The sequence below is a fragment of the Aerolutibacter ruishenii genome, assembly GCF_007830115.1.
GTDB lineage: Bacteria > Pseudomonadota > Gammaproteobacteria > Xanthomonadales > Xanthomonadaceae > Aerolutibacter > Aerolutibacter ruishenii.
In genome coordinates, this window is sequence record NZ_VLKP01000005.1 from 114,869 (window position 1) to 229,189 (window position 114,321).

Below are 114,321 nucleotides of genomic sequence, written 5' to 3' on the forward strand. Positions count from 1 at the left end.
AGATCAGGATGACCTCGGCCATCCTGTCCGGTAGCAGCGCCTGCGGGTCGGCTTCGACGATGCCGCGGGCGGTGCACAGGGCATCGGTCGCGTGCCCGGTGGCATGTTCGTGGGACTCGCGGACATCCACCAGCAGGACGCCGCGCTGCTGCCGCTGCAGGGCCTCGGCGGGAGTGATGGTTTCGACGCTCATGGCGGCATTATCCGCCATTGCGCCCCACCCTGCGCTTACTTGCCGCGACGCTTCACGTGCCGGATCAAGCGCCGCTTCTTCGCGACCTGGCGTTCCGTCAGCACGTTCTTCTTGCCTTCGTACGGGTTGGTGCCTTCCTTGAACACGAACCGCACCGGGGTGCCCACCAGCTTGAAGCGCTTGCGGAAGAAGTTCTCCAGGTAGCGCTTGTACGAATCGCTGAGCGTGCGCAGGCGGGTGCCGTGCACGACGAACGTCGGTGGGTTGGTGCCCGCGGGATGGCAGAAGCGCAGCTTGGCCACGTGCCCGCGCACCACCGGTGGCGGGTTGCTTTCGTAGGCGATTTCCATCGCCTTGGTGACTTCGCTGGTGCCGAATTCGCGCGTGGCCGACGCGTGGGCCCGATGGATGGCCGCGAACAGTTCGCGCAGGCCCGAGCCGTGCTTGGCACTGATGCGCACCGCCTCGGCCCATTCCACGAACGCCAGCTTGCGGACCAGCAGCGCCTCGGCCTGCTGGCGCTGGTAGTCGGTCTGGCCATCCCACTTGTTGACCGCCACGACCAGGGCGCGGCCGGCGTCCAGCGCATAGCCCAGCACGCTGGCGTCCTGGTCGGTCACGCCCTCGCCCGCGTCCAGCATCACCACGGCCACCTGGCACTGTTCGATGGCCTGCAGGGTCTTGACGATGGAGAACTTCTCCACCGCCTCCTCCACCTTGGACTTGCGGCGCAGGCCTGCGGTGTCGATCAGGCGGTACAGGCGGCCGTCGCGCTCCATGTCGATGGCCACCGAGTCGCGGGTGGTGCCCGGCACGTCGGAGGCGATCATCCGCTCCTCGCCCAGCAGCCGGTTCACCAGCGTGGACTTGCCCACGTTGGGGCGGCCGATGAACGCAACGCGGATGCGGTTGGGGTCCTCGTCGAGGGCTTCCGCGGTGCCTTCTTCCGGCAGCTTCGCCAGCACCCGGTCGATCAGGGTATCGATACCCTGCCGGTGCGCGGACGAAGTGGCATGCACCTCGCCGATGCCATAGCGGGCAAATTCGCCGATGGCGGCCTGGACATCCAGACCGTCGGTCTTGTTGACGACCAGCAGCGTCGGACGGGCCGACTTGCGCAGCCAGGCCAGGATCTCGTCGTCCAGCGCCGAGGCGCCTTCACGCCCGTCGACCACGAACAACACCAGGTCCGCCTCTTCCGCGGCCGCACGGGCCTGGCGGGTGGTGGCGCCTGCCAGTCCTTCGCCCTCGCCGGCGATACCGCCGGTGTCGACCACCATGAACGGACGCTGGCCCTCCGGCCTGCACACGCCGTAGTGCCGGTCGCGCGTGACGCCCGGCTGGTCGTGCACAAGCGCGTCCCGGCTGCGGGTCAGCGCATTGAACAGCGTGGATTTTCCGACGTTGGGACGACCAACGAGCGCGACGAGCGGAAGCATCGAAACCTACCCGGTGAAAAACGAAACGACCCCGGTCCCATGGGGGCCGGGGCTTGAGGCCGGAGCGATGCCCGGCGGACCCTTACTGGGCGAGACGGAACGCGGTCAGTTTGCCGTCCACGTTCTGCGCGACGAGGATACCGTCAACCACCACCGGGGCGGCACGCAGGGCATCGCCGCCTGCCCGGACGCGGGCGGCGAACTCGCCGTTGTCCAGGCTCAGCCAATGCAGGTAGCCATCGTAGTCGCCCACCACGGCATAGTTGCCCTGCACCGCCGGGGCGGTGAGGCTGCGGCGGGCCAGCCCGGCCTGCTGCCAAAGGGCGCTGCCGCCGGACTTGTCGAGGGCGTAGACGGTGCCATTGGGCGACGAGACCACCAGCCGGTCCGGACCATTGCCCAGCGCGCCGGCACCGCCGTGGTTGCTGGCCCACAGCGGCCGGCCGCTCGGCCCATCAATGGCGATGGTCTGCTGCTTGTAGCTGGTGGCATAGACCGTGGTGCCGTCCAGAAGCGGCGAGCCGTCCACGTCGGCCATGCGGTCCAACTCCGTACGGCCTTCCTGCTCGGCCACGGTCTGCTCCCACATCGGCCGGCCATCGCTTACGGCCAGCGTCGCGATCGTGCCGTCGTCATTGCCCACGAACACCACGCCCGGCCCCAGGGTAGGCGCATCGTTGCCCCGTACGGTCAGGGTGGGCAGGTCGCGGCTCCAGAACCAGCGACGCTCGCCGCTGGCGGTATCGAAGGCGCTGACCCGGCCGTCGTTGGAGCGGATGAACACCAGTCCCTGGCCGACTGCAGGCGGCGCCACCACTTCGGACGGGACCTTGGCCTGCCACTTCTCGGCGCCGGTCGCGGCATCGAGGGCGATGACCTCGCCATCGATCCCGCCGACCACCACCAGGCCGTCACCCGCGCCTGGCCCACCGGTCAGTTTGCTGTCGGATTCGTATTTCCATACCAGCTGCCCGGTCTGCAGGTCGAACGCCCGCACGCCACCCTCAACAGCGGCCGCATATACGCGTCCATCCGCCACGGAAGGACGTTGCGCCACGCCAATGCGACCTTCGCCCTTTCCGGCGTTTGCCGACCAGAGCTTGACCACCTCGACAGTCGGGCTGAACTTCACGAGTTCGACCGGTTCGTTGGGCTTTTCGTCACCCTTCTTGCCGCCAAACCAGCCCTTCACGGTGGAGCAACCGGCCAGCGCCGCAACACAGGCCAGCGCCAACGAAACGCGTACGACGGTCGAGGCGCTGGAATGGCCCGGACGGGTATTCGACTTCATCAGGACTTGGCCTCGCTGGAGTTGGGGGCGCCACCGACTTCGGAAAGCTTGAGTTCAAGCAGCCCGCGCTGGGGCGAGCCGACGGCCAACCTGGTGAGGGCCTGGCCATAGGCCTCGCGGGCCTTCTCGTGCTGGCCCAAGGCCAGGTGCGCGTCGCCACGCACTTCAAGCGCGCCTGGCGCGTCCAGCGATGCAACCAGCTTCAGCGCCTCGTCGGCCTTGCCCTTACCGATCAGCAGCCGCGCCAGACGCTCGTTGACGACCTGGGCCAGGGCGGCATCCGTGGTCCTGGCGGCGCGGAGGGTGGCGATGGCAGCATCCACCTGCTTGGCCTCCACCTGCGACTTGGCCAGTTCCAGCGAGGCCAGCACCGCATAGGTGCCGTCCAGCGCCTTCACCTTGGCGGGGGCCTGCGCATTGCCTGCCTTGGCGGCATCCACGGCGACCTGGTAGGCGTCCGCCTGTTGCGCCTTCTGCTGGGCCTGGTGGTTCTCCCACCACTTCCATCCGCCGATCGCCGCAAGCCCGAGGGCGATACCGCCAATCAGTGCGCCGCTGTTGCGGCGAAGCCATTCGCGGACGCGTTCACTCTGTTCGTGTTCGTCAAGAAGCTCGTCGATCGCCATGCTGTCTCGCCCCGCCGGATGGCTGGGGCCCAAGTGGTATTGAATGACCCGCGACGCGGGTCAGTCGACCACAGGCGCGGGGGAACCGTCAGAGGATAGCGTAAAGCGCGCCACGTTCGCTCGGCTGAACGTCGCCAGATCCACGGGTTTGCCCGCGTGCAGCACCTGCGCCGCCGACGAGTTGCCCACGACCACGCGCCCGACCTGTCCGGCCTCGAAGCTGCGGCGCTCGCCGGATTTCAGGTTTCCCTTCTCCAGCGTACGACCGTCGGTGGCGTACACCTCCAGCCAGCTGTCACCGCTGAATACGAGCTCCAAGGCCGGCACGGTGGCGGGTGCCGCAGGGGTGATGGGCGCCATCGAGGCCATCACCGGGGTGCGCTGCACGGGAGCGGCCTTCGCCTTCTGGCCGACGGCCGGCGGTGTGGCCACGGCAAAGTCGTCCAGTGACTCGATGGTTCCGTTCGTGCGCCCGCCCAGGTGCGAACGCGACGCGAAGATGATCGGGGCGGCAATGACGACCGTAAGCGCGATGTACACCGCGCGGCGTCCAGCCTGTTCGGCCAGGCGGCGCAGCGGTGGTGTGTGCGAATGGCTCACCAGCGGTGGCAGCGCGGAGGCAGTGGCCTGCGATGGTTGCAACTGCGGTCCGAGGTCGACATCCAGCAGGCGGGCGTAGCTGCGAAGCTGGCCGCGAATGAAGACCGGGGCACCCAACGTATCCCAGTCCTCCGCCTCGATGGCGTGGATCACCCGCACCGGCATCCTGCTGCGGCTGGAGACCGCTTCGATCGAGAGTCCGGCGGCTTCCCGTGCCCGCCTCAGTTGTTCGCCACAACCAGTGAAAACATCAGCCACGACATGCCCCGACTGTTTCATCGCCTGTTGCCATCCCCTGAAACGGAGTCCGGCAAGGCCGGAAACTCCACCCTTATCCGCTGAACGTACTTGGCCGCCGCGGCCTTGTCGCCCAGTTTTTCCTCAATCTGTGACGCAAGCTCCAAGGCCCTGCGGTCCGCTGGCCCCGCGGCGAGCCGCCGCTCGGAGAACGCGCGGGCCTCGAAAGCGCGCCCTGCGAGGAACTCCTGTTCCGCCATGGCCCCAAGCGCTGCAACGTTGGCGGGGTCCAGCTCCAATGCCCGCCGCAGCATCGCTTCGGACCGGTCGGCCATTCCAGCCTGCCCGGCGCAGAGCCCTGCATTGGCCAACGCGGCTCCCGGCGTCGCATACCCTGGCGCCATGGCGGCACGTTCGAACAGGGGCATTGCATCCCCTGCCCGACCCGCGCCACACAGCCATGCAGCGTAGTTGTTCAACATGACACCATTGTTGGGCGCCAGTTCGAAGGCCTGGCGATAATGCTCCCCCGCCTTGGCGCCTTGGTTACGCCCGTCGGCCACCAGTGCAAGAAGCGTGTGCGCCGCGGCCGACCGCGAATCGATACGGACCGCCTTGCGGGCGGAATCCTCGGCGGCCTCCAGGTCACCGCCAAGCAGGGACTGCTGGCCGCGCTGGACCAGGGCCGTTGCGTCCGGCCCCTGTCGGCGCAGCTCGATCTCGGGCGCCGTGCGCTCGAAGTCACGACGGCGCGGATCCGGCTTCACGAAGTCCAGCCGGCTGCATCCCGCCAACATCAGGGCCACGGCCACCAGGACGACGCCCGTCCGGGCGGGGCCGATGGCCTGGCGAGGCCGCTCATGCGGCATCGCCAACTCCTTGTGCCTGCAGCTGCTTGCGGAACTCCGCCTGGCGCCGGGTGCGATCCATGACCTGCCCTTTCAGCTGGCCGCAGGCGGCATCGATGTCATCGCCGCGGGTGCGACGCACCGGTGCGATCAGGCCGGCCTCGTTGAGCAGCTTCTGGAACGCGCGGATTGCCGCCTCATCCGGCCGCTCGAAACGCGTGCCGGGATACGGGTTGAATGGGATCAGGTTGACCTTGGCCGCATCCTTCATCTGCACCGCGTTGTCGAACTGGCGCATCAGGCGGGCCAGCGCGCGGGCATGCTGCGGCTGGTCGTTGACCCCCTTCATCAGGGTGTACTCGAACGTAACGGATGACTTCTTGCCGCGCGCATAGCGCACGCAGGCGTCCATCAGCTGGTCCAGCGGGTACTTCTTGTTGAGCGGCACCAGTTCGGTGCGCAGTTCGTCGAACGGTGCGTGCAGCGACACCGCCAGCGACACGTCGCTCTCCACCGCGAGGCGGTCGATCATCGGCACCATGCCGGCGGTCGAAAGCGTCACGCGCTTGTTGGCCAAGCCGTAGCCCAGGTCGTCGCGCATGATGCTCATGGCGCGCACGACGTTGTCGAAGTTGGCCAGCGGCTCGCCCATGCCCATCATCACCACGTTGGTGAGCTTGCGCTGCTGGTGCGGCACGTTGCCGAGGTGGCGCGCCGCCACCCACACCTGGCCGATGATCTCGGCGGTGGTCAGGTTGCGGTTGAAGCCCTGGGTGGCGGTGGAGCAGAACTGGCAGTTGAGCGCGCAGCCCACCTGCGACGACACGCAGAGCGTGCCGCGGCCCTTGTCGGGAATGTAGACCGTCTCGATGGCGTTCTTCGGGTCCATGCCGAGCAGCCACTTGTGGGTGCCGTCGGTGGAGGCCTTGTCGAACACCACCTGCGGCACGCGCACTTCGGCATGCGCCTCGAGCTTGGCGCGCAGCGCCTTGCCCAGGTCGGTCATGTCGGCGAAGTCGGTGACGTAACGGTGGTGGATCCACTTCATCACCTGGTGCGCGCGGAACTTCTTCTCGCCCAGCGTTTCCTCGAAGAAGCGCTCAAGCGAGGCGCGGTCCATGTCGAAGAGATTGCGCTTGCCGCCCACGGGCACGGCGGCGGCATCGTCCTTCTTCAATCCAGTGACGATGTTGCCCGTCACGTCCACTTCCACCGGCGCACCCGCCTGTGCAGCCGGTGCGATGGGGGCATCGGCAAGCGTGAGGTCGATGGTGGCGCGCGGGGTGTTCATGTCGGTTCCTGCAAGGTTGGCCGACGGGCGAACCCGCCGGCCAACCGGTCAATCAACGGGCGTAGACGTCGGTGGCCGGGAAGAAGTACGCGATCTCGATCGCGGCGTTCTCCACGCTGTCCGAACCATGCACGGCGTTGGCGTCGATGCTGTCGGCGAAGTCGGCGCGGATGGTGCCTGCGGCGGCTTCCTTCGGGTTGGTGGCGCCCATCAGGTCGCGGTTCTTCTGCATGGCGTTCTCGCCCTGCAGCACCTGGATCATCACCGGGCCGGAGATCATGAACTCGACCAGCGCGTTGAAGAACGGACGTTCGCGGTGCACCGCGTAGAAGCCTTCGGCCTCGGCGCGCGAGAGCTGCTTCATCTTCGAGGCCACGACCTTCAGGCCGGCTTTCTCGAAGCGGGAGTAAATTTCACCAATGACGTTCTTGGCAACGGCATCGGGCTTGATGATGGACAGGGTGCGCTCCAGCGCCATGGGAACTCTCCGGGTAGGCGGGCTGCTGAACCTGTAAAGGGTTCGCGCCCGAGGATAACAGAAAAACCCGCGACAAATCGCGGGTTTAGCCAATGCGGCTGAGGTAATTCTAACGGATCGCGCCGGCATTTTGCAGCCAACTTGCACGTTTCCATTGACGGGCCTGTCCACACGGGTCTAGCATCAAACAAGCGTTTGATTCAGGATATTTGCATGGCCACCTCCGCCCACTTCTCCACCAAGGACCGGATCCTCGGCGCTGCCGAGGAGCTCTTCGCCCAATTCGGGTTCACGGGTACGTCGCTCCGCCAGGTGACCAGCCTGGCCGACGTCAACATCGCCGCGGTCAACTACCACTTCGGCAGCAAGGAAAACCTCGTCAACGAGGTGTTCCGTCGGCGCATGGACGAGATGAGCGCCAACCGGATCGGCGCGCTCAAGGCAGCACTGGAGCAGCACCCTGGCCAACTCGAACCCATCCTGGCGGCGTTCGTGGAGCCCGCGCTGGCCATGGCCCAGGACCGCCACGGTGGCGGCGCGTTCGTCCGCGTCGTCGCCCGGGCGTATGCCGAGAAAAACGACAACCTGCGCAAGTTCCTGTCCGACCATTACGGTCACGTGCTGCGTGAGTTCGCCAAGGCCATTGCCACAGCGGTCCCCGAGCTGAGCAAGGAAGAGTTGTACTGGCGCCTGGACTTCCTGGCCGGTGCACTGACCTACGCCATGGCGGATTTCGGCCTGATCAAGCGTCCGTCAGGAGTGTCCGAAGCCGCTCATCGCGAACGCGCCGCCCGCGAACTGATCCGGTTCAGCGCTGCGGGTTTCAAGAGCTGAGTCCCCGGCCCGGCCCCCATCACACAATCCACCCCACCAATTCATTCATTGAATTGCGTTTTATTTCAAGGAGTTGCAAGTAATGTCTAACAAACTACTTGTACGCCGCGCCGCCGTCCTCGGTGCCGGTGTGATGGGCGCCCAGATCGCCGCCCACCTCACCAATGCCGGCGTCGACACGGTGCTGTTCGACCTGCCGGCGAAGGAAGGCGACCCCAACGGGGTGGTCACCAAGGCCATCGCCAACCTGGCCAGGCTCAGCCCTGCCCCGCTCGCCGACAAGGCGCTGGCCGAACGCATCGTGCCGGCCAACTATGAGACCGGGCTGGAGCTGCTCAAGGGCTGCGACCTGATCATCGAGGCCATCGCCGAACGGATGGACTGGAAGCAGGACCTGTACCGGAAGATCGCGCCGTTCGTGCCGGCGCACACGGTGCTGGCGTCCAACACGTCGGGCCTGGGCATCAACAAGCTGGCCGAGGTGCTGCCGGAAGAACTGCGTCACCGCTTCTGCGGCGTGCACTTCTTCAACCCGCCGCGCTACATGCACCTGGCCGAGCTGATCCCGGCGCGCACCACCGACGCGTCGGTGCTGGAGAACCTCGAGACCTTCCTGACCACCACGCTGGGCAAGGGCGTGGTGATCGCCAAGGACACCCCGAACTTCATCGGCAACCGCATCGGCGTGTTCTCGATGCTGGCCGCCATGCACCACACCGAACAGCTGGGCCTGGGCTTCGACACGGTCGATGCGCTGACCGGCCCGGCCATCGGCCGCCCGAAGTCCGCCACCTACCGCACCGCGGACGTGGTCGGCCTGGACACCATGGCCCACGTCATCAAGACGATGGCCGACACCCTCCCCGAGGACCCGTGGCACCGCTATTTCCAGGCGCCGAAGTGGCTGCTGGCTCTGATCGAAAAGGGTGCGCTGGGCCAGAAGAACGGCGCGGGCGTGTACACCAAGCGCGGCAAGGACATCCTGGTGCTGGACCTGGAGGCGCAGGACTACCGCGCCCAGGCCGGCGAGCTGGATGCCGACGTCGCCGCCCTGCTCAAGGAGCGCGACCCGGCGAAGAAGTTCGCCGCGCTGCGCGCCAGCGAGCACCCGCAGGCCAAATTCCTGTGGGCGTGCTTCCGCGACACGTTCCACTACAGCGCCTTCCACCTGGAGTCCATCGCCGACACCGCGCGTGACGTCGACTTCGCCATGCGTTGGGGCTACGGCTGGTCCATGGGGCCGTTCGAGAGCTGGCAGGCCGCCGGCTGGAAGCAGGTCGCCGACTGGATTGCCGAGGACATCGTCAAGGGCGTGGCCATGAGCAATGCGCCGCTGCCCAACTGGGTGTTCGACGGCCGCGAGGGCGTGCATGGCACGGCCGGCAGCTTCAGCCCGGGCCGCAACACGATGATGCCGCGCTCGTCCAATCCCGTGTACCAGCGCCAGCGCTTCCCGGATGCGCTGCTGGGCGAGAAGTTCTCGCAGGGCGTCACCGTGTTCGAGAACGACGGCATCCGCATGTGGGCCGATGACGGCGACGACATCGCCGTCGTCAGCTTCAAGACCAAGATGCACACGGTTTCCGACCAGGTGCTGGATGGGCTGCAACAGGCCGTCGCCATCGCAGAACAGAAGTTCAAGGGCCTGGTGATCTGGCAACCGAAGGAGCCGTTCTCCGCCGGTGCGGACCTCGCCGGTGCGCTGGGCGCGTTGCAGGCCGGCAAGCTGGCCGAGTTCGAGGCGATGGTCGCCAACTTCCAGAAGACCAGCCAGGCCATCAAGTACGCACAGGTGCCGGTGGTGGCCGCGGTGCGCGGCCTGGCGCTGGGCGGCGGCTGCGAGTTCCAGATGCATTCGGCGCGCAGCGTGCTTGCGCTGGAGAGCTACATCGGACTGGTCGAAGCGGGCGTGGGCCTGCTGCCGGCCGGCGGCGGCCTGAAGGAGTTCGCGGTGCGCGCCTCCGAGAAGGCCGGCCCGAACGGTGACGTGTTCGCCGAGCTCAAGACCGCGTTCGAGAGCGTGGCGATGGGCAAGGTGTCGGCTTCGGCCTTCGAAGCGCGCAACCTGAAGCTGGCCCGCGACAGCGACGTGGTGGTATTCCACGCCCATGAGCTGCTGTACGTGGCCAAACAGCAGGCACGTGCGCTGGCCGAGTCCGGCTACCGTCCGCCCCTGCCCGCCCGCGCGATCCGCGTGGCCGGCGACGTCGGCATCGCGACCTTCAAGATGCTGCTGGTGAACATGCTGGAAGGCCGCTTCATCTCGCCGCACGACTACGAGATCGCCACCCGCATCGCCACCGTGGTCTGTGGCGGCGAGGTGGACCGCGGCGCGGTGGTCGACGAGGAATGGCTGCTCAAGCTCGAGCGCGAGCATTTCGTGGCCCTCGCGCAGATGCCCAAGACCCAGGAGCGCATCGCCCACATGCTCAAGACCGGCAAGCCGCTGCGCAACTGAGCGACGACACAGGACACACAGACATGACCAAGCCAGTTCTGAACAAGCAAGTCCAAGAAGCGTATATCGTCGCCGCCACCCGTACCCCGGTGGGCAAGGCCCCGCGCGGCGTGTTCCGCAACACCCGTCCTGACGAGATGCTCGCCCATGTGCTCAAGTCGGTGGTCGCGCAGGCGCCGGGCATCGACGTCAACCGCATCGACGATGCCATCATCGGCTGCGCCATGCCCGAGGGCGAGCAAGGCATGAACGTGGCGCGCATCGGCGCGCTGCTGGCCGGCCTGCCCAACACCATGGCCGCGCAGACCATCAATCGCTTCTGCTCCTCCGGCCTGCAGGCGGTGGCGATGGCGGCCGACCAGATCCGCCTGGGCCACGCCGACCTGATGCTGGCCGGCGGCACCGAGTCGATGTCGATGGTGCCAATGATGGGCAACAAGGTCGCGCTCAGTCCGCAGGTGTTCGCCAAGGATGAGAACGTGGCGATCGCCTACGGCATGGGCATCACCGCCGAGAAGGTCGCCGAGGAATGGAAGGTCTCTCGCGAGGACCAGGACGCGTTCGCCCTCGCCTCGCACCAGAAGGCCATCGCCGCGATCCAGGCCGGTGAGTTCAAGAGCGAGATCAGCCCGTACGAAGTGATCTCGCGCATTCCGGACCTGGCCGGCAACGCCATCCGCGTGAGGAAGTCGCTGGTGGAACTGGATGAAGGCCCGCGTGCGGATTCGTCGGCCGAAGGCCTGGCCAAGCTCAAGCCGGTGTTCCGCAATGGCATGTTCGGCGGCTCGGTGACGGCCGGCAACAGCTCACAGATGAGTGACGGCGCCGGTGCGGTGCTGCTGGCGTCAGAACAGGCCATCAAGGATTACGGCCTGACCCCATTGGCGCGCTTTGTCAGCTTCTCGGTGGCTGGCGTGCGCCCGGAAGTGATGGGTATTGGCCCGATCGCCGCGATCCCCAAGGCCTTGAAGCAGGCGGGCCTCACGCAGGATCAACTGGACTGGATCGAACTCAACGAGGCGTTTGCCGCGCAGGCGCTCGCTGTGATCCGCGACTGTGGCCTGGACCCCTCCAAGGTCAATCCGCTTGGCGGTGCCATCGCGCTGGGCCACCCGCTGGGTGCGACCGGCGCCGTCCGCACCGCCACCATCGTGCACGGCCTGCGCCGCCGCCAGCAGAAGTACGGCATGGTGACGATGTGCATCGGCACCGGCATGGGCGCGGCAGGCATCTTCGAGTCACTCTGACCGCAGATCCTTGGCCTCGTAGTCCCGGAGACGGCGCCCCTGTGGCGCCGTTTTCGTGTCAGGCACCTGCAGCACGCTCGCGCCAGTCCTTCCATCCGTCGCGGGCCTCCGCCCACCAGTAGCTCAACTGCGCGCCCAGGAACCCCGCGGGTTTCAACGCCGATACCAGCCCATAGTCCGAGAACGCCTTCCAGCGAGTGTCTCCTTCCGCAATGGCGGATGCCACGACTTCCCCGGCATACGTCGTTGGAGCGACACCATGGCCACCAAACGCCTGGGCCAGCCACAACCCCGGGGCGACTTCGCCGATCTGCGGCATCTGGTGCCGCGCGTAGCTCATCAGTCCCGACCAGGCATGGTCGACCCGGATGCCCTCCAGTTGCGGGAATACCTTGAGCAGGTCGCGGCGCAGCAGGCGTTCCACCGCTGTCGCCGAGCGGTCAAGGATCGAGATCCGGCCACCCCACAACAGGCGGGTGTCGGGTAACGGCCGGTAATAGTCGAATGCGAACCGGGTGTCGTATACGGCAGCATTGGTGGTCAGGACGTCACGCATCCGGTTGCCCAACGGTTCCGTCACCATGACGTAGGTCGCGATGGGTAGCACGCCTGCATCCACGCGGCGCACCAGGCCCGCGAGATAGCCTCCGCACGCCAACACGACCTGTTTGGCCCTGACCGCGCCTGCGACCGTCTCAATCCTCCAGCCTGCGCCATCGGCGGACAGCGCGATAGCTGGCGATGCCTCATGCACCCGGCCACCCTGTCGCTGGATGGCGTCCGCCAGCCCCAATGCGTACTTCAGTGGGTGGAAATGGAAGGCGTCCGGCTCGAACAACCCGTCGTGGTACCGCTCGGTATGGACCAGTTGCCGCATCGCGTCCTGGGACACCCACTCCCACTTCGCATCAAAGGTCTCCGCCAGCAACCGTTGCCGATGCCGTAACACGTCCGGGTCGCGGAACCAGTTGGCCCAGATCACGCCGGCCTCGCAGGCGTCGCAGTCGATGGCATGGCGCCCGACGCGCTCACGTATCTTCGCGACGCCCTGCATCGTGCCTGCGTAAAGCGAATGCGCCCGTGCCGGCCCCAGGTCGCGAAGCAACGCATCCTCACCGCGGGAAAATCCACCGAACACGAATCCGCCGTTGCGTCCCGAGGCACCGTGCCCCACCTCATGCGCTTCCAGCAGCAGGACGTCGCGCCTTCCGCGCTCCAGCAGGCCAAGCGCCGTATTCAAGCCTGCGAAACCCCCTCCAATGACGCAGACATCAACATCGGCTGGACCGCTGAAGGGAGCAAACCGTCCCGGAATCCGGTTGACGGTTGCGTCGTAATAGCTGACCGATGGTATGGACATGGTGATCCCGAACGGATCAGATGGTGACAGGTGATTGTGGGGAAGGCTGATGGAAATACACCAGGCGGACAAGGAGTATCGCAGGCGCAGCATCTGGACGTTGCTGGGCGTGCTGGCCCTGATGGGGGTGCTGCTGTGGCAGCTCAACACGTGGTTGCAGGGACTTGATGGCCGGCTATCGGGCGCGGACCCGGCCACGACCAAGCAGTGGCTGAAGGCCTTGCTGGCGATGCTCGGCTTTGCGCTGGCCCTTCCCGCGGCCGCACTGGGCGCGTCGCTATACCGGCTGGGCCGTGCGTCACGACTACAGGGGCGCTTCCCGCCACGCGAGTTCAAGACGTGGCGCGATGTCCGCGTGTTGAGGGATGGCCCCGCGCTGCGTTGGGCACGGCGCGTTGAGCTGTCCAGCACCGCGGCGTTCGCGCTGGCCGGCCTGCTGGGCGGCTGGGCGCTCTGGGTGTTGTGGTACTTCCGCTGACGCCAGGTGAATGGCGGCGGCCCGGTGCCGCCACGCGCGCCGTCAGGCCCGGCCGCTACGCCCCGGGAACGGAATCACCGTCGACGCGCCGCCCGTGATGTCAAAGCTCGGCGCCATGGGCGTGAACTCCGGAACCGCGGCCCGCAGCAGCTCGCCCAGCATGGGATTGTCGTAATCGCGGCTTGCCTTACGCAGGTCGGCGAGCGCTTTTCGCACCTGGGCGACGGGTACGTCACGCGGCTCCGCCAGCAGGATCTTGGGGTGCGACGTGGCACGGTAGCGCTCGTCGGCATGGAATAGCGTCTCGTGCAGCTTCTCGCCAGGTCGCAGGCCGGTGTACATGATGGCGATGTCGCGCCCCGGCTGCTTTCCCGCCAGGCGGATCATCTGTTCGGCCAGCACGCGAATGGCCACGGGTTCGCCCATGTCCAGGGTGTAGATGGCTTCGTGGCTACCCATCGCCGACGCCTGCAGGATCAACAGGCAGGCTTCCGGGATGGTCATGAAGTAGCGGGTCACATCCGGGTCGGTGACCGTGATCGGACCACCGCGCCTGATCTGTTCGCGGAACAACGGCACCACGCTGCCTGCCGAATCCAGCACGTTGCCGAAACGCACCGTCACGCAACGCGTCGGCTTGCCGTGGGCCAGTGCCAGCGCGGTCATTTCCGCCAGCCGCTTGGTCGCACCCAGCACGTTGACGGGATCGACGGCCTTGTCGGTGGAGATGAGCACGAAGGTGCTCACGCCCGCCTCGACACTGGCCGCGGCCACGGTCTCGGTGGTCAACACGTTGTTGCGGACGGCCTCGCGCATCTGGCCTTCCAGCAAGGGCACCTGCTTGTACGCGGCGGCATGGAACACCGTGTCGGGGCGGACAAGTTCCATGGCATGGCGCATGACCGCGGGGTCACCACAATCCCCGAGCACCGGAATCAACTCGACATCGGGGAAATCACGGCGCAATGCGGCATGTACGGTGACCAGCGCAAGCTCGTTGATCTCGACCAATGCCAGGCGGCGCGATCCGTGCCGGACGCTTTGGCGGCACAGCTCGGAGCCGATCGAGCCGCCTGCACCGGTGACCAGCACGGAACGTCCACCCAGCCACTCGCGGATGGCTCGCCAGTCCGGCACTACCGGCTGGCGACCCAACAGATCCTCGATGGCGACTTCCTTCAGCTGGCCAGGCAGCGAACGCCCCTCCAGCACGTCGTGAAGGTTGGGGACCATCCGGAACGGGATTCCGCTTTTTTCGCAGGCCGCCACCACGCGCTGCACCGTCGAGGCATCGGCTGAAGGGATGGCGATCACCAGGAGTCGCGCCGCGGTCTCGCGGGCGATGCGGACCACTTCGTCCAACCGTCCCAGCACCGGAACCCCGTGGACCAGCGTTCCGCGCAGGCGCGCGGCATCGTCAAGGAAACCGACGGGGTGGTAATGGCCCGAGCGGCGCAGGTCGCGCACCAGGGCTTCGCCCGCCTGTCCCGCCCCCAGGATCAGGGTCCGTACGGCATCCTGGCGCAGGGCGCGCTCGCTGCTGTGGTCCTTCCAACTCCTGAAGAGGATCCTGGGCGTGCCCAGCATGCCGGTCAGCGCCAACGGATAAAGCAGAAGCGCGGCACGGGAGATCAGTTCGCCACGGTTGTACAGGAACAGGGTGACGCCGATCGCCACCAGGCCGAGCATGGATGCCTTGACGATATTGACCAGGTCGGGAAGGCTGGCGAAGCGCCACAAGCCGCGATAAAGCCCCACCTGCCAGAAGACCAGGCCCTGCGCCAACAGGACCAGCGTGATCTCGGTGGACCAGAGCGGCATCAACAGCGGCTCGGCCATCGTGGCGTAGCGCAGCCGGTGCAATACCTGCCAGACCACCCAGACCATGGCCAGATCGTGCGCAACCACCGCCAGTCGCGGTGCCCATCCAGCCCAACGATCACGCCATGCGCTCATGCGCCGTTCCCGCTCCTGACGACCGATTGATGTACCCGGGCCCACCGCTGCAGCAGGAACCACAGAACCGCGCCAAGGGTATACCAGCTGGCGACCGTGGCAAGAACGAAAATGTCTGAGTGTGACCAGGCCGTCAGTGCAACCGCGCACGCGAGCAGGGTCCACGCGAGGAAACCCATTGTCACCTTCCCATGTCCCACCACGCGCGCAGCCCCCTGGTAGGCATGCAGGACATGGGGAGTCCACCACCGTTCACCGCGCAGGATGCGGCCAGCCAGTGTCAAGGTCGCGTCAACGAGGAAAGCCGACAATGGCAGGGCCAGCAACCACACCGAGGCACGCGCTGGCGTGGTTTCCAGGCCGCGGGCGACCGCTACCGCGATCAGGCACCCCAAGGCGAAGCCGATCGCGCCGCTGCCGACGTCGCCCATGAACACCTGTGCCCGGGGAAAGTTGAATGGCACGAACGCCCACGTCGCCGCCGCGATGGCCAACGCCAGCACCATCCAGAGACCCGGCAGGGCCAGTGACAGGAACGCCGCCACCACCACCGCCTGTGTGGCCGCGATGCCATTGATCCCGTCCATGAAGTTCCAGACATTGGCCAGCACCACCGGCGCCACGAACGCCAGCAGGGCCAATCCCATGTGCCGGGTTTCGATCCACAGCGCCCCCGCGAACACGCCGGCCGCCAGGACCTGCATCAACAGTCGCACCGAGGCTGGCAGCGGGCGGTGGTCGTCCGCCCAACCAATGGCCGCGACCAGACCGAATCCAGCCAGGAATGCCAGGACCAGGCCGGACTGCCCACCGACGTGGCCCCATTGGCTCATCAACTGGCCAATGCCAACCACGAGCGCTGCCACCACGATGGCCACGCCCCCACCACGGGGCGTAGGCACCTGGTGGCTTCGCCGCTCACCGGGCTGGTCCAGCATCGCGCGCGCTTGCGCGTAGCGGATGGCCAACGCGGTACCGATCGTCCCGATCAGCCATGCCGCCATGACGGCGTAAAGCACGGCTTACACCACCGCGTAGTTGAGGAGGGGCTTCACCGACCCCCACTCCTTGCAGCTCGGGCACTGCCAGTGGTGGCTGCGCGCCCCGAACCCGCAGCGATTGCAGCGATAACTGGGGTTGCGTACCAGCAACTGGTCGGTGATGTGCTTGAGGTCGACGAGGGTGGCCGTGGGATCGGCGCCTTCGGCCAGCGACAGGTCGATCAATGCCGCTTCGCCGCGCACGGATGGCCTGTCCTTCAACTGCTGCGCCAGATAGGCACGCGCGGCGGGCACGCCGTCATCGGACTCCACCATCCGCGTCAACGCCAACACAGGCGAAATGCCACGATAGTGCTCGGTCATCTCGGCAAGGAACTTGCGCGCCCCGGGGGTATCCCCTACCCGCTCATAACTTGCAAGCAGGGATGGCAGGATGTCGGGCAGGTAATCCGGATCCATTCGCGCCGCTCGCTCGAAAGCCCGGATGGCGCCAGCGTCATTGCCGCTTTCCGTCTCGATCCGGCCTTCGATCATCCCCGCGCGAACCGAGTTGGCGTCGGCTTCGTAGGCGCGCGCTACCGCCGCGCGTGCGGCGTCCATGTCGCCTGCGGAGCGATGACGCTCGGCGATCTCGCACTCGAACTGAGCGACCAGCTTGCCCATCGACTCGCCGGTAGCGGCCTCGTACTGGCGGGCGTTCTCGATGGCCTTGTCCCAGTCGCGCTCGGCCTGGTAGATGCCGATCAGGTGGCGCAAGGCCAGCGGTGCGCGGGCATCCAGCGCCGCCAGGTCGCCGAAGACGGTTTCGGCGCGATCCAACAGGCCCGCGCGCATGTAATCCTCGCCCAGCGCGAGCAGCGCCTGGACCTTCTGGGCGTCATTCAAGCCCGGGCGCTGCGCCAGCGCCTGGTGCAGACGGATGGCCCGGTCCACCTCACCGCGACGACGGAACAGGTGGCCCAACGCCACCTGGGTCTCGAACGTGTCCTTGTCCAGCTCCGCGATATGCAGGAACAGGTCGATGGCCTTGTCCGGCTGCTCGTTGAGCAGGTAATTGAGGCCGCGGAAATAGGTGGTCGACAGCCGGCTGATCTGGGTGCTGCTGTGGCGCTCGCCACCGCGACGACCGATCACCCAGCCACTGGCTGCCGCCAAGGGCAGCAACAGGAAAAACCAGAACCACTCGCTGATGAACGCCATCGTCAGGCCTCGGGGGATGGTGGAGTGGCCGGCGCCGCTCGCGCGGCGCGCGACAGGCGACGACGGAGTGGCATGACCACGCCAAACGTGACCGCAAGGCCGCCCACCAGCACGCCCAGCAACAGGGACACGATCAACGCGACACCCAACGTGGTCGGCACCGCGGCAAAACCAACGTCGACCAGGGCGGCCTGCCGGTTCAGCGCACCCAGGGTCGCGCCGACCAGCACGCAGGCGACGGCCACCAGGATTCGGATCAATCGCATGCCGGGCTCCGTGGCGTGGACGGTCCGGTTAGCTTAGCCGACCTGACGGGCCTCGTTCAGTCACTGCCAGCGTTTTTTCGCGCGGCCGACTGGCTTAGACCTGCTCGTCCTGCGGTGACACATCGCTGACGCGCTCGCGCAATTCCTTGCCGGGCTTGAAGTGTGGAACATGCTTGCCCGGCAGCGCCACCGACTCACCCGTCTTCGGGTTGCGGCCCAGGCGCGGCGGGCGGTAATGCAGGGAAAAACTGCCGAAGCCACGGATCTCGATCCGCTCCCCGGACGACAGCGAGCCGCCCATCATCTCCAGCAAGGCCTTCACCGCCAGATCCACGTCGTCACCCTTCAGGTGGGCCTGACGCTGCGACAGGATCTCGATCAGTTCGGACTTGGTCATGGAGTTCGCGGTGCTCGCAGGGATGGAACGGCCTACATGCGGAAGGCGGCCCGACCGTAGCCGGGCCGCCTCCGTTACTGCTCAGGACTGATTACTCGCCCTTGTTGCCCAGCTGCTCGCGCAGCAGCGCACCCAGCTTGGTGGTGCCGCTGGAGGCCTCGGCGGACTGGCGGTTGTAATCGGCCATTGCCTCGGCCTCTTCCGCGTAGTCCTTGGCCTTGATCGACAGCTGCATGGAACGGCCCTTGCGGTCGTTGCCGATGATCTTGGCTTCGACTTCCTGGCCGACCTTCAGGTGCTGCGAGGCGTCGTCGATGCGCTCGCGGGCGATGTCGCGGGCCGCGATGTAGCCCTCGATGCCGCCTTCCAGCTCGACGGTGGCGCCCTTGGCGTCGACTTCCTTCACGATGCCCTTGACGATCGAGCCCTTGGCGTTGGAGGCAACGAAGTGGCCCATCGGGTCCTGCTCCAGCTGCTTGATGCCCAGGCTGATGCGCTCGCGCTCCGGATCAACGGCCAGCACCACGGCTTCCAGCGTGTCGCCCTTCTTGTAGTTGCGGACCACGTCTTCGCCGGTGGTGTTCCAGCTGATGTCCGACAGGTGCACCAGGCCGTCGATGCCACCGTCCAGGCCGATGAAGATGCCGAAGTCGGTGATCGACTTGATCTGGCCTTCCACCTTGTCGCCCTTCTTGTGCAGCACGGAGAAGGTTTCCCACGGGTTGCTGGTGACCTGCTTCATGCCCAGCGAGATGCGGCGACGCTCCTCGTCCACGTCCAGGACCATGACCTGGACCTCGTCGCCGACCTGCACGATCTTGGACGGATTGACGTTCTTGTTGGTCCAGTCCATCTCGGACACGTGCACCAGGCCTTCCACGCCCGGCTCGATCTCGACGAACGCACCGTAATCGGTGACGTTGGAGACCTTGCCGAACACGCGGGTGTTGGCCGGGTAGCGACGGGCGATGTTGTCCCACGGATCCTCGCCCAGCTGCTTCAGGCCCAGGCTGACGCGGTTGCGCTCGCGGTCGTACTTGAGCACGCGGACGTCGAGCTCGGCGCCGACTTCAACGACTTCGGACGGATGGCGCACGCGCTTCCAGGCCATGTCGGTGATGTGCAGCAGGCCATCGATGCCGCCCAGGTCGACGAACGCACCGTAATCGGTGAGGTTCTTGACGACACCCTTGAGGATGGCGCCCTCGACCAGCTTCTCGAGCAGCTGCTCGCGCTCTTCCGAATGCTCGCTCTCGACCACCGCGCGGCGGGAGACGACGATGTTGTTGCGCTTGCGGTCCAGCTTGATGAGCTTGAACTCGAGTTCCTTGCCTTCCAGGTAGGTCGAGTCGCGCACCGGGCGCACGTCGACCAGCGAACCCGGCAGGAAGCCGCGGACATCCTTGATGTCGACGGTGAAGCCGCCCTTGACCTTGCCGCTGATGCGGCCGGTGATGGTCTCGTTCTTCTCGAGGGCTTCCTCGAGTTCGTCCCACACCATGGCGCGCTTGGCCTTCTCGCGCGACAGGACGGTTTCGCCAAAGCCGTTCTCGATGGAGTCGAGGGCAACCTTCACCTGGTCGCCGATGCCCACGTCGATTTCGCCGGCGTCGTTACGGAACTGTTCGATCGGCACGATGCCTTCGGACTTCAGGCCGGCGTTGATCACGACCACGTCGCCGCGGACGTCGACAACGGTACCGACGACGATGGCGCCCGGCTTCAGCTTGGTCAGGAATTGCTGACTCTGCTCGAACAGTTCTGCAAATGATTCGGTCATTGGAGTAATACTCGGTTGAACACACGGGCCGCACCGGTTGGCAGGCCATCTGGATTGATGGTCAAGCAAGCCGTGGTCGACCCACCCATTGATGTGGTGCGATGTGGCTGCACCATGTGTTGGTTGGTCATATCCGCCCGCGGGATTGCGGGTCGGGGCTTCTGCTGCGAAGGATTCCGCCTGTGGCGTGAAGTGGAACGTCAGCGCGCCGGCACGATGGCCAGCACGCGTTGCACGACTTCGTCGATGCCTTGGCCGGTAGTGTCGATGTGGACGGCGTCATCGGCCGGCCGCAACGGAGCCACCGCGCGACTGGCATCGCGGGCGTCACGGGCAAGGATCTCCCGTAGCAGACCGTCAAATGTAACGGAAACCCCTTTATCCTTCAACTGCTTATAGCGCCTCCCGGCCCGCTCCTCGGCGCTGGCGGTCAGGAACACCTTGAAGGCGGCATCCGGGAAGATGACCGTACCCATGTCCCGACCGTCCGCGACCAGCCCCGGGGCTCGGCGGAACGCCCGCTGCCGGTCCTTGAGCGCAGCCCGGACCTCCGGCACGGCGGCGATGGCCGAGGCAGCGGCGCCCGCGGTCTCGGTGCGCAGTTCATCGGTGGCATCGACCCCGTCCACGATGATCCGCAACTCGCGGGTGTCTTCGTCTTCGATAAAGCGGATATCGGTATCGAACGTGCACCGAACCAGCGCCGACGGGTCGGCGAGGTCAATGTCGCCCCACCCGGCAGCCACCCCCACGGCGCGGTACAGCGCGCCTGAATCCAGGTAGTGCCACCCAAGCCTCTGGGCGACGAGCCGACTGACAGTGCCCTTGCCGGAGCCGGAGGGACCATCAATGGTGAGTACGGGGATTTGAGTCTCTGTCATGCCGGAGATTATGCACCCCACCACCCCTGCTTTTGCTTTCCCCTCCGGCACCGGATGGCAGGGTGGGTGTCGGGGCGCATGGGGTTGCGGAAAGCAGGCCATGGATGGCCTGCGTCGGCGACTCGGCGCAGGATGCGCCGACGGAGCCGAGCAGCGACCCCATGCGCCCCGACACCCACCCTGCCCCCCCAACTACTCAACCACTTGAACATACTGAAAAACCCAAGCTAGAATAGCGGGCTAATTTTCCCCATTCCCGTTTGCCGAGGTCTGTCATGAAGGTCCTGAACTCCCTGAAGTCGGCGAAGGCCCGCCACCGCGACTGCAAGGTCGTTCGCCGCCGTGGCAAGGTCTTCGTGATCTGCAAGTCGAACCCGCGTTTCAAGGCGCGCCAGCGCTGAGAGCCGCGGCGGCGCCCCTGCCCGGCATGCCCGGAGCGGGTCGGCACCACGACCGGAAAGCCGCCGCAAGGCGGCTTTCCGCGTTATGGGCCGTACCGCGGGCCATCCCCGGGAACTGATAGCGTGACGTCCGCACGCTGCCGCGCCCCCGGTGGCTGTGCGTACAATCCTGCAAACCACCAGGTAGGGAGTGCCACCATGAAGACCCGCATCTTAGCCGCTTCGCTTCTTACCCTGCTGGGCCTGGCAGGGGCTGCCGTCGCCCAGGACACCGCTGTCATCGACGCCAGTGGCCAGGCCAGCACGGTGACCACGGGCGATACGCTGCTGATCGAGCGCGTGCAGGATGAGAACAAGGCGGCCATGCCGGCCCGTGGCATGACCATGGCCCAGGTGGAAGCCCGCTACGGCGCCCCCGGCGAAAAGCTGGAGCCACGCGGCGGCCAGAAACGCCAGTGGCCGACCATCAATCGCTGGACCTACCCCGATTTCGTCGTCTACTTCGAAAAGTCCAAGGTCATCGATGCCGTCGCCGTGAAGGCGGATGCGACCGAGGTCGGCCCGAAGCCCCCTATCCGTTGATTTCGCCTACCGATGACCGATAACGCCCTGCGCTTCCCCGCGGAATGGGAACCCCAGTCCGCCGTCCTGATTGCCTGGCCCAATGCCGACACCGACTGGGCCGACCGCCTCGGCGATGTGGAAGAAACCTACATCGCGCTGGTCGCGGCCATCACCCGCTTCCAGCCGGCGCTGGTGTGCGTGGCCGATGATGACGTGGAAGCGTATGCCCGCGCCCGCCTTGCGTCGGCACGGATCGATATGGGCCGCGTCACCTTCATCACCGCACCGTATGACGACACCTGGCTGCGCGATTCGGGCCCGATTTCGCTCAAGCGCGCCGGGGGCGGCTTCACCCTGCTCGACTTCCGGTTCACCGGCTGGGGCGGCAAGTACGAAGCGAACCAGGACGACGAACTGGTCGAGCATCTCGACGAACAGGGAATTTTCGTTAACAGTGATCGGCAACGCATTGATTTTGCACTGGAAGGCGGTGCGATCGAAACCGATGGCAACGGCACCCTGCTGACAACCTGGAAGTGCCTGAGCGAACGCCATCCGGGCCATCCACGGGAGGAGTTGACCGCCAAGCTCGCCGGCTGGCTGCACCAGGATCGCGTGCTGTGGCTGGATCACGGCTACCTGGAGGGCGACGACACCGACGCCCACATCGACACCCTCGCCCGTTTCGCGGCAGAGGACGCGATCGTCTACCAGGGGTGCAGCGACTCCAGCGATGACCATTACGCGGAGCTGCAGGCAATGGCCAGGGAACTGGCGGCGCTGCGCACGCGCAATGGCGAGGCGTACCGCCTGTTCGAGCTGCCGTGGGCCGAGCCCATCCTGGACGAAGGCCGGCGACTGGCCGCGAGCTACGCCAACTTCCTGATCGTCAACGGCGCGGTGCTGATGCCAGCCTATGGCGACAAAGCCGATGCCGATGCCGTGGCCGTATTGCAGAAGGCGTTCCCGGACCGGGAGATCGTGTCGGTGCCCTGTCGACCGCTGATCTGGCAGAACGGCAGCCTGCATTGCATCACCATGCAATTGCCGGCGGGCCTGGCCGCCTGACCCCGCTGGGCGGGTGCGCCGCAATGGCGCACCTTGTCGCGCGTTGCCCCATGGAGCGCATCGGGTGAACCACCCGAGCGCGTCGTCAGCAGCACCCTCATCCCCGACCCGGCACAATTAGGCGCCGCATTGATGCGCCTGTCGCCCCGCACCGGAGACCACTCCCGATGGCCAAGCCCACCACCCTCCCCGTCGCCCTGATCCAGGACCGCGACCACGGCAGCCGCGAGGCCAACCTCGCCAACATCGAGGACCGCGTGGCAGAAGCCGCCAAGCGCGGCGCCCGGCTGGTGCTGCTGCAGGAGCTGCACAACGGGCCGTATTTCTGCCAGCACGAGTCGGTCAACGAGTTCGACCTGGCCGAGCCGATCCCGGGTCCAAGCACCGAGCGCCTGGGCGCGTTGGCGAAGCAGCACAAGGTGGTGCTGGTGAGCTCGCTGTTCGAAAAGCGCGCCGCCGGCCTGTACCACAACACCGCGGTGGTGTTCGATGCCGACGGCTCGACGGCCGGCAAGTACCGCAAGATGCACATTCCGGACGATCCGGGCTTCTACGAGAAGTTCTATTTCACCCCCGGCGACATGGGCTTCGAACCGATCAACACCTCGGTCGGCCGCTTGGGCGTGATGGTGTGCTGGGACCAGTGGTACCCGGAAGGTGCGCGGCTGATGGCGCTGGCCGGCGCCGAGATGTTGCTGTACCCGACCGCGATCGGGTGGGACCCTACCGACGAACAGGCCGAGAAGGATCGCCAGCGCGATGCATGGGTGTTGAGCCACCGCGGCCATGCCGTGGCCAACGGCCTGCCGGTACTGTCGTGCAATCGCATCGGCCACGAGCAGTCGCCGATGGACGCGGCGGGCATCGATTTCTGGGGCACCAGCCACGTGCTCGGACCGCAGGGCGAGTTCATCGCCGAGGCAGGAACCACCGATGCCGAAATCCTGATGGCCGAGGTCGACATGGGACGCAGCGAGCATGTGCGCCGCATCTGGCCGTTCCTGCGCGACCGCCGCATCGATGCCTACGGCGACCTGTTGAAGCGCTACCGTGACTGATACCAACCCGATGACCCTCGAGAACGGAGCCCCTGCCAACGGCGGCTGGCGCGATCAGCCGCACGAGATCGTGGAGCGTGACGGCGTGCGCTATACGCTGCTGGGCACGGCGCATGTCTCGCGGGCGAGCGTGGATGCGGTGGTCGATGCGGTGAAGAACGGCACGTTCGACGCGGTGGCCGTGGAACTGGACCCGCAGCGCCTGCAAGCCATGACCGACCCGGACGCGCTGGCCAAGATGGACCTGGTGCAGGTCATCCGCAACGGCAAGACCGCGCTGTTCGCGGCCAACCTGGCGCTGGCCGCCTACCAGCGCCGCCTGGCCGAGCAGTTGGGCATCGAACCGGGCGCCGAGCTCAAGCGCGCCGTGCTGGAAGCGCGCCAGCGCGAGCTGCCAGTGCACCTGATCGACCGTGAAGTGGGGCTCACGTTCAAGCGTGCCGCCGACCGGCTGGGTTTCTGGCAGCGCGCCAAGATGGGGGGCGGCCTGCTGGCCGGCCTGTTCGTCGACGAACAGGTGGCTGACCACGACATCGAAAAGCTCAAGCAGGGTGACATCCTGGCCTCCAGCTTCAGTGAATTCGCCTCCGACAGCCCGGAGCTGTACGACACGGTCATCGCCGAGCGCGACCGTTACATGGCGGCACGCCTGCGCGAGACCCATGGCGATGCACGGGAAGTGCTGGCGGTGGTGGGCGCGGGCCACGTGCAAGGACTGGCGCGGCACCTGCGCGAGGAGCCGCGCGCGCCCGAAATGGTTCGCGAGGAGCTCGAAGCGCTACCGAAGAAAAGCGAAATCCCGTGGTTCACCATCGCCCTGGCCGTGTTCGTGCTGGGTGGATTTGCCTGGGGCTTCTACCGTGGCGGCCTGGACGTGGGGTCGGACCTGCTGCTTCAGTGGGTGATCGCGACCGGCGCACTGGGCGCCATTGGTTGCGCGGTGGCCGGTGGCCACCCACTGAGCATCCTGGTGGCCTTCATCGCCTCGCCCATCACGCCGCTGCACCCCGCGCTTGCATCCGGCACGCTCAGCGCGCTGACCGAGGCATGGCTGCGCAAGCCCACCTATGCCGATTTCATGGCCCTGCGCGATGACGTGCAGCATGTCACTGGTTGGTGGAAGAACCGTGTTGCGCGCGTGCTGCTCAATTTCTTCCTGACCAGCCTGGGCACAGCGATTGGCGTGTGGACGGGTGGATTGAAGATGCTGGGGACGCTTTTCGGCGGCTGATCATCACGTAGCCGGCCACTTTTGCTCGGGCTGCGGGCCCGGCACCTGCATCACGGTCCCCTTGCGCCGATTTTGCCCGTCAGTAGCCGCGGCGGTCTGGCACTCGTGCGCCATCGCTTGCGAACTCGTCCAACTGGCGGACGCGAACACCGATGGAACGGTTGAGATAATCGTCGAAAAAGGGCTTGTGGCTGGCACCCACGATGACCAGCACACGCCCGCCCGGGTGCTGGCTGACCACACGCAGGATATTGGACACCATTACCAGGTTGCGCACGTCCCACAGGGCAATGCGTGCCTGCCCGGGTTTGCGCGGCAGGTCGCGGTCGACGAAGAGGCGCCATTCCTCATCCAGGGTCAGTGCGCTGTATTCGGCGCTGTTCAACCACAGGTACAACGGCAGCAGGTCGTTGCCGCCGATGGCATTGCGCGTGCGCTCCCCGGCTTCCTTTACGACGCGCGCATCGGTCTGGAACGCCGCGTAGGCCTTGGACTGGCCGACGACGGGCAACAGCGCGTCAAAGACCGGCCCATACAGATCAATGCCAGGATGGTCGTCCATGCCATGGACGCGCGCCAGCTGGAACTGGCTGGCCAATCGTGCACCGATCAGCTCGTTCTCGTTGGTTGACCGGGCCAGCGCTGCGACCCGCGTGCCCAGCGCCCCATCCAGCTTGTTCGCTGGCCACTGGCGGGCGTGATACCAGCCAAGATAATCCACCCAGGGCTTGTCCCATGCCGCCGCCGCGAGGCGGATGCAACGCTGGCTGGCGTCCGGCGTGGCAGGAAGGGCCGTCACGCATTCGGCAGCCAATGCCTTGCGCGCGCCCGCCGGGTCAACGCCCAGCGCACGTTGCTGCTCCGTCGCCAGTGCCAGGAACGATTTCCCGACGAACGAATCCAGCGCCTCGGGGTGCAGGTCAGCCTGTTGCTGCATCGCCTCGATGGCGTGCGCTGGCAGGGCCTCCACCACCACGGCAGCCGGCGCAAAACGCGACAATGCACCCACCAGGCCTTCGACATGACCGGGCGTCATGCCCTCGAGGCTCCCAAGGTGGCTCGTGGCCAGCACCAGGACCTCGGCAGGCGCATCCATGCGCTGCTTCAGGCCCTGCACGGGGGATTCCTCTGACTGCGCCACGAACGTCGTCACCAGCGCCAGTACGGCCAACATGGACGACCACTTAGATCTTGAACGGTTCACCCTCGACCCCTCTAGCTGAGCTTGGCGGCTGGTGGATATGGTGGTTACTTCACGGACAGGGCGGCGACCGATGCACCAACAGGCGCATCACCCTTCCTGCGGCGTGCGCGGCGCAGCAGACCACCGCTGCCATGCCCGATGTCGTCCAGGATGGCGTACACGGTGGGCAGGAACAGCAACGTGGCCACGGTGGAGAAGGCCAGGCCGCCGGCGATCGCACGGGCCATCGGGGCGTAGGCGATGCCATCACCGGTGCCCTGCGACATCGCGATTGGAATCATCGCCAGGATCGCCGTGCCCATGGTCATCAGCACCGGGCGAAGGCGCTCGCGGCAGCCCTCCACCAGCGCCTCGGTCCGCGACAGGCCACGGCGGCGCAGGTTGTTGATGTGTTCGACCATCACGATGCCGTTGTTCACCACCACGCCCATCAGCACCAGGATGCCGATGAAGGCCATGATGTTGAACTCGGTCCCGGTCAGCCAGAACAACCAGAACACGCCGAATACCGAGAACACGACGCCCGACATGATCGCCGAGGGGAACAGCAGTGACTCGAACACCGCGGCCATGACCACGTAGACCATCACCAGCGCGATCAGCAGGTTGAAGATCATCTGTGTGACCATCTGGCTCTCGTCGAAGAACTGCAAGGTCTCGAAGGTGTGGCTGTAACCGGCAGGGAACGTGATCGACTTCAGCGTTTCCTCCACCGCCTTGCGCGCCTCCGGCATGGTGGTCTTGCCATCGGGCGCAGCTTCCACGGTCAGCGTCGTCTGGCGGTTGATGCGGCGGATCTGGCTTGCAGCCTCGCCCGGCACTACGTCGACCATCGCCAGCAGCGGCACCTGGCGGCCATCGGTAGCGCGCACGGTGAAGGACGCCAGTTCCCTGGCGCCGTACTGTTCGGCACCGGCGAAACGGACCCATACCGGCACCTCGGTGTCGCCACGGCGGAAGTCGCGCAGCCGTGCACCGCGCAGCGCCATGCCGACGAAGGTACCCACCTGCTCGGTGGTGAAGCCAAAGGAGGCGGCACGTTCGCGATCAATGCGGACCTGGACTTCCTGGTTGCGATCACCGGTGTCGACGCGCACGTCGCGCAACTCCGGACGCCGCTCCAGCACCGGCAGTATGTCGCGGGCGATGTCGTTCAACATCTGGGTGGAGTCGCCCACCAGCCGGAACTGCACGGATTTCGGTGGGCCGCCACCGCCGCCGCCATCCTGCTGCCCCACGATCAGGCTGGCCCGCGCCGATTTGGGCAGTTCGCGGCTGATCCGGTCGACCAGCGGCTTCAACTCACCCTTGTAGCCTTCGTCAAATGTCACGCGGGTGCCACCCCATCCCTGCTCGCTGAACCAGGAGTAGATCTGGGTAATGTGGTAGTCCTTGCGCCGCGCGTCCAGGAAATCCTCCACGCGCGCCACTTCGGCCGACATCTGCTCGACCGTGTAGCTGCCGTTCCACTGGTAGCCGATTTGCGTCTCGGCCTCCTCGTCACCACCAAACATGTTGTATTTGGTCAACATCACCGGGGCCACGCTGATGGCGACCATCAGGGCCACCCCCAGCAGGCTCTTGCCGCGATGCGCGAGGCTCCAGTGCAGCAGCTTCGCGTAGCGGTCCTGCAACCGGTGGATGACGCCGGTGCGCGCGGTCAGCGCCGGCGGCGTTTTCAACCGCGCCGACAGCATCGGGATCAGGCTCACCGCCACCAGCCACGAGGCCAGCAACGACACCGAGATGGTGATGGCGATCTGCGACAGGTAGATCGCCAGGATATTGCGCTCGCCAAACAGGTTGGGCACGAACACGATGCAGTGGCACAGCGTACCGGCGGACAGCGCGATGGCCACGTGCCGCGTGCCCAGGATCGACGCCAGGCGGGGATTGCCTGGGTTTTTCTCGCGCTCCTGGTAGATGCTCTCCACCACCACGACCGCGTTGTCCACCAGCATGCCCACGGCCAGCAGCAGGCCCATCATCGACAGGATGTTGAGCGTGACCCCGGCGAAGTACATGAAGCCCAGGGTCATGATGAAACAGATCGGGATGGCCAGCGACACCATCAGCGTCGACGGCCAGTGGCGCAGGAAGAAGTACAGCACGATCACCGACAGGATCAGGCCGATGGCGCCGGCTTCGGCCAGTTCCAGCAGCGAGTCGGTCACCACTGCGCCCTGGTCGTTGATGGTCTTGACCTGGATGCCCTGCATCGAAGGCTCGCTCTGGATGCGCTCGACCTCGGCCAGCACCTGTCGCGAGACATCCACGAGGTTGGCGCTACGTTCCTTGAACACATCCAGGCCGACCGCCGGACGGCCGTCCAGGCGGCGGCCCATCTCGTTGCGCGCGGGCTTCAGGTGCACCTCGGCCACGTCGCCCAGGCGCACGTTGCCCGACAACACCAGTTCACGTAATTGTTCCAGAGATTCAAGCTCGCCGACTGGCTGCACGCGCAGCCGCTGGCCTCCGTCCGTGACCTGGCCCGCCGACACGGAGAAGTTGAGGTCGCGCAGGCGCCGGTTGAGGTCGTCCAGCGAAAGCCCATGGGCACTCAACCGCTGCGGGTCGATCGCCACCTCCACTTCGTTGGCGGTCGCGCCCGAGACCCGCACCTGTGCCACCCCAGGCACGCGTTCGATGCGCCGCTTGAGCTCGCGATCGATCAGGTCGTAGGACTTGGACAGGTCCAGCGTCTCGCTGGCCAGGCGGATTGCCAGCACCGGCTCGTCGTCGGTACTGGCGTTGCCCACGAAGATGCGCGTCAGCTCATCCGGCAATTCATCGCGGATCGCATCGATGCGTTCGCGCGCCTCGGACGCGGCGATCTTGACGTCGCGCTCCCAGTCGCTGAACAGCACCATGATGTTGGCGCCGTTGGCCGTTGCGGTGCTCTGGATGTTGCGAATGCCCGGCAGCGTGGCAAGCGCCTCCTCCGAAGGCCGTACGAGCGTGCGCTCCACCTCTTCCGGGGTTGAGCCCTGGTAAGGCATCTGCATGAAGATGACGGGAAAGGAGACCGAGGGAAAGGCCTCCAGCGGCAAACGGATCGCGGCGAGCAGGCCCACCACCACCAGGGTCACGAAGAACATGACCGTGGTGATGGGCCTGCGGATGCTGAGTTCGGCGATGCTCATCCGGCCATCCCCGCATCCGCCGCGATGGCGCCTTCGTTCTCGGAACGTGCCTGGCGGGCGCGACGGCCGCGCTCCAGCCAGTATTCCTCGGAGCGGCGGTCCAGCAGGTCGTAGACCACCGGGATCACCAGCAGGGTGAGCAGGGTGGACACCAGCAGGCCACCGATCACCGTGATGGCCATCGGCGAGCGCACTTCGGCGCCCTCGCCCACGGCAATCGCCAGCGGCAGGAAGCCGAACAGCGTGCACAGCGTAGTCATGGCGATCGGGCGCAGGCGCGAGCGGGCACCTTCGACCAAAGCGTCGCGCTTGGCCACGCCGGTCTCACGCAACTGGTTGACCTTGTCGATCAGGATGATCGCGTTCTTGGTCACCAGGCCCACCAGCAGGATCAGGCCGATGAACACCACCACCGAGATCGAGTTGCCGGTGACCAGCAGGGCCAGCACCGCCCCCACCAGCGCCAGCGGGATGGTGAAGAGGATGACGAACGGATGCAGCAGCGATTCGAACTGGGAGGCCATGACCAGGTAGACCATGAACACCGCCAGCGCGAAGGCGAACAGCAACGAGCGCAGCGAGGACGCGAGTTCTTCGCCCTGCCCGCCCACGTGCATGCCGATGCCGGCACCCAGCGGGTTGGCCTCCACCATGTCGCCGACTTCCTTCACCGCCGTGCCCAGATCGATGCCGTTGAGGTTGGACGACACCACGGCCACGCGCACCTGGTCGGCACGGTGGATCTCGCTGGGACCGGTGGTCGCGACCACGTCGGCCACCGCGTCCAGCGTCACCGGCCGGGCGCTGCCCGGGTTGACGACCAGACGACGGATGTTCTCCACCGAATTACGCTCGTTTTCCTGCGCGCGCACCAGCACGTCGATGCGGCGGTCGCGGAAGCTGTAACGGGTCGCCACCTCGCCGCGCACCTGTCGCACCACCGCGTCCGAAAGCTGGCGCGTGGTCAGGCCCAATGCGGCCGCGCGCACCTGGTCGAAGCGGATCTGCACTTCGGGGAAGCCCTGCTCAACCGTGGATTTGACGTCGGTGTAGTGCGGGTTGGCACGCAGCAGTCCGGCCAGCTTCTGGCCCGCCGCCCGGATCTCTTCCAGGTCCTGTCCGCGCAGTTCGATCTCCAGCGGCGTGGAGAAGCTGAAAAGCTCGGGGCGGCGGAAGTCCACCTGCGCACCTGGATGGTGCTTCATCGTTTCGCGCAGGCGGTTGGTCGTGGCGGCCTCGACCGCCTCGCTTCCGCCGCCTTCCATGATGATCGACAGGCGGCCGATGTTCTCGCCGCTTTCAGTCGGGCTCGCGTCCAGGCGGGTACCCGTGCCGCTGAATCCGTAGATCGCACGCACACCCGGCTCCTTGGCGTGTGCGACCTGTACGTCACGCACGACGGCGTCGGTATCGCCCAGCGGCGTGCCGGGCGGCAGCTTCACCATCATCTCGAAGCGGTCCTGCGCAAGTTGCGGGATCAGGTCGGTGCCCAGCATGGGCAACGCGGCCAGCGCCAGCAGGAAGGCCACGGCCGATCCGGCAAGCACCATCTTCGGGCGCTGCAGCGCACCAGGCAGCAGGCGCAGGTAGCCGCGTTCCGCGCGGCCGTAAGGCGCCATCGCCAGGTCGCTGGCCTTGCGCATCACCGGTGCGACCACCGCGACGATTCCACGCCACGCGCGGATCACCAGCCAAGCGAGGCCGAAGAACGCGCTGCGCACGCCCCAACCCAGCCCGCGGCCGGTCGCCGCAAGCGGCTTCTGCCAGCGTTTTTCCGGCTCCCAGCCCGGTTGCGCCGGCTCCTCCGGGAATGCCAGCGGCGCACGCCCCTTCAGCGAGCTCAGCATCGGGATCAGCGTCATCGACACGACCAGCGAGATCGCGATGGCAATCGCCACGGTCAGCGCCTGGTCGCGGAACAGCTGCCCAGCGATGCCCTCGACGAACACCAATGGCAGGAACACGGCGATGGTAGTCAACGTGGAGGCCACCACGGCCATGCCCACTTCACGGGTGCCGGTAATGGCGGCATCCAGGATGCCCAGTCCGCGCTCGCGTGCCTTGGCGATGCTCTCCAGCACCACGATCGAGTCATCCACCACCAGGCCCGTCGCCAGCGCCAGGCCGCCTAGCGACATCACGTTCAGGCCCAGCCCGAACTGGCCCATGAAGAAGAACGTGGCGATGATCGACACCGGCAACGACAGGCTGATCACGAACGTGCTCCAGCCATCGCGCAGGAACAGGAAGATGATCAGGATGGCGAGCGCGCCACCGATCACCGCGTCCTTCTTGACCTCGTTGACCGAGTTGCGGATGAACTTCGACTGATCCTCGATGACGGTCAGTTCCACGTCGGCGGGCAGCGACTTGCGGACCTGTTCCAGGCGCGCGTGCACGGCATCGGCAGTGGCCACGGTGTTGGCGTCGCCTTCCTTGTAGACAGCGAGCTCCACCGTTTCACGACCGCCCAGGCGGATGATCGATTCACGCTCACGATAGCCCTGGCGGACTTCGGCCACGTCCTTGAGGCGCACGGGCAAACCACCCGCGACCACGGAGTTTCCGCCGCCCGAGGCACTCTGCGCGGCCGAAGCCGCCGCCATCGCATCGGCCGAACCGGTGGCGGCCGCCACGCGGGCCATCTGCAACATTGCATCCTGGGCGGCGTTGTTGCCCGCGCTGCGCACGGTCAACAGCAGTTCGCCCATTTCCTCGACGCTGGCGAACTGGTTGACGGTGCGCACCAGGTACCGCTGGGATCCTTCCTCCAGGCGCCCGCCGGAGACGTTGACGTTCTCCTGCTTCAAGCGGTTGATGACCGTATCGACGGACAGCCCCATCTGCGCCATCCGGCGCGGGTCCACTTCCACCTGCACTTCGTCCTCGAGGCCGCCGCCAACCTTGACGGCAGCGACGCCGCCCACCGGCTCCAGCTTCTTCTTGAGGTCGTCGTCCGCGTAGCGGCGCAGCATCACCAGTTCGCGCTGGTCATCACTCTTGCCCTTGGCCGACAGCGCCAGCCGCAGGATCGGTTCATTGGAGGGATTGAAGCGCAGCAGCACCGGTGGCTTGGCTTCCTGCGGAAGCTGCAGCATCTCCATCTTGTCGCGCACGTCCAGGCCGGCACGGTCCATGTCCGTGCCCCACGCGAACTCCAGCACCACGTCGCTCTGCCCCGCGCGGGACACCGACTTGAGCTTGCGCAGCCCCTTCACGACGCCCAGTGCCTCTTCCACGGGCTCCGAGATCAGCGTCTCGATCTCGGCCGGCGCCGCGCCGGTGTACTCGGTGCGCACGGTCAGCGTCGGGTAGCTGAGGTCTGGCAACAGGTTGACCTTCAACCCGCTCAACGCGATCAGGCCGAACAGCAGGAAGGTCAGGGTCACCATCGCCACCGTCACGCGGCGGCGGGTGGAGAACTCGACCAGGTCGAAAGAGCGCGCGTCCGAAGATTGCGTCACGGGAACGTCTCCAGTTACTGCTTGTTGGAGGCAGGCTTGGCGGTAGCGGTCTTGGCGGACGCCACCGGCTTGCCGATCACGCTCACCACCGTCCCGTCACGCAGGGTGTTCTTGCCGGCGACGACCACTTCGTCACCCAACTGGACGCCCTTGCGCACTTCCACCCACTCGCCGTCCACGTAGCCCAGCTCGACCGGCACGCGCTGCGACTTGCCACCCTTCACCATGAACACCGCGGTGTCGGCCTCGCCTTCGAGCAGGGCCGTGCGCGGGATCACCAGTGCATCGGCGCGGTTGTCGTAGGCGATGGCGATGCGGCCGAACATACCCGGCTGCAGCACGCCCTCACCGTTGAACGAGCAGATCACACGGAAGGTGCCGCTGCCCGAATCCACCACCGGGGCCACGCGATCGACCTCGCCAAGGAAAGTCCGGCCTGGCAATGCGTCGGCCTTCAGTTGTACCGGCAGGCCGGCCTTGAGCGGGGCCAGTTCGCGCTCCGGTACGTTCAACACCATCTCCAGGCGCGAGGTGTCGACGATGCGGAAGATCGGGGTGTTGATCTGCACGAAGTTGCCCGGCTTGATCGACTTGGAGGCCACCACGCCGGAAATCGGCGCCACCACGTTGGCATACGACACCTCGAGATTGGCCAGGCGGTTCACCGCACGTGCGTTCTCAAGGTCGTAGCGGATGCGGTCGTGGTCGGCCGCGCTGATCAGCTTCTGCGCCATCAGCTGCTGGGCACGCGCGAATTCATTCTGCAGCTTGTGCATCTGCGCCGCGCTCTGCGCTGCCTGCAGCGAAGCCCGGGCCGCGTCCAGCCGCACCAGTACTTGTCCGGCGCGAACCTGCTGTCCTTCCTCCACCAGCACGTCCAGCGCCACGCCGGAGGTCTTGGCCACCACCTGCGATTCGCCGCGGGCCTCCAGGGGCGCCGTGCCGCTGTAACTCGCGGCCACGGATCGGCGGGTGGCCTTGGCCACTTCCACCGGGACCGACTCGGCCTCGACCTTGTCCGGAGCCTTGGCCTGGGCGTCTCCGTTACCGCCCTTGCAACCCACCAGGGCCAATGCGCATGCCAACGACAGCGCACCCGCGCGCAGCATTCCGGATCCGTGGGAGAGGTTGATGGGACGCATGATGGTGACCTTGATAAGGGGATGGGCCGGACACTTGTGCCGGTGTTGTATCAAGGTAGATCACCCGTTCGTCTAAACCATGCGCCAGAGGTCATGGTGACCGTCGCCATGGACAGATGTCCGGGCCAGTGCGCCATGACTTCAGTCAAACCATGGGTAGCGGCTATACTCCAACGCTTGTGCGCGGCCTTGGGCCCCGCCCAACCAGCCTTGAACCCTGCCAGCCACACGAGATTGCGGACTACGACATGATGCGACTGCTGACGATCGCCGCCTGCTTCGCCCTCACCACGGTTGCGTTCGCGACCATGGCCCAGGACGCCCCGGCGCCCGAAGCCACCCCCGTTGCGGCCCCGGCCGCCGCCACCGCGCCCGTCGCGGCCAAGGGCAATGCCGAAGCCGGCCGCGCCCTCGCCTACACCTGCATGGGCTGCCACGGCATCACCGGCTACAAAAACGCCTACCCCAACTTCCACGTCCCCAGGATCGGCGGCCAGTCACCCGAGTACCTGGGCAACGCGCTGCACGAATACCGGAAGGGCAGCCGCAAGCACCCGACCATGCAGGCGCAGGCGCAGAGCTTCAGCGACCAGCAGATCGCCGACATCGCCGCCTTCCTTTCCACCCTGAAGTGAGTGAGCTGACGCACATGACGACCCATCGCTTTGTCCAAGGCGCCCTCGCCATTGCCCTGCTCGCCAGTGTCGCCGCGGTTGGCTGCGCCAAGAAGGAAGAGGCCCATGCCCCGGTCGAAGGCGCGCACGCCGCTGAAGCGCCCAAGTCCTCCTCAGCCGGCCTGCCGGACGGCCACATCGCCGCTGGCGAGGAGCTGGCCAAGGCCAAGGGCGCAACCGGCCAGTCGTGCGTCGACTGCCACGGCACCGAAGGCAACGCCCCGATCGACCCGAGCTACCCGAAGCTGGCCGGCCAGTACGCCGATTACCTTGCGCACGCCCTGACCCAGTACCGCAGCGGCGACCGCGAGCATGCACTGATGTCCGTCCAGGCCAAGAGCCTGACCGACCAGCAGATCGCCGATCTTGGCGCCTACTTCGGTTCCCGCAAGGGCGAACTGCGCGACCTGCAGGGTTTGCAGTAATACCGGCGTACAGGGGCCATCCCGGCCGCACACTTCATCTGGAGCCCGCCTGTGCGGGCTCCAGTCGTTTCAGGAATCCGTAAGTCACCGCGTTCCCGGCGGGCCTGCAAACCGACGCACACGCGAACTAGCCGCAGATCACGCAATCGTCCGTCGATGCGGATTCCGGCTTGTGCCGCCAGGCATCCACGCTGAATGCACCGCCGCCGCTGGCCACCAGCATCAGCAAGCCGCCTGCCATTGCCGCCTGCTTGCTCAACTGGATGAACTGGTTCTGGTCGGTGAAATCACCGTAGAGCATGAGTCCTGCCAGCAAGGACGCCACGGCCAGCACGCTGGCCACGGCCCGGGTATACACGCCCGCCAGCAGCGCCACGCCTCCGACCAACTGCAGCATGACCGCCAGCGGGATCAACCCAGACGGTAGTCCAAGCGCCTCCAGCGACTGCTGTGCCTGCGGGTAGTGCAACACTCGCCCCGCCCCGGACAGGATCAACAGTAGCGCCAAGCCAGCGCGCCCCAGCAACAGGTAAAGATGGCCCATGGCGGCACCTCGTGCGACAACGCTGCGAGGCCGGCTCCGGGATGGAGGCATGTGGTGCCCCGTGCGATGCCTCACAGTCTGGCCGCCACCACCAGGCTGTTCAATGCGCGCACTGGCAATCGATTGTTCTACAGGCGGAACATCAACCGCCCGGCGGCTGGCCGGGTCGCAGGCTGCCATTGTCGTCCTGCAGGTGCGGTTTGAACGGGACGTCCGGTGGCGGTCGCGCCGACGCTGGCTGCTCGTTGAGATTGGGGTCGGTGATCCCGCAGGCGCCCCCCAGTGCCAGCAACACCACGGCACACCGGATCCGTTTGTTGGTCCCCGGTATCGGGATCAGCACTTCCTTGATGCTCTTGCGCACCCACTCGGCCAGCAGGGTCTCGTTGGGCACCCAGTACTTGTCGAAGGAGGTCGGCTCGAAATCGGTTGGCTTGCGCTTGAGCCAGGTGCCCGCCCGATCAAGATTGGCAATCTCCTGGGTGATGGCACCCGGCGGCATGCCCGGGGACGCCGAGCCCGGCCCATCTGCCAACCGCACGCTGCCATCGGCATTGAACACGCCCGGTGCCACGCCACGCTGCCCGCCCGGCGTGTTGTGTGCCGAGTCGCCCCAATCATCGGCGCGGGACGGGGTGGCCCAGGAACCTGGCGCAGGTTGTGCTTTGGGTCCTGTGCCGGGCGAGGCCATGCCCGGGGCCCGCACGGCCGGTGCCGCTCCTGGCGTGGGCGCCGAGGATGAGGAGGCCGGTGCGGTCGCAGACGTGGCCGCCCGCCCCGACGTGCTCGCTGTCAGCCGTGCTGGAGCCGTCGCCTGCCTGCTCGTCGCTGCAGGCGTGGTGGAAGGCCCCGTCGAAGATTGGGCCGGGACCGGTGCCGGAGCCCGTACCTCGCGTTCGCGGACGGAAGGGGTTCGCGCGGCCAGTTCGCGCACCGCGGGCGATCGCAATTCCACCACGCGTGGCGATGGCGCTTGGACCGGTGCCACCACGTCCCGCGCCACCATCTGCGGCGCTCGCGCCACCAGCGGTCGTGCAGCCGGCGTGTCCGTTTCGACCAGCGGCACATGGGCGCGGACGGGCGCGGCGACCTCGCGCTCCTGCACCTGTGACGCATTGGCCTGCAGCGCCCGGGGTGCCGATTCTGGACGTGGTGCCACCGTCCGCGGGGGGGGCAGTACGAATACGTCCGTACTGTCCGGCACCGGTTCGCTTACCGCCACGGCCTGCGCCTGGGATGCTGCTGGTTCCGGCGGCGCTGCCACCTCGCGCTCGCGGACCTCCAGCGGCGCGCCCGTCAACTCGGGGGCCGGCGAGTTCGCGTCAACCACCTGAGCCGGCACTTCCGGGAACGACCCGGCGTCCACTTCAGTGTCAACGGGCGGTTGCGCCTCCCGTGCGATCTCGCGGGACGGCGTCGCGGGCGAATCCGGGGCCGGGTCCGCAGGTGCCTCCGGTGCGCCGCCGCCCACCTCACCCGGCGTGCCTTTGCCCATGAACTCCACCTGCACCACCTGCTCGCCCTGCGGTGGCGGCTCCATCCCGAGGAACTGCAGGTACATCAACCACACCAGTGCGCCGGCAAAGAACAGGTTGACCAGTACCGAGAACACGGCCGCGGCCCAGCGCACGTGGCGCTCTTCACGCGGGGCCGGATGCCACTGCTGACGCCAAAGCGTGGAAAATGACTGCCAGCGGCTGAGCAACACCGCACGCTCGGGCGGCAAGGGCAATGGGCGTTCCACCAGCACGCCCACCACGTCCTCAGGGCGAGCACCGGTAACCGCGCCCACACGCTGGGACATCGACTGCAGCCAGATCTTCCAACCTTCCGGGAATTCGCCGGGAGGGTGGTGACGATGCGCGTTGAGCCGCCACCTGCGATGCAGGGCTTCGATGAAGGCGGCGGCGGAGTTCGTCAACGGCGCCGCGCCCGGATCACGTCGCGTTTTCGCGGCTGATGTAGGGCGCCGCACCGCTGTCGTGGTCGGTCGCATCGCGCACCGCGATCACGCCGGGCACCTTTTCTAGCAGCGTCTTCTCGATGCCCTGCTTGAGGGTCACATCGGCCATGCCGCAACCGTGGCAGCCGCCACCGAAACGCAGCACGACCACGCCTTCGGCCGTCACTTCCTGCACGGCGACGCTGCCGCGGTGCATCGCCAGTTGCGGGTTGATGTCGTGCTCGACCACCCACCGCACGCGCTCCACCAGGGACGCGCCTTCGGCTGGTGCCTGCCCCTTTATCTTGGGCGCACGGATCTGCAGCTGGCCGCCGGTGGCCTGGGTCTCGTAATCGATCTCCGCGCCATCCAGGAACTTGACGCTGCCGGCGTCCAGCCACAGGGTGAAACCTTCGCAGTCCACCGCCCATTCGTCACCGCCCAGGTCGGCGGGCTCGGCAAATTCAAGCCGCACGTCGGCCTTGGAGGTGCCCGGATGCACCGCGGACAGCTTCACGCCCAGCCCCGGCAGGGACTCGCGCTCGATCAGTTTGCGGAAATGGGCCTGGGCGGATTCGGAAATCTGGATCATGGGGCTATTCTAACGGCGTCCGGTGGCGCGTAGGCCATCCGTAACCCGCTATGACCCTGCGCGATGTGATCGGTTCACATGCCCGCGCTGCAAGGAGCCCGCATGAACGACCTCGTCCCCCTCGCCAACGCCCACTGCATCGCTCGCCGTGGCGTGGAGCACCGACTTTCGCCGGCCAGCATCCGCGAATTCATGCCGCAACTGCCCGGTTGGGAGTTGGCCGAGGATGGCCACGCGCTGGTGAAAACGTTCCAGTTCGACGACTACTACCGGACCATGGCGTTCGTGAACGCGTTGGCGTTCGTAGCCCATCGCGAGGACCACCATCCGGACCTGGGCGTACACTACAACCGTTGCGTGGTGCGTTTTTCCACCCATGACGTAGGTGGCTTGAGCGAGAACGACTTCATCTGCGCAGCCAAGGCCGAAGCCCTCGTGGGCTGAGCGACGCAGCCGCTGACCCCGACAACACCCAGGAGGCACGCCATGAACCGCACCTTCGCCATCCACGCTGCCGTCTCCACCGCCGGCCTGCTGGCCGTATCGGCCCTGCTGGCGGGCTGCCAGCGCCCCTCGCACCAGGCCGACGAGAACTTCATCCCGCCCACGGCCCTCATTGCCGTGGACACCTCGCCACCGGACTACCCACTGGACCTGGCCTGCTCGCAGGTGGGTGGCTCGGTGGAACTGCTGGTGACGGTGGGTCCGGAAGGCACGCCGACCGACATCCGGGTCGCACGCACCAGCAAGGTCCCGGCGCTGGACGCGTCCGCGGAGGCGGCGGTGCGTAACTGGAAGTTCAGGCCTGCCACCCGCAACGGCCAGCCAACCACCGCCAAGCTGCAGGTCCCGGTGAAGTTCACCCCGCCGGCTGAAATGCCCGAAGATTGTCCCGGGACCGAGAGCGAAAGCCTCCAAGGCTAATCAGCCGGGCTGCCTGGCAACAGGCGTTGCGCCGTCTGCCCATGCACCCTACGACCGGGGGCGGCATTAGGTCATTCGCGCGCCGCCTGGCTCCCGGCGCGCCCGGGCAACGGCTCAGCCAAGCCGGTCCAGTACGTCCAGCAGTTCCGGTGCCAAGGGCGCGGTCAGCGCGTAGGGCACCTTGCCGCCATCCAGCGCGAACTCCAACGAGGACGCGTGCAGGAACAGCCGCCTCAGCCCGACCTGCTCGCGCAGGCGCTTGTTGACCGCCGGATCGCCGTACTTGTCATCGCCCGCCACCGGGTGGCCGATGTGCTGGGCATGCACCCGGATCTGGTGGGTGCGCCCGGTCTCGATCCGCACTTCGCAATACGACTGCCCGCCGCGGCGCTCCAGCACCTTGAAGTGGCTCAGCGAGGCCTTGCCGTCTCGGTGCACCTGCACGTGGCGTTCGCCGCCCTGGCGCAGGCCGATGTGCAGCGGCGCGTCCACGGTCATGACCCCATCGGGCATGCGGCCGGCGAGCAGCGCCAGATAGCGCTTGCTGATGCCGCCCTCTTCGCGCATCAATCCCTGCATCTCCTTCAGGGCCGAGCGCTTCTTGGCGATGATCAGCAGCCCGGACGTGTCGCGGTCCAGCCGGTGGACCAGCTCCAGCGTCTGCCCCGGACGCAGCGCACGCAGGGTCTCGATGGCGCCGAAACTGATTCCGCTGCCGCCATGGCTGGCCACGCCCGAGGGCTTGTTGATGGCCAGCAGTCGAGCGTCCTCGAACACGATCGAGGCTTCCATGGCGTCCAGGAAGCCCTTGGGCGGGGTCGGCTTTTCACCCTCTTCGGGCAGACGCAGCGGCGGAATGCGCACCTCGTCACCGCCGGCAAGCTTACGCTCGGGCTTGCCACGACCGCCGTTGACCCGCACCTGCCCGGAGCGAACCAGCTTGTAGATCAATGACTTGGGCGCACCCTTGAGCTGTCCCAGCAGGAAGTTGTCCAGCCGTTGCCCATCCCGGTCGTCCGGCACGCGCACCATGCGGGCCCCGGCACGTGCCTCGGCGGCCCCGTCAGCCGGGCCTTTGGGAATCTTGGGATGGGTCATCGGCAGGTGTTATCTGATACACTCGCGAAGCGAGATAAGGTTTTGATTTCGCAGGGAGTTGCAGAGCCGGGCATTGCGCGCCGGCCAACTGCGGCAGACTGGGGCCGAAAGCCCCTCCCCGCGATTCCGGTCCGTGCCTGACCCCTGCCCTCGGGGCAGCCATGTTAGCAGCGTCGGCCCGGCGGAACCCGCCCTCGCCCTCCGGGTCATACCGGTTGGAAGTGAACACGACCCGTGCGACGCAAGCGGCTCCGGCCGCGCGCTGTCGCCGGCCGCCCCGAGCGACGTTCGCGTCGCCGGCCCGCAACTTGGAAAGCAACAACAAGCGCTCCCGCGGCATGCCGTGGTGCTGTAGCGCTGGAAATTTTAGGTTCCATCGGCGCGCAAGGTGCAGTCCGCTTTGCAGGACGCAACGCCGCGACGGCGGAACGGAGTTCCAGAGGCGAAACGCCATGGCGTTCCGCGTGCCTGCCTTCGGGCGGGGTGAAGCGCGCGAGGAACGCAGCAATGAAGCGAATGCTCATCAATGCCACGCAGGCGGAAGAACTGCGCGTGGCCATCGTCGACGGCCAGACCCTGTACGACATCGACATCGAACAGCCGGCCAAGGAACAGAAAAAGTCCAACATCTACAAGGGCAAGATCACCCGTCTTGAGCCCTCCCTCGAAGCCGCCTTCGTCGAATACGGCGGCGACCGCCACGGCTTCCTGCCGCTGAAGGAAATCTCCCGCGACTACTTCCAGTCGGGCGTGGACCACAACAAGGCGGGCTTGAAGGAACTGCTGCGCGAAGGCCAGGAAGTGGTCGTGCAGGTGGACAAGGAAGAGCGAGGCAACAAGGGTGCGGCGCTGACCACGTTCATCTCGCTGGCCGGCCGCTACATGGTGCTGATGCCCAATTCGCCCACCGCGGGCGGCGTGTCGCGCCGCATCGAGGGCGAGGACCGCGCCGAGCTCAAGCGCGCGATGGACGTGCTGAACATCCCCGACGACATGGGCGTGATCATCCGCACCGCGGGCGTGGGCCGTGACGCCGAAGAGCTGCAGTGGGACCTGGACTACCTGCTGAGCGTGTGGAAGAGCATCACCGATGCCGCGCTGAGCAAGCCGGCGCCGTTCCTGATCTACCAGGAAAGCCGCCTGATCATCCGCGCCCTGCGCGACTACATGCGCCCGGACATCGGCGAGATCCTGGTCGACACGCCGGAGATGTACGCCGAGGCGCTGGAGTTCGTCGAGCAGGTGATGCCGCACAACAAGCGCAAGCTCAAGCATTACACCGACGACGTACCGCTGTTCAACCGCTTCCAGATCGAATCGCAGATCGAAGGCGCTTACGAGCGTGAAGTGCGCCTGCCGTCGGGCGGCGCCCTGGTGATCGACCAGACCGAAGCGCTGACCGCGGTGGACGTCAACTCGGCACGCGCCACCAAGGGCGGCGACATCGAGGAAACCGCGTTCAACACCAACCTGGAAGCCGCCGAGGAAGTGGCCCGCCAGATGCGCCTGCGCGACCTGGGCGGCCTGGTGGTGATCGACTTCATCGACATGTCGTCCAACAAGCACCAGCGCGAGGTGGAAAACCGCCTGGCCCACGCGCTCAAGCAGGACCGTGCGCGCGTGCAGATCGGCCGCATCTCGCGCTTCGGCCTGCTGGAAATGAGCCGCCAGCGCCTGCGTCCGTCGCTGGGCGAGTCCAGCCAGCTGGTGTGCCCGCGTTGCGAAGGGCACGGCCGCATGCGCAGTGTCGAATCGCTGTCGCTGTCGATCCTGCGCCTCGCCGAAGAACACGCGATGAAGGACAACACCGGCCAGGTGCTGGTGCAGGCTCCGGTGGAAATCGCCAGCTACCTGCTGAACGAGAAGCGCCGGGCTCTGAGCGAGATCGAGAAGCGCCACGACGCGCCCATCGTGATCGTGCCCGACGAGCAGCTGCACACGCCGCACTACGAAGTCACGCGCATCCGCGAGAACGAACTGGGCGAGGAAAGCAGCAAGCCGAGCTACCACCGTGGCACGCCGCGCAAGCTGCCGACCCACGCGCTGACCAAGGCCAACCTCAACATCCCGGCGGCGCCGGCGGTGACCAACGTCAAGCACGACCGCCCCGCCCCGCTGCGCGAGCCGCGTGAGGTGGAGTCGCCCGTGCCGGCGGCGCCCCCCGCGCCCGCACCCGTGGCCGCGCCCACCCATTCCATCGGCGTGGTCGAGCGCATCCTGCGCTTCTTCCGCGGCAGCCAGCCGATCACGGTCGCACCGGCACCGGCCCGTGACACCCGCGGTGGCCGCGGTGAGAGCCGCAATGAGCGCGGCGGCAAGCCAGCGCGCGACCAACGCGATGGCCGTGGCGAGAATCGGGGTGAACGTGGCGAGCGCGGCGGCAAGCAAGGCCGCGAAGGGCGTCGCGACGAGCAGCGCCGCAACCAGCAGGGTGCCGGCGGAAATGCGCCGGGGCAGCAGGCACAAGGCCAGAAGCAGCAGGCGCAGACCCCCAAGGGACAGCAGGGCCAACAAGGACAGCAGAAGCAGCAGAACGCCCCCAAGCCGCCCAAGGCGCAGGCCGAAGAACGCAAGCCTGCGCAGGACGCCCAGCCGCAGGGGCAGCGCCCCCCGCGCAGCGAGCAGCCGAAGCCGTCCGCGCCCAAGGCAGAACCGGCCGTCGAAGCGGCCGCAGTCGCGGGCGCGGTGACGGCGGCGACTGCCGTGGTCGTCGGCACTGATGCCACCAGCCCGATCGAGTCGGCTCCCTTGGCTGACACGATCAACGATGCCGCGACTGCCCCCGCCGAAGGCGATGCCAACGGCGAAGGCACGGGGCGTCGTCGTCGCGGCCGTCGCGGCGGACGCCGTCGCCGTCGCGGAGGCGAAGGTGCCGCCGTGGGAGCCGATGAGGCGACTCACGACGACCTGTTGGCCGACGATGATGAAGAACTGGACGCGGGGCTTGCGGGGCAGTCCACGGCCCCGGCCGCCAACCGTTCCCAGCCGGAGTTCGATTTCGACGACGTCGCCGCCGCACCGGCCAAGCCAGCGGCACCTGCTGCACCGGTTGCAACTGCGGCCGTCGCCCCGGCGATCGCCACGACCACGGTTGTCGCCGTGGCCGATGCCGCCGAAGTGGCACAGGCCCAGGTGCCGGAGGTCGAGTCCACGCCGCAGGACAAGGCTGCGCGAGGCGAGGCGCCCGTCACCGTCGAATCCATCCCGGTGGAGTCGCTGACCGTCGATCCGGTGGTTGCGGAAGTCGTCGCCCCCACCCTGGTCGAAGCAGATGTCGTCCAGCCGACCGTCGTCGAACCCGAGGTGATCTCGCCGCAAGTGGTCGCGGTGGTCGAACCCGCGCCGATCGCCGCGGAAGCGGCGTCGGTCGTCGCCTCCACGGAGACTGTGGAACCTGTGGCCACCCGTCCTGAGCCGGCCAGCATCGAGGCCGACATCGTGGCCGAGGAATCCGTGCCCACGGCGACGGGCGTGCCCAAGACCGGCGGGCTGTTTGACGCGCTGCCAGACGGTGATGAGAAAACCGTTGCCAGGACCGAGCCCGACGAAGAGCAGAAGCCCGGGGAAGACAAGGCGTAACCGCCAATCCAGGCTCTCGCCAGGGAAGAGGCCGCGCAATGCGCGGCCTCTTCCGTTGGGGATCACCGCATGCTGGATCGAGTGCCGCCGACCGCGTTGGGGCCAGCCGCGCTCAAGGCACGGATTCGGACGGATCCAGGTAACCGTGTTGGCGCAACAGCCGGGACAGGCTGACGGTATCGCGGACGCCCAGCTTTTCGAACAGGCGCTGCTTATGCGTACTGACCGTCTTCGCGCTCAGGACCAACTGGCGCGCGATCTGTTCGTTTTTCAGCCCTTGCGCCAGCAGCAGTGCCACCTCGGTTTCCCGCGGGGAAAGCGTCTCCAGCGCCGACACCAGACCCAGTCCGGCCAGGGCAAGATTCTGCGCGACCGCGCTGGCCAGGTAGCGTTTGCCCTGTGCGACGGTGCGCACCGCCGAAACCAGCTCCTGCGAATCGGCCGCCTTGCCTACATAACCGGAGGCCCCGGCCTCCAACAGCCGACGCGGTAACGGACCGTCATCCAGTACCGAGACGATGATCACCTTGGGTGCGCACTCGAACTTCATGAGGCGCTCGGTAAGGTCCAGGCCGCTGGCACCTGGCAGGTGCAGGTCGGACAGCACGACATCGGGCTTGCAGTTGCGTATCAGCGGCAGTGCCGCCTCGCCACTGTCGGCCTCGCCGACGACCTCCATGTCGAGCTGTGTCGACAGGATCATGCGCAAGCCGGTCCGGACGATCGCATGATCGTCCACGATGAAGATACGGATGGTCATCCCTAACCCCGTTTGATGGATTTGGGTGGGAGACTAAGCAACCCCCGGACGGGACGCAAGCGCGCCGCTGTCCAGGGGAGAATCAGGTGCTGGTTCGGGAGGCCACTATCCATAGCGGCTCCCGATCGCCGCTTCGGGGAACGGCTCCAGCAATGAGAGCCTGAAGCAGTATGGATGACACTGCAATCGCCGGGAGAAACATTCCCAGCCAGCGGCCACGACAGGCAAATTGGCGGACAGGGTGGGATTCGAACCCACGGAAGGGATTAACCTTCGGCGGTTTTCAAGACCGCTGCCTTAAACCACTCGGCCACCTGTCCGGCTTGGACCTGGCACGGGCAAGGGCACGTGCGCCGCGTATTCTCGCACGCGGCGTCCGCCAACCCCAGCCTTTTACCGCGGCTTTTTCGCCGTGTCCGCAAGCTTGGGCCCCACGGCTTCGCGGCAGGGAATTCCGGTGCTCTCACCGCATTCAAGCCGCACGGACTCGATCAGCCCGGGCACTTTCTCCGCCAGGTAGTCGATGAACACACGGACGGCAGGCAGCAGTCCGCGACGCGATGCGAACACGGCGTGGAAGATGCCCTGCGGCAGTCGCCACTCCGGCAGGACGACTTCCAGCCTGCCGCTGCGCACCGCTTCGTGGCAAACCGTCTCGGGCAGCAGGGTGATGCCCACGCCCTGTTCGGCCAACGCCATCATCATGGGGACATCGAAGCCCATCACCCGGGGGCGCAACTCGACCCGGCGCACCTCGCCATCCGGGCCATGCAGCTCCCAGCGCTGGCGCGCCTCATCCTCGCTGACGCTCAGCGTGACGTGCTCGGCCAGGTCTTCGGGCGTCTTCGGCCGGCCCATGCCCTTGAGGTAGCCCGGACTTGCGACCAGCAGCTCCTGGGTCATGCCGAAGCTGCGCATCACCAGGCTGCCGTCATCGTCCAGCTTGGACCGCACGCGCAGGGCCACGTCGATGCCTTCATTGATGATGTCCACACGCCGGTTGCTGACGTGCATCTGCACGCGCACCTGCGGGTAGCGGGCGAGGAATTCCGGTAGCAGCGTGGGCATCTGGTGCTGCGCGAGCGCCACCGGCACGCTGACGCGGATCACGCCGCGCGGCTCGGCGCTCAGGCGGTCCACCACCTCACGCGCGGCCTGGGCCTCGGCCAGCATCGACTGGGCATGCCGGTAGACGCTCTGCCCGACCTCGGTCACCGCGAAGCGCCGGGTGGAGCGCTGCAGCAGGCGCACGCCCAGGTCGGCTTCGAGTTGACTGATGCGGCGGCTCAACCGGGACTTGGGGATGCCGAGCGCACGCTCCGCCGCGGCAAAGCCGGCATGGTCCACTACGGCGGCGAAGTAATACAGGTCGTTGAGATCGTTCATGGCCGAAGTTCCATATTCAGAACATTTCGTGGCATTTGATCAGGTTTATCCCACGCAAGCAACGGCATACCGTGTATCGCAAGGCGGCCAGCTGGCCGCGCCACCCACACGACAAGGCCACACCATGAAGCTCCTGCATATCGACTCCAGCGCCCTGGGCGCCAACTCCGTCACCCGTGACCTGAGCGCGGCGGTCGTCGCCCGCTGGCAGGATGCCGTACCGGACCTGTCGGTCCAGTATCGCGACCTGGACGCCAACCCGGTGCCGCACCTGACCCGCGGCTCGCTGGCCGGCACCAATGCCGAGGAAGCAGCCAAGGCCGCGGCGGTACTGGAGCAGTTCCTGGCGGCGGACGTCATCGTCATCGGGGTGCCGATGTACAACTTCGGCATCCCCTCCACGCTGAAGGCCTGGATTGACCGCATTGCGGTGGCCGGCAAGACGTTCCGCTACACCGAGAATGGCCCCGAAGGCCTGGCCGGCGGCAAGAAGGTGATCGTCGCCAGCGGTCGCGGCGGCCTGCACACCGGTGCACCCAGTGACTTCCAGGAGCCGTACCTGACCTTCGTGCTCGGCTTCCTCGGCATCACCGACGTGGAGTTCGTACGTGCCGAAGGCGTGGCCTATTCCCCGGAACACCGCACCACGGCCATTGCCGAGGCCAAGGCCGCGATTGCATCCCCGCTGGCCAAGGCCGCCTGAGGCCCGAGCCCGTCCCCGGCATCCGGTTCTCTCTCCCTCCCCAGACCGGATGCATTCGGGCCTGCCCCTTGGGGCAGGCCCTCTCTTTTCCGGGACGGGGATACGCACCCGTGGAACGCGCACGCCATCAGCCCGCGCAGCGGAACGTCAGGTTGATGCGTATATCGCCTGCCGCCGGATGCCAGCCCTGCCTGAGTGGTGCGATGCCATGAAAGCGCATGCGCGATGCTCCGCCCCACACCACCACGTCGCCGTGCGCCAGCGCGTGGCGCTGCGTGCTGTCGCGACGATCCAGGCCACCCCAGAGGAAGCTGGCCGGCACGCCGAGCGATACCGAGACAATAGGCGCCTCCAGACGCGCTTCATCGCGGTCCTGGTGCAGGGTCAGGCGCGCACCGGGCACATACCGGTTGATCAGGCAGGCGTCGGGATCGAAACCCGGATAACCCGCGTCCGCGGCGGCGCGACTGGCCAGCGCGACGAAGCACGCAGGCATCTTCGGCCATGGCTGCCCGCTGCACGGATCCAGGCGCTCGTAGCGATAGCCCCGCCGGTCGCTCACCCAGCCCATCCGGCCACAGTTGGTCATCGCCACGGACATACGGAAGCCGCCGGGCGTCGTGAGATGGCGAAACGGCGCGGCGTGGGCGATCGCATCCACGGCCTGCATCAACGCGGCGTCCACGTCCAGGGCGAATCCCCGCAACAGCCACGCCCCGTCAGAGAGCGGCACACGCTCGCCAGCGACCGGGGTGGCGATGCCGCCATCGAACAGGTCGGCGGTCCCGGCGGCCTGGCCCCACGCGTGCTCACGCGAACTGGTCATGGCGATGCATCCATCTCGTGCAACGGGAGGTGCTTCCCCACCGGAGGAAACACACCATCCGTGCCAACGCGGCCTCAAGCGATGATTTCGAGCCCACCCATGTACGGACGCAGTGCCTCGGGCACGGTGATCGAGCCGTCGGCGTTCTGGTAGTTCTCCATCACCGCGATCAGCGCGCGGCCCACGGCGACGCCCGAGCCGTTGAGGGTGTGCACCAGCTCCGGCTTGCCCGCCGCGTTGCGGAAGCGGGCCAGCATGCGGCGGGCCTGGAAGCCCTCGCAGTTGGAGCAGGACGAGATCTCGCGGTAGGTGTCCTGCGACGGCAGCCAGACTTCCAGGTCGAAGGTCTTGGTGGCCGAGAAGCCCATGTCGCCGGTGCAGAGCAGCATGCGGCGGTATGGCAGGCCGAGCTTCTCCAGCACCACCTCGGCGCAACGGGTCATGCGGTCGTGCTCGGCGTAGCTCTCGTCCGGCTTGGCGATCGTCACCAGCTCCACCTTCTCGAACTGGTGCTGGCGGATCATGCCGCGCACGTCGCGGCCGCCGCTGCCGGCCTCGGCGCGGAAGCACATCGAATGCGCGGTCATGCGCAGCGGCAGCGCCTCGGCCTCGAGGATGGTGTCGCGGGCGATGTTGGTCAGCGGCACTTCCGAGGTCGGGATCAGGTAGCGCTTGCTCTCGCCCACTTCGGTGGAGAACAGGTCGTCCTCGAACTTGGGCAGCTGGCCGGTGCCACGCATGCTGTCGGCATTGACCAGCAACGGCACGTTGGTTTCCTGATAGCCGTGCTCACCGGTGTGCAGGTCGAGCATGAACTGGGCCAGCGCACGGTGCAGGCGCGCGACGGGACCGCGCAGCACGGTGAAGCGCGAGCCGGACAGCTTGGCCGCGGTCTCGCCATCCAGCCAACCGTTGCGGGCACCCAACTCGACATGATCGAGCACCTTGAAGTCGAAGCGGCGCGGGGTGCCCCAGCGGTGCTGTTCGACGTTGCCGTTCTCGTCGCTGCCGACCGGCACAGACGCATGCGGCAGGTTGGGGATGCCCAGCGCGATCGCCTCCAGTTCCGCGCGGATGGCTTCCAGGCGCTCCTCGCTGGCCTTGAGCTCGTCGCCAAACCCGGCCACCTGCGCCTTTATCTGCTCCACTTGGGAAAGACAAAAATCGGCTTGGTCGAAATCTTCTTCGGCGTTGAAGCGCGTGACGCGCCCCATCAGCTGTCCGATTTCCTTGGACTTGGTGTTGCGCAGGTTCTGCAGTTCCTGCGTGCGGACCTGGATCTGCTTGCGCTCGGCCTCCAGTGACTCCAGTGCACGCGCGTCCAGTTCGAAACCACGGGTTTCGCGCAGGCGGGCGGCAAGATCGGAAGGCTGTTGGCGCAGCAGGTTCGGGTCGAGCATGGCGGGGCCGTGAAGTGATCTGGACCGCGATTATCGCAGCCTTGGCCCCCGATTGACGTTTTGTTAAGCCAACCGACGGCAACAATCGGCATCAGCCGTCTGGACCGCGCATGTCGACACCCTCCTCCCTGCCTCCGCGCCGTGTTTTCAACATCACCGACTGGAAGCCATCCGCCCGCTCGCTACTGTGGGTGCTGTTGGCTTTCGTCGCCGGGCTGTTGCTCTTTGCCTGGGCCATCTCGGGCGGACGCAAGGAGGACTTTTTCCGCGCCAATCAGACGCCGCCGACCGCGTTGCCACGCGTGTATGCCCCGCTGCCGGCGCCCTTGCCAGCCGGCGATGCGTCCGGCGCCGCCAGCGGCATGGGCAAACAGCCCGATACCGCACGCGAATCCGCCGAACGCCCGTTCGTGGTGGAAACCCCGCGCCCACCGCCGCCGCCTGCCGCACCGGCCGCGCCAACGGTATCCGACAGCCCCGTGCCCAGCACCCGGGCCACCACCCTGCCGATGCCCATCGCGGGCCAGACGCCGGCGCCGCGCTACCCCCGCCGAGCGCTGCGGCGCGGTGAGGCCGGCACCGTGCGCGTGCGCGTGGAAGTCGGGGCTGACGGCCGCCCGGCACAGGTCACGGTGGCGCAAGCCAGCGGTTCCCGCGACCTGGACCGCGCCGCGGTGGAGGCGGTGCGACGTTGGCGCTTCCACCCGGCGCGTCGTGACGGCCAACCGGTATCGGGCACGGTGATCGTGCCGATCAGCTTCTCGCCGGAGTGACCGTAGCCCTCCTCTGACCGCGGCTAGCCCTCGTCCAGCGCGAAGCCCGCGCCGTTGGCCAGCGCGACGAACCCCGGGAACGAGGTCGCCACGTTCTCGGTGTCTTCGATCCGGACAGGCGCCTGCGCCAGCTGTGCGGCAATCGCGAAGCTCATCGCGATGCGGTGATCGCCGTGGCTGTCGATCTGGCCGCCACTGATCGCCCCGCCCTCGATGCCTGCACCGTCCGGGGTTTCGCTGACGGCCACGCCCAGCGCCCGCAGGCCGGCGGCCATCGTGGCAATGCGGTCGGATTCCTTGACCCGCAGTTCCGCCGCACCGGTGACCGTGGTGCGCCCGTGCGCGCACGCGGCCGCGATGAACAGTGCGGGGAACTCGTCGATCATGTCCGGCACCAGCGTCTCCGGCACGGCAATGCCGTGCAGGGGCGCATGCGTGACCACCAGGTCGGCCACCGGTTCGCCGCCCTGCTCGCCTGCATGTTCTTCGCTGATGTCCGCACCCATCAGCCGCAGCGCCGCCAACAGGCCGGTGCGGCGCGGGTTCATGCCCACGCGTTCCAGTCGCAGCGTCGACCCGGGAATCACGCTGGCCGCCACCAGGAAGAACGCCGCCGACGAGAAATCGGCGGGCACGGCCACGTCGGTGGCCTTGAGCACGTGCCCGCCTTCCAGTTCGGCTTCGCCTGGCGCGAAGCGGATCGGCCAGCCGAAGGCCTGCAGCATGCGCTCGGTGTAGTCCCGCGTGGGATGCGGTTCGCGGATGCAGGTGGTGCCACGCGCATACAGGCCCGCGAGCAGCAGCGCGGACTTCACCTGCGCGCTGGCCACCGGCAGCGTGTAATCGATGCCCTGCAGCGCCTGGCCGCCGTGCACGTGCAATGGCGGCAGGCCATCGCCGGTAGCGTCGATGCGGGCGCCCATGCGCGAGAGTGGCTCGATCACCCGACGCATCGGCCGCTTGGACAAGGAAGCATCGCCCACCAGCGTGCTGTCGAACGCCTGGCCCGCGAGCACGCCAGCCAGCAGGCGCATGCCGGTGCCGGCATTGCCGCAATCCAGCGGTGCGGCGGCGGCATGCAGGCCACGCAGGCCGACGCCATGCACGATCCGTTCGCTGGCACTGGGCGTTTCGATGCGCACGCCCAGTTGCTGGAACACGCGTGCCGTCGCCCGGGTGTCCTCGCCTTCGAGGAACCCGGTGATGCGCGTGGTGCCTTCGGCCAAGGCGCCAAGCATGATGGCCCGGTGCGACACCGACTTGTCGCCCGGCACGCGCAACGTGCCCCGCAGTGGCTGCCCACGGCGGGCGATCCAGTGCGCGGTACTGCCGCTCACGCCAGCACCTCGTCGAGGGCGGCGAGCAGGCGACGGTTCTCGTCGCGGGTGCCCACGGTGATGCGCAGGCAGTCCGCCAGGCCGTAGCCGCCCATGGGCCGCAGGATCACGCCGCGCTCCACCAGTGCGCGTTCCACCGCGGCGGTGCGGTCACCGAATTCCACCAGCACGAAGTTGGTCTGTGACGGGAACACGCGCAGGCCACGCGCCTGCAAGGCCCCGACCAGGGCGGTGCGCTCCTCGCGGTTGCGCGTGCGGACCCAGGCCAGGTGCCCGGCATCGCCAAGCGCGGCTTCGCAGGCCGCCAGTGCCAGCAGGTTGACGTTGAAGCTCTCGCGGATGCGCTCCATCACCGCTACCAGGCCCGCGGGTGCGACGAAATAGCCCACGCGCATCCCCGCCAGACCGTAGGCCTTGCTGAAGGTGCGACTGACCACGAGGTTGGGATGGACGTCGCGCAAGGCCAGGGCGCTGCGGTAGTCGGGCGCATCGGCCAGTTCGGCGTAGGCCTCGTCGATGACCACGATCACGTGCTCGGGCACGCGCGCGAGGAACGCGCGCAACGCGTCGGCACCCAGCCAGGTGCCGGTGGGGTTGTTGGGGTTGGCCAGGAAGAGCAGCGTCGTGGCCGGGGTGATGGCGCCCAGCAGCGCCTGCAGGTCATGGCCGGCCGGCATGGCATCGGTGCGTGGTTGCGCCTCGGCCACGCGGGCAGTGGCACCGGCCGCCTGCGCGGCGAGGCCGAAGACCGCAAAACCATAACGCGGATAGACGACCTCGGCGCCCGGGCCGGCAAACACCTGCGCGACCATCATCAACAGCTCGTGCGAACCGTTGCCCAGCAACAACTCGTCCTCGCCCACGCCGTGCACGCGGGCGAGCGCGCGCTTGAGGTCGGCGCCCAGCGGGTCCGGGTAGCGGTGCAGTTCGTGCAGCCGGTCCAGCACCGCGGCCCGCGCCGCGGGCGACGGCCCGTAGGGATTCTCGTTGGAGCCCAGTTCCACCAGCTGCGCGGCGCCAGACTGCCGGCGCAGGGCGACCAGGTCGTGGCCGGGGTCGTAGGCCTTCAGGCCCTGCACGCCACGGCTGGCGCGGGCGGCGTACCAGGCTTCGTCGTGGGGCCCCGAACGCAACGATGGCGCTTGCTCCATCGCCGCACTCATACGATTGCCACCGGATAGGAGCCCAGCACCTTCACCTGGGTGGCATAGGCGCTGAGGTCCTGCAGGGCCTGGCGCATGGCCGGCTCGTCGGAGTGGCCACTGACATCGATGAAGAACGCGTACTGCCACAAGCCGGTGTTGCCCGGGCGCGACTCGATGCGGTTCATGCTCAGCCCGTGGCGCGCGAACGGCTCCAGCACATGGTGCAGCGCACCAGGCTGGTCGTTGATGAACACCAGTAGCGAGGTGCGGTCGTTGCCTGACGGCGGGAACAGTTCGCGGCCCAGCACCAGGAAGCGCGTGGTGTTGTCCGGGCGGTCCTCGATGGGGCCGGCCACGCGTTGCAGGCCATATACCGGCCCGGCGCTGGCACCGGCGATCGCCGCCGCATCATCCGCGCTGCGTGCCCGCTTGCAGCCCTCCGCATTGCTGCCCACGGCAATCTTCTCGGCCTTGGGCAGGTACTGGCGCAGCCATGCCTTGCACTGGGCAAACGATTGCGGATGCGCGTACACGCGCTCGATGTCTTCGATCCGGCCCGAGCGCGACAGCAGGTGCTGGTGGATGCGCAATTCCACCTCGCCGCAGATCTTCGCCTTCGAGGTCAGGAACATGTCCAGCGTGGACTGGATCGTGCCCTGGGTGGAGTTCTCCACCGGCACCACGCCAAAGTCGGCGTTGCCCGCTTCCACCTCCTGGAACACCTCCTCGATGCTGCCCAGCGGCATGGCATGGATGGAGTGCCCGAAGTGCTTGTACACCGCTTGCTGGGTGTGCGTGCCCTCCGGGCCGAGGAAGCCGATCTTGAGCGGTTCCTGCTGGGCCAGGCAGGCGGACATGATCTCGCGGAACAGCCGCACCAGCACTTCGTCCTGCAGCGGGCCTTCGTTGCGGTCCACCACCCGGCGCAGCACCTGCGCCTCGCGCTCGGGACGGTAGTAGTCCACGGCTGCGGCGAGCTTGCCCTTGGCCTTGCCCACCTGGCCGGCGTAGCGTGCGCGTTCGGCGATCAGGTCCTGGATCGCCCGGTCCACGCTGTCGATGCGGTCACGCAGCACAGCCAGGTCGAGCGGTGGCCCCTTGGCAGGGGCGACAGGCCTGGCCCGCTCCGGCGGTTGGGTTGGCGCCTTGCCGGCCTTGCCGCCTTTGGCCAATCGCGGCAACTTGGCCATCAGCCATGCCTCCGCTGGAAGTCCTGCATGAAGGTCGCCAGCGTCTTCACGCCGTCTTCCGGCATGGCGTTATAGAGGGACGCTCGCATGCCACCGAGGACGCGATGGCCCTTCAACGAAATCAACCCGGCGTCACGGGCTTCGGACAGGAACGGCGCGTCCAGCGAGGCGTCGTGCAGGAAGAACGGCACGTTCATGCGCGAACGGGCGGCGATCGCCACCTCGTTGCGGTAGAAGCCCCCGGACTGGTCGATGGTGGCATACAGCAGTTCGGCCTTGCGCGCGTTGCGCCGGGCGAACTCCTCAACGCCGCCCTCGGCCAGCATCCACTTCACGGTGAGGCCCAGCAGGTACCAGTTCCAGCTGGGCGGGGTGTTGAGCATGGAGTCGGCCGCCAGGTTGGAGGCGTAATTGAAGATGTCCGCACGCGGCTGGCCGGTGCGGGCCAGCAGGTCGCGGCGCACGATCACCACGCTGATGCCCACCGGCCCGAGGTTCTTCTGCGCGCCGGCGTAGATCACGCCGAACCTCGACACGTCCAACGGCTCGGAGGCGATGGAGGAGCTGAAGTCCGCGACCAGCGGCACGTCGCCCACATCCGGCACGTCGCGGTACTCCACGCCGTGGATGGTCTCGTTGGCGGTGTAGTGCACGAAAGCGGCGTCCTGGGACAGCGACCAGGTGGCCGGCGCAGGCGCGTCACGGAATCCGTCGGCCTCGGTGTTGGCGGCCAGGTGGATGGTCACGTACGGCGCGGCCTGCTTGAGCGCGGTCTTGCCCCAGTGCCCGGTGACCACGTAGTCGGCCACCTGCCCCGGCGCGGCGAAGTTGAGCGGGATCAGCGCCTGCGCAGTGGTGGCGCCACCGGCGGTGAACAGCACCGCATAGTCGTCCGGAATGCCGATCAGACGGCGCAGATCGGCTTCGGCCTCGGCCGCGACCCGGATGAATTCGGGTCCGCGATGGCTCAGCTCCACGATCGAGGCGCCCGCGCCACGGAAGTCCAGCATCTCCTCCTGTGCCTGGCGAAGCACCGCCTCCGGCAGGGTGGCGGGACCGGCACTGAAGTTGTAGGCGCGGGACATGGCGGACTCCAAACGGCGGGGTCGTTGAGTATGCCGCAGCGCATCAATGCCCGCGGGTTCGGTTTCCAATGCAACAACTGACCACAACATTGGCTGAACCTGAACGCTTTGACAAAAAGAGAATGATCGTTCATCCTTCGATGTCTTTTCCGCCCGCCTCCCCCCCTTTCCCCATTCATAAGCCGACGCCCATGTCCCGACCTGCCCTCCGCCTGGTGCCGCTGGCACTCTCGCTCTCCCTCGCCCTGGCCGCATGCGGCGGCGCCCCCGAACAGCCGCCGGCCTCGCAAGCCGTCCCCGTGACCGTGGTGACGCTGCAGCCGCAGGACGCCACCCTCACCCGCGAGCTGCCCGGCCGCACCACGCCCTTCCTTGTCGCCGAAGTCCGGCCGCAGGTTTCGGGCATCGTCCGCCGCCGCCTGTTCACCGAAGGCGGTGACGTCAAGGCCGGCCAGCCGCTGTACCAGATCGACGACGCGGCCTACCGCGCGGACAACAACAACGCCCGCGCCACCCTGGCGCGCGCCCAGGCAGCGCTGGTCACCACCCGCCTGAACGCCCAACGCAGCGCCGAGCTGGTCAAGGTCGACGCCGTCAGCCGGCAGGACGATGACAACGCACAGGCCGCCCTGCGCCAGGCCGAGGCCGATGTGAAGGCCGCCCAGGCCATGGTCGACGGCACCGGCGTGACCCTGGGCTATGCCCGCATCACATCGCCCATCAGTGGTCGTATCGGCAAGTCCTCGGTCACCCAGGGCGCGCTGGTCAACGCCGGGCAGCCCACGCCGCTGGCCACCGTGCAGCAGCTGGACCCGATCTACGTCGACCTCACCCAGTCCAGCACCGAGCTGCTGGCCCTGCGCAAGGCCGTGGCCGCCGGCTCGCTGGCCAGCACCGCATCCCTGCCGGTGACCGTACTGCTCGAGGACGGCACCCCGCACACCCACGAGGGCAAGCTGGCCTTCTCCGAAGTCACGGTCGACCCCAGCACCGGCAGCTTCGCGCTGCGCGTGGTGGTTCCCAACCCCGACGGCGTGCTGCTCCCGGGCATGTACGTGCGTGCGGTGGTCGGCAATGGCGAGCGCAAGGGCGCCATCCTGGTGCCGCAACAGGGCATCGCCCGCGATCCCAAGGGCCACACCTCGGCGATGGTGGTCGGCAAGGACGGCAAGGCCGAGGCCCGCCCGGTCAAGGTCAGCCAGGCCATTGGCGACAAGTGGCTGGTCGAGGACGGGCTGAAGGCAGGTGACAAGGTCATCGTCGAAGGCCTGCAGAAGATCCGGCCCGGTGCTCCCGTTACTCCCAGCGAAGCCGGCGCGCCCGCGCAGGCCCCCGGCGCCAACGCCGCTCCCAAGCCCGCCACTGGCGCGGGCAGCAAGTAAGGGGCGCCGCGCATGGCACGCTTTTTCATTGATCGACCCATCTTCGCGTGGGTCATCGCAATCATCATCATGCTCGGCGGCGGCCTGGCCATCTTCACGCTGCCGGTGTCCATGTACCCGACCATCGCCCCGCCGGCGGTGGAGATCGGCGCCACCTACCCGGGCGCCTCGGCCAAGGTGGTCGAGGACTCGGTGACGCAGATCATCGAGCAGAACATGAAGGGCCTGGACGGGCTGATCTACTTCTCGTCCAACAGCTCGTCCAACGGCATGGCGACGATCAAGCTGACCTTCAGCAACGAGACCAACCCCGACACCGCGCAGGTGCAGGTGCAGAACAAGCTGCAGCTGGCCATGCCGTTGTTGCCGCAGGAAGTGCAGCGCCAGGGCATCAACGTGTCCAAGTCGCTCACCGGCTTCCTGCAGGTGCTGGCGTTCGTGTCCGAAGACGGCAGCATGGACAAGAACGACATCGCCGACTTCGTGGGCAGCGCCCTGGTCGACCCGCTCAGCCGCGTGCCGGGCGTGGGCAACATCCAGGTGTTCGGCGGCAAGTACGCCATGCGCATCTGGCTGGACCCGAACAAGCTGGACACCTACAAGCTGTCCACCACCGAGGTCACCGCCGCCATCCGCGCGCAGAACGCGCAGGTCGCGCTGGGCCAGCTCGGCGGGACGCCGGCCATCGACGGCCAGCAGCTCAACGCCACCATCTCCGCACAGGACCGCCTGCAGACCCCGGAGCAGTTCCGCAAGATCATCGTGCGCGCCAACCCCGACGGCTCGGCGCTGAGGCTGGGCGACATCGCGCGGGTGGACATGGGCGTGGAAACCTACGACTTCATCACCCGGTTCAACGGCAAGCCGTCCACGGGCATCGCGATCACGCTGGCCACCGGCGCCAACGCGCTGGAAACCGCCGCCAACGTCGAAGAGGCGGTGAACCAGCTGCGTCCTTCGTTCCCGGCGGGCCTGAAGGTGGTCTCCGCCTACGACACCACCCCGTTCGTGCAGGTGTCGATCAAGAACGTCGTCAAGACCCTGCTCGAGGCGATCGTGCTGGTGTTCCTGGTGATGTACCTGTTCCTGCAGAACTTCCGCGCCACGCTGATCCCCACCATCGCGGTGCCGGTGGTGCTGCTGGGCACGTTCGGCGCGCTCGCCTTGATGGGCTTCTCCATCAACATGCTCACCATGTTCGCCATGGTGCTCGCGATCGGCCTGCTGGTGGACGACGCCATCGTGGTGGTGGAGAACGTCGAGCGCATCATGACCGAGGAAGGCCTCTCGCCGCTGGAAGCCACGCGCAAATCGATGGACCAGATCACCGGTGCGCTGGTCGGCATCGGCCTGGTGCTGTCGGCGGTGTTCGTGCCGATGGCGTTCATGTCCGGCTCCACCGGCATCATCTACAGGCAGTTCTCCGCCACGATTGTCTCGGCGATGACATTGTCGGTGGTGGTGGCGATCGTGCTGACCCCGGCGCTGTGCGCGACCATGCTCAAGCCGCTGAAGAAGGGCGAGCACCACGACAGTGGCAAGGGCCTGTTCGCCCGGTTCTTCCGCGGCTTCAACAAGGGCTTTGACTCCACCAGCGCCCGCTACCAGCGCGGCGTGCGCGGCATCATCGGCCGTCCGGGCCGCTTCATGGCCATCTTCGCGGCCATGGTGGTGGTGATGGGCGTCCTGTTCGCGCGCCTGCCCACCGGCTTCCTCCCCGACGAGGACCAGGGCGTGCTGTTCTCGCTGATCCAGACGCCGGTCGGCGCTACGCAAGAGCGCACGATGCAGACCATCGAGACCATCGAGAACCACTTCCTCACCAACGAGAAGGAAGCGGTGGACTCGGTGCTTTCGGTGCAGGGCTTCAGCTTCGCGGGCATGGGCCAGAACTCGGGCTTGGCCTTCATCAAGCTCAAGGACTGGAGCGAGCGCACTTCGCCCGAACTCAGCGCGGAAGCGGTCGCGGGCCGTGGCATGGGCGCCCTGATGCAGATCAAGGATGCGATGGCGTTCGTGTTCCCGCCGCCGGCCATGCCGGAGCTGGGTACCGCGACCGGCTTCAACTTCTTCCTCAAGGACAACACCGGACAGGGCCACGAAGCGCTGGTGAATGCGCGCAACCAGCTGCTGGGTGCGGCCGCACAGAGCAAGCTGCTGGTGGCCGTGCGTCCCAACGGCCAGGACGACACCCCGCAGTTCCGCGTGGACGTGGACGAAGGCAAGGCCACCGCGCTGGGCCTGTCGATGGACCAGATCAACTCCACCCTGGCCACGGCGTGGGGCAGCAGCTACATCGATGATTTCGTCGATCGTGGCAGGGTGAAGCGCGTGTTCGTGCAGGCCGAGGCTAAGTTCCGCATGACCCCGGAGGACTTCAACCTCTGGTCGGTCAAGAACAACCAGGGCGAAATGGTGCCGTTCTCGGCGTTCGCCACAACACGCTGGGAGTACGGTTCCCCACGCCTGGAGCGCTACAACGGCGTGTCCGCGGTGGAGATCCAGGGCCAGGGCGCACCGGGCGTGTCCTCGGGCGATGCGATGGCGGAAATCGAGCGGCTGGTCTCCGAGTTGCCGCCGGGCTATGGCATCGAGTGGACCGCGCTGTCCTACCAGGAACAGCAGGCGGGCAACCAGACCACCCTGCTCTACGTGCTGTCGCTGATGATCGTGTTCCTGTGCCTGGCGGCATTGTATGAAAGCTGGACCGTGCCGACCGCCGTGCTGCTGGTGGCTCCGCTGGGCATCCTCGGCGCGGTGCTTGCCAACACCATGGCGGGCATGGGTCGTGACGTGTACTTCCAGGTGGCCATGCTCACCACGGTGGGCCTGACCAGCAAGAACGCGATCCTGATCGTGGAGTTCGCCAAGGAGAACCTGGAGCGCGGGATGGGTCTGTTCGCCGCGACCATGCAGGCCGTGAAGGACCGCCTGCGTCCGATCATCATGACCTCGCTGGCGTTCGGCCTGGGCGTGCTCCCGCTGGCCATCGCCACCGGTGCCGGCTCTGGCGCGCAACGCGCCATCGGCACCGGCGTGGTCGGCGGCATGCTCGTCGGCACCGTGCTGGGCGTGTTCTTCATTCCCCTGTTCTTCGTGGTGGTGCAACGCATGTTTGGTGGCCGCAAGGCCGACCCGGCAGCGACCACTGGAGGTGATACCCATGACTAAGCCGTTGATGGCGCCGCTGGCCTTGGCCGTAGCCCTGTTCACCGCCGGCTGCGCCACGCTGGTGCCGCCGACCCCCACCGCCGAGATGGGCATCGCCGAACGGTGGCCGTTGCCGGCCACCACGCAGACGCCTGCCACGACGGACACGGCCACCGCCGAGGTGCCGGCCCTGCCGGTGGCCGACATCGGCTGGCGCGACTTCTTCGCCGATCCCAAGCTCGATGCGCTGGTGGAAACCGCGCTGGCCAACAACCGCGACCTGCGGGTGGCGGCGCTCAACGTGGAGCGCGCGCGTGGCCTGTACCGCATCCAGCGTGCCGACCGCCTGCCCTCGTTGGGCGCGAGCGTGCAGATGGAGCGCACCGGCGGTGACATCCCCATCACCGAGCTGTACACCGCCGGCGTGGGCCTGTCCGCGTTCGAACTGGACCTGTTCGGCCGCGTGCGCAACCTCAGTGAAGCGGCGCTGCAGAACTTCTTCGCCACCGAGGAAGCCCGCATCGGCGTGCAACTGAGCCTGATCGCCGAAGTCGCCAATGCGTACCTGACGCTGGCCGCCGACCAGGACCTGCTGCGCGTCTCGCAGGCGATGATGACCACCTTCGAAGACAGCCACCGGCTGGCGGAGAAGCGTCATGCGATCGGCGCGGCCTCCGGGCTGGAGTTGGCGCAGGCCAAGGCCGAACTGGAAGGCGCACGCGGCGACGTGGCGCGCCTCGAAGGCGACGTGGCACGCGACACCCACGCCTTGCAGTTGCTGGCCGGTACGACCCTGGCACCGGAGCAATTGCCCGATGGCATGCAGGACGGCGCGATCGGTCTGCTGCCGGTGCCGGCGGGGATGCCGTCGGAGGCACTGCTGCGCCGGCCGGACGTGCGTGCCGCCGAGCACCGCCTGCTGGGGGCGAGCGCCAACATCGGAGCCGCCCGCGCGGCGTTCTTCCCGTCGATCTCGCTGACCGGCTCGGTGGGTTCGGCCAGCGGCGAGCTGTCGGACCTGTTCTCCTCGGGCACCTCGGTGTGGAGCTTCATCCCGCGCATCACCCTGCCGATCTTCCAGGGCGGCCGCCTGCGCGCCAACCTCGCCGTGGCCAAGGTCGACCGCGACATCGCGCTGGCCGAGTACGAGAAAGCCATCCAGGCCGGGTTCCGCGATGCCGCCGATGCCCTGGCGCTGTCGCAGACGCTGGCGCGGCAGCGCGAGGCGGTCAAGGCGCAGGTCGAGGCCGCGGCGCAGGCCGACACCCTCGCCAAGGCCCGCTACGAGGCCGGACGTGACAGCTACCTGACGCGCCTGGTCGCACAGCGCACGCTGTACGGCGCCCAGCAGGGGCTGGTGGCCATCCGCCAGGCCGAGCAGGCCAACCGCGTCGCCCTGTACCGGGCGCTCGGTGGCGGCTGGAGCGAGTCCTCGCAGTGAACGCGCAAGCCCGCAGCAGCAAGGCCGAAGCACGGACGCAGGCACAACGCGAACGCATCCTGTGCGCCGCGCAGCAATGCTTCATCGAGCACGGCATCCATGCGGCGGGCATGGCCAGGATCGCGGAGACGGCCGGGATGAGTCCCGGCCTGATCTACCGCTATTTCGAGAGCAAGAGCGCCATCATCCAGGCCATCGTGGAGCGGCAACTGGAGTTGCTGCGCGAGGACATCCGCCTGAACCGCAGGGTCGACCTCGTCCAGGAAATGACAGAGGGCTATGGCCGCACGTGCAACGCCGATGGCCGACGGCTGAGCGGCGCGTTGCTGCTTGAACTGTCGGCCGAAGCCACCCGTGATCCGCAGATTGCGGACGCGGTGAGCCATTTCGACGTGAACCTGCGGCAGGCCCTCGAACTATGGTTGTCCCGCAGCGCCAGCGAGGGCGGGAAAGGCCTGCCCGCCTCGATCACGCCGGCGCGCGCCTTGATCATCCAATTGCTGTTCGAAGGCCTCCGCGTTCGCGAAACGCGCGAACCCGGGCTGGACCGCGAACTGCTCATGACAGCCCTGGACCAGGCCCTCTCACCCTTGTTTCGCCATGATGATCGCACCTGACCCGCACGACCGCCCCACCCCATCGCCCGCCTCGGGCCGTGGTCGACGCATGGACGTGACCAAGCGGCTCGCCATCCTCGCCGCCGCACGCAGGCTGTTCACCCGCCATGGCCTGGAGGCCACCAACATGGACCGACTGGCCGATGTGGCCGGCGTGTCCAAGGCTACCGTCTACAAGCATTTCCAGAGCAAGGAGCACCTGTTCCAGGCAGTGCTGGACGACCTGCTGGCCCAACTGCCGGAACCGGGCACACTGGTCGCGCACGGCCACCAGCAACTGCGCCCGCGCCTGCTGGCCATCGGTCGCGACTTCTGCGGGCTGGCCACCAGCCCCCTCGTCCAGGACATCCGCGAGATGATGGCCGATGCCGGCGTGGCCGGCGGCATCACGCCCGGGGCGTTCTGGACCAGTTGCGCCGCGCCCTACCAGGCGGCGTTCGCCGAGATGCTGCGCGCAACCGCCGCCGTGGACGATCTGGAGATCGTCGATCCCCAGCTGGCCACGTCGCAGTTCTTCGCGCTGGTCGCGTCCGAACCCTTCCTGCGCCAAGCCACCGGCGCGCGACCATTGACCGGCACCGTCCTGACCCAGCACCTGGGAGCGGCGGTGGACACCTTCCTGCGCGCCTTCCATCGGCCGGGCAAGGCCACGCCAAGCGCGTAGCCGCATGCGTGCGCGGGCGATGCCGCGCGCATGCAACTTGTTGACCGGACCCGTGGTCCAATGCAACAGCCCCCCCTGCGAGGTTGCCGCATGTCCCTGCGTGACGCCCTGCGACTCCCGGCCACGGAGATCACCGACGAGGCCGTGTACCGCGACCGCCGGCGCCTGCTCGCGGCATTGGCCGCCAGCCCAGCGCTGGCGCTGTCGGGCTGTGCCGAGGCTGACCCGCCCGCGCCCAAGCTGACGATCACGCCGCAACAGGTGCGCTCGGGCTTCCGCACCGACGAGACGCTGACGCGGGTCGAGGACGTCACCAGCTACAACAACTTCTACGAGTTCGGCAGCGGCAAGACCGATCCGTCCAAGGCGCGCAAGACCCTGCGCACCTCGCCGTGGACGATCACTGTCAGCGGCGAATGCGCCAAGCCGGGCGTGCTGGACATGGCCGACCTGCTCAAGGGCCTCACGCCCGAGGAGCGCGTCTACCGTCTGCGCTGCGTGGAGGGCTGGTCGATGGTGATCCCGTGGCTGGGCGTGCCGCTGGCCGACGTGCTCAAGCGCTTCCAGCCCACGTCGAAAGCCAGGTACGTGGCCTTCACCACCCTGGCCGACCCGCGGCAGATGCCGGGGCTGGTGTATCGCAGCATCAACTGGCCCTACCGCGAGGGCCTGCGCATCGACGAGGCCATGCACCCGCTGACCCTGCTGGCCACCGGCCTGTACGGCAAGCCGTTGCCGCAGCAGAACGGCGCGCCGCTGCGGCTGGTGGTGCCGTGGAAGTACGGTTTCAAGAGCATCAAGTCCATCGTCGAAATTCGTTTTGTCGAGAAGATGCCGCCCACCGCCTGGAATGACCTGCAGCCGGACGAGTACGGCTTCTTCTCCAACGTGAACCCCAACGTGGACCACCCGCGCTGGAGCCAGAAGACCGAGCGGCGCATCGCCGGCACCGCCAGCAAGCTGTTCGCCGAGCGCATCCCCACCCGCCTGTTCAACGGCTACGGCGAACAGGTGGCCGGCATGTACAGAGGCATGGACCTGGGGAAGTGGTTCTGATGGCGTCGTGGCGCCCCTCGCCCAGGGCCAACGTGGCCCTGAAGACCGTCGTGCACGCCCTTGCGCTGACGCCCATGGCGATCCTGGCCCTGCAGGTCCGCGAGGAATTCCTCACCGGCAGCGGCGCACTGGGCGCCGACCCGGTGGCCGAAGTCGAACACCGCCTCGGCCTGTGGGCGCTGCGCGTGCTGATGCTGACCCTGGCCATGACCCCGTTGCGCCAGGTCACCGGACAGACGGTGTTCCTGCGCTTCCGGCGCATGCTCGGCCTCTACACCTTCGCCTATGCCACCCTGCACCTGACGGCGTACCTGGTGCTGGACCTGCGCGGCTACTGGACGCAGATCTTCGAGGACATCGCCAAGCGGCCGTACATCACCGTCGGCTTCCTGGCCTGGCTGCTCCTGGTGCCACTGGCGGCCACCTCCACCCAGGCGGCGATACGCCGGCTGGGTCGGCGTTGGGTGCAACTGCACAAAGCCGTCTATGCCATCGGCGTGTTGGCGGTGCTGCATTTCTGGTGGCTGGTGAAATCCGACATCCGCGAACCGTTGCTATACGCGACGATCCTCGCGGTACTGCTGGGCTGGCGCGTGGCGCAGCGCTGGCGTGGGGTCAGCGCGCGCCGAAGAGCAGCAGCAGGCTGAGCAGCGCCGCCAGGCCCAACGCGGCCAGCAACAACCAGGAACTGCCCCGCGCCGAAGTCGACAACGCGGCGCGGCGGCCGGTGTTGACCAGCACCGGCGCCAGGCCCTCCTGGTCCAACAGCGCCGAGTCCGGCAGGGTCTCGGCCAACGCCCGCATCGGGGCTTCGACCACGAAGCGGTGGGCCGTGTCGAACACGACCTGGTCGCCCACTTGCAGCAACGCATGGCGCACGGGATGGCCGTTCACCGTACTTCCGGTCTCCGATCCCATGTCGCGCAGCACGATACCCTTGGGATGCGGTTCCAGGCGCGCATGCCGCTCGGCGAAGTCGTGGTCGGCGATGAGGATGTCCGACTCCTGGCTCCGGCCCACCACGCGCGACCGGTCCATCGCGAACGCGCGACCGTGATGGGTCCCGCCCACGCCACGCAACAGCGCATGCCCGTTGCCCTCGCTGCCCACGGTCTCCGGCGGTGCCGGCAGCGGCTCGTCACCCAGCAACTGCAGCAACTGGCCCTCGAAGAAGATGGCATCGCCGGGTCGCAGCATGGCCATGCGCCGCACCGGGCGGCCATTGACGTGCACCCCGCGCAACCCCTCGCGCAACTGCAGCCAGATGCCACGCCGGTCCACGCAGAACTGCACGCGCACATCGCCGGCCGCTTCGACCGGACGCGGCCGGCCGTTGGCATCAAGACCCACGGCATGCACGCCCGGCGTAAGAACCAGGTCCCGGTGGTCGCGGTGCGGGAAGCGAAGTCTTGGGTCAGTCACGTGCGGGGAATCTAGCACGGCCAGCCCCCTTGGAAGCACGCGCGGCGACGGCCACAATACCCGCGCACCCTCCGGAGCCACCGCATGTCGCACATCGCCATCGATCACGCCCACAAGCTGTCGCCGGCCAAGGCCCGCGAAGTCGTCGAGGAAGTGGCCAGCAAACTGCACGAGCGCTTCGGCGTCGACCACCACTGGGACGGCGACCTGCTGCACTTCACCCGCAGCGGCGTGGATGGCCACATCGCGCTGCAGCCGGGCAACGTACACGTCACCGCCAAGCTCGGATTCCTGCTGGGCGCGCTGAAGGGACCAATCGAGAGCGAGATCCGCCGCGTGCTGGACGAACGCTTCGCCTGAGCGCAGGTGGCGGCCCGGCCGCAGGCGGGGTCAGTCCCTGCGAGCCAGCGCCAACGTGACCCGCGAGTCGTGCAGCCACTCGGGGTGGGTGTCATACATCTCGCGGATGTAGCCCTTGATGGCCTCGATGTACGCGGACCCATCGTTGGTCCGGTACACCATGATCAGTGGCGAGGTCGCCGCTTCCTCCGCGATGGGCCGGTAATGGATGTCATCGCGCAGCGCCTGCGCCGATGCCGGCACCACGCACACCCCCATCTCCGCCGCCACCAGGCCCAGCGCGGCCTGCAGCTCACGCACCTCCAGCACCTCGCCGCTGCGCACGCCATGGTCGGCCAGCAGCGACAGCACCGCATCGGCGAAGCTCGGCCGCGGCTCCTTGGGGTAGACGATCAGGTTCTGCCCCGCCAACGCGGTGATCGACAGCGGCTCCACGGACGTGGCCAGCGGATGGCCGTCGGGCAGCGCCATCACCAGCCGCTCCTCGCGCATGATCAGCCGTTCCACCGCCGGGTCGGCCACGCGGATGCGGCCAAAGCCCACGTCGATGCGCCCGGACTTGAGCGCCTCCACCTGCTGGGAGGACATCAACTCGACCAGTTGCACGTCCAGGTCGGGAAAATCCTTGCGCAGGTTGCGCACCACCTGCGGCAGGCCGCCGTACAGCGTCGAGGACACGAACCCCACCGACAGCACGCTGCGCTCGGCCTGGCCGAGTCGGCGGGTGGCCGTCTTGGCCTGCTCGATGCGCCCCAGGATCTGCAGCGCCTGCTCGTAGAAGAACCGGCCCGCGTCGGTGAGCCGCACCGGCCGGCTGTTGCGCACCAGCAGGCGCACGCCCAGCTCGTCCTCAAGCTGCTGGATCTGCCGGCTCAACGGCGGCTGGGCGATGTGCAACTGCTCGGCGGCGCGGGTGAAGTTGCGCTCGCGGGCCACGGTGACGAAATAGCGCAACTGGCGTAGTTCCACCGGTCCTCCCCGCCCGCTTCAAGGCGTCTGGAACATACTGTTAGCGCAGGTATGCTGCGGTGCAATAAAGCGCCATGTACAGGCCCTGCAGCCCCAATGATACCCAAAAGGTATCGAGCAAGATCAAAACGGTCTTGGACCTGCGGTGACGATCGTAAAAAGATCGGGGGCATGGACAGTGTTTCCGCCTCCCCCCGCATCGAACGCGTCGAGACCCTGGTCCTCGACATCCCGACCATCCGCCCGCACCGCCTGTCGGTCGCCACCATGCACGCGCAGACGCTGGTGCTGGTGCGCATCCATTCTAGCGACGGCGTGGTCGGTACCGGCGAGGGCACCACCATCGGCGGCATGTCCTACGGCCCCGAGAGCCCGGAAGGCATCAAGCTCACCATCGATACCTACATCGCGCCGCAGCTGGTCGGCGCCGACCCGCGCGCGGTACGCCCGCTGATGGCCAAGCTGGCCAAGACGGTCAAAGGCAACCACTTCGCCAAGTGCGCGGTGGAAACCGCCCTGCTCGATGCCCACGCCCGCCGCCTGGACGTGCCGATGTCGGAACTGTTCGGCGGCCGCATGCATGACCGTCTGCCAGTGGCGTGGACGCTGGCCTCCGGCGATACCGCCAAGGACATCGCCGAAGCCGAGGCAATGCTCGACGCGCGCCGCCACAACGTCTTCAAGCTCAAGATCGGCCTGCGCTCCGTGGCCGAGGACGTGGCCCACGTCGCCGCGATCAAGCGCGCCGTCGGCGACCGCGCCAGCGTGCGCGTGGACGTGAACATGGCCTGGAGCGAACGTGATGCGCACCACGGCCTGCCGGCACTGGCCGACGCGGGCTGCGACCTGGTCGAGCAGCCCACCCGCACGATGGCCTCGCTGGCCCGCCTCACCGGCCGCTACCCGATCGCGGTCATGGCCGACGAATCCGTGCAGGACCCCGATACCGCGTTCCTGCTGGCGCAGGCCCGTGCCGCGGACGTGTTCGCGGTCAAGACCGAACAGGCCGGCGGGCTGTTTGCCGCCCAGCGCGTGGGCGCCATTGCGGATGCGGCCGGCATCGAACTCTACGGCGGCACCATGCTCGAGGGCGGCATCGGCACGGCATCGGCGGTGCAGGTGTTCAGCACCTTCGCGCGCCTGCAGTGGGGCACCGAGTTCTTCGGGCCGCTGCTGCTGACCGAGGAAATACTGGCCACGCCGCTGCAGTACCGCGACTTCCACGTCAGCGTTCCCACCGGGCCAGGCCTGGGCGTGGAACTGGACGAGGAGCGCGTGCAGTTCTTCCGCCGCGACGTTCAGCGCAATGCCAGCGTCGCCATCACCGCCCCCACCGGAGCCTGAGCATGCTGTTCCATGTCCGCATGGACGTGCGCATCCCGCACGACGTCCCCGCCGAAACCGCCGCCCGCCTCAAGGCCGAGGAGAAGGCCCGCTTCCAGGAGCTGCAGCGCAGCGGCAAGTGGCGCCACATCTGGCGCGTGGTGGGCGAGTACGCCAACTACAGCATCTTCGACGTGGACAGCAACGCCGAGCTGCACGACCTGCTGCTGTCCCTGCCGCTGTTCCCGTACATGCAGATCCAGGTGCAGGCGCTGTGCCGCCACCCCTCCTCGCTGCACGACGACGACCGCTGAGCGCGGCACGTCCCTTCCTTTCCACCGACCGCACTCCCCGCGACACACCGAGGTAGCCATGAGCGTCAACGTTTTTGATACGGCCGAAGTCCAGGATTTCATCAAGACCGCCGCGGGCCTGACCGTGGCCGGTGGCAATCCCCGCGTCAAGCAGATCGTGCACCGGGTCATGAGTGACCTGTTCAAGACGATCGAAGAACTGGACGTGACCCCCGACGAGTTCTGGTCGGCGGTGAACTACCTCAACGTGGTCGGCCAGCGCGGTGAAGCCGGTCTGCTGGCCGCCGGCCTGGGCTTCGAGAAGTACCTGGACATCCGCATGGACGCCCAGGACGCGGCTGAAGGCATCGAAGGCGGCACCCCGCGCACCATCGAAGGCCCGCTGTACGTGGCCGGCGCCCCGCTCAGCGAAGGCAGCGCGCGCCTGGACACCGATCCTGACGAGGGCCAGGTGCTGATCATGCACGGCACCGTGCGCGGCCGCGACGGCTCGCCGCTGGCCGGCGCCATCGTGGAAGTGTGGCACGCCAACAGCAAGGGCATGTACTCCTATTTCGACAGCACGCAGAGCGCCTACAACCTGCGCCGCAGCATCCGCACCGACGCCAACGGCCGCTATGAGTTCCGCAGCCTGGTGCCCACCGGCTACGGCTGCCCGCCGGACGGTCCGACCCAGGGCCTGATGGACCTGCTCGGCCGCCATGGCCGCCGCCCGGCGCACATCCACTTCTTCGTCACCGGCGATGGCTACCGCAAGCTCACCACCCAGATCAACATCGACGGCGACGAGTACCTGCACGACGACTTCGCCTTCGCCACCCGCGATGACCTGATCCCGACCGTGGTGCAGCGCGACGACGCGGCCTCGCAGCAGGCCCGCGGCCTGGATGCGCCGTTCGCCGAAATCGCCTTCGACTTCACCCTGACCCCGCTGGCCGGCGAAGCCGATACGCAGGTGGTGGAGCGTGTGCGCGCGGCGGCCTGACCGGTCGCCACCGCCCGCCCCCACTCCGTCAGAACACGCCGAGGTCCCCCATGGCTGAGCTTTGTTCCCTGCGAGAAGCCGTTTCCCAGCTGATCCACGATGGCGACACCGTGGCGATGGAAGGCTTCACGCACCTGATCCCGCATGCGGCCGGCCACGAGGTCATCCGCCAGGGCAAGCGCGACCTGTCGCTGGTGCGCATGACCCCGGACCTGGTCTACGACCAGCTCATCGGTTCGGGTGCGGCGAAGTCGCTGCGCTTCTCGTGGGGCGGCAACCCGGGCGTGGGTTCACTGCACCGCCTGCGCGACGCGGTGGAAAAGGGCTGGCCGCACAAGCTCGACATCCGCGAGCACAGCCATGCCGACATGGCCAACGCGTACGTGGCCGGTGCGTCCGGCCTGCCGTTCGCGGTGCTGCGCGGCTACACCGGCTCGGACCTGCCCAAGCACAACGACCACATCCGCTTCATCCAGTGTCCGTACACGGGCGAAACGCTGGCGACCACGCCGGCGGTGCGCCCGGACGTGACCGTGATCCACGCGCAGCAGGCCGACCGCCAGGGCAACGTGCTGCTGTGGGGCATCCTCGGCGTGCAGAAGGAAGCCGCGCTGGCGGCCAAGCGCCTGATCGTCACCGTCGAGGAGATCGTCGACAAGCTTGAGGCCGCGCCCAATGCCTGCATCCTGCCCAAGTGGGTGATCAGCGCGGTGTGCCACGTGCCCGGCGGGGCGTTCCCGTCGTACGCGCAGGGCTACAACGAGCGCGACAACCGCTTCTACCTGGCGTGGGATGCGATCTCGCGCGACCGCGAGGCGTTCACTGCCTGGATCCAGCGCCACGTGCGCGACACGGCCGACTTCGCCGAGTTCCGCCGCGTGTACGCCGAGTCCTCGCAGCTCGCGGAGGCCGCATGAGCAGCTACACCACCAACGAGATGATGTCCGTGGCCGCCGCCCGCCGCCTGCCCGATGGCGCGGTGTGCTTCGTCGGCATCGGCCTGCCCTCCACCGCCGCCAACCTCGCCCGCCTGACGCACGCGCCCGAGGCGGTGCTGATCTACGAATCAGGCCCCATCGGCGCCAAGCCGACCGTGCTGCCGCTGTCCATCGGTGACGGCGAACTGGCCGAGACCGCCGACACGGTGGTGCCGACCTCGGAGATCTTCCGCTACTGGCTGCAGGGTGGCCGCATCGACGTGGGCTTCCTCGGCGCGGCGCAGATCGACCGCCACGCCAACCTCAACACCACCGTGATCGGCCCGTACGACGCGCCCAAGACCCGCCTGCCGGGTGCCGGCGGCGCGCCGGAGATCGCCGGCTCGGCCAAGGAAGTGCTGATCGTGATGCGCCAGGGCAAGCGCGCCTTCGTCAACCAGCTCGACTTCGTCACCTCGGTGGGCCACATGGACGGCGGCGACGCGCGCGCCCGTGCCGGCCTGCCGGGCAAGGGTCCGGTCGCGGTGATCACCGACCTGTGCATCATGGAGCCCGATCCGGTCAGCCGCGAGCTGACCGTCGTGTCAATCCACCCTGGCGTCACCCGCGAGCAGATCGTCGAGGCCACCGGCTGGCCGATCCGCTTCGCCGCGCAGGTGGGCGAGACCGTGCCGCCGACCACCACCGAACTCGATGCTCTGCGCGCCCTCGAGGAACGCACCGCCCAGGCCCACGGCAAGACCAAGGGAGGCGAATGATGGGCGACGTGCTGATCGTTGATGGCATCCGCACCCCGATCGGCCGCTACGGCGGCGCCCTCGCCGGCATCCGCGCCGACGACCTGGGCGCGGTGCCGCTGGCCGAACTGCTCAAGCGCAATCCGTCGCTGGACCCGCGCCAGATCGACGACGTGTTCATGGGCTGCGCCAACCAGGCCGGCGAGGACAACCGCAACGTCGCGCGCATGAGCCTGCTGTTGGCCGGTTACCCGGTCGAGGTGCCCGGCACCACGATCAATCGTCTGTGCGGCTCCGGCCTGGACGCGGTCGGCACCGCCGCGCGCGCCATCGCCAGCGGCGAACTTGAGGTCGCCATCGCCGGCGGCGTGGAGTCGATGTCGCGCGCCCCGTATGTCATGGGCAAGGCCGACGGCGCCTTTGCCCGCAACCAGGTCCTCGAAGACACCACGATGGGCTGGCGCTTCATCAACCCGGCGCTGCGCGCGATGCACGGCGTGGAGTTGATGGGCGAGACCGCGGAGAACGTCGCTGCGCAATACGGCATCTCGCGCGAGGACCAGGACCTGTTTGCGCTGCGCAGCCAGCAGCGCAACGCACGCGCGCAGGCCGCCGGCTTCTACGAAGGCGAGATCGTCCCGGTCGACGTTCCCGGCCGCAAGCGCGGCGAAGTCGTCACCGTCCGCGCCGATGAACACCCGCGCGCGGACACGACGCTGGAAGCGCTCGCCAAGCTCAAGCCGCTGTTCCGCACGCCGGGCACGGTCACCGCCGGCAACGCCTCGGGCATCAATGACGGCGCCGCTGCGCTGCTGCTCGCCTCCGAAGCCGCGGCCGCACGCCACGGCCTGATCCCGCGCGCACGCGTGCTGGGCCTGGCCACCGCCGGTGTCGCGCCGGGCGTGATGGGCATCGGACCGGTGCCGGCCACGCAGAAGCTGCTGGCGCGCCTGGGCATGACCATCGACGACTTCGACGCGATCGAACTCAACGAGGCCTTCGCCGCGCAGGGACTGGCGTGCACGCGTCAGCTCGGCCTCGCTGACGATGCTGAGCACGTCAATCCCAATGGCGGCGCCATTGCCCTCGGCCACCCGCTGGGCATGAGCGGTGCGCGCCTGGCGCTCACCCTGCTGCGCCAGCTGGAAGCCACTGGCGGCAAGCGCGGCCTGGCGACGATGTGTATTGGTGTTGGCCAAGGCATCGCCCTGGCGGTCGAGCGCGCATGAACGCGGTGGCCATCCCCCAGGCAAACGCATTCTTCGATGCCGGCCACGTGCACCTGCACTACCGCATCGATGGGCGCGAGGGCGCGCCTTGGCTGGTGTTGTCGAACTCACTGGGCACCGACCTGACGATGTGGGATCCGCAGGTCGATGCGCTTGCGGCGCACTACCGCATCCTGCGCTACGACCGCCGTGGCCATGGCCTGTCCTCGTCACCCGTTGGCGCGTACACGATGGCCGACCTGGGTGGCGATGTGCTGGCATTGATGGACGCCGTCGGCATCCAGCGGGCGCATTTCTGCGGCCTGTCCATCGGTGGCCTGGTCGGGCAATGGTTGGCACTGAACGCGCCGCACCGCCTGGGGCGGGTGGTGCTGGCCAGTACCGCCGCCTGCATCGGCAGCGCGGAAGGCTGGTACGCGCGCATCGCCCAGGTTCGCGAGCGTGGCCTGGCCTCGTTGCTGGACGGCACGGCCGACCGCTGGTTCACGCCTGCCTACGCGCAGGCACACCCCGAACGCGTCCGCGACACGCTGGCGCGCTTCGCCGCCACCGATGCCGAAGGCTATGCAGGCTGTTGCGCGGCGCTGGCCACCGCGGATTTCCGCCGCGACCTGGCGCAGGTCAGCCTGCCGGTGCTGGCGTTGGCTGGCCGCGATGATCCGGTGACTCCGCCCGCTGACCTCCAGGCCATCGCCCGGGGCGTCGCCGACGGCCGCTATGCCGACGTTGCCGGACGCCACCTGTGCAACGTCGAATCCCCCGAGGCCTTCACCGCCGCCGTGCAGGCCTTCCTGGCCGGTTGACGCACGCTGCAGGTCGTCAGGCGTCAGGCGTCCGGCAGTTCCAGCGGCTCACCGGCGAACAGCCGGCGCGACAACGCACGCTCATTGCGCTCGATCTCGGTAATGAACCCCGCCGGGTCGCCGAGCCGGGAAAACGCCTCCACGCCGCGCTCCAGGAACCCCTGCAACTCGACCAGCCCGGCCGCCTTCGCCGGTCCACGCGAAAGCTTGAGCAGCATGCCCACGCCCGGCAGTTTCAGGCCGCGGCCCAGATCGTTGCCCGCCCGCGCGATCAGGTCGATCTGGTGGCGTCGCAACCGCGGCAGCCCGCATGCACGGTACGCCTCGCCATAGAGTGCGTCGTCCAGCCGCCGGCGCCGTGGCGCAAGCGCTTCCAGCGCGTCGGCCATGCGCAGGTCGAAGGCATGGGTCAGCAGCCCCAACTCGACCGTGTCGGCCACGCTGGCCAGCAGGCTCTCGGGCAGCAGCTTCTGCATCAATGGCACCACGCGCGCGATGTCGGCATCGCGCTGGCTGAAGTCGTGGTCGCCGTACACGTCGCTCAGGAAGAACTCCGCCGCCGCCCGCCGCTTCGGATCGTCCAGGAAATGGGCAAAGCTGCGGCGCAGGCGCTCGGCCTGCCAGCGACGCAGTTCCGGCAGCCAGCGCAGGCCATTGCGGGGCTCGCGCTCCGGATCCGTCAGGTGCTGGTGGCGCCGCAGCAGGTCGGGCAGCCGTGCGGACAGGTCGCGGGTTCGGGCCATGACCGACGATCATCGACCGGCGCGCCCCTGCCCTGCAACCGCAGGGTGTGGCCTGGCCTGTCCACGCCGGTGCACCGGTAGCATCATGGACAGGGCGCTATCGCCCGCTCCCGTGACGTGACGGAGTCACCACGGCACCACCGGACGATTGGGCTACACTCGGCCGAACCCGTCCGTACCGCTGCGCATGCTGTCACTCCATACCGCCCGCCATCGCCGTGAAACCGCAGGCAAGCCCCGCGTCGGGCTGGCCATTGCCGGCGGCGGCCCCATCGGCAGCATGTACGAACTGGGCGCCCTGCGCGCGCTGGACGAAGCCATCGAAGGCCTCGACCTCAACCGCATGGACTGCTACGTCGGCGTCAGCAGCGGCGCGTTCCTGGCCGCGGGCCTGGCCAACCGCATGCGCACCGAGGAGATGTGCCGCATCTTCATCACCGGCGACAGCAACGACGTGGCGTTCCGCCCGTCCGACTTCATGCGCCCGGCCGTGGCCGAGTACGTCCGTCGCCTGACCGCGCTGCCGCAGATCACGCAGAAGTGGTGGCGGGACGTGCTGCGCTCGCCGTGGGACGCGGGCTGGTCCAGCTTCCTGATGCGCTTTGGAAGCCTGGTGCCTACCGGGCTGTTCGACAACGCACCGGTCGAACGCTTCCTGCGCGACGTGCTCAGCCAACGCGGCCGCACCAACGATTTCCGCAAGCTCGACGCACCGCTGTACGTCATCGCCGTGGACCTCGACAACGGCGAGGCCGTGCGCTTTGGCAGCGATCCATGGCGCGACGTGCCCATCTCCAAGGCCGTGCAGGCCAGCGCCGCCCTGCCCGGCCTGTACCCGCCCGTGCAGGTCCGCGGCCGCAGCTTCGTCGATGGCGCCCTGCGCCGTACCATGCACGCCTCGGTGGTGCTGGACCAGGACATCGACCTGCTGATCGGCGTCAATCCACTGGTGCCGTTCAACGCGCAAGGTGACGACGACGGCCTGGAAGCCGGTGCCAGCCACTCCGGCCGTCTGGCGCGTGGCGGCCTGCCCGCCGTGCTGTCGCAGACCTTCCGCACGCTGCTGCAGTCGCGCATGCAGGTGGGCCTGGCCAAATACGCCACCCAGTATCCGGACATCGACCAGCTGATCTTCGAGCCCAACGCGCGCGATGGCGAGATGTTCTTCACCAACGCCTTCAGCTTCTCCGCCCGCGCGCGCATCGCCCAGATCGGCTACCGCAACACGCTGGCCGACCTGCGCCGCCGCACGGACACCCTGGGCCCCCTGCTGGCCGCGCACGGCATGTCGCTGCGCGAAGCCGTGGTCAACGCCCCCCACCGCTCCATCCTCGACGGGCTGCCGCCCGCCACGCGCGACTCGGACACCACCGCGCGCCTGCGCCGCGCACTGGACGAGGTGGAGCAGCGCGTTGCGGCCCCGCCTGCCGCCGCGCCGCGGGCGAAGCGCAAACGCACCACGACCCGCCCCGGCACCGCCCGCAAGAAGCGCCAACCCGCCTGACGGGCGCAGCGCCCGCACGCTTGGTGTGAAAACTCTAAGCCCGCGACGCAAGGTGGAAGACACCCCGTCCATCCCCTGAGGGAACCATGGCAACGTTCAAGAAGTCCGCGAAGAAGACGACCGCCAAGAAGGGCGCTTCCGCCTCCACCGCCGAAGGCCTGACCAAGACGCTCAGCGAGTCCGCGCAGCAGATCTGGCTGGCCGGCATGGGCGCCTTCGGCCGCGCACAGAGCGAAGGCACGCGCTTGTTCGAATCGCTGGTGAAGGAAGGGCTCAACCTGGAGCAGACCGCGCGCAAACTGGCCGGCGGCCAGGCCGACGCGGTCCGTGGTGCCATGGAGAACAAGGTCGGCCATGCCCGCGAGCGCGCCGCCGACACCTGGGATCGCCTGGAAAAGGTCTTCGAGGACCGTGTGCAGCGGGCGATGAACAAGCTTGGCGTACCGGGCCGCGACGACCTCAACGAGCTCAGCCGCCGCGTGGACCAGCTGACCGCCCAGTTGCGTCAGCCGGGCAAGGCCACCCCGGCCGCCCGCGCCCCGGCCAAGCGAGCGGCCAAGGCCTCAGCCAGCAAGACCGCGGCTGGCGGCGCCAAGCCGGCCCGCAAGGTCGCCAAGGCAGCCAAGACCGCCAAGACCGCCAAGGCTCCGCGAAAGGCACCGGCCAAGCGTACCCGCAAGGCCATCAGCACGCCGCAGCCGCCCACCACGCCGTAACCCGCCCCGTCGCCCCGCATCACATGCCGCCTGTGCGCCCAGGCACTGAACAGTGCCGCGGCGTCCACGTATAGTTCGTCGCTGGGTGATCAATTCGGGGTGGGAATGCTCAACGCATCATTCATCGGCATCGTGCTGGCGGTGGCACTGCTGCTGGGCGGCGGCTTCATGACCTACCTGTGGCTGGTCAAGCAGCGCCAACTGGTCGTGGCCGGCGGCATCGCCACGTTGGCCGGCATGCGCTGGCGCGAATTCTCCCGCTTCGTGATCGAAGCCCTGCAGGCCCAGGGCTTCGACACCCATGCCGACGAACACAACCCGGACCAGACCGACCTGCGCCTCGCCCGCGGCGGCCAGACCTGGCTGCTCAGCTGCAGGCAGGGCCCCAACACCCGCATCACCGGCACCCACGTGGGTGAACTGAACAACGCAATCCGCCTCAATGGCGCCGCCGGCGGCATGCTGGTCACGCTGGGCACGGTGGAACCGTCCGCACGCAAACTGGCCGGCACCGTGGAAATGATCGACGGCGCCACCTTGTGGCCGCTGATCGACCCACTGCTGCCTCCAAGCGTTCACAACGGACTGTTGCAGAAGGCCCGCAACGAACTCTCACGCACCGCCGCCCTCGGCTGGATCGGTGCCTTGGTGGCAGGCATCGGCGTGGCACTGCTCATCGCCCCCAAGGGTACTGACGTGCCCCCGGCAACGGTCAACGAGACCAACATCGCCAATCCCGCCGCAACCAAGGGGACCGCAACCAAGGTCGCAACGCCCGCGTCCGGGCCCGCCGCCCCCATCATCACCATCGCGCCGCTGCCCGAAGACCAGCAGCGCAAGCACGTGATCGATGCCGTCGGTGCCCTGCCGGGGGTGGATTCGGTCGCCTGGTCCACCCGCTCCACGCTCCAGATCCAACTCACCGGTCCGGCCGACCAGCCGCAGGTCGACGCCGTCTGTGCCGTCGTGAAGCGCTACGAGGCCATTCGCACCTCGCGCCTGCACCTGCAGCCTTCAACCGACAGCGGAGGATCGGTGCGCTTCCTGCAGTGCGCCACGTTCTAGACCGCAACGCATGCCGCGACGATCCAAGGCCGCCGGACACGTCTGGCGGCCTTTTCCATGCCCAGGGCCAACACCCCACGGTCACCCGGGCCTACCGCGCACCTCGCGCCTGCACTGCAAACACGCCTTCAGGCCAACGGGCCCACCTGCCCTACCAGTGCACCCCACGCATCAGCGACGCGAATGCGATCTGCTCGTTGCTCGGCTGCTCGTTCCCGGGCATGTCCCGGTCGCCCTTGGCCGCCGCCGAATCCGGGAACAACTCGAATGCGGTGTTCATCACCACCTCGTACGCCTTGGGTGCCAGCGCATTGATCACCGAAGCGAAGATGCCCAGGCGCGTGGCGATGCGGCTGGGACGCTCGATGATGCCCTTCACCACCATGTCCGCGGCTTCCTCCGGGCTCAGCGTCGGCACGCTGTCATACATCCGGGTCGGCGCGATCATTGGCGTCCTCACCAGCGGCATGTTGATCGTGGTGAAGCAGATGCCCTTGCCCGACAATTCGCCCTGCGCGCAGCGGCTCCAGGCGTCCAGCGCCGCCTTCGACGCCACGTAGGCCGAAAAACGCGGCGAATTGGCCAGCACCCCGATCGAGCTGATATTGATGATGTGCCCGCGGCGCCGCTCGGTCATGCCCGGCAGGAACCCCATGATCAGCCGCAGGCTGCCGAAATAGTTCAGCTGCATCGTGCGTTCGAAATCGTGGAAACGGTCATACGACAGCTCGATCGAACGGCGGATGGAACGGCCCGCGTTGTTGACCAGGATGTCGACCTTGCCATGTGCGTCCAGCACGGTCTTCACCAACCGGTCGCAGTCGGCCATGTCGGAGAGGTCGGCGGTATAGGCGAAAACTTTGCCGCCGGCCGCCTTCATCGCATCACGCGCCTTGAACAGTTCCTCCTCGCCGCGCGCGACGATGATCGTGGTCGCGCCCGCGGCCGCCACCTTCTGCGCCGTGGTCAGGCCAATGCCCGATGACCCGCCCGTGATCACCACCACCTTGCCCTTGACCTTGCCCTTCAGCGAGCGATCCACGAACAGATCAGGGTCCAGGTGGCGCTCCCAGTAGTCCCACAGCCGCCAGGCATAAGCGTCCAGCTGCGGCACGCCGATGCCGCTGCCCTTGAGCGCGCGCTCAGCCTCGCGGTTGTCGAAGCGCGTGGGGTACGTCAGGAACTTCAGCGTCTCCCTGGGCACCTTGAAATCGCGCAGCAGCATGCCGATGAAGCGGCGCACCGGCGGCAGGCTGCCCACGGCCATGCGCACGCTGCCGGGCACGAAGGCGAACATGCGCGCATCGATGCGCATCGTCATCTCCGGCGCATGCCCGGCGCGCGCGAACGTGTTGAGCACCTCGCCCACGCGCATGGGGTCGGGGTCGGTCAGGTGGAAGCACTTTCCGTCCAGCCTCGGCTTGTGCGCGATGTGGTCCATCGCATCGGCCACGAAGTCCACCGGCACGATGTTGATGCGCCCTCCCTCCAGGCCCAGCGTGGGCATCCACGGCGGCAGCATCTCGCGCAACTTCTTGAGGAAGGTGAAGAAGTAGTACGGGCCGTCGATCTTGTCGATTTCGCCGGTCTCCGAATGCCCCACCACCATGCCGGGACGGTAGATGCGCCACTTCACACGCTTCTCCGCTCGCACCAGGCCTTCCGAATCGTGTTTGGTGCGCAGGTACGGATCGTCCAGGCCCTCGGCCTCCTCGAACATGTCCTCGCGGAACACACCCGGGTACAGGCCCGCCGCGGCGATCGAACTGGCGTGGTGGAAGCAGCCCGCCTTGATCGCCGCCGCCAGGTCCAGCGCATGCGCGGTGCCATCAATGTTGGCCACGCGTTGCGCCTCGGCGCTGGCGGTCAGGTCATAGATCGCGGCCAGGTGGAAGAAGTGCTTCACCTTGCCCTGCAGCGCCCGGATCTTCGCCGCCGACACGCCGCAGTTGGCGCGGGTCATGTCGCCCTGCACCACCAGTACGCGCTTCATGTCCCAGCCCATCTTCCGGCCGATGGCCTCGAGCTTTTCCAGCGAGTCCTTGCGCACCAGCACGTGCACCGGCCCCTTGCGCTTGAGCAGCAGGTTGGAGACCAGAAAGCGCCCGATGAAGCCCGTCGCGCCTGTCACGAAATAGCCCATGCCCCTCTCCTGGTTGTGGTCCCGACGGGTCCCTGGCGGGGGCGGGCGCGCTTGCCCGGCGGCAGCGCTGGCACGGTGCCCCGCACGGCGCCGTTGCACCTACGTTGCCAGACTGGCGACGCCCCCACAATTCCTGTCCGTATTGACCCTCCACCCCCTGCATGGTGTGATGAAAGAACACTTCGTGGCGCCTCGGAGGGCCATGTCGGACCTGCAAACCGCATTCAAGCAAGCCGCCGAAGATATCAAGGGCCTGTCCGAACGCCCCGACAACGACACCCTGCTCCGCCTCTATGCGCTGTACAAACAGGGCGCCGAGGGCGACGTGGCCGGCCCCAAGCCCGGTTTCTTCGATTTCGTGGGCACCGCCAAGTACGAGGCCTGGTCCAAGCTCAAGGGCACGCCGCAGGGCGACGCCATGAAGAAGTACGTCGACCTCGTGAAGAAACTGCGCGGCTGAGCCCGCGCATCAAGGACCCAAGCCGAGTGGCCAAGGACACGCGCCAGAAGATCCTCGACGCGGCGCTGGGCATGTTCAATGCCCAGGGCGAACCCAACGTCACCACCAACCACATCGCCGACGAGCTGGAGATCAGCCCGGGCAACCTCTACTACCACTTCCGCAACAAGGACGACATCATCGAGCAGCTGTTCGCGCGCTTCGAGGAGCGCATGGACACCGCGCTGGGCGCACCCGAGGGGCGCCTGCCGGGCCTGGAGGATGTCTGGCTGCAGCTGCACATGGTGTTCGAGTGCATCTGGGATTACCGGTTCCTGCACCGCGACCTGGTCGAGATCCTCAGCCGCAACCGCCGCCTGCGGCTGCGTTTCGCCCGCATCCTCAGGCGCGCCGACGAGCAGGCGCACGCGGTGATGCGCGGGCTTTCCCAGGCCGGGGTGATGCGCGCATCGGCCGAGGAGCTGGCGGCTACCGCCACCAACGTGTTGCTGGTGGCCACCTTCTGGCTCAATTATTCGGCCGCGCGCGGCAACAAGGACGAGCAGGCGGCAATCCGCCAGGGCATCGTGCAGGTGATGATGCTGATCGCCCCGTTCCTGCGCGACGCCGAGCGCATGCACCTGCACACGCTGACCAGCGCCTACCGCGACTGACGCCGCTTGCCTGCCCGGTCCGCGGCAGCCTCAAACAGGTGCCCGCCCAGCGCCGCAATCTTGCGCTGCACCACGCGCGCCAGCCCCAGGCTGGCCAGCCAGAGGTGGCGGGCCGTGGTCTGCCTGGAATGGGAATCCTTGCGCGGCCGGGCATCCATCAACAGCACCCTCAGGACAAGGTGCGCAACACGTAAATCACCACCACCGAGATCATCGTCGCCACCCCCGCGGCGATCAGTACCGGTCCCACGCGACGCTGCCGGAACGTGTAGCCCATGATCAGGGCCAGCAAGCCGGCAAACACCACGATGACGCCGGTTGTGTCGATCAGGCCCATGTCGCCCCCTCTGCATTACCTGTTGTGATCATGCCAGCAAAGCCAGCCGATTGCCTGCGCCGGGGAATTTGGCGATGCTGCCAGCACGACAACGGAGGTGGTCATGGCAGGCAAGTCGACATGGGCGGCACTCCCCAAGGACCTCCAGGGTCACGCATTCCCCGGTGACGCCCTGAAGAAGGCGTGGCCCAAGCTGCATGCGGGCGACCAGGAGCCCTACCCCGACAAGAAGCGCGCCGCGGCATTGATCGAAGCGGCCGGCAAGCACGCACCCAAGGGCCTGGATGCCGAAGCGCTGGCCACCGCCCTGCAGGACGCGTGGCGCGCCTTCCACGAAGGCGATTTCAAGACCGCCTACGATGCCGGCGTGGCGCTGGGCCCGGTGGGGGCCTCGGTGGCGGTCAAGGCCATCGGCATCCACGCCACCCACCTGGTCGATGACGACGCGGAGAAGCTCAAGCGCTTCGAGCAGGCGGCCAAGCTGGCCGAAGCCGCCGTCAAGGCGCTGCCCGGCGAGGCCAACAGCCACTTCCGCCATGCATTCGCACTGGGCCGCTACAGCCAGTGCATCAGCATCGTGAAAGCGCTCAAGGCCGGTATTGCCGGCAAGGTGCGGGCCTCGCTTGAGACCGCGCTGGAACTGGCACCCAACCACGCCGAGGCCCACACCGCCATGGCGCTCTACCACGGCGAGATCATCGGCAAGGTGGGCAGCATGATCGGCGGCGTCACGTATGGCGCCAAGGCCAGTGAAGCCACCACGCACATGAGCACCGCGCTGCGGCTCACGCCCCAGGCGCCCATCGCCAACATCGAGCATGGCAACCTGCTGCTGCTTCTGCACGGTGACAAGCGGGAGGCCGAGGCCGCACGTGCGTACGAAGTGGCGGGGGCACTCAAGCCCCTCGACGCCATGGACGCACTGGACGCCGCCTTCGCCCGCGAACAGCTGGAATAGGCCCCGCGCCCCGGCCCGTACGAGCACCGCCGGTTTGATGCCAGTCAAGCGCGTCGCACCCGCGACGACTAGCCTGCATCATATGGCCATGGTGGTTGCCTGCATCGCCCCTGCCGTGCGCCCGGGCGACGCCCACCACCTTTCACCCGTCCCGCACAATCCAGGAGCCTTACGATGCACATCCTCCTCGCCGTTGACGGCAGCCCCGTCGCCACCCGCGCCGTCAAGCACGTCGCCAAGCTCGCCGCCAGCATGGCCAAGCCGCCCAAGGTGACGCTGATGTTCGCCGACGAGCCGCTGCTGCGCAGCGTGGCCGTCTCGCTGGGCGTGCAGGGCGTGGACAAGTACCACGCCGACAACGCCGCCTACGCCACGCGCAGCGCGCGCACCGCGCTCAACCGCGCCAAGATCGCCTTCAAGGAAGACATGCGCGTGGGCCCGCCGGCACAGACCATCGTCAAGGCCGCCAAGGACCTCAAGGCCGACCTGATCGTGATGGGCTCGCGCGGCCACACCGCCCTGGCCAGCGTGTTCCTCGGCTCGGTGGCCACCAAGGTGATCGCCGAAAGCCCGGTGCCGGTGACGGTGGTGCGCTGAGGCGCAGCCTCAGGCAGTACCGGCTTCCATCGGCCTGGACAGCGCGGCCACCACAGGGTGGTCCGCGGGCAGCGCCTTCACCATCAGCGCCACCGCACCCTCGAAGCGCGTCGGCTTGCCCAGGAAGTAGCCCTGCAACTCGTCCACGCCGTGCTCGGCCAGCCAGTCGCGCTGCGCCGGGGTTTCCACGCCCTCGGCCACGGTTTCCAGCTCCAGCGCCTTGGCCAGGGCGATCACCGACTGGCAGATCGAGCGGTCGCTGTCGTTGTCGGCCAGGTCGCGCACGAACGAGCGGTCGATCTTCAGGCGCCGGATCGGCAGGCGCTTGAGGTAGGACAGGCTCGAATAACCCGTGCCGAAGTCATCCACCGCGATGCTCACGCCCAGGTGCGTCAACGCCTCCATGGTCGCGATGGCGCGCTCCGGGTTGTCCATGATCATCGACTCGGTGAGTTCCAGCTCCAGCGCGCCCGGGCGCAGCCCGTGGTCGACCATCGCCTGTTGCACATCCTCGTACAGCGATTCGGCGAACTGCGCCGCCGACACGTTCACCGCGATGCGGAACTGCCCCAGGCCCAGGGCCGACAGGCGCTTGTGGTGCTTCGCGGCCATCGTCAGCACGCGGCGGCCCAGCTCACCGATCATGCCGCTTTCCTCGCACACCGTGATGAAGCGCCCGGGCGGGATCTCGCCCTGCTCCGGGTGGTTCCATCGCACCAGCGCCTCCATCGCCACCGGACGCCCGTCGCGGTGGAACACCGGTTGGAACGCCAGCACGAATTCGTTGTTCTCGAATGCCTCGCGCAACTCCTTCACCAGTTGCAGACGCTCGGACGTGTTGGCGTCGAAGCTTGCGTCGTAGCCCACCGCGCGGTTACGACCCAGTCGCTTGGCCTGGTACATGGCCATGTCCGAGCGCATCAGCAGCGTGTCGGCGGTCGTACCTGAATCCGGATAGATGGCGTGCCCAATGCTCGGGGTGATGGCGTGCGACGTGCCGTCGATGATGATCGGCTGCGAAATAGCCTGCGTCACCCGCCCGATCACCGCGTTGCTCGAGGTGGGATCGCCCTGCTCGGTCAACAGCACCACGAACTCGTCCCCGCCGAAACGCGCAACGGTATCGGTATCGCGCACCAGCCCTGACAGCCGCGAAGCGACCGCGCGCAGTACCTTGTCGCCAGCGGCGTGTCCCAGCGTGTCGTTGATCAGCTTGAAGTCATCCAGGTCGATGAACATCACCGCGACCTTCGAATTGCTCCGGTCGGCGACGCGGATCGCCTGCTCCAACCGGTCCACCAGCAGCTGGCGGTTGGGCAGCCCGGTCAGGTCATCGTGCGTGGCGCGGAAAGCCAGCTGCTCCTCGTAGTGCCGCTGCTCGGTCACGTCGTTGACGATGGCCACGTGGTGCGTGACCTCGCCATCGGGCGCGCGAAGCGGTGTCAGGTGCAGGTCGTTCCAGAACAGGCTGCCGTCGTGCCGGTAGTTGCGCAAGGTCACGCGCACGTCACGGCCCCCCTGAAGTGCGGAGCGGATTGCATCCACCGCCGCCTGTTCGCGGTCGCTGCCCTGCAGGAACCGGCAGTTGCGGCCCACCAGCTGCTCACTCGTGCAGCCGGTGATGCGCTCGAACGCCGGATTGACATAGATGATGGGGTGGTCGGTCAACGTGGCATCGGTGATCACGATGCCGCTGTCGGTGGTTTCCACCGCGCGGCGCAGCAGTCGCAGGTCGGTGGCGAAGCGGCGTTTTTCGTCGTCCCAGTTGGGGGCCGCATCGGTGGCCATATCACTTTGCAACGGTGCCGAATTCGGTGCGGGGGTGTGCGGCTGGACCAGCGCCGTGACCAGCAGGCAGGGCATGCCGGCGAACTCCAGGTCACGGACCTGCAGATGCGCCGCGAGCCGCCGCCCATCCGGCAACGGGAAGGACCAGAACTCGCCTGCGGCACGCTCCTCCGCACGACGCGTTGCCAGCGTATCCAACGTCCAGCCCAGTGAGTGTGCGGGGGAACCCTCGGCCGGGGCCGCGCCCTCGACCAGCCCAAGGCTGCTGCTCGCCGCAGCGTTGGCGGCCATCACGCAGCCCTTGGTGGGGCAATGGATCCACATGGGCACGGGGCTATCGCCAAAGATTGCCCGCTGCTGCCCTTCCATGCGCCTGAGGCGCTCACGCGCCTGGTTCAGCTCACCCTGGCTGATGCCGGCGACGCGGTCGGCATCGAGCAGGGCCCGGTGCGCTGCGTCCAGTTGGGCCACCTGCACCCGGTGGCGGCGCAACAGCGAACCCACAAGCACGCCCGCCAGCAGCGTCACGAGCCCCGTGGTCACCAGTCCGCCCCAGGGCCACGCCGCCAGGATGTGAAGAGTTTCCGATGCCGTCACTGCCGCCGGTCTGCCATCGCTGTATCGCATGCACCCAGGGGGCGCACCCCGTTGCGTTGGATGATGCCACAACGTTGCGGGACCTCTCACAACAGGATTGCTCCACGTAACACAATGCCGGGTGAGTTGCCCGCATGCGGTCCCGTGGTCCAACATCGGTGGCCTGCGCGCCCCGCCTTCGGCGTATCCACGGAGTGCGGGACACGGAGGTAGCGCCGCCCCCGCAGGGCCAACCATGGAGTGTTGCCATGAACAAGGACGTCACCGATCTCGCCTGGACCGACCTGGCCAAGGCGCTGGAAGTCGAGGAAACCTGCCTGAAGGCGATCGCCCGCGTGGAAACGGCAGGGCACGGATTCGTCACGGGGCGCAGCGGCAGACCCAAGATCCTGTTCGAAGGCCACGCCTTCCACCGCCTGACCGGTGGCCAGTTCGACGCCAGCCACCCCCACCTGAGCCATGCCGCCTGGGACCCGCGCAAGTACGCGCGTGACCAGGCCGGCGAATGGCAGCGCCTGGACGAAGCCTGCCAGCTCGATCGCCCCGCCGCGCTTCAGTCGGCCAGCTGGGGCCTGTTCCAGGTGATGGGCTTCAACTACCCGTATTGCGGGCACGACACCGTCGAGGCGTTTGTCGCGGCGCAGCACACCGACGCCGACGCGCACGTGTCGGCCTTCGCCCGGCTGGTGCTTCGCCCGCCCTTCCTGCAGGCGCTGCGCACGCGTGACTGGGCCACGTTCGCCGCCGCGTACAACGGGCCGGGCCATGCCGTGCATCGTTACGAGGAGCGCCTGGCGGCTGCGTACGCACAACTGGTCGCGGAAGCGGCCGATGCCACTGCCAGGACCGGTACCGGCCATGGACGCAGGCAGTCCGGACGTGCATCAGCCAATGCGTCCTCACCCGCCACCGCCGCAGTGCCGTCCCTGCCCAGCCTGCGCGCCGTACCGCCGGGCCGCAGCCAGTTCGCGCCATTGGGCTCGGTCCGGCGGCGTCTGCCCAAGCGCCGCAACGTGCGCCCCGACCCCGTCGACCTGCGCGACTGGGAGTACCGCCCCAGCATCGCCATCGCCCCGCCCGACGCGATGCTGCCACTGGACCCCAACCCCACCAAGCAGCAGGGCGACACCAACGCCTGCACCGGGTTCGCGCTGGCCACGGTCATCGAATACCTGCTCGACCGCGGCCAGCGCCCCGTCGAGGCCATGTCGGGGCACATGCTCTACAACATGGCCCGCCGCTACGACGAATGGGCCGAGGAAGATGAGGAGGACGACAGCGGCTCCTCCCTGCGTGGCGCGCTGAAGGGCTGGTCACGGCACGGCGCCAGCTGCGAGCGCCTGTGGCCACGCCAGCCCATGCCCCGCCCCAGACCGGGCTCGCAGGACGACTGGTGGCTCGATGCGGTCAAGCGCCCCCTGGGCGCGTACTACCGCATCGACCCCGACAACATCCGCGACATCCACATCGCACTGCGCGAAGCCGGTGCCGTGTATGCCAGCGCCTTCACCCACAAAGGCTGGGACGCGCAGTTGCAGCAGATGACGCTGCCCGCTCCCACGCAGCTGGACGAGATCCCCGCGATCAAGCACCACAGCGGCTCGCAGGAACAGGGCCACGCCTTCGCCATCGTCGGCTACACCCGCGCGGGCTTCATCATCCAGAACTCCTGGGGGGCCGAATGGGGCCGCGGCGGCTTCGCCGTGCTCACCTACGAGGACTGGACCGAGAACGCCATGGACTGCTGGGTGGTCCAACTGGGCGTGGTCACCGTCGAGCACGAAGCCGTGGCGGGTGCCACCACGATGCGGCTGGACGCGCGCACCGGCGCGGCCATCATCTCGCGCAATACCACGCTGGCCGACCACGAGATCGCGCCTTTCATCATCAACATGGAGAACGAAGGCCAACTCAGCCACCGCGGCCGCTTCCGCACCGGCCCCGAGGACCTGCGCCTGCTGCTGGAGCACCACCTGCCAGAAGCCTGCCGCGCGTGGGGCCTGGAAACGACCGATACGGTGGATATCGCGCTGTATGCCCATGGCGGCCTGACCGGCGAAGAGGCGGCTGCCGCCACGGCGCGCAGCTGGATCCCGCACCTGTACACCGAGCACGTCTTCCCCATCTTCCTGATGTGGGAGACCGACGCGTTCAGCACCTTGTCCAACATTTTCGAGGATGCGGTGAAGGGCGAAGCGGAGAAGACCGGCGGTGAGCGCTGGAACCGCTTCCGCCGGCGCTTCGAGGAATGGCGCGACGAACGCCTGGAGGGACTGGCGCGGCTGCCCGGCGGCAAGCTATGGGGCCAGATGAAGCAGAACGCCGATGCGCTGTCCGGTGCGAAGAACGCCGGCATCGTGCAGCTGTTCGAGCTGTTCAAGCGCAAAGACCTGCAGGCCCGGTTGCCGCGCATCCGCCTGCACCTGATCGGCCATTCCGCCGGCACCATCGTGCACACCTGGCTGGGCGGCCGCGCCCTGCGACGCGGATTGGACGTGGGCTCCATCAGCCTGCTGGCCCCGGCGGTCCGGCTGGACCTGTTCGACCAGCAACTGGGCGGCCATGTCGCGCAGCGACGCATCCCGGTACTGGTGTCCAACCTCACCGACGCCGCCGAACGTGCCGACCCCACCTGCAAGCCCTACGGCAAGTCGTTGCTGTACCTCGTCGCCCGGTCCTTCGAGGACCATGAGGAGACGGCATTGCTGGGCATGGAGAAGCACCTGGTGCCCGCGCTGCCCACCCACGCCTGGGGCAGCCTGGTGCGGCAGCTGCCAACGCCGGGCGGCGCATGGGCGCCCAACACCCCGGCTGCACGCGCCACCACGCATGGCGGACTGGACAACGATGCCGCCATCCGCGAGGCGGTGACGGCCTTCATCAAGGCGCGGGCGTAACGCGCGTCCGCAAGCCTGCGGTGCGGTGTGCCGGCCGGAAGCCGCGCGGCTCAGTGCGCCGCGGTCGGCTTCCCTCGCAGCTTGTTGAACATGGTCACGGCCCCCAGCACGATGGCGCCTGCAATCACGCCGACCCCCGCATTGGCCAGTGCGGTCACGATCGACCCCACCCAGCCTTCCGGCGCCATGCCCTCCACCGCGTGGTGCAGCACCGGAATGGAGTGCACCAGGATGCCACCGCCCACCAGGAACATCGCCGCGGTGCCAGCCACCGACAACGCCTTCATCAGCCACGGTGCCGCGTAAAGGATGCCGCGGCCGACCGCAGCGAGCATCCGCCCCTTCTGCGTGAGCCACAACCCCAGGTCGTCCAGCTTGACGATGCCGGCCACCAATCCGTACACACCCGCGGTCATCGCGGCGGCAATCGCCACCAGCACCATCACCTGCTGCAGGAACGGCTGGCCCGCCACCACGCCCAGTGACAGCACGATGATCTCCGCCGACAGGATGAAGTCGGTGCGGATCGCGCCCTTGATCTTGTCACGCTCCAGCGCCTCCACGTCCAGGTTGGGGTCGGCCAGGTGCTCCAGGTGCTCGGCGTGGTGCTGCGCGTCCTCCTCCTCCGAATGCAGGAACTTGTGCGCCAGCTTCTCCACGCCCTCGAAGCACAGGAACGCGCCGCCGATCATCATCAGCGGGGTCACCGCCCACGGCAGCCAGGCACTGATGGCCAGCGCCGCCGGCACCAGGATGGCCTTGTTGACCGCCGACCCCTTGGCCACGCTCCAGACCACCGGCAGCTCCCGGTTGGCCTTCACCCCCGCCACCTGTTGCGCGTTCAGCGCCAGGTCGTCGCCCAGGACCCCGGCCGTTTTCTTGGCGGCCAGCTGGGTGAGGATGGACACGTCATCCAGCACGCTGGCGATGTCGTCGAGCAGGGTGAACAGGCTGGCGCCGGCCATTGGGTCAGGGTCCGATGAAATGAAGCGTGGATTGTGACGCAATCATCCGTTTCATGGCGTGACAGCCGCGCGGTCAGCGCTCCGCCACCCCCAACTCGTCGAGCGCCTTGCGCATGACTTTTACCGTCGCGGCATGGAGCTTCTCGTTGTCCAGCGCGAAGCGGATCGTCGCCTCGATCAAGCCCAAGTGGCTGCCGCAGTCAAAACGCGTACCCTGGAAGCGGTATGCATGCACCGGCTGCTCGCCCAGCAACTGCTGGATGGCATCGGTCAGCTGGATCTCGCCACCCTTGCCCGGCGGCGTCTGCTCCAGCAGGTCGAAGATGCGGCCGTCCAGCACGTAACGCCCCACCACCGCCAGGGTGCTGGGCGCGTCCGCCGGAGCCGGCTTCTCCACCATCGATTTGACCAGGCCCGAGCGCCCGTCGAACGCGGGCGCGTCCACGATGCCGTAGCTGGCCGTCTTCTCGCGCGGCACGTCCTCCACCGCCACCACGCTACCGCCCTCGCGCTCGGCCAGGTCGGCCATCTGCTTCAGCGCGCCATCGCCCTGGCGGTTCCAGATCAGGTCATCGGGCAACAACACCGCAAACGGCTCGTTGCCCACCACCGGCTTGGCGCACAGCACCGCATGGCCCAGGCCCAATGCCTCTGCCTGCGTCACGAACACCGCGCGCACGTGCGGAGGCAGGATGTTGCGGATCAGGTCCAGTTGCTCCTGCTTGCCCGCCTTTTCCAGCTTCTGCTCCAGCTCGTAGGCCTTGTCGAAGTAGTCGGCCACCGCGTGCTTGTAGCGGTTGGTCACGAACACCAGCGTGTCGCAGCCGGCCTCGATCGCCTCGTCCACCGCGTACTGGATCAGCGGCTTGTCGACGATCGGCATCATTTCCTTGGGCACGGTCTTGGTGGCCGGCAGGAAGCGGGTACCCAACCCCGCCACGGGAAACACGGCCTTGCGAATGCGAGCTGCCATCTGTACTCCTTCAATCCGTTCAATCACCGATGGCTTCCAAAGCCACCATCACACAACACGTCACCCGCGCCCATACACATCCTCGAAGCGCACGATGTCGTCCTCGCCCAGGTAGCTGCCCGACTGCACCTCGATCAGCTCCAGCGGCACCACGCCCGGGTTCTCCAGGCGGTGCTTCACCCCCAGCGGGATGTAGGTGCTCTGGTTCTCCGCCAGCAGGATCACCTCCTCGCCACGGGTGATGCGGCCGGTGCCACTGACCACGATCCAGTGCTCGGCGCGGTGGTGGTGCATCTGCAGGCTCAGCGCAGCACCCGGCTTGACCGTGATGCGCTTGACCTGGAAGCGCTCGCCCATGTCGATGGAATCGTAGCTGCCCCACGGGCGGTACACCTTGCGGTGCCAGGTCGGCTCGCTGCGGCCCTTCTGCTTCAGCGCGGACACAATGCCCTTGACCTCCTGCACGTGGTCCTTGTGCGCCACCAGCACTGCATCGGCGGTGTCCACCACCACCACGTCCTGCAGCCCCAGCAGCGCCAGCAGCCGGCCGTCGCCCCATGCCAGCGTGTTGCGGCAGTCCTGCGCCAGCACGTCACCGTGGTGCGCGTTGCCGTCGCCATCCTGCTCGGCCACTTCCCACAGCGCCGACCAGCTGCCCACGTCGTTCCAGCCCACGTCGATGGGCAGGATGGCCGCGGCCTGGGTTTGCTCCATCACCGCGTAGTCGATCGAGTCCGACGGCGACGCCGCAAACGCGTCCTTGTCCAGGCGGACGAAATCCTCGTCGCGGCGGGCCCTGGCCAGCGCCTCGCGGCAGGCCGACAGCATCGCCGGCTGGTGCGCCGCCAACTCACCCAGGAACGCCGAGGCACGGAACATGAACATGCCGCTGTTCCAGAAGTAGTCGCCACTGGCCACATAGGTCTTGGCGGTCTCGGCATCGGGCTTTTCGACAAATTCGATGACACGGCGTACGCCGTCGCCCAACTCCGCCAGGATGTAGCCGTAGCCGGTTTCCGGTCCCGTGGGCACGATGCCGAAGGTGATCAACGCGCCATCTTCCGCCGCGCCCGCCGCCGCCTGCACCGCCTGGCGGAACGCCTCGGCGTTGATGATCACGTGGTCGGAAGGCAACACCAGCAGGATGGGATCATCGCCACCGCGCATGGCTTCCAGCGCGGCCACCGCAATCGCCGGCGCAGTGTTGCGCGCCACCGGTTCCAGCAGGATGGTCGCGCCGCCGCAGCCGGACTCGCGCAACTGCTCGGCCACCATGAATCGGTGGCCCTCGTTGGCCACCACGATGGGCGCCGCGGACGCCATTGGCGCCACCCTGCGCCACGTGGCCTGCAACATGGAGTCGTCGCCCACCAGGCTCAGGAACTGCTTGGGGAAGGCCTCGCGTGACAGCGGCCACAGCCGCGTACCCGAACCGCCGGACAGGATAACGGGGATCATGGGATGGAAATCTCTCCAGAATCGGCAACGCATGGACCAGCCATCGCCCGACGCGCGCGCCATAAGCGCGAAAACGACGGTCCAACCTCAAGCAGGGCGGTCCGGTTAGCCACGGCCAGGAAAATCAAACCTTATAGTAGCCGCGGTACCATGCCACGAAATCGGCCACGCCCTGCTCCACGGGCACGACCGGCCGATAGCCGACGTTGGCGATCAGATCGGAGACGTCCGCCTCTGTGTCGGGTACGTCGCCCGCCTGAAGAGGCAGCATTTCCATCTGCGCCTTGCGGCCCAGGCATTGCTCAAGCACCTCGATGTAGCGCAGCAATTCGACCGGCCGCTCGTTGCCGATGTTGTACAAGCGATACGGGGCCACGCCACTGGTGGCCGGGTCGGGGGCATCCCCTCGCCATTCCACGTCCTTGCCAGGCACGACATCCAGTGAGCGCACCACGCCCTCGACGATGTCACTCACGTAAGTGAAGCTGCGCTTGTGGCGGCCGTGATTGAACACGCGAATAGGCTGATCCTCGAGTATCGCTTTGGTGAAGAGGAAAAGTGCCATGTCCGGACGGCCCCAAGGGCCATACACGGTAAAGAAACGCAAGCCAGTGCTGGGAATGCCATAAAGATGGCTGTAGCTGTGGGCCATCTGCTCATTGGCCTTCTTGGTGGCCGCATACAACGTCAGGGGGTGCTCAGCCGAATCATGTTCCGAGAACGGCATGTTGGTGTTGGCGCCATACACGGAACTGGTGGAGGCATAGACCAGGTGCTCCACGCCATGATGGCGACAGCCTTCCAGGATATGCAGGAAGCCGGTGACGTTGCTCGACACGTATATGTGCGGGTTCTGGGCAGCGTAACGCACGCCCGCTTGCGCAGCCAGGTTGATGACCCGCTGCGGCTTATGAGCGGCGAACGCGGCCTCCACTGCTGCACGGTCGGCCAGGTCCGCCGTGATATGCGTGTATCCGGCGTGGCCCAGCAGTCGCGCCAGGCGGGCCTTCTTGAGGGTTACGTCGTAGTAATCATTGAGGCTATCGAAGCCGATGACTTCATCGCCACGCGCGAGCAATGCGTGCGCCACGTGCGAGCCAATGAATCCGGCAGTGCCGGTCACGAGAATTTTCATTGGTTATAGCCGTCCATCCACGAGCTGGCGCGGCAGCACATATTTGACATCATACACCACCGAATTATCGGGCTTTCCGTACGCCCGCACACCCTGCCCTCCCAGCGCCCTGAACTCATCATGCCCCACGGCCAACACGATCGCGTCATACGTTGCGGATTGCGGTTGCGAAATCGTCACCAGGCCATATTCGTGCTCCGCTTCATCGGCGTCGACCCAAGGGTCATGCACGTCCACCTGGGCGCTGTAATCCTTTAGCGCGCCGATAATGTCCACCACGCGGGTGTTCCGCAGGTCCGGGCAGTTCTCCTTGAATGCCAGCCCCAGCACGAGGATGCGCGCGCCAACCGGGTTGATCCCTTTGCGCACCATGAGCTTGATCACCTGCTCCGCCACGTACTGGCCCATGCCATCGTTCGTGCGACGACCTGCAAGGATCACGTCCGGATGGTGTCCGACCTGCTGGGCCTTATGGGTCAGGTAGTACGGGTCCACGCTGATGCAATGGCCACCCACCAGGCCAGGGCGAAATGGCAGGAAGTTCCACTTGGTGCCTGCAGCCTCCAGCACTTCCAGGGTGTCGATGCCCAACTTGTTGAAGAGCATCGCCAGATCGTTGACCAATGCAATGTTGAGATCGCGCTGCGTGTTCTCGATCACCTTGGCGGCTTCGGCAACCTTCAGGCTGCTTGCCTTGTGCGTGCCGGCGGTGATGATGCTGCCGTACAGCGCATCCACGTAGTCCGCTGCCTCTGGCGTGGAGCCTGAGGTGACCTTCCTGATGGTGGTGACGCGATGCAGTCTGTCGCCCGGATTGATTCGTTCGGGGCTGTAACCGCAGAAAAAGTCCGAATTGAACTCCAGGCCGGATACACGCTCCAGGATTGGAACGCACACCTCCTCCGTGCACCCGGGGTACACGGTACTCTCGTATACCACCACGTCGCCCCGCTTCAACACACGCCCCAACGCTTCGCTGGCATGAACAAGCGGGGTCAAGTCCGGGCGTTTGGCTTCATCGATTGGCGTGGGCACTGTCACGACAAACGTGTTGCACCCGCGCAGATCGTCCAGCGTGGTACTGAAACGGAGCCGGCCGGCCTGTGCAAGCAGATCCGGCCCGACCTCCAGCGTGCTGTCGCGCCCCTGGCGCAGCTCCGACACACGAGACTGGCTGGTGTCGTAACCCAGGGTCTCGTATCTCTTGCCGAACTCCACGGCCAGCGGCAACCCGACGTAGCCCAATCCCACGATGGCAATGCGTGCGTCCTCAAGCGTACCGGCAAACGGCATGACGTCCCCTTCTGTCGTCCTCATGGAGTTGCCGCGGGCAACTCGGTACCGGCCGATTATGCCAAGTCCTCCGCATGCACGGCGGCTCCGTTACGCGGTTCTTGCTGGCACTGAGCGACCCCGTCTTGTGTGACGCACCATTTCGCCCCCCGCCATGGCACCGCCCACGATCCACAAGCGCCGCCATGGTCCCGCACGATGGAATGCCGGGCGGCCACCAAGCGCGCGAAGGCGAGGCGCAGGCGATCCTCGCGTACAACTGAACAGGCCAGCGTCCACGCCAACGTGAACCGCGGCGCAGGCAGGACGTACTGGAGCCGAAGGGCTTATCCTAGCCCCATGATCCCCATGAACACCCCACTGAAACGCTCCCGACGCACCGCTCTCGTGCTGATGGGCGCCGCCCCGATGCTGCTGCTGGCCTGTGCGCAACAGCCCGAAGTCCAGACCGCCGAAGGCCTGTTCACTTCGGTGGAAGCGTGCGTGGACAAGACCCAGAACCCATACATGTGCAAGCAGGCCTTCGACCAGGCCCAAGGGCAGGCGGCGGAAGCCGCACCGAAGTTCGCCTCGGTGCAGGAGTGCGAGTCGCAGTTTGGCCAGGGGCAGTGCGGCACGCAGCAGACCACCGGCGGGCACTCGTTCATCGGGCCGCTGATGACGGGCTTCTTCCTGTCGCAGCTGATGAGCGGCCGCGGCGGCGCGGCGCCTGCCGGTGGCCCACCGCCGGTAGGCACCACCAAGGGTGAGCCGGCGTTCCGCTCCGCCAGCAACGACTGGCTGAAGCCGGCCCCCTCCTCGACCGGTGGCGCCACCGCGCTGACCCGGGTGGACGCCCAGCCTGACCGCGCCATGACCGTGCGCCGTGGCGGGTTTGGGGCCACGTCGGCCCGACGCTCCGGCAGTTACGGCGGCTGATGCGCCGGGTTGCCATTGCCCCGCGACCGGACTGGCGCCGGCGCGCGGAGGCCTGCGGCTTCCAGTTCCACACGATCGACGGGGCGCCCTATTGGGACGAGAGCGCGTACTACGCGTTCACGCTGGCACAGATCGAGCATGACCTGGAGGATCCCACCGCCGAACTGCACCAGATGGCGATGGCACTGGTGGACGAGGTGGTGGGCAGCGATGCGCTGATGCAGCGGCTGGCCATTCCGGAGGCATTCCGCGATTACGTGGCGCGAAGCTGGCGTCGGCGCGACCCGCACCTGTACGGGCGCATGGACCTGGCGTATGACGGCCGCGGCCCCGCCAAGCTGTACGAGTTCAATTACGACACGCCCACGTCGCTGTACGAGGCGGCGTTCTTCCAGTGGGAGTGGCTGGAGAACCAGCGCGAGCGGGGAGCCCTGCCCGTGCAGGCGGACCAGTACAACGCCATCCACGAAGCCCTGGTGGAGCGCTTTGGCGAGCTGGCTGCGCGACTGAAGCCGCCGATGTACTTCGCGGCGGTGGGCAGCAGTGTGGAGGACCAGGGCACGGTGGCCTACCTGCGCGACTGCGCGGCCCAGGGTGGCCTGCCCGCGGGCCAGATCGCGCTGGAGGACATTGGCGTGTCGGAGGACGGACGCTTTACCGACCTGGACGACGTGGCCATCGGCAGCCTGTTCAAGCTGTATCCGCTGGAAGACCTGTTTGCCGATCCGTTCGGCATGGAGCTGCTGCGCTCGGACCTGCAATTGCTGGAGCCGGCGTGGAAGCTGGTGCTGAGCAACAAGGGCGTGCTGCCGCTGTTGTGGGAGCGCCATCGCGGCCATCCCAACCTGCTGGAGGCGCACTTCGACGAGGGTGATGAATTGCAGCCGGGCTGGGTGCGCAAGCCGCTGTTCTCGCGCGAAGGGGCCAACGTGGCCATGCGCTATCCGGATGGGCGGTTGCTGAGCGAGGCGGGGCCGTATGTCGGCCCGGCGATCCGCCAGGCATTGCATCCGCTGCCCGCGTTTGACGGCCGCTACCCGATGGTGGGCAGTTGGGTGGTGGGCGACCACGCGTGCGGGATCGGCATTCGTGAGGACGACAGCCCGATCACGCACGACAGTGCGCGGTTTGTGCCGCACGCGATCGTGGAGGACGCTGCTGGGCGGGTGGTGGTCGAGATGTGAGACTGCCGCGGGTGTTGTGACGCACCAGGGCTGGTGGCGTCACGTGCCCGTGCGGGCGCTGCGCTACAGCAGCTCAAGCACCTTCTCGGGCGGTCGCCCCACCACGGCCTTGCCGCCGTGCACGAATATCGGACGCTCTATCAGGCGCGGATGGGCCACCATGGCGTTGACCAGGTCGTCCTCGCCCAGGTCGGGGTTGGCCAGGCCCAGTTCGACGTAGGCGTCCTCACCGGTGCGCAGCAGCGCGCGTGCTGGCATGCCCAGCATGCGCAACAGGGCGCGCAGTTCATCGGCGCTGGGCGGAGTCTCGAGGTACGCCACGATCCGAGGTTCGATCCCGCGCTGTTGCAGCAGCTCAAGGGCCCCGCGGGACTTGGAGCAACGGGGATTGTGGTACAGCCGCGTGGGATGCGATGCCATGGTGACCGGACAGGACGCTGGAACGGGCATGGTAACCCCTGCGATCCCGCACGGAAGCGACCGGGCCGCGTCTGCCCACCGGCACCTTGTGCCCGGTCCGTCCACGGTGGCGCATGGCGCCACCGTGGACGGATCGAAGCCGCGGCTGGGCCGCCGATTACTTGAACCGGTAGCCGAAGCGGATGCCGTACAGGCGCGGCGTACCCGGCACGTACGTCGGGATACCGAACAGCTGCCCGGTGTTGCCGGCATCGACCAGGTACTCCTCGTCGGTGAGGTTGTGCGCGTACACCTGCACGTCCCAGCCGTTGCCAAAGGCGATACCCGTGTTCAGGTTCAACAGGCCGTATGCGTCCTGCTCGATGCCCGGCTGGTTGTCATCCTCGAAGTACACCTGCGAGCGCCAGGTGTAGCTGGGGCGCAGGAAGAACTGGCGGCCGTTGCCGAACGGGACGCTCCAGTCCAGGCCCACTGCCACCGTGTTCTCCGGCGTCAGGCGGAAGCGGTTGCCCGCCAGCGCCTGGTGGTTGCCATCGTCGTCGAAGGCGTTGAAGCCCGCGTCGATCCAGCTGTAGTTGAAGAAGCCGCTGAGCGAATCGCTGAACTGGTTCATCAGCGACACTTCCACGCCCGACGCGTGCGCCTTGCCGCCATTGGCGGCGATGAAGAACGGCGGCGGCGTCGGGTTCTGGACCTGCGTCTGGAAGTTGCTGTAGTCGTAGTAATAGGCCGCCAGGTCGTAGACGAAACGGCCTTCATTGGCCGCGCCCTTCAGGCCGATCTCGTAACTCCAGACGATCTCCTCGTCGATGGTTTGCGCCCCATCGGCATCGACCTGCACCACGTCGGGGCGGCGGCCGCGAGACACGCTGGCGTAGGCGTTGATGTCATCGGAGAAGCGGTGGCTGGCCACCGCGCGGCCAACGACCGAATCGAAATCGCCATCGCCGGTGACGCGGCCCGGGGTCGGCGCGAACAGTGCGTTGGGGAACGAGGGATTGGCAGGGGTGGGCAGGAACAGGCCCAGCACGCTCGGCGTACCGTGGGACAGCGCCTCGTAGCCGGACTCGACCTCTTCGTGCGTGTAGCGCACACCCAGCGTCAGGTCGAACCGATCGGTCAGCGACCAGGTGCCGTCGGCAAAAAGCTCATAGGCACTGACATCGCTGAAGTTTGCGTATTCCTCGCTGTGGCGCGCCTTGAGCGGCAGGAACGGCGGCAGGCCCAGCAGCTGCTGCAATACCGGGTGCACGTTGATCAGGGACAGCGAGGTATTGGGCGTGGCGTCGGGATTGAGCGGCGAGACCACGGGCAGCAAGCCGCCGGTTGCGGCCGAGAGCGTGGGCGACAGCAGTGCGTACAGGCTGCGCTCGTCCGTGCTGAAGGGAACGCGCTGCGAGCCGGACTCGTCGAACCAGCTGCCGCCGAAGAAGCCACGGAACGCGCCGCCACCATCATAGTTGAAGCGCACCTCCTGGCTGGTCTGGCGGCCCTTGGCGATCTCGGCGAACTCCAGCAGGTAGAGCTGCGAGCCATCGGCGTCGAACTCCTCGTGGGAGTCGAACTCGCGCCAGCCGGTGATCGTGGACAGCGTCCAGCTGTCGCTCAGCCAGAAGTCTCCGAGCAGGGTGGCACCGTTGACCGTGCGGTCCAGGCCCAGTTCCTCCCCGCGATTGAGGTCGGCCGGCGTATCGGGGAACACATCCCGCGTACCGGCACGCGTGGGGATCACATTGCTGCGGAACGCGGTGCCCGGCGGCGTGTCCTTCTGGTGGTTGAGGATGAGGTCGATGCCGGAGGCTTCGCCCACGTTGAGGTGGAAGCTGGCGCGTACCGCCTGCGTATCGCGGCCGTTGAGGTCGCCACCGGCCAGGTTGTCGACCGAACCGTCGCGCTGCTCATGGAAGACAGCGAGGCGACCGAACAGCGTGCCGTCGACCAGCGGCGCGTTGACGTGGCCGCTGAAATACGTGGAGCCCAGATTGCCGAACCCCGCACGGAACGCGCCCTCGGTGGCATCCCGCGCCTTGTTCTGGATCAGGTGCACCGCACCCGTCTGCGCGCCGCGGCCGAACAGCGTGCCTTGTGGACCGCGCAGCACTTCCACGCGCTCCAGATCGAACATCTCGACCACCGCACCGCGCGAGCGGCTGATCGAAACGCCATCCTGGAACACCGACACGCGCGGCTCGACGGTGGCGTCGCCGCTGTCCGAGGTGATGCCGCGGATCACGAACCCGGGATTGTTCGGGCTCTGCACCTGCGTCTGCAGGCCGGGCACATAACCACCGAGGCGCTCGAAGCCATCGATGCCGAGCTTGTCCAGGAACTCACCCGAGAACGCGGTGATCGCAATCGGCACTTCCTGCACCTGCTGCTCGCGCTTCTGCGCGGTGACAACCATCTTCTCCAGCACCACGACGCCGTCATCGGCCGCGTTGGTCTCCACCGGTGACTGCTGGGCGGGGGCCGTCTGGACCGCCTGCTGCGACCAGGCGCTGGCGCTGGCCAGGGCCAACGCCACGGCAAGCAGGCTGCGTGCGGGCGCCGACCGGGCGGTTGGGTGATGGCGGAAGGCAGACGCGTTGAAGCGGCCGCTATTGCGGATCTGGCATGGCATGGATGAGGACCCCGATTGATGAGCGAGTGCGGAAGGCAGCCCCCTGCCCCCGCAAGGCCCATGAGGGTTCCACGGCCGGATTGCAGCCCGGTTACAACCATGCGTAACCGTACGGTCATGTTGACGCGATTGACTGCCCGACGCTGGCAGGCGTGGGCGCCACGGCCTCCACCGCCCGCCGAGCGTTGCCATCGTTACGTCGCCGCCCGAAGGGATCGGCGCCAAGGAGTGTCCATGCCGCTTACCCGCCGCCGTTTCCTCGGTACCCTCGTCCTGGGTGCAGCCGCACTGTCATTGCCGCAGGGCGCCCAAGCCACCCGCATCGGACCGCGCGGCCCCATCACCGTGGACCGCAGCCGCTTTCCCCAGTCGGTCGCCTCCGGCGACCCGCGCCCGGACCGCGTGCTGCTGTGGACCCGGGTCTGGACCCGGCAGGCACGCGAACCGCTGCTGTTGCAGGTCGCCACCGATGCCGGCTTCACGGGCGCCATGGTGGAAATGGAACTGCACGCCCTGAAGGCCCACGACCACTGCGTGCGCGTGCGTCTCACCGGCCTGGCGCCAGGCCAGGAGCTGCACTACCGCTTCGTGCTGGGCAATGCCACCGACGGCTGGACCGGCTCGCCCGTGGGGCGCACGCGCAGCGCACCAGCACCGGATGCCGACGTGCCCCTGCGGTTCGCCTTCATGAGCTGCCAGGATTACGGCGGCCGCTGGTACAACGCGATGCTGCCGCTGCTGGAGCAGGAACTGGACTTCATCCTCCACCTGGGCGACTTCATCTACGAGACGGTGGGCGACCCGGGTTTCCAGTCACGCGACGCCGGACGCAGCATCACATTCGACGACCAGGCCGGCGCGCTGCGGCTGGGCACGCCGGACGCCCCCTACTTTGCCGCGCGCAGCCTCGACAACTACCGCCAGATCCACCGTACCGTGCGGACCGACCCGGTGTTGCAGCAACTGCTCGAGCGCGCCCCGCTGGTGGCGATCTGGGACGACCACGAGTTTGCCGACGACTGCTGGCAGGCCACGTCCACCCATCACGACGGCCGCCACGACGAAGCCGACGCGGACCGTCGCCGCAACGCCGAGCAGGCCTACTTTGAATACCTGCCGGTGGACGTGGACCTTGGCGCGCCCGACGACAGCGCGCACGTGCAGCCAGGCGCCCTGTTCCCGAACGCAAGCCTATGGCGGCGTTTGCGGTTTGGCCGCAACCTGGACCTGTTCCTCACCGACACGCGCAGCGAGCGCCCCGACCACCTCATCCCGGAGGATGCGTTTCCCGGAACGGTGCTGCATTCGCGCGAGGAACTGCACGAGCGCCTGCCCCAGGTGGGGCTCGCCCCCACGGCCCTGGATCACGTGATGGCGCCATGGTTCGACCTTGACCGCGAGGACCGGGCCCCGTTGCGCAAGGCGCTCCAGCGCGCATTGGGGGCCGCCTGCCGCCGCGAGGGCCTGGACCGCAAACGCGCACGCCAGTACGCCGACGATGCCACCCGCGGGCGGGTGGCGTGGCCGGCGATCAACGCCGTGCTGGCCCGATGGAACCAGGCGACCCCGGGCTTCCTGCATGCCGACATCCCGGCGGTGGAGACCGCCGACGGCACGGGACTGGCCTGGCTGTGCCTGGGCAAGACACGGCTGTTCGACAGCATCGGATCACGGTACTTCGTGCTGGCGGAGGTGTATGACGCACTGGCCGCGCTGCGCGCCAGGGACACCCCACCCGCGCCGATGTCGGCACGGCAATGGCAATGGCTGGGCAAGGGTATGGAAGGCTCGGCCGCGCAGTGGAAAGTGGTGGCCACCTCGATCTCGCTCTCGCCCATCGTGCTGGACCTGTCCGCCGCCGAACTGGGCGCCCCCGAAGCGATGCGCCGACGCTTCCTGCTCAACGTCGACCAGTGGGATGGCTTCCCGCAGGCGAGGCAGGCGCTGCTCGAGGGCCCCTTCGCCCGGGCCGGCAACGTGGTCGCGCTCAGCGGCGACATCCATGCCGCCTTCGTCAGCCAGCACGGCCCCCGCATCAGCGAGTTCACCGTGCCCGCCGTTTCGTCCACTCCGCTGGCGGACATCCTGGGCGCCGAAGCGGCGCGGGACCCGGCCACCCGCGAGGTGGGCGAACGGCTGGTCTCCGGCCTTGATGCACTGATCGCCGCCGGCGCCTCCCAGGTGCGCCATGTGCGGACGCGGGTGCACGGCGTATGCCTGGCCCACGTCGATGCAGGCGGTTTCAAGGTCGAACTGCTCACCTTGCCGCCGGATACGTGCCGCCAGCGCCTGTACGACGCTCCGTCCTCGCTGGACGCGCGACTGCAGCGGCAGGTGTTCCATGTCGCCGCAAGCGATGGACAGGTTCGCGCGCTATGACGTCCAGCAACGACCGCTTCGCGCACCAGCGCAGCGTGTCGCCGGGCCTGTCCCTTGAAACAAAAAAACCGGCTTTCGCCGGTTCTTCGCTATCCGCAGATATGGTGGGCGGTGCAGGGATCGAACCTGCGACCCTTGCCGTGTGAAGGCAATGCTCTACCGCTGAGCTAACCGCCCCTGAGGGCTGCGCAGTATACAGCAACCTCCCCCACACTTGCCAAGGGGTTGATGCGAAATTTCTTCACACCAGTTTGGACTGGCGCAGCGACTGCACGCTCGCCGGTGCGGCAAAACTGTCGCTGCTGGCGCAGGCCCAGAATTGCTGGAACACGGCATGCGACGGGACCCTGCCCAGCAGGTCGCCCGGTTGCAGGAACGCGTGCAACGCACCGAGCGAGCGCACCTCGACGGGCGACACGCGGCGCAGGATGTGCTCGGGTCCCAACTGGTCCGGGTGTTCCAGGCCGGCCGCACACAGCAGGTCGCGCAGCGCCTTCATCGTGTTCTGGTGGTAGTTGAAGACGCGCTGCCCCTTGTCGGTCACGTCCAGGTGCTTCCAGCGTGCGGCGTCCTGCGTGGCGATGCCGGTGGGGCAATGGTCGGTGTGGCAGCTGAGCGACTGGATGCAGCCCAGAGCGAACATGAAACCGCGCCCCGCGTTGCACCAGTCGGCGCCCATCGCCAGCGTGCGCGCGATGTCGAACGCGCTGCTGATGCGGCCGGCCGCGCCGATGCGGATGCGGCCGCGCAGATCCAGGCCCACCAGCGTGTTGTGCACCAGCATCAACGCCTCGTGCATGGGCACGCCCACGTGGTCGATGAACTCGGCAGGCGCGGCGCCGGTACCGCCTTCGGCACCGTCCACCACGATGAAATCCGGCAGCATGCCGGTCTCCGCCATGGCCTTGGCGATGCCGAACCATTCCCACGGATGGCCGATGGCGAGCTTGAAGCCGGTGGGCTTGCCGCCCGACAACTCGCGCAGGTGGGCAACGAAGGCCAGCAGTTCGCGGGGCGAGTTGAACGCGCTGTGGCGCGCGGGCGACACGCAATCCACGCCCTTGGGTACGCCACGGGTCACCGCGATCTCCGCATTGACCTTGGCCGCTGGCAGCACACCCCCATGCCCCGGCTTGGCGCCCTGCGACAGCTTCACCTCGATCATCTTGACCTGCGGGTCGCGCGCGTTGGCGGTGAAACGCTCCTCGCTGAAACTGCCGTCGTCGTTGCGGCAACCGAAGTAACCCGAGCCGATCTCCCACACCAGGTCGCCACCGTGCTCGCGGTGGTACGGCGAAATCGAGCCTTCGCCGGTGTCGTGGTAGAAGTCGCCCAGCTTGGCGCCCTTGTTGAGCGCACGGATGGCATTGGCCGACAGCGCGCCAAAACTCATCGCCGAGATGTTGAACACGCTGGCCGAATACGGCTGCGCGCATTGCGCGCCGATGGTGATGCGGAAGTCGTGGCTGCGGTGCGGCGTGGGCGCCATCGAGTGGTTGATCCACTCGTAGTCCACCGCGTAGGTGTCCTGCTGGCTGCCGAAGGGCAGTACGTCGTTGACCGACTTGGAGCGCTGGTAGATCAGCGCGCGCTGCTGGCGCGAATACGGCACTTCCACGGTGTCGGACTGGAAGAAGTACTGGCGCAGCTCCGGCCCGATGGATTCCAGGCTGTAGCGGAAATGCGCCAGCAGCGGGTAGTTGCGGCGCAGCGTGCTGCGGGTCTGCAGCAGGTCGGCCGTCCCCAGCAGCGCCAGCGCACCGAACACCACCACCCCCAACAGGGGCCACGTGCCGCTGGCACTGGACCAGGCCAGCAGCGACAACAGGGTCAACAGCACGCTGAGTGCGTAGGGGAAATATCGGGCCATGGATGATCGCTTGCGGCGTGATGCGACCGAGGATATCGCGTTGCGCGCAATGCACGCGCGTTGTGCGCGGCGTGTGCCCGGTGTCGGGATCGAACCGACATGGCCTTGCGGCCGAGGGATTTTAAGTCCCTTGCGTCTACCAGTTTCGCCAACCGGGCGTTGAAACAACAAAGCCCCGCGATTGCGGGGCTTTGCGTGGGGCGAACCCCTGAATCTGGAGCGGGAAACGAGACTCGAACTCGCGACCCCGACCTTGGCAAGGTCGTGCTCTACCAACTGAGCTATTCCCGCGGGGAGCGTCATTCTACAGCAAAAAACTGGTTTGTGAATAGCACCGCGCTGTCGGGGCGCTTCTTTCGGAAAGATCGCCATGGCGGCATTCGGCGCGTCCTCATGCCCTGCGCTTCAAAAAAAGGGCTCCGCCGAAGCGGAGCCCTGAAATCTGGAGGCCGAGGTCGGAATTGAACCGGCGTACGCGGATTTGCAGTCCGCTGCATAACCACTCTGCCACCCGGCCGGATGACGATCGCTTGCGCGACAGGCCACAGCATACCGCCCGCAGCCACGATTGCACCAAAGACAGCGTGCGACCGCTGAAAAAACAAAACCCCGATTCCGGGGCCTTGTCCAGGGGCAACCCCCTTGAAACTGGAGCGGGAAACGAGACTCGAACTCGCGACCCCGACCTTGGCAAGGTCGTGCTCTACCAACTGAGCTATTCCCGCAGAGGAAGCGACATTTTAGGCATGGAACGCAACATGTCAACTGGTTTTCACATCCTCGCGCAGGCTCGGCCATGCGGCACGCAGGTAGGCGAAACCGGACCACAGCGTCAGCAATGCCGCCACGGCCAACATCCAGTCGCCGATCTTGAACAGCAGCGTAATCGGGCTGCCCAGCCGGTCGGGCACGGAGTACAGCAGGATCGTCAGCGCCACCATCTGCACCACGGTCTTGAGCTTGCCGATGGTGGCCACTTTGACCGTGGCACGCTGGCCGATCTCGGCCATCCATTCGCGCAACGCGGACACGGCGATCTCGCGGCCGATGATCACGGCGGCCCACAAGGCCATCCACGGCGTGGGGTGCTTCTGCACGATCAGCAGCAATGCGGTGGCCACCATCAGTTTGTCCGCCACCGGGTCCAGGAACGCGCCGAAGGCGGAATGCTGGTTGTAGCGGCGGGCGATCCAGCCATCCAGCCAATCGGTGATGGAGGCGAAGGCGAAAATGAACGCCGCGGCGAAATTGGTCCACTTGAAGGGCAGGTAGAACACCGCGACCAGCACCGGGATCATCACGATCCGCAGCAGGGTCAGGAGGGTGGGTACCGTCAACTTCATCATTCGCTCCGCGCGTCCAGTCCGTGCAGGGTGGCATAGATCCGTTCGGCGAGGGCATCGTTGATGCCTTCGACCCGGGAAATTTCCTCGACCCCCGCGGCCTTGAGTCCCCCCAGGCCGCCAAAGTGCTTCAACAGGTTAGCGCGTCTGCGCGGGCCGATGCCGGGGATGTCCTCCAACCGGCTGACATTGCGCGCCTTCTGGCGGCGGCCGCGGTGGCCGGTGATGGCGAAACGGTGCGCTTCGTCACGCACCTGCTGGATGAGTTGCAGGGCTGGCGATTCAGCCCCGGGCCGAACGCTGCGGCCGTCGGGCAGGAGCAGCTCCTCGTCGCCAGGGCGGCGCTCGGGGCCCTTGGCCACACCCACCAGCAGTACGCCCTCCACACCCAGTTCGTCCAGCACGGCGCGAGCCTGGGCCACCTGCCCTGCCCCGCCGTCGATCAGCAGGATGTCGGGAAGGACGCCCAACTCGGACGATGCGCGCGGGTGCTTGCGCGACGGCTTGGCGGACACGCTGGCCGGTGCGCCTGGCGTCGTCGCATCCGTGCCTTGGTCCGGGGCCAGACCAGGGCCATCGCCTGCCGACACCCCGCGGACTTCCGGTTGGGTGCCACCATCCGCCGCGGCCAACCCTTCCCGCTCTTCCATCGCCCGCCGGAAGCGGCGGTAGATCGCCTGGTGCATGGCGGCGTAGTCGTCGCCAGGCTCGATGCCGGTGATGTTGAAACGGCGGTACTGGCCGCGCACCGGGCCTTCGGCGTCGAACACCACGCACGAGGCGACGGTGGCCTCGCCCATGGTGTGGCTGATGTCGAAGCACTCGATGCGCTTGGGCAGCTCGGGCATGTCCAGCAGTTCGCGCAGGGCCTGCGCGCGGGCGTGCTGGGCGGCGTGGCTGGTGCGCTCGGCGGCCAGCGACATCTCGGCGTTGCGGCGGGCCAGGTCGACGTAGCCGGCGCGCTCGCCGCGTACGTTGTGGCGGATCTGCACGCGACGATCGCTGGACGCGGACAGCGCCTGTTCGATCAGCTCGCGGTCGGCGATGTCGCGGTCGAGGATGATCTCGCGCGGCGGGTTCTGCTCGCCGTAGTACTGGGAGACGAACGCGGCCAGCACTTCCTCCGGGTTGTCGCTGCCATTGGTTTTCGGGAAGAACGCACGCGTGCCGAGATTGCGCCCGTCGCGGAACGCCAGCAGCAGCACGCAGGCCTGCACGCCGTGCATGGCGATGGCCAGCACGTCCAGGTCGGCGGCACGGCCGTCGACGTACTGGCGTGCCTGCAGGGTGCGGATCGACGCGACCAGGTCACGCAGGCGTGCGGCGTTCTCGAAGTCCAGCCGCTCGGCGGCGTCTTCCATGGCCTTCGTCAGCTCGCCGGTGAGCTCGTCGCTGCGGCCTTCCAGCAGCAACGTGGCGCGGCGCACGCTCTCGGCGTAGTCGCGCGCCTGCACCAGGCCCACGCACGGTGCGCTGCAGCGGCCGATCTGGTGCTGCAGGCACGGCCGCGAGCGGTTGCGGAACACGCTGTCCTCGCAGTTGCGCAGGCGGAACAGCTTGTGGATCAGGTTGAGCGTGTCGCGCACCGCCATCACGCTGGGGTACGGGCCGAAGTAGCGCCCCGGCACCGCGCGCGGGCCGCGGTGCATGGCGATGCGCGGCCATGTCTCGCTGGTCAGCAGCACGTACGGGTAGCTCTTGTCGTCGCGCAGCAGCACGTTGTAGCGCGGCTTGAGCGACTTGATGAGCTCGTTCTCGAGGATCAGCGCCTCGGCCTCGGTGCGGGTGACCGTGACCTCCATGCGCGCCACCTGCGACAGCATGGCCATGATCCGCGCCGACTTGGGCGTGGCGTTGAAGTAACTGGAAACGCGGTTCTTCAGCGCGCCGGCCTTGCCGACGTACAGCACGGTCTCGTCGGCGGCGATCATGCGGTACACGCCCGGCGCGGTGCTGAGCGTGCGCACGAAGGCCTTGCCGTCGAAGGGAGGCGCGGGGGTGGTCATCGGGTCCTGCATCGGCACTCCATCTGGGGCCGATTATGCGTCAGGGCAAGCGCCGGGCAGCCGGTCGCACCAAAGCGCGCGCCGACCCTCGCAAGACTCAGCGCCACTGCCCCTGGCTGGCCAGCAGGCGCGCGACGACGCCATCGGCCGCGCGCTCCAGCAGGGACCAGCTGTGCTCGAATTCGTGGGTGCCGCCGGTGTAGGGGTCGGGCACTTCGTCGCCCTCGCCTACCCCGCTCCATTCCAGCAGCAGCGTTGCACGTTGGTGGAGGGCGGGATCAATGCGCGCGCGGACGTCGGCCAGGTTGTCGCGGTCGGCGCACAGCAGCCAGTCAAACGTTTCTGCATCGAGACGACGGAACTGGCGCGCACGCAGGTGGCCGATGTCCACGCCATGGCGCGCGGCCGTGGCGATGGCGCGGTGGTCCGGCGGCTGGCCCACGTGCCAGTCGCCGGTGCCGGCGGAATCCACCAGCACGCGACCGCGCAGGGGCGATGCCTCGATGCGGGCGCGCAGCACGCCCTCGCCCATCGGCGAGCGGCAGATGTTGCCCAGGCACACCACCAGCAGGCGCACGGGCGCGGCCATGGTTCAGTGGCTCCGGCTGGCGACGCGCGCTTCGGCCCGCGCCAGGTCTTCGGGCGTATCCACGCCCGGCGGGAACGGCTCGGGCGTGAGTGCCACGGCGATGCGGTGCCCGGCTTCCAGCGCGCGCAGCTGCTCGAGCGATTCCACTTTCTCCAGCCGCCCCTGCGGCATCGCCGCGAACTGGCGCAGGAAACCGGTGCGATACCCGTAGATGCCGATGTGGCGCATCCACACGTCGTCGTCCGGCAGGAAACTGCGGTCCCGGGCGAAGGCATCGCGCGGCCAGGGCATCGGCGCGCGGCTGAAGTACAGCGCGTCGCCGTCGTGGTTGGTGACCAGCTTGACCGCATTGGGGTCGAACAGCACGTCGACATCGGTGATGGGCGCGGCCAGCGTGCTCATCGGCGCGCCGCTGTCGCGGACCAGTTCGGCCACCAGGCGGATGCCGGACGCCGGAGCAAAGGGCTCGTCGCCCTGCAGGTTGACCACGATGGTGTCGTCGGCCCAGCCGGCGATGGTGGCGCATTCGGCCAGCCGGTCGGTGCCCGAGGCGTGGTCGACCGAGGTCATGGCCACGTGCACGCCGCAGCCGTGCAGCGCGGCGGCGATGCGTTCGTCGTCGGCGGCCACCCAGACTTCGCGCGCACCGGCAGCCAGCGCGCGGCGCGCCACGTGCAGCACCAGCGGCTCGCCGCCCAGCAGCCGCAGCGGCTTGCCCGGCAGGCGCGAGGCTGCATAACGGGCGGGGATGGCGACGACGAAATCGGTCATGGCGTGGGGTGCTGGTAGGCGGTGCGGGTCTGGGTCAGCCGGCTCAGCAACGCGACCCAGAACGCCTCTGGCAGTTCGGCGTCGATGGGCACGGCGTAGAACAGGTCGGAACCGAACTCGGCGCACTTGACCGCATCCTTCTCGGTCATGAGTACGGGCAACCGGCTGCCGAACTCGAAGTCCTCGCGACTGTAGCGATGGTGGTCGGGGAAGGCGTGCGGAACAACCGCTATGTCCAGGCCGCGAAGCATGGCGAAGAACCGCTCGGGGTCGCCAATGCCGGCCACGGCGTGCACGCGCTGGCCAGCGAAATCGGACAGGCTGCGCGGGCGGCCGCCGGACAGCGGCACCGCGCGCTCGGCGCGCAATCGCATCGGCCACTCGCCAAAGCCGGTTTCGCCGTTCAAGGTGGGCGTGCCGGGTCCGCCGAGGTTCACCACCCGGAAGTCGCAGCGGCGTCCGCGTTCGGGGTGTTCGCGCAGGGGACCCGCCGGCAGCAACTGGCCGTTGCCATATCGGCGACGGGCATCGATGACTTCGATCTCGACGTCGCGACGCAATGCGTAGTGCTGCAGCCCATCGTCGCAGACCACGATGTCGCACCCGGCCTGTGCCAGTGCCCGTGCGGCCGCGGCCCGGCGGATGTCCGCGCGCAGTGGCACGCCGGTGCGGCGCACGATCAACGTGGGCTCGTCACCGCCTTCGCGCGGGGTGGTGGCCGCTTCGACCCAGAGCGCGCGCTTGGCGTTGTCACGACCGTAACCGCGGCTGGCCACACCGGGGTTCCAGCCGGCCGCGCGCAGCCGTTCCACCAGCGCGATGGTCAGCGGCGTCTTGCCCGCGCCACCGGCGGTGATGTTACCCACGACCACCACCGGGATGCCGGGATGCTGCTGGCGCAACAGCCCGACGCGGTAGAGGCGCCGCCGCAGGGCACCCGCGCCCGCGTACAGCCCGGCCAGCAGGCGTGCGTGCAGCGGCACGGGGACGTCGCCGTACCACCAGGCCGGGTGGTGCTCGCGGGGCGCGCCTTGCGGTCCACTCATCTCACTGGGCTTCCCGGAACTGCATGCGGTGCAGGTGCGCATAGAGCCCGTCGTGCGCCAGCAGTTCAGCATGGGTGCCGCGCTCCACGATGCGGCCATCGTCCATCACCAGCACCTGGTCGGCGTGTTCGATGGTCGACAGTCGATGGGCGATCACCAGCGTGGTGCGGTTGGGCATCAGGTGCGAGAGCGCATCCTGCACCAGGCGTTCGGACTCGGTATCGAGGGCGGCGGTGGCTTCGTCCAGGATCAGGATGGGCGCGTCCTTCAGCATGGCGCGGGCAATGGCCAGGCGTTGGCGCTGCCCGCCCGAGAGCCGGCCGCCGCGTGGCCCCACGGGCGCATCGACACCCTGCGGCAGTTGCTGCACGAACTCCAGCGCATTGGCGCCACGCACGGCCTGCTGCAGCGCCTCGGGCGAAGCGCCTTCCATTTCACCGAAGGCCACGTTGGCTGCGATGGAACCGTCGAACAGCATGACCTGCTGGCCGACCAGCGCGATCTGGCGCCGCAGGTCGGCAAGGCGGTACTCCTGCACCGGCACGCCATCGAGCAGGATCGCGCCGGATTCGATCTCGTAGAAGCGCGGAATCAGCTTGATCAGGCTGGACTTGCCGCTGCCGGAGCGTCCGACGATGGCGGTGACGGTGCCCGGGCGCGCGGAAAAACTGACGTCCTGCAGCGCGGGACGGTGTTGCCCCGGGTAGCGCGCGGTGACATCGCGGAACTCGATCGTTCCGTCGGCCTTGTCCAACGTGTGCGTGCCGGTATCGGGTTCGTCCGGTGCGTCCAGCACTTCGAACAGGCGCTGTGCGGAGGCCACGCCCCGCTGCAGCATGCCCTGCACGTTGGTCAGCTGCTTGATGGCGGGAATGATGGCCATCATCGAGGTCATCAGGGTGACGAAATCACCCGCGCTCAGGCGTCCCCTGACCGCTTCACGCCCGGCCAGCAGCAGCAATGCCGCCAGGCCGATGGCGCCCATCAGCTGCACCATCGCCGAGGAGATGCTGCGCGTGGACTCCACCTTCACGCTCAGGCGGAAGTGGGTGTCGGCCTGGTCGCGGTAGCGCTGCAACTCGGCCTGCTGGCCGCCGTAGACCTTGACCTCCTGCTGGTTGGACAGCGACTGGTCGGCCAGCAGCATCAACTGTGCGTTGCTTTCCTGGATGCGGTGGCTGATGCGCCGGTAGCGCCGGCCCACGTGATTCATGATCCACGCCAGCGGGGGGGCCAGCAGGAACACTGCCAGCGTGACTTTCCAGCTGTACCACAGCATCACCGCCAGCATGGCGATGACCTGCAGGGACTGCTGCAACATCACCTTCATCGCGTCGATGGCGGCGGCCGCCACCTGTTCGCTGTCCGAGCCCAGCCGGTTGAGCATCGATGGCACCGGCTCGGCGTCGAAGCGCTGGCCGGGCAGCCGCAGGTACTTGCCCAGCAGGCCGGTGCGCAGGTCACGTGCGATGCCCCGCGCGGAGCGGGCCAGGGTCATGTCGGTCACGTAGCCCGCCACGCCGCGCACCAGGAACACCGCGACGATGCCCAGTGGCAGCAGCACGCTCAGGCGCTCGTCGTGATCGATGAAGGTAGCGTTGATCACCGGGCTCATCAGCCAGGTGAATGCGCCGCCAGCGGCCGCTTCGACCAGCATGGCCAGCAGGCCGACCAGCAGCAGCGGGCGGTACGGACCGGCGAAGCGGATCAACCGCCGCCAGGTGGGCCAGGGACTGTCGCCCACGCTCACCGCCCGCCCCCGGCCGAAGCCTTCGGGGTCGGCGCGGTGGCGATCAGGATGCGGCGGAACCCGAGCTGGCCCAGTGCATCGTAGGCGGTCACCACCGCCTGGTGCGGCGTGCGGGCATCGGCACGCAGCAGCACCTGGCGGTCACGCTCGTTGCCCGCCACTTCGGCAATGGTCGCCTTCAGCGACTCCAGGTCGTCGCGCAGCACCTCGCGGTCGTGCACGAAGTAGCGGCCGCTGGCATTGACCAGGATCGACAGTGGCTGGCTGGCCTCGTTGGCCTCGCCACTGGCGCGTGGCAACTCCAGCTTGAGCACGTTGCGGCCGTCGAACGTGGCGGTGACCACGAAGAAGATGATCAACACCAGGATGACGTCGATCATCGGGACCAGGTTGATCTCCGGCTCGTCGTCGGCGCGATGGTCGCGGATGCGCATGCGTCAGCTCGCGCTCACCGGCGGGGTGATGCCGTGGGCGCCCGGCGCCACTTTGGCCGACGCGGCGCGCGGCTCGATGGCATCCAGCAACAAAATGGCTTCCGATTCCATGTCGACGATGTACTCGGCGATGCGGCCACGGAACCAGCGGTGCGCGAGCAGCGCCGGGATGGCAACGATCATGCCGGTGGCCGTGCAGACCAGGGCCTTGCCGATGCCGCCGGCCAGCTGGTTCACGTCGCCGATGCCGTGGTCGAGGATGCCCAGGAACATCTGGATCATGCCCACCACCGTGCCGAACAGGCCCAGCAACGGACCGGCGGCGGCGATGCTGCCCAGGGTGTTGAGGTATCGCTCCATGCGATGGACGAGGTGGCGCCCCACGTCCTCGATGCGCTCACGGATCTGGTCACGCGGACGGTTGCGCACATCCAGCGCGGCGGCCAGCAGCGCGCCCAGTGGCGAAGTATTGCGCAGGGTGTCGATATGCGCCGGATCCAGCTTGCCGCCGGCCGCCCACTCGCGCACTTCCTTGCCCAGCCCCGGCGGGATCACCGCCTTGCGCCGCAGGGTCCATGCACGCTCCACGATCAGGGCCAGCGCGAGCGCCGACAGCATCAACAGCGGAATCATCGGCCAGCCGCCTGCCTTGACCAGTTCCAGCACTCGCAAACCTCCGGCACGCGGCCGCCTCAATCGGACCGATAGGATAGCCCAGCCCGACCCTGCGCCAAGCGCTGTTCGGCATCCCACAGGCGCGGGTGTGTTTGCCGTCGCGTTTCGGGTGCCAGCGTGGTTTCGCCCAGCCTGAACGTGATGGCCCCGGTCCGGGCGGTGTCCCAGACCGTGGCCCCGGCGTCGCGCCAGCGCCGAACGATGCCCGGCCGCGGGTGGCGGAACATATTGCCGTACCCCGTGGAGACGATGGCGTGGCGGGCCTTGGTAGCGTTCACGAACGCCGGATCGGAGGAGGTTTCGCTGCCGTGGTGGGCGACCACCACCACCTGGGCCACCAGTGCGGCGGGGTCGCGGCGGACCAGTTGACGCTCGATGATGTCCCCGATGTCGCCAGCGAGCAGCAGCACGCCCTGCCGGCTCTCCACCCGCAGGACGCAACTGGAGTCGTTGGCCAGGTACGGGAAGTACGGCGTGGGGTGCAGGAAGCGGAAGTGGACGCCATCCCAGGTCCAGCTTTCGCCGGCCACGCAATCGCGGGCGCCTTCCAGCCCGACTCCTTCGGGAGCCAGCAGCGACGGCAGCGGGAAGGCGGCGCGGACCGTCTCCAACCCGCCGGCATGGTCATTGTCTCCATGGCTGACCACGGCCCGGTCGATGCGCCGAACGCCGCGGGCGCGCAGCACCGGCAACACCGCGCGCTCGCCGGCATCGAATCCATCGCGCATCGCCGGCCCCATGTCGTACAGCAGCGTGTGCCCGGCGGTGCGCACCATCACCGACAGGCCCTGCCCCACGTCGATGACGGTCACTTCCGCGGTGCCGTGCGCGGGCAGTTGCCGGTCCGGCCACAGCAACGGCAGCCAGAGCAGCAGGGCCAGCGGCTTGCCGGGAATGCCGCGCGGCAGCAGCAGCCACGCCGCGCCCAGCAGGGCCAGGGGCAAGGCGAACCACCGCGATTCGGCGACCCACCACAACGCGAATGGACTGCTGCCCAGCCACTCGAACAGCGGCCAACTCAACTCGAAACACCATGCGGCGGCGCGCAACGGCGACGTGCCCAGCCCCGCATGCAGCGATTCCAGCGCCGCCCCCAGCAACGACAGCGGCACCACCACCAGGCTCCACCATGGCACCGCGACCAGGTTGGCCATCGGTCCAGCCATGGACACCTGGCCGAACAGCAGTACCGCCATCGGCAACAACCCGATGGTTGCCACGCCCTGTGCCGACAGGAACTCCCGCACCGGCTGGCGTCCGCCCTGCGGCAGGCACCACATCAGCCAGGCCACGCCCATGAAGCTGAGCCAGAACCCCGCACCCAGCACGGACAAGGGGTCGTACAGCAGGACGGCGATGACCGCCAGCGCCAGCGTGTCGAACGGCGACACACGGCGCCGTGCGCCCAGGGCCAGGGATACGGCGGCGATCATCAGGGCGGTGCGCACCGTGGGCACGGCAAAGCCCGCAGCCGCGGTATAGGCCACCGCGCCTCCCGTGGCCGCGACCGCTGCGACCACCTGCCGCGGCGCGAAACGGGCCAGCGCAGGCACCAGCCACCACAGCCCGTACGCCAGCAAAGCGAAGAACCCGCCCACCAGCCCCACGTGCGAGCCGGAAATCGCGATCAGGTGGGTCAGGCCGTTGGCCCGCAGCAGGGTCCAGTCCTCGTCACTGATGGCACGCGTGTCGCCGATGGCCAAGGCGCGGATGAAACGCGAAGTGTCGCCTGGGATGGCGACGGCAATCCGTCCTGACACGCCTTCGCGCCAGGCCTGCAGCCCGCGCGCCTCGGTCAGTCGCACCGCCTTGCGCGGGTGGCGGACCTGGGCGTTGCCGGCGATGCGCCGGGCGAAGGCGTGTTTTTCCGAATCCGAGCCGCCAGGGTTGCGCAGGCCACGCGGGGCCTTGAGCCGCACCGCCAGGCGCCACCGCTGGCCTGCCTGCACGCTACCGCGATCGGTCATGCCGGCGTCGGCCCAGGACACGCGCAACCGGCGCCCGCGCAGCGGGTCGGGCTGCGTCGGCGCATCGTCCACCTTGAACACGAAACGGGTCTGCCGGGGTTCGTGCTCGGGCAAGTCGTCCACCGTGCCCGTGATGGTCACGACCTTCCGCTCCAGGGAGGCGGGCAACTGCAGGGACAGCGTGTGCGCCGCGTGCAGGCCTGCCAGCCCCAGGCCGACAAACAACGCGCCGGTCCAGCGCCAGCGGCCGGCCTTCCACCACATCCACAGGCCCGCCAGCAGCGCGATGACGCAGGCCACCCGCGACGGCACGGTAGGCCACAGGAGGACTGCGGTGACGCCGCATACCAGTGCCACCGCGCTGGCGATTCCGAAGGGCGGCATCCTTGCCGCGGGCTGCATGGGCGCTAGACCTCGTCGCGTGCGAGTTGCCGGAGCTTGCCCTCATGCAGCTCCATCACCCGGTCCAGCCGTCGTGCCAGCCGGCGGTCATGGGTGACCAGCACCAGGCTGGTGCCCTGCTCCCGGTTGAGTCCCAGCATCAGGTCGAAGACGATCGAGGCGGTCTTCTCGTCCAGGTTGCCCGTCGGCTCGTCACCGAGCACGCATGCCGGCCTGTTGACCAGTGCGCGCGCCACGGCCGCGCGCTGGCGCTCGCCACCGGACAGTTCGCCGGGCTTGTGCTGCAGGCGATGGGACAGCCCCACCGCTTCAAGCAGGCCGGTGGCGCGCCTGCGGCCTTCGGCGACATCCGCGCCGCCCAGCAGCACGGGCAGCATCACGTTCTCCAGCGCCGTGAACTCCGGCAGCAGGTGGTGGAACTGGTACACGAAACCCAGGGCGTGGTTGCGCAGCGTGCCCCGGGCCTTGTCCGACAGCGCGCTCATGCGCTGGCCCGCCACGAACACTTCGCCCGCGGTCGGCGTATCCAGCCCGCCGAGCAGGTGCAGCAGCGTGCTCTTGCCCGCGCCCGATGCGCCCAGGATGGCGACCGTCTCGCCCTTGCGCACGGCCAGGTCCAGTCCGTCGAACACCGGCGTGCGCAGCTTGCCTTCGGCATAGGTCATGCCCAGGCCCTGGCACATCAGCACCGATTCGGCCGCGGCCTGGTCCATCTGCATCGCATCCACGGGGTTACTCATAGCGCAGCGCCTCCGCGGGAGCGGTGCGCGCTGCACGCCACGCCGGATAGATCGTCGCCAGGAACGCCATGACCAGCGCGATCGCCGAGATCATGGCCACGTCGCTGCCCTGCAGGTCGGTGGGCAGCCCGGTGACGTAGTACACGTCGGCCGGAAGCAACTGGTAGCCGGTCAACTTCTCGATGCCGAACAGGATGGTCTCCAGGTTGAGCGTCAGCAGCACGCCACCGACCACGCCCAGCACGGTGCCGACCACGCCGATCAGCGAACCCTGCACCATGAACACGTGCATCACCCCGCCCGGCGACAGGCCCAGCGTGCGCAGGATGGCGATGTCGGCCTGTTTGTCGGTCACCAGCATCACCTGCGAGGAGACCAGGTTGAACGCGCCCATCGCGATGATCAGCGACAGCAGCACGGCCATGATGGTCTTCTCCATCTTCAGCGCGCGGAACATGTTGGCGTTCTCGCTGGTCCAGTCGCTCACCCGGTACACCTCGCCCAGGTTGAGCGCCAGGTCGCGCGCCACGTTCCAGGCCTGGTCCATGTCGTGCAGCCGCAGGCGCACGCCGGTCACCCCATCGCCCATGCGCAGCATGCGCTGCAGGTCCTGCATGTGCACGAAGGCCATGCCCTTGTCGTACTCGTTGTAACCGGCCTCGAAGATGCCGCTGACGGTGAAGCGCTTGAGCTGCGGCACCGCGCCCATCGGCGTGCTGCGGAAATCGGAGGTCATCATGGTGACCTTGTCGCCCACCCCCACGCCCAGCCACAGGGCCAGCTCCTTGCCGAGGATGATGTTGAAGCTGCCCGGCTGCAGCGTGCCGAACGTGCCCTGCACCATCCGGTCGGCGATGACGGAGACCTTGGGCTCTTCGGCGGGCATCACGCCGCGCACCATGGCCGGCTGGTTGCGGCTGCCGGTGAGCAGGGTCTCCTTCTCCACGTAGGGTGCCGCGCCGGCCACGCGCTTGTCTGCGGCCGCACGCTGCACCGCCCGCGGCCAGTCGTGCACC

General features: G+C 67.6%; 98 protein-coding genes, 6 tRNA genes and 1 pseudogene (2 of these 105 only partly in view). 42 read left to right on the plus strand and 63 right to left on the minus strand.

Annotated features, from left to right (window positions below):
• The 8 genes from moeB to ndk form a co-directional block, all read right to left on the minus strand.
• A protein-coding gene (moeB, locus tag IP93_RS07360; protein ID WP_144813874.1) for a molybdopterin-synthase adenylyltransferase MoeB crosses the window boundary here: on the minus strand, window positions 1-193 show its 5' end (the start). 935 nt of this gene lie to the left of the window's left edge; 193 of the gene's 1,128 nt are visible here — the first part of the coding sequence; the start codon lies at window positions 191-193; its stop codon lies beyond the left edge, outside the window.
• A gap of 35 nt (window positions 194-228) precedes the next feature.
• A complete protein-coding gene (gene der, locus IP93_RS07365; protein WP_144813876.1) occupies window positions 229-1,632 on the minus strand; it encodes a ribosome biogenesis GTPase Der in 1,404 nt (467 codons plus the stop codon).
• Between the two features lie 82 nt (window positions 1,633-1,714).
• Window positions 1,715-2,923: an outer membrane protein assembly factor BamB gene (bamB, locus tag IP93_RS07370; RefSeq protein ID WP_144813878.1), complete on the minus strand. Its 1,209-nt coding sequence runs from the start codon at window positions 2,921-2,923 to the stop codon at window positions 1,715-1,717.
• Window positions 2,923-3,549, minus strand: coding sequence for a YfgM family protein (locus IP93_RS07375; protein WP_144813880.1), 627 nt, complete (start codon window positions 3,547-3,549; stop codon window positions 2,923-2,925). The genes bamB and IP93_RS07375 overlap by 1 nt, the downstream gene beginning before the upstream one ends.
• Before the next feature lie 60 nt (window positions 3,550-3,609).
• Window positions 3,610-4,407 (minus strand): helix-turn-helix domain-containing protein, encoded by a 798-nt coding sequence (locus tag IP93_RS07380; RefSeq protein WP_242006795.1) that lies wholly within the window; start codon window positions 4,405-4,407, stop codon window positions 3,610-3,612.
• A gap of 17 nt (window positions 4,408-4,424) precedes the next feature.
• Complete coding sequence (pilW, locus tag IP93_RS07385; protein ID WP_144813886.1) at window positions 4,425-5,255, minus strand: type IV pilus biogenesis/stability protein PilW; 831 nt, start codon at window positions 5,253-5,255, stop codon at window positions 4,425-4,427.
• Complete coding sequence (gene rlmN / locus IP93_RS07390; protein ID WP_425480040.1) at window positions 5,245-6,411, minus strand: dual-specificity RNA methyltransferase RlmN; 1,167 nt, start codon at window positions 6,409-6,411, stop codon at window positions 5,245-5,247. Before rlmN ends, pilW begins: the two co-directional genes overlap by 11 nt.
• 166 nt (window positions 6,412-6,577) lie before the next feature.
• Entirely contained in the window at window positions 6,578-7,003 is a 426-nt protein-coding gene (gene ndk, locus IP93_RS07395) for a nucleoside-diphosphate kinase (RefSeq protein ID WP_144813890.1), read from the minus strand.
• A gap of 213 nt (window positions 7,004-7,216) precedes the next feature.
• Here ndk and IP93_RS07400 point away from each other — a divergent pair, with 213 nt between their 5' ends.
• From IP93_RS07400 to IP93_RS07410, 3 genes are all read left to right on the plus strand, one after another.
• Window positions 7,217-7,837 carry a TetR/AcrR family transcriptional regulator gene (locus IP93_RS07400; protein WP_144813892.1) on the plus strand — a complete coding sequence of 207 codons (621 nt, stop codon included), beginning with the start codon at window positions 7,217-7,219 and terminating at the stop codon, window positions 7,835-7,837.
• 82 nt (window positions 7,838-7,919) lie between these two features.
• Window positions 7,920-10,295, plus strand: coding sequence for a 3-hydroxyacyl-CoA dehydrogenase/enoyl-CoA hydratase family protein (locus tag IP93_RS07405; protein ID WP_144813895.1), 2,376 nt, complete (start codon window positions 7,920-7,922; stop codon window positions 10,293-10,295).
• Between the two features lie 38 nt (window positions 10,296-10,333).
• Entirely contained in the window at window positions 10,334-11,542 is a 1,209-nt protein-coding gene (locus IP93_RS07410) for an acetyl-CoA C-acyltransferase (RefSeq protein ID WP_144814210.1), read from the plus strand.
• Between the two features lie 58 nt (window positions 11,543-11,600).
• Here IP93_RS07410 and IP93_RS07415 read toward each other — a convergent pair whose 3' ends face one another.
• Window positions 11,601-12,902, minus strand: coding sequence for an NAD(P)/FAD-dependent oxidoreductase (locus tag IP93_RS07415; protein ID WP_144813898.1), 1,302 nt, complete (start codon window positions 12,900-12,902; stop codon window positions 11,601-11,603).
• Window positions 12,903-12,951: 49 nt separating this feature from the next.
• Here IP93_RS07415 and IP93_RS07420 point away from each other — a divergent pair, with 49 nt between their 5' ends.
• Window positions 12,952-13,380, plus strand: coding sequence for a hypothetical protein (locus tag IP93_RS07420; RefSeq protein WP_144813901.1), 429 nt, complete (start codon window positions 12,952-12,954; stop codon window positions 13,378-13,380).
• Between the two features lie 42 nt (window positions 13,381-13,422).
• Here IP93_RS07420 and IP93_RS07425 read toward each other — a convergent pair whose 3' ends face one another.
• The 7 genes from IP93_RS07425 to cmk all read right to left on the minus strand — a co-directional run bounded on the left by IP93_RS07425 (window position 13,423) and on the right by cmk (window position 20,861).
• A complete protein-coding gene (locus IP93_RS07425) occupies window positions 13,423-15,336 on the minus strand; it encodes a polysaccharide biosynthesis protein (protein WP_144813902.1) in 1,914 nt (637 codons plus the stop codon).
• Window positions 15,333-16,355 (minus strand): MraY family glycosyltransferase, encoded by a 1,023-nt coding sequence (locus tag IP93_RS07430; protein WP_144813905.1) that lies wholly within the window; start codon window positions 16,353-16,355, stop codon window positions 15,333-15,335. The genes IP93_RS07425 and IP93_RS07430 overlap by 4 nt, the downstream gene beginning before the upstream one ends.
• Before the next feature lie 3 nt (window positions 16,356-16,358).
• Window positions 16,359-17,537 carry a lipopolysaccharide assembly protein LapB gene (gene lapB, locus IP93_RS07435; protein WP_144813907.1) on the minus strand — a complete coding sequence of 393 codons (1,179 nt, stop codon included), beginning with the start codon at window positions 17,535-17,537 and terminating at the stop codon, window positions 16,359-16,361.
• A gap of 2 nt (window positions 17,538-17,539) precedes the next feature.
• On the minus strand, window positions 17,540-17,803 hold the full coding sequence (locus tag IP93_RS07440) for a lipopolysaccharide assembly protein LapA domain-containing protein (protein WP_144813909.1): 264 nt from the start codon (window positions 17,801-17,803) through the stop codon (window positions 17,540-17,542).
• 94 nt (window positions 17,804-17,897) lie between these two features.
• A complete protein-coding gene (locus IP93_RS07445) occupies window positions 17,898-18,200 on the minus strand; it encodes an integration host factor subunit beta (RefSeq protein ID WP_144813911.1) in 303 nt (100 codons plus the stop codon).
• Between the two features lie 91 nt (window positions 18,201-18,291).
• Window positions 18,292-19,980, minus strand: coding sequence for a 30S ribosomal protein S1 (rpsA, locus tag IP93_RS07450; protein ID WP_144813914.1), 1,689 nt, complete (start codon window positions 19,978-19,980; stop codon window positions 18,292-18,294).
• 200 nt (window positions 19,981-20,180) lie between these two features.
• Window positions 20,181-20,861, minus strand: a complete 681-nt coding sequence (cmk, locus tag IP93_RS07455; RefSeq protein ID WP_144813915.1) for a (d)CMP kinase — start codon at window positions 20,859-20,861, stop codon at window positions 20,181-20,183.
• 275 nt (window positions 20,862-21,136) lie between these two features.
• Here cmk and ykgO point away from each other — a divergent pair, with 275 nt between their 5' ends.
• From ykgO to IP93_RS07480, 5 genes are all read left to right on the plus strand, one after another.
• Entirely contained in the window at window positions 21,137-21,262 is a 126-nt protein-coding gene (gene ykgO, locus IP93_RS07460) for a type B 50S ribosomal protein L36 (RefSeq protein WP_007508267.1), read from the plus strand.
• Window positions 21,263-21,460: 198 nt separating this feature from the next.
• A complete protein-coding gene (locus IP93_RS07465) occupies window positions 21,461-21,844 on the plus strand; it encodes a hypothetical protein (protein ID WP_144813918.1) in 384 nt (127 codons plus the stop codon).
• A gap of 12 nt (window positions 21,845-21,856) precedes the next feature.
• Entirely contained in the window at window positions 21,857-22,894 is a 1,038-nt protein-coding gene (locus IP93_RS07470) for an agmatine deiminase family protein (protein WP_144813921.1), read from the plus strand.
• 167 nt (window positions 22,895-23,061) lie between these two features.
• Window positions 23,062-23,952: a carbon-nitrogen hydrolase gene (locus tag IP93_RS07475; protein WP_144813925.1), complete on the plus strand. Its 891-nt coding sequence runs from the start codon at window positions 23,062-23,064 to the stop codon at window positions 23,950-23,952.
• 10 nt (window positions 23,953-23,962) lie between these two features.
• Window positions 23,963-25,183, plus strand: coding sequence for a TraB/GumN family protein (locus tag IP93_RS07480; RefSeq protein WP_144814212.1), 1,221 nt, complete (start codon window positions 23,963-23,965; stop codon window positions 25,181-25,183).
• A 79-nt stretch (window positions 25,184-25,262) separates the two neighbouring features.
• On the opposite strand, the gene IP93_RS07485 is transcribed toward IP93_RS07480, so the two are convergent.
• From IP93_RS07485 to IP93_RS07500, 4 genes are all read right to left on the minus strand, one after another.
• Window positions 25,263-26,357 (minus strand): DUF5694 domain-containing protein, encoded by a 1,095-nt coding sequence (locus IP93_RS07485; RefSeq protein WP_144813927.1) that lies wholly within the window; start codon window positions 26,355-26,357, stop codon window positions 25,263-25,265.
• 74 nt (window positions 26,358-26,431) lie between these two features.
• The gene (locus IP93_RS07490; RefSeq protein ID WP_144813929.1) at window positions 26,432-29,530 is read right to left on the minus strand and encodes an efflux RND transporter permease subunit; all 3,099 of its coding nucleotides are present in this window, start codon (window positions 29,528-29,530) and stop codon (window positions 26,432-26,434) included.
• Window positions 29,527-32,994, minus strand: coding sequence for an efflux RND transporter permease subunit (locus IP93_RS07495; RefSeq protein WP_242006797.1), 3,468 nt, complete (start codon window positions 32,992-32,994; stop codon window positions 29,527-29,529). Before IP93_RS07495 ends, IP93_RS07490 begins: the two co-directional genes overlap by 4 nt.
• Window positions 32,995-33,008: 14 nt before the next feature.
• Window positions 33,009-34,136, minus strand: coding sequence for an efflux RND transporter periplasmic adaptor subunit (locus tag IP93_RS07500; RefSeq protein WP_144813932.1), 1,128 nt, complete (start codon window positions 34,134-34,136; stop codon window positions 33,009-33,011).
• 251 nt (window positions 34,137-34,387) lie between these two features.
• Here IP93_RS07500 and IP93_RS07505 point away from each other — a divergent pair, with 251 nt between their 5' ends.
• Together IP93_RS07505 and IP93_RS07510 are read left to right on the plus strand one after the other, a co-directional pair.
• Window positions 34,388-34,771: a c-type cytochrome gene (locus tag IP93_RS07505; protein ID WP_144814217.1), complete on the plus strand. Its 384-nt coding sequence runs from the start codon at window positions 34,388-34,390 to the stop codon at window positions 34,769-34,771.
• Window positions 34,772-34,785: 14 nt separating this feature from the next.
• Window positions 34,786-35,235 carry a c-type cytochrome gene (locus IP93_RS07510; RefSeq protein WP_144813934.1) on the plus strand — a complete coding sequence of 150 codons (450 nt, stop codon included), beginning with the start codon at window positions 34,786-34,788 and terminating at the stop codon, window positions 35,233-35,235.
• Between the two features lie 127 nt (window positions 35,236-35,362).
• Here IP93_RS07510 and IP93_RS07515 read toward each other — a convergent pair whose 3' ends face one another.
• The 3 genes from IP93_RS07515 to IP93_RS07525 all read right to left on the minus strand — a co-directional run bounded on the left by IP93_RS07515 (window position 35,363) and on the right by IP93_RS07525 (window position 38,313).
• Entirely contained in the window at window positions 35,363-35,779 is a 417-nt protein-coding gene (locus IP93_RS07515) for a DoxX family protein (RefSeq protein WP_144813937.1), read from the minus strand.
• 142 nt (window positions 35,780-35,921) lie between these two features.
• A complete protein-coding gene (locus tag IP93_RS07520) occupies window positions 35,922-37,700 on the minus strand; it encodes a hypothetical protein (protein ID WP_144813940.1) in 1,779 nt (592 codons plus the stop codon).
• A 16-nt stretch (window positions 37,701-37,716) separates the two neighbouring features.
• Window positions 37,717-38,313 (minus strand): NfuA family Fe-S biogenesis protein, encoded by a 597-nt coding sequence (locus tag IP93_RS07525; protein ID WP_144813943.1) that lies wholly within the window; start codon window positions 38,311-38,313, stop codon window positions 37,717-37,719.
• A gap of 102 nt (window positions 38,314-38,415) precedes the next feature.
• Here IP93_RS07525 and IP93_RS07530 point away from each other — a divergent pair, with 102 nt between their 5' ends.
• Window positions 38,416-38,757 carry a 4a-hydroxytetrahydrobiopterin dehydratase gene (locus tag IP93_RS07530; RefSeq protein WP_144813945.1) on the plus strand — a complete coding sequence of 114 codons (342 nt, stop codon included), beginning with the start codon at window positions 38,416-38,418 and terminating at the stop codon, window positions 38,755-38,757.
• Window positions 38,758-38,799: 42 nt separating this feature from the next.
• Window positions 38,800-39,237 carry an energy transducer TonB gene (locus IP93_RS07535; RefSeq protein ID WP_144813948.1) on the plus strand — a complete coding sequence of 146 codons (438 nt, stop codon included), beginning with the start codon at window positions 38,800-38,802 and terminating at the stop codon, window positions 39,235-39,237.
• 114 nt (window positions 39,238-39,351) lie between these two features.
• On the opposite strand, the gene IP93_RS07540 is transcribed toward IP93_RS07535, so the two are convergent.
• Complete coding sequence (locus tag IP93_RS07540) at window positions 39,352-40,335, minus strand: RluA family pseudouridine synthase (RefSeq protein WP_144813950.1); 984 nt, start codon at window positions 40,333-40,335, stop codon at window positions 39,352-39,354.
• Window positions 40,336-40,842: 507 nt separating this feature from the next.
• Between IP93_RS07540 and rne the strand changes: the two genes are divergently transcribed.
• The gene (rne, locus tag IP93_RS07545; protein ID WP_144813953.1) at window positions 40,843-43,914 is read left to right on the plus strand and encodes a ribonuclease E; all 3,072 of its coding nucleotides are present in this window, start codon (window positions 40,843-40,845) and stop codon (window positions 43,912-43,914) included.
• Between the two features lie 112 nt (window positions 43,915-44,026).
• Here rne and IP93_RS07550 read toward each other — a convergent pair whose 3' ends face one another.
• The 3 genes from IP93_RS07550 to IP93_RS07560 all read right to left on the minus strand — a co-directional run bounded on the left by IP93_RS07550 (window position 44,027) and on the right by IP93_RS07560 (window position 46,060).
• Window positions 44,027-44,674 carry a response regulator gene (locus tag IP93_RS07550; protein ID WP_144813955.1) on the minus strand — a complete coding sequence of 216 codons (648 nt, stop codon included), beginning with the start codon at window positions 44,672-44,674 and terminating at the stop codon, window positions 44,027-44,029.
• A gap of 230 nt (window positions 44,675-44,904) precedes the next feature.
• Window positions 44,905-44,994: transfer RNA gene (locus IP93_RS07555), tRNA-Ser, on the minus strand.
• Window positions 44,995-45,067: 73 nt separating this feature from the next.
• Complete coding sequence (locus IP93_RS07560) at window positions 45,068-46,060, minus strand: LysR family transcriptional regulator (RefSeq protein ID WP_144813958.1); 993 nt, start codon at window positions 46,058-46,060, stop codon at window positions 45,068-45,070.
• A 124-nt stretch (window positions 46,061-46,184) separates the two neighbouring features.
• Here IP93_RS07560 and IP93_RS07565 point away from each other — a divergent pair, with 124 nt between their 5' ends.
• Entirely contained in the window at window positions 46,185-46,763 is a 579-nt protein-coding gene (locus IP93_RS07565) for an FMN-dependent NADH-azoreductase (protein WP_144813961.1), read from the plus strand.
• Between the two features lie 127 nt (window positions 46,764-46,890).
• Here the strand turns inward: IP93_RS07565 and alkB are convergent, their stop codons facing one another.
• Both alkB and serS read right to left on the minus strand, forming a co-directional pair.
• A complete protein-coding gene (gene alkB, locus IP93_RS07570; protein ID WP_144813962.1) occupies window positions 46,891-47,589 on the minus strand; it encodes a DNA oxidative demethylase AlkB in 699 nt (232 codons plus the stop codon).
• A 74-nt stretch (window positions 47,590-47,663) separates the two neighbouring features.
• The gene (gene serS / locus IP93_RS07575) at window positions 47,664-48,989 is read right to left on the minus strand and encodes a serine--tRNA ligase (protein ID WP_144813965.1); all 1,326 of its coding nucleotides are present in this window, start codon (window positions 48,987-48,989) and stop codon (window positions 47,664-47,666) included.
• A gap of 110 nt (window positions 48,990-49,099) precedes the next feature.
• On the opposite strand from serS, the gene IP93_RS07580 reads away from it, so the two are divergent.
• Window positions 49,100-49,762 carry an energy transducer TonB gene (locus tag IP93_RS07580; protein WP_144813967.1) on the plus strand — a complete coding sequence of 221 codons (663 nt, stop codon included), beginning with the start codon at window positions 49,100-49,102 and terminating at the stop codon, window positions 49,760-49,762.
• Between the two features lie 23 nt (window positions 49,763-49,785).
• Here the strand turns inward: IP93_RS07580 and aroA are convergent, their stop codons facing one another.
• From aroA to serC, 4 genes are read right to left on the minus strand one after another with little or no spacing between them, the layout of a single operon-like run.
• Window positions 49,786-51,099 (minus strand): 3-phosphoshikimate 1-carboxyvinyltransferase, encoded by a 1,314-nt coding sequence (gene aroA / locus IP93_RS07585; protein WP_242006798.1) that lies wholly within the window; start codon window positions 51,097-51,099, stop codon window positions 49,786-49,788.
• Complete coding sequence (gene hisC / locus IP93_RS07590; RefSeq protein WP_158636299.1) at window positions 51,096-52,250, minus strand: histidinol-phosphate transaminase; 1,155 nt, start codon at window positions 52,248-52,250, stop codon at window positions 51,096-51,098. The genes aroA and hisC overlap by 4 nt, the downstream gene beginning before the upstream one ends.
• Window positions 52,251-52,258: 8 nt before the next feature.
• Window positions 52,259-53,434 (minus strand): prephenate dehydratase, encoded by a 1,176-nt coding sequence (gene pheA, locus IP93_RS07595; protein WP_144813971.1) that lies wholly within the window; start codon window positions 53,432-53,434, stop codon window positions 52,259-52,261.
• Window positions 53,434-54,519: a 3-phosphoserine/phosphohydroxythreonine transaminase gene (serC, locus tag IP93_RS07600; protein ID WP_144813974.1), complete on the minus strand. Its 1,086-nt coding sequence runs from the start codon at window positions 54,517-54,519 to the stop codon at window positions 53,434-53,436. The genes pheA and serC overlap by 1 nt, the downstream gene beginning before the upstream one ends.
• Window positions 54,520-54,710: 191 nt before the next feature.
• Between serC and IP93_RS07605 the strand changes: the two genes are divergently transcribed.
• From IP93_RS07605 to IP93_RS07635, 7 genes are all read left to right on the plus strand, one after another.
• The gene (locus IP93_RS07605) at window positions 54,711-55,901 is read left to right on the plus strand and encodes an efflux RND transporter periplasmic adaptor subunit (RefSeq protein WP_144813976.1); all 1,191 of its coding nucleotides are present in this window, start codon (window positions 54,711-54,713) and stop codon (window positions 55,899-55,901) included.
• A 12-nt stretch (window positions 55,902-55,913) separates the two neighbouring features.
• Window positions 55,914-59,072: an efflux RND transporter permease subunit gene (locus IP93_RS07610; protein ID WP_144813979.1), complete on the plus strand. Its 3,159-nt coding sequence runs from the start codon at window positions 55,914-55,916 to the stop codon at window positions 59,070-59,072.
• On the plus strand, window positions 59,065-60,492 hold the full coding sequence (locus tag IP93_RS07615; RefSeq protein WP_277874016.1) for an efflux transporter outer membrane subunit: 1,428 nt from the start codon (window positions 59,065-59,067) through the stop codon (window positions 60,490-60,492). Before IP93_RS07610 ends, IP93_RS07615 begins: the two co-directional genes overlap by 8 nt.
• The gene (locus IP93_RS07620; RefSeq protein ID WP_158636300.1) at window positions 60,489-61,109 is read left to right on the plus strand and encodes a TetR/AcrR family transcriptional regulator; all 621 of its coding nucleotides are present in this window, start codon (window positions 60,489-60,491) and stop codon (window positions 61,107-61,109) included. Before IP93_RS07615 ends, IP93_RS07620 begins: the two co-directional genes overlap by 4 nt.
• On the plus strand, window positions 61,093-61,773 hold the full coding sequence (locus IP93_RS07625) for a TetR/AcrR family transcriptional regulator (RefSeq protein ID WP_144813984.1): 681 nt from the start codon (window positions 61,093-61,095) through the stop codon (window positions 61,771-61,773). Before IP93_RS07620 ends, IP93_RS07625 begins: the two co-directional genes overlap by 17 nt.
• Window positions 61,774-61,863: 90 nt before the next feature.
• Window positions 61,864-62,829, plus strand: a complete 966-nt coding sequence (gene msrP, locus IP93_RS07630; RefSeq protein WP_144814045.1) for a protein-methionine-sulfoxide reductase catalytic subunit MsrP — start codon at window positions 61,864-61,866, stop codon at window positions 62,827-62,829.
• Complete coding sequence (locus tag IP93_RS07635) at window positions 62,829-63,476, plus strand: protein-methionine-sulfoxide reductase heme-binding subunit MsrQ (RefSeq protein ID WP_144814047.1); 648 nt, start codon at window positions 62,829-62,831, stop codon at window positions 63,474-63,476. Before msrP ends, IP93_RS07635 begins: the two co-directional genes overlap by 1 nt.
• On the opposite strand, the gene IP93_RS07640 is transcribed toward IP93_RS07635, so the two are convergent.
• Entirely contained in the window at window positions 63,445-64,251 is an 807-nt protein-coding gene (locus IP93_RS07640; RefSeq protein ID WP_144814050.1) for an FHA domain-containing protein, read from the minus strand. The two genes, IP93_RS07635 and IP93_RS07640, sit on opposite strands and share 32 nt — an antisense overlap.
• 84 nt (window positions 64,252-64,335) lie before the next feature.
• Between IP93_RS07640 and IP93_RS07645 the strand changes: the two genes are divergently transcribed.
• Window positions 64,336-64,611 (plus strand): polyhydroxyalkanoic acid system family protein, encoded by a 276-nt coding sequence (locus IP93_RS07645; RefSeq protein WP_144814052.1) that lies wholly within the window; start codon window positions 64,336-64,338, stop codon window positions 64,609-64,611.
• Window positions 64,612-64,641: 30 nt separating this feature from the next.
• On the opposite strand, the gene IP93_RS07650 is transcribed toward IP93_RS07645, so the two are convergent.
• The gene (locus IP93_RS07650) at window positions 64,642-65,580 is read right to left on the minus strand and encodes a LysR family transcriptional regulator (RefSeq protein WP_144814055.1); all 939 of its coding nucleotides are present in this window, start codon (window positions 65,578-65,580) and stop codon (window positions 64,642-64,644) included.
• Between the two features lie 171 nt (window positions 65,581-65,751).
• Between IP93_RS07650 and IP93_RS07655 the strand changes: the two genes are divergently transcribed.
• Genes IP93_RS07655 through pcaD form a run of 7 tightly spaced genes read left to right on the plus strand, consistent with a single transcriptional unit; the run spans window position 65,752 to window position 71,909 of the window.
• Window positions 65,752-66,924, plus strand: coding sequence for a muconate/chloromuconate family cycloisomerase (locus tag IP93_RS07655; RefSeq protein WP_144814056.1), 1,173 nt, complete (start codon window positions 65,752-65,754; stop codon window positions 66,922-66,924).
• 2 nt (window positions 66,925-66,926) lie between these two features.
• Complete coding sequence (catC, locus tag IP93_RS07660) at window positions 66,927-67,217, plus strand: muconolactone Delta-isomerase (protein WP_144814058.1); 291 nt, start codon at window positions 66,927-66,929, stop codon at window positions 67,215-67,217.
• Window positions 67,218-67,275: 58 nt separating this feature from the next.
• Window positions 67,276-68,202: a catechol 1,2-dioxygenase gene (gene catA, locus IP93_RS07665; protein WP_144814061.1), complete on the plus strand. Its 927-nt coding sequence runs from the start codon at window positions 67,276-67,278 to the stop codon at window positions 68,200-68,202.
• 50 nt (window positions 68,203-68,252) lie between these two features.
• On the plus strand, window positions 68,253-69,119 hold the full coding sequence (locus IP93_RS07670; protein ID WP_144814063.1) for a CoA transferase subunit A: 867 nt from the start codon (window positions 68,253-68,255) through the stop codon (window positions 69,117-69,119).
• A complete protein-coding gene (locus IP93_RS07675; protein ID WP_144814066.1) occupies window positions 69,116-69,898 on the plus strand; it encodes a CoA-transferase subunit beta in 783 nt (260 codons plus the stop codon). The genes IP93_RS07670 and IP93_RS07675 overlap by 4 nt, the downstream gene beginning before the upstream one ends.
• Window positions 69,898-71,106, plus strand: a complete 1,209-nt coding sequence (gene pcaF, locus IP93_RS07680) for a 3-oxoadipyl-CoA thiolase (RefSeq protein ID WP_144814069.1) — start codon at window positions 69,898-69,900, stop codon at window positions 71,104-71,106. The genes IP93_RS07675 and pcaF overlap by 1 nt, the downstream gene beginning before the upstream one ends.
• Window positions 71,103-71,909 (plus strand): 3-oxoadipate enol-lactonase, encoded by an 807-nt coding sequence (gene pcaD, locus IP93_RS07685; RefSeq protein WP_144814070.1) that lies wholly within the window; start codon window positions 71,103-71,105, stop codon window positions 71,907-71,909. The genes pcaF and pcaD overlap by 4 nt, the downstream gene beginning before the upstream one ends.
• Before the next feature lie 23 nt (window positions 71,910-71,932).
• Here pcaD and IP93_RS07690 read toward each other — a convergent pair whose 3' ends face one another.
• Complete coding sequence (locus IP93_RS07690; RefSeq protein WP_144814073.1) at window positions 71,933-72,652, minus strand: DUF8198 family protein; 720 nt, start codon at window positions 72,650-72,652, stop codon at window positions 71,933-71,935.
• Window positions 72,653-72,839: 187 nt separating this feature from the next.
• Here IP93_RS07690 and IP93_RS07695 point away from each other — a divergent pair, with 187 nt between their 5' ends.
• The 3 genes from IP93_RS07695 (at window position 72,840) to IP93_RS07705 (ending at window position 75,937) form a co-directional block, all read left to right on the plus strand.
• Entirely contained in the window at window positions 72,840-74,156 is a 1,317-nt protein-coding gene (locus tag IP93_RS07695) for a patatin-like phospholipase family protein (protein WP_144814076.1), read from the plus strand.
• Between the two features lie 86 nt (window positions 74,157-74,242).
• Window positions 74,243-74,872, plus strand: a complete 630-nt coding sequence (locus IP93_RS07700; RefSeq protein WP_144814080.1) for a phasin family protein — start codon at window positions 74,243-74,245, stop codon at window positions 74,870-74,872.
• Between the two features lie 105 nt (window positions 74,873-74,977).
• Window positions 74,978-75,937 (plus strand): restriction endonuclease, encoded by a 960-nt coding sequence (locus IP93_RS07705; RefSeq protein WP_144814083.1) that lies wholly within the window; start codon window positions 74,978-74,980, stop codon window positions 75,935-75,937.
• Window positions 75,938-76,088: 151 nt separating this feature from the next.
• Here IP93_RS07705 and IP93_RS07710 read toward each other — a convergent pair whose 3' ends face one another.
• Window positions 76,089-78,080, minus strand: a complete 1,992-nt coding sequence (locus IP93_RS07710; RefSeq protein ID WP_144814084.1) for an SDR family oxidoreductase — start codon at window positions 78,078-78,080, stop codon at window positions 76,089-76,091.
• Between the two features lie 202 nt (window positions 78,081-78,282).
• On the opposite strand from IP93_RS07710, the gene IP93_RS07715 reads away from it, so the two are divergent.
• Both IP93_RS07715 and IP93_RS07720 read left to right on the plus strand, forming a co-directional pair.
• Window positions 78,283-78,540, plus strand: coding sequence for an acyl-CoA-binding protein (locus IP93_RS07715; RefSeq protein WP_144814087.1), 258 nt, complete (start codon window positions 78,283-78,285; stop codon window positions 78,538-78,540).
• 26 nt (window positions 78,541-78,566) lie between these two features.
• The gene (locus IP93_RS07720; RefSeq protein WP_144814089.1) at window positions 78,567-79,193 is read left to right on the plus strand and encodes a TetR/AcrR family transcriptional regulator; all 627 of its coding nucleotides are present in this window, start codon (window positions 78,567-78,569) and stop codon (window positions 79,191-79,193) included.
• Window positions 79,194-79,362: 169 nt separating this feature from the next.
• Here the strand turns inward: IP93_RS07720 and IP93_RS15620 are convergent, their stop codons facing one another.
• A complete protein-coding gene (locus tag IP93_RS15620; RefSeq protein ID WP_158636301.1) occupies window positions 79,363-79,530 on the minus strand; it encodes a hypothetical protein in 168 nt (55 codons plus the stop codon).
• A gap of 103 nt (window positions 79,531-79,633) precedes the next feature.
• Between IP93_RS15620 and IP93_RS07725 the strand changes: the two genes are divergently transcribed.
• On the plus strand, window positions 79,634-80,488 hold the full coding sequence (locus IP93_RS07725) for a tetratricopeptide repeat protein (RefSeq protein WP_144814092.1): 855 nt from the start codon (window positions 79,634-79,636) through the stop codon (window positions 80,486-80,488).
• Between the two features lie 174 nt (window positions 80,489-80,662).
• Window positions 80,663-81,085, plus strand: a complete 423-nt coding sequence (locus tag IP93_RS07730) for a universal stress protein (RefSeq protein ID WP_144814095.1) — start codon at window positions 80,663-80,665, stop codon at window positions 81,083-81,085.
• A gap of 9 nt (window positions 81,086-81,094) precedes the next feature.
• On the opposite strand, the gene IP93_RS07735 is transcribed toward IP93_RS07730, so the two are convergent.
• Entirely contained in the window at window positions 81,095-83,416 is a 2,322-nt protein-coding gene (locus tag IP93_RS07735) for a putative bifunctional diguanylate cyclase/phosphodiesterase (protein ID WP_144814098.1), read from the minus strand.
• A 302-nt stretch (window positions 83,417-83,718) separates the two neighbouring features.
• Here IP93_RS07735 and IP93_RS07740 point away from each other — a divergent pair, with 302 nt between their 5' ends.
• On the plus strand, window positions 83,719-86,367 hold the full coding sequence (locus IP93_RS07740) for an N-acetylmuramidase domain-containing protein (protein ID WP_158636302.1): 2,649 nt from the start codon (window positions 83,719-83,721) through the stop codon (window positions 86,365-86,367).
• A gap of 50 nt (window positions 86,368-86,417) precedes the next feature.
• Here the strand turns inward: IP93_RS07740 and IP93_RS07745 are convergent, their stop codons facing one another.
• The 5 genes from IP93_RS07745 to tviB form a co-directional block, all read right to left on the minus strand.
• Window positions 86,418-87,332: a DUF808 domain-containing protein gene (locus IP93_RS07745; protein WP_144814104.1), complete on the minus strand. Its 915-nt coding sequence runs from the start codon at window positions 87,330-87,332 to the stop codon at window positions 86,418-86,420.
• A gap of 73 nt (window positions 87,333-87,405) precedes the next feature.
• Window positions 87,406-88,305, minus strand: coding sequence for a UTP--glucose-1-phosphate uridylyltransferase GalU (gene galU / locus IP93_RS07750; RefSeq protein WP_144814105.1), 900 nt, complete (start codon window positions 88,303-88,305; stop codon window positions 87,406-87,408).
• A 60-nt stretch (window positions 88,306-88,365) separates the two neighbouring features.
• Window positions 88,366-89,763, minus strand: a complete 1,398-nt coding sequence (locus IP93_RS07755) for a mannose-1-phosphate guanylyltransferase/mannose-6-phosphate isomerase (protein ID WP_144814108.1) — start codon at window positions 89,761-89,763, stop codon at window positions 88,366-88,368.
• A gap of 124 nt (window positions 89,764-89,887) precedes the next feature.
• Window positions 89,888-90,898 carry an NAD-dependent epimerase gene (locus IP93_RS07760; RefSeq protein ID WP_144814110.1) on the minus strand — a complete coding sequence of 337 codons (1,011 nt, stop codon included), beginning with the start codon at window positions 90,896-90,898 and terminating at the stop codon, window positions 89,888-89,890.
• Between the two features lie 3 nt (window positions 90,899-90,901).
• Window positions 90,902-92,191, minus strand: coding sequence for a Vi polysaccharide biosynthesis UDP-N-acetylglucosamine C-6 dehydrogenase TviB (gene tviB, locus IP93_RS07765; RefSeq protein ID WP_144814112.1), 1,290 nt, complete (start codon window positions 92,189-92,191; stop codon window positions 90,902-90,904).
• A gap of 348 nt (window positions 92,192-92,539) precedes the next feature.
• Between tviB and IP93_RS07770 the strand changes: the two genes are divergently transcribed.
• Window positions 92,540-93,109, plus strand: coding sequence for a DUF1190 domain-containing protein (locus IP93_RS07770; RefSeq protein WP_425480039.1), 570 nt, complete (start codon window positions 92,540-92,542; stop codon window positions 93,107-93,109).
• Window positions 93,109-94,293: a glutathionylspermidine synthase family protein gene (locus IP93_RS07775; protein WP_144814115.1), complete on the plus strand. Its 1,185-nt coding sequence runs from the start codon at window positions 93,109-93,111 to the stop codon at window positions 94,291-94,293. Before IP93_RS07770 ends, IP93_RS07775 begins: the two co-directional genes overlap by 1 nt.
• A gap of 63 nt (window positions 94,294-94,356) precedes the next feature.
• Here IP93_RS07775 and arsC read toward each other — a convergent pair whose 3' ends face one another.
• On the minus strand, window positions 94,357-94,713 hold the full coding sequence (gene arsC, locus IP93_RS07780; protein ID WP_144814118.1) for an arsenate reductase (glutaredoxin): 357 nt from the start codon (window positions 94,711-94,713) through the stop codon (window positions 94,357-94,359).
• A gap of 157 nt (window positions 94,714-94,870) precedes the next feature.
• Entirely contained in the window at window positions 94,871-97,237 is a 2,367-nt protein-coding gene (locus IP93_RS07785; protein WP_158636303.1) for a TonB-dependent receptor, read from the minus strand.
• Window positions 97,238-97,567: 330 nt separating this feature from the next.
• Between IP93_RS07785 and IP93_RS07790 the strand changes: the two genes are divergently transcribed.
• The gene (locus IP93_RS07790; protein ID WP_158636304.1) at window positions 97,568-99,712 is read left to right on the plus strand and encodes an alkaline phosphatase D family protein; all 2,145 of its coding nucleotides are present in this window, start codon (window positions 97,568-97,570) and stop codon (window positions 99,710-99,712) included.
• A gap of 102 nt (window positions 99,713-99,814) precedes the next feature.
• Here IP93_RS07790 and IP93_RS07795 read toward each other — a convergent pair.
• The 17 genes and pseudogenes from IP93_RS07795 to IP93_RS07875 all read right to left on the minus strand — a co-directional run.
• Window positions 99,815-99,889 (minus strand) — tRNA-Val (locus IP93_RS07795).
• A 64-nt stretch (window positions 99,890-99,953) separates the two neighbouring features.
• Window positions 99,954-101,582: an FMN-binding glutamate synthase family protein gene (locus IP93_RS07800; protein ID WP_144814124.1), complete on the minus strand. Its 1,629-nt coding sequence runs from the start codon at window positions 101,580-101,582 to the stop codon at window positions 99,954-99,956.
• A gap of 74 nt (window positions 101,583-101,656) precedes the next feature.
• A tRNA-Leu gene (locus IP93_RS07805) sits at window positions 101,657-101,740 on the minus strand.
• 57 nt (window positions 101,741-101,797) lie between these two features.
• A tRNA-Gly gene (locus IP93_RS07810) sits at window positions 101,798-101,873 on the minus strand.
• Between the two features lie 152 nt (window positions 101,874-102,025).
• Window positions 102,026-102,099 (minus strand) — tRNA-Cys (locus IP93_RS07815).
• Between the two features lie 132 nt (window positions 102,100-102,231).
• Window positions 102,232-102,307, minus strand: a tRNA-Gly gene (locus IP93_RS07820).
• Between the two features lie 36 nt (window positions 102,308-102,343).
• Window positions 102,344-102,925 (minus strand): CDP-diacylglycerol--glycerol-3-phosphate 3-phosphatidyltransferase, encoded by a 582-nt coding sequence (gene pgsA / locus IP93_RS07825; RefSeq protein ID WP_144814127.1) that lies wholly within the window; start codon window positions 102,923-102,925, stop codon window positions 102,344-102,346.
• Window positions 102,925-104,931 carry an excinuclease ABC subunit UvrC gene (gene uvrC, locus IP93_RS07830; RefSeq protein WP_144814228.1) on the minus strand — a complete coding sequence of 669 codons (2,007 nt, stop codon included), beginning with the start codon at window positions 104,929-104,931 and terminating at the stop codon, window positions 102,925-102,927. Before uvrC ends, pgsA begins: the two co-directional genes overlap by 1 nt.
• A gap of 97 nt (window positions 104,932-105,028) precedes the next feature.
• On the minus strand, window positions 105,029-105,508 hold the full coding sequence (locus IP93_RS07835; protein ID WP_144814229.1) for a low molecular weight protein-tyrosine-phosphatase: 480 nt from the start codon (window positions 105,506-105,508) through the stop codon (window positions 105,029-105,031).
• A 15-nt stretch (window positions 105,509-105,523) separates the two neighbouring features.
• Window positions 105,524-106,291: a 3-deoxy-manno-octulosonate cytidylyltransferase gene (gene kdsB, locus IP93_RS07840; RefSeq protein ID WP_144814129.1), complete on the minus strand. Its 768-nt coding sequence runs from the start codon at window positions 106,289-106,291 to the stop codon at window positions 105,524-105,526.
• The gene (lpxK, locus tag IP93_RS07845) at window positions 106,288-107,337 is read right to left on the minus strand and encodes a tetraacyldisaccharide 4'-kinase (RefSeq protein ID WP_144814131.1); all 1,050 of its coding nucleotides are present in this window, start codon (window positions 107,335-107,337) and stop codon (window positions 106,288-106,290) included. The genes kdsB and lpxK overlap by 4 nt, the downstream gene beginning before the upstream one ends.
• A gap of 1 nt (window position 107,338) precedes the next feature.
• Window positions 107,339-109,087, minus strand: coding sequence for a lipid A export permease/ATP-binding protein MsbA (gene msbA / locus IP93_RS07850; RefSeq protein ID WP_242006799.1), 1,749 nt, complete (start codon window positions 109,085-109,087; stop codon window positions 107,339-107,341).
• The gene (locus tag IP93_RS07855; protein ID WP_144814134.1) at window positions 109,084-109,521 is read right to left on the minus strand and encodes an ExbD/TolR family protein; all 438 of its coding nucleotides are present in this window, start codon (window positions 109,519-109,521) and stop codon (window positions 109,084-109,086) included. The genes msbA and IP93_RS07855 overlap by 4 nt, the downstream gene beginning before the upstream one ends.
• A gap of 3 nt (window positions 109,522-109,524) precedes the next feature.
• Window positions 109,525-110,187: a MotA/TolQ/ExbB proton channel family protein gene (locus IP93_RS07860; RefSeq protein WP_144814136.1), complete on the minus strand. Its 663-nt coding sequence runs from the start codon at window positions 110,185-110,187 to the stop codon at window positions 109,525-109,527.
• Window positions 110,081-112,565: pseudogene (locus tag IP93_RS07865) on the minus strand (DNA internalization-related competence protein ComEC/Rec2); the annotation flags it as partial. The pseudogene IP93_RS07865 and the gene IP93_RS07860, both read right to left, overlap by 107 nt.
• Window positions 112,566-112,570: 5 nt before the next feature.
• Window positions 112,571-113,284, minus strand: a complete 714-nt coding sequence (gene lolD / locus IP93_RS07870; RefSeq protein WP_484456013.1) for a lipoprotein-releasing ABC transporter ATP-binding protein LolD — start codon at window positions 113,282-113,284, stop codon at window positions 112,571-112,573.
• A gap of 13 nt (window positions 113,285-113,297) precedes the next feature.
• Window positions 113,298-114,321 carry the 3' portion of a lipoprotein-releasing ABC transporter permease subunit gene (locus IP93_RS07875; RefSeq protein ID WP_144814140.1) on the minus strand. The gene runs 221 nt beyond the window's last position, so 1,024 of the gene's 1,245 nt are visible here — the last part of the coding sequence; the start codon falls outside the window, past its right edge — the gene reads right to left on this strand; its stop codon occupies window positions 113,298-113,300.

Excerpts from the sequence above, each read along its gene's own strand:
- der (WP_144813876.1), bottom strand. The coding sequence starts at position 1,632 with ATGCTTCCGCTCGTCGCGCTCGTTGGTCGTCCCAACGTCGGAAAATCC.
- bamB (WP_144813878.1), bottom strand. The coding sequence starts at position 2,923 with ATGAAGTCGAATACCCGTCCGGGCCATTCCAGCGCCTCGACCGTCGTA.
- IP93_RS07375 (WP_144813880.1), bottom strand. The coding sequence starts at position 3,549 with ATGGCGATCGACGAGCTTCTTGACGAACACGAACAGAGTGAACGCGTC.
- pilW (WP_144813886.1), bottom strand. The coding sequence starts at position 5,255 with ATGCCGCATGAGCGGCCTCGCCAGGCCATCGGCCCCGCCCGGACGGGC.
- ndk (WP_144813890.1), bottom strand. The coding sequence starts at position 7,003 with ATGGCGCTGGAGCGCACCCTGTCCATCATCAAGCCCGATGCCGTTGCC.
- IP93_RS07400 (WP_144813892.1), top strand. The coding sequence starts at position 7,217 with ATGGCCACCTCCGCCCACTTCTCCACCAAGGACCGGATCCTCGGCGCT.
- IP93_RS07405 (WP_144813895.1), top strand. The coding sequence starts at position 7,920 with ATGTCTAACAAACTACTTGTACGCCGCGCCGCCGTCCTCGGTGCCGGT.
- IP93_RS07415 (WP_144813898.1), bottom strand. The coding sequence starts at position 12,902 with ATGTCCATACCATCGGTCAGCTATTACGACGCAACCGTCAACCGGATT.
- IP93_RS07420 (WP_144813901.1), top strand. The coding sequence starts at position 12,952 with ATGGAAATACACCAGGCGGACAAGGAGTATCGCAGGCGCAGCATCTGG.
- IP93_RS07425 (WP_144813902.1), bottom strand. The coding sequence starts at position 15,336 with ATGAGCGCATGGCGTGATCGTTGGGCTGGATGGGCACCGCGACTGGCG.
- lapB (WP_144813907.1), bottom strand. The coding sequence starts at position 17,537 with ATGGCGTTCATCAGCGAGTGGTTCTGGTTTTTCCTGTTGCTGCCCTTG.
- IP93_RS07440 (WP_144813909.1), bottom strand. The coding sequence starts at position 17,803 with ATGCGATTGATCCGAATCCTGGTGGCCGTCGCCTGCGTGCTGGTCGGC.
- IP93_RS07445 (WP_144813911.1), bottom strand. The coding sequence starts at position 18,200 with ATGACCAAGTCCGAACTGATCGAGATCCTGTCGCAGCGTCAGGCCCAC.
- rpsA (WP_144813914.1), bottom strand. The coding sequence starts at position 19,980 with ATGACCGAATCATTTGCAGAACTGTTCGAGCAGAGTCAGCAATTCCTG.
- cmk (WP_144813915.1), bottom strand. The coding sequence starts at position 20,861 with ATGACAGAGACTCAAATCCCCGTACTCACCATTGATGGTCCCTCCGGC.
- ykgO (WP_007508267.1), top strand. The coding sequence starts at position 21,137 with ATGAAGGTCCTGAACTCCCTGAAGTCGGCGAAGGCCCGCCACCGCGAC.
- IP93_RS07465 (WP_144813918.1), top strand. The coding sequence starts at position 21,461 with ATGAAGACCCGCATCTTAGCCGCTTCGCTTCTTACCCTGCTGGGCCTG.
- IP93_RS07470 (WP_144813921.1), top strand. The coding sequence starts at position 21,857 with ATGACCGATAACGCCCTGCGCTTCCCCGCGGAATGGGAACCCCAGTCC.
- IP93_RS07475 (WP_144813925.1), top strand. The coding sequence starts at position 23,062 with ATGGCCAAGCCCACCACCCTCCCCGTCGCCCTGATCCAGGACCGCGAC.
- IP93_RS07480 (WP_144814212.1), top strand. The coding sequence starts at position 23,963 with ATGACCCTCGAGAACGGAGCCCCTGCCAACGGCGGCTGGCGCGATCAG.
- IP93_RS07485 (WP_144813927.1), bottom strand. The coding sequence starts at position 26,357 with ATGTTGGCCGTACTGGCGCTGGTGACGACGTTCGTGGCGCAGTCAGAG.
- IP93_RS07490 (WP_144813929.1), bottom strand. The coding sequence starts at position 29,530 with ATGAGCATCGCCGAACTCAGCATCCGCAGGCCCATCACCACGGTCATG.
- IP93_RS07500 (WP_144813932.1), bottom strand. The coding sequence starts at position 34,136 with ATGCGTCCCATCAACCTCTCCCACGGATCCGGAATGCTGCGCGCGGGT.
- IP93_RS07505 (WP_144814217.1), top strand. The coding sequence starts at position 34,388 with ATGCGACTGCTGACGATCGCCGCCTGCTTCGCCCTCACCACGGTTGCG.
- IP93_RS07510 (WP_144813934.1), top strand. The coding sequence starts at position 34,786 with ATGACGACCCATCGCTTTGTCCAAGGCGCCCTCGCCATTGCCCTGCTC.
- IP93_RS07515 (WP_144813937.1), bottom strand. The coding sequence starts at position 35,779 with ATGGGCCATCTTTACCTGTTGCTGGGGCGCGCTGGCTTGGCGCTACTG.
- IP93_RS07525 (WP_144813943.1), bottom strand. The coding sequence starts at position 38,313 with ATGATCCAGATTTCCGAATCCGCCCAGGCCCATTTCCGCAAACTGATC.
- IP93_RS07530 (WP_144813945.1), top strand. The coding sequence starts at position 38,416 with ATGAACGACCTCGTCCCCCTCGCCAACGCCCACTGCATCGCTCGCCGT.
- IP93_RS07535 (WP_144813948.1), top strand. The coding sequence starts at position 38,800 with ATGAACCGCACCTTCGCCATCCACGCTGCCGTCTCCACCGCCGGCCTG.
- IP93_RS07540 (WP_144813950.1), bottom strand. The coding sequence starts at position 40,335 with ATGACCCATCCCAAGATTCCCAAAGGCCCGGCTGACGGGGCCGCCGAG.
- rne (WP_144813953.1), top strand. The coding sequence starts at position 40,843 with ATGAAGCGAATGCTCATCAATGCCACGCAGGCGGAAGAACTGCGCGTG.
- IP93_RS07550 (WP_144813955.1), bottom strand. The coding sequence starts at position 44,674 with ATGACCATCCGTATCTTCATCGTGGACGATCATGCGATCGTCCGGACC.
- IP93_RS07560 (WP_144813958.1), bottom strand. The coding sequence starts at position 46,060 with ATGAACGATCTCAACGACCTGTATTACTTCGCCGCCGTAGTGGACCAT.
- IP93_RS07565 (WP_144813961.1), top strand. The coding sequence starts at position 46,185 with ATGAAGCTCCTGCATATCGACTCCAGCGCCCTGGGCGCCAACTCCGTC.
- alkB (WP_144813962.1), bottom strand. The coding sequence starts at position 47,589 with ATGACCAGTTCGCGTGAGCACGCGTGGGGCCAGGCCGCCGGGACCGCC.
- serS (WP_144813965.1), bottom strand. The coding sequence starts at position 48,989 with ATGCTCGACCCGAACCTGCTGCGCCAACAGCCTTCCGATCTTGCCGCC.
- IP93_RS07580 (WP_144813967.1), top strand. The coding sequence starts at position 49,100 with ATGTCGACACCCTCCTCCCTGCCTCCGCGCCGTGTTTTCAACATCACC.
- hisC (WP_158636299.1), bottom strand. The coding sequence starts at position 52,250 with ATGGAGCAAGCGCCATCGTTGCGTTCGGGGCCCCACGACGAAGCCTGG.
- pheA (WP_144813971.1), bottom strand. The coding sequence starts at position 53,434 with ATGGCCAAGTTGCCGCGATTGGCCAAAGGCGGCAAGGCCGGCAAGGCG.
- serC (WP_144813974.1), bottom strand. The coding sequence starts at position 54,519 with ATGTCCCGCGCCTACAACTTCAGTGCCGGTCCCGCCACCCTGCCGGAG.
- IP93_RS07605 (WP_144813976.1), top strand. The coding sequence starts at position 54,711 with ATGTCCCGACCTGCCCTCCGCCTGGTGCCGCTGGCACTCTCGCTCTCC.
- IP93_RS07610 (WP_144813979.1), top strand. The coding sequence starts at position 55,914 with ATGGCACGCTTTTTCATTGATCGACCCATCTTCGCGTGGGTCATCGCA.
- IP93_RS07615 (WP_277874016.1), top strand. The coding sequence starts at position 59,065 with ATGACTAAGCCGTTGATGGCGCCGCTGGCCTTGGCCGTAGCCCTGTTC.
- IP93_RS07625 (WP_144813984.1), top strand. The coding sequence starts at position 61,093 with ATGATGATCGCACCTGACCCGCACGACCGCCCCACCCCATCGCCCGCC.
- msrP (WP_144814045.1), top strand. The coding sequence starts at position 61,864 with ATGTCCCTGCGTGACGCCCTGCGACTCCCGGCCACGGAGATCACCGAC.
- IP93_RS07635 (WP_144814047.1), top strand. The coding sequence starts at position 62,829 with ATGGCGTCGTGGCGCCCCTCGCCCAGGGCCAACGTGGCCCTGAAGACC.
- IP93_RS07645 (WP_144814052.1), top strand. The coding sequence starts at position 64,336 with ATGTCGCACATCGCCATCGATCACGCCCACAAGCTGTCGCCGGCCAAG.
- IP93_RS07655 (WP_144814056.1), top strand. The coding sequence starts at position 65,752 with ATGGACAGTGTTTCCGCCTCCCCCCGCATCGAACGCGTCGAGACCCTG.
- catC (WP_144814058.1), top strand. The coding sequence starts at position 66,927 with ATGCTGTTCCATGTCCGCATGGACGTGCGCATCCCGCACGACGTCCCC.
- catA (WP_144814061.1), top strand. The coding sequence starts at position 67,276 with ATGAGCGTCAACGTTTTTGATACGGCCGAAGTCCAGGATTTCATCAAG.
- IP93_RS07670 (WP_144814063.1), top strand. The coding sequence starts at position 68,253 with ATGGCTGAGCTTTGTTCCCTGCGAGAAGCCGTTTCCCAGCTGATCCAC.
- IP93_RS07675 (WP_144814066.1), top strand. The coding sequence starts at position 69,116 with ATGAGCAGCTACACCACCAACGAGATGATGTCCGTGGCCGCCGCCCGC.
- pcaF (WP_144814069.1), top strand. The coding sequence starts at position 69,898 with ATGGGCGACGTGCTGATCGTTGATGGCATCCGCACCCCGATCGGCCGC.
- pcaD (WP_144814070.1), top strand. The coding sequence starts at position 71,103 with ATGAACGCGGTGGCCATCCCCCAGGCAAACGCATTCTTCGATGCCGGC.
- IP93_RS07690 (WP_144814073.1), bottom strand. The coding sequence starts at position 72,652 with ATGGCCCGAACCCGCGACCTGTCCGCACGGCTGCCCGACCTGCTGCGG.
- IP93_RS07695 (WP_144814076.1), top strand. The coding sequence starts at position 72,840 with ATGCTGTCACTCCATACCGCCCGCCATCGCCGTGAAACCGCAGGCAAG.
- IP93_RS07700 (WP_144814080.1), top strand. The coding sequence starts at position 74,243 with ATGGCAACGTTCAAGAAGTCCGCGAAGAAGACGACCGCCAAGAAGGGC.
- IP93_RS07705 (WP_144814083.1), top strand. The coding sequence starts at position 74,978 with ATGCTCAACGCATCATTCATCGGCATCGTGCTGGCGGTGGCACTGCTG.
- IP93_RS07710 (WP_144814084.1), bottom strand. The coding sequence starts at position 78,080 with ATGGGCTATTTCGTGACAGGCGCGACGGGCTTCATCGGGCGCTTTCTG.
- IP93_RS07715 (WP_144814087.1), top strand. The coding sequence starts at position 78,283 with ATGTCGGACCTGCAAACCGCATTCAAGCAAGCCGCCGAAGATATCAAG.
- IP93_RS15620 (WP_158636301.1), bottom strand. The coding sequence starts at position 79,530 with ATGGGCCTGATCGACACAACCGGCGTCATCGTGGTGTTTGCCGGCTTG.
- IP93_RS07725 (WP_144814092.1), top strand. The coding sequence starts at position 79,634 with ATGGCAGGCAAGTCGACATGGGCGGCACTCCCCAAGGACCTCCAGGGT.
- IP93_RS07730 (WP_144814095.1), top strand. The coding sequence starts at position 80,663 with ATGCACATCCTCCTCGCCGTTGACGGCAGCCCCGTCGCCACCCGCGCC.
- IP93_RS07740 (WP_158636302.1), top strand. The coding sequence starts at position 83,719 with ATGAACAAGGACGTCACCGATCTCGCCTGGACCGACCTGGCCAAGGCG.
- IP93_RS07745 (WP_144814104.1), bottom strand. The coding sequence starts at position 87,332 with ATGGCCGGCGCCAGCCTGTTCACCCTGCTCGACGACATCGCCAGCGTG.
- galU (WP_144814105.1), bottom strand. The coding sequence starts at position 88,305 with ATGGCAGCTCGCATTCGCAAGGCCGTGTTTCCCGTGGCGGGGTTGGGT.
- IP93_RS07755 (WP_144814108.1), bottom strand. The coding sequence starts at position 89,763 with ATGATCCCCGTTATCCTGTCCGGCGGTTCGGGTACGCGGCTGTGGCCG.
- IP93_RS07760 (WP_144814110.1), bottom strand. The coding sequence starts at position 90,898 with ATGAAAATTCTCGTGACCGGCACTGCCGGATTCATTGGCTCGCACGTG.
- tviB (WP_144814112.1), bottom strand. The coding sequence starts at position 92,191 with ATGCCGTTTGCCGGTACGCTTGAGGACGCACGCATTGCCATCGTGGGA.
- IP93_RS07770 (WP_425480039.1), top strand. The coding sequence starts at position 92,540 with ATGAACACCCCACTGAAACGCTCCCGACGCACCGCTCTCGTGCTGATG.
- IP93_RS07775 (WP_144814115.1), top strand. The coding sequence starts at position 93,109 with ATGCGCCGGGTTGCCATTGCCCCGCGACCGGACTGGCGCCGGCGCGCG.
- arsC (WP_144814118.1), bottom strand. The coding sequence starts at position 94,713 with ATGGCATCGCATCCCACGCGGCTGTACCACAATCCCCGTTGCTCCAAG.
- IP93_RS07790 (WP_158636304.1), top strand. The coding sequence starts at position 97,568 with ATGCCGCTTACCCGCCGCCGTTTCCTCGGTACCCTCGTCCTGGGTGCA.
- IP93_RS07800 (WP_144814124.1), bottom strand. The coding sequence starts at position 101,582 with ATGGCCCGATATTTCCCCTACGCACTCAGCGTGCTGTTGACCCTGTTG.
- pgsA (WP_144814127.1), bottom strand. The coding sequence starts at position 102,925 with ATGAAGTTGACGGTACCCACCCTCCTGACCCTGCTGCGGATCGTGATG.
- uvrC (WP_144814228.1), bottom strand. The coding sequence starts at position 104,931 with ATGACCACCCCCGCGCCTCCCTTCGACGGCAAGGCCTTCGTGCGCACG.
- kdsB (WP_144814129.1), bottom strand. The coding sequence starts at position 106,291 with ATGACCGATTTCGTCGTCGCCATCCCCGCCCGTTATGCAGCCTCGCGC.
- lpxK (WP_144814131.1), bottom strand. The coding sequence starts at position 107,337 with ATGAGTGGACCGCAAGGCGCGCCCCGCGAGCACCACCCGGCCTGGTGG.
- IP93_RS07855 (WP_144814134.1), bottom strand. The coding sequence starts at position 109,521 with ATGCGCATCCGCGACCATCGCGCCGACGACGAGCCGGAGATCAACCTG.
- lolD (WP_484456013.1), bottom strand. The coding sequence starts at position 113,284 with ATGCAGATGGACCAGGCCGCGGCCGAATCGGTGCTGATGTGCCAGGGC.